Origin of the sequence: Actinorugispora endophytica, assembly GCF_004363075.1 — a bacterium.
Classification (GTDB): domain Bacteria; phylum Actinomycetota; class Actinomycetes; order Streptosporangiales; family Streptosporangiaceae; genus Actinorugispora; species Actinorugispora endophytica.
Map to the genome: position 1 here is coordinate 1 of NZ_SNYN01000001.1, position 114006 is coordinate 114006.

At 71.8% G+C, this 114006-nt stretch carries 106 protein-coding genes and 3 tRNA genes (1 of these 109 only partly in view); 40 read left to right on the plus strand and 69 right to left on the minus strand.

Annotated features, from left to right (window positions below):
* Positions 1-141: 141 nt before the first annotated feature.
* Both rsrA and EV190_RS00010 read right to left on the minus strand, forming a co-directional pair.
* Positions 142-426: a mycothiol system anti-sigma-R factor gene (gene rsrA, locus EV190_RS00005; protein ID WP_133739330.1), complete on the minus strand. Its 285-nt coding sequence runs from the start codon at positions 424-426 to the stop codon at positions 142-144.
* Complete coding sequence (locus EV190_RS00010) at positions 423-1061, minus strand: sigma-70 family RNA polymerase sigma factor (RefSeq protein ID WP_133739331.1); 639 nt, start codon at positions 1059-1061, stop codon at positions 423-425. The genes rsrA and EV190_RS00010 overlap by 4 nt, the downstream gene beginning before the upstream one ends.
* Before the next feature lie 576 nt (positions 1062-1637).
* Between EV190_RS00010 and EV190_RS00015 the strand changes: the two genes are divergently transcribed.
* A complete protein-coding gene (locus EV190_RS00015; protein WP_243742238.1) occupies positions 1638-2438 on the plus strand; it encodes a class I SAM-dependent methyltransferase in 801 nt (266 codons plus the stop codon).
* A gap of 138 nt (positions 2439-2576) precedes the next feature.
* On the opposite strand, the gene thiC is transcribed toward EV190_RS00015, so the two are convergent.
* On the minus strand, positions 2577-4256 hold the full coding sequence (thiC, locus tag EV190_RS00020; RefSeq protein ID WP_133739333.1) for a phosphomethylpyrimidine synthase ThiC: 1680 nt from the start codon (positions 4254-4256) through the stop codon (positions 2577-2579).
* 326 nt (positions 4257-4582) lie between these two features.
* On the minus strand, positions 4583-5446 hold the full coding sequence (locus EV190_RS00025; protein ID WP_133739334.1) for an SOS response-associated peptidase: 864 nt from the start codon (positions 5444-5446) through the stop codon (positions 4583-4585).
* 158 nt (positions 5447-5604) lie between these two features.
* Here EV190_RS00025 and EV190_RS00030 point away from each other — a divergent pair, with 158 nt between their 5' ends.
* On the plus strand, positions 5605-6123 hold the full coding sequence (locus tag EV190_RS00030; RefSeq protein WP_133739335.1) for a DoxX family membrane protein: 519 nt from the start codon (positions 5605-5607) through the stop codon (positions 6121-6123).
* 18 nt (positions 6124-6141) lie between these two features.
* On the opposite strand, the gene EV190_RS00035 is transcribed toward EV190_RS00030, so the two are convergent.
* On the minus strand, positions 6142-6624 hold the full coding sequence (locus EV190_RS00035) for an OsmC family protein (RefSeq protein WP_133739336.1): 483 nt from the start codon (positions 6622-6624) through the stop codon (positions 6142-6144).
* Between the two features lie 136 nt (positions 6625-6760).
* Here EV190_RS00035 and aroA point away from each other — a divergent pair, with 136 nt between their 5' ends.
* Together aroA and rsgA are read left to right on the plus strand one after the other, a co-directional pair.
* Positions 6761-8035 (plus strand): 3-phosphoshikimate 1-carboxyvinyltransferase, encoded by a 1275-nt coding sequence (aroA, locus tag EV190_RS00040; RefSeq protein WP_133739337.1) that lies wholly within the window; start codon positions 6761-6763, stop codon positions 8033-8035.
* Positions 8032-9090, plus strand: coding sequence for a ribosome small subunit-dependent GTPase A (gene rsgA / locus EV190_RS00045; protein WP_133739338.1), 1059 nt, complete (start codon positions 8032-8034; stop codon positions 9088-9090). Before aroA ends, rsgA begins: the two co-directional genes overlap by 4 nt.
* A 34-nt stretch (positions 9091-9124) precedes the next feature.
* Here the strand turns inward: rsgA and EV190_RS00050 are convergent, their stop codons facing one another.
* Together EV190_RS00050 and EV190_RS00055 are read right to left on the minus strand one after the other, a co-directional pair.
* Positions 9125-9835 (minus strand): HAD family hydrolase, encoded by a 711-nt coding sequence (locus tag EV190_RS00050; protein WP_133739339.1) that lies wholly within the window; start codon positions 9833-9835, stop codon positions 9125-9127.
* A 113-nt stretch (positions 9836-9948) separates the two neighbouring features.
* The gene (locus EV190_RS00055) at positions 9949-10527 is read right to left on the minus strand and encodes a TetR family transcriptional regulator (protein WP_243742239.1); all 579 of its coding nucleotides are present in this window, start codon (positions 10525-10527) and stop codon (positions 9949-9951) included.
* A gap of 50 nt (positions 10528-10577) precedes the next feature.
* Here EV190_RS00055 and hisN point away from each other — a divergent pair, with 50 nt between their 5' ends.
* The 5 genes from hisN to EV190_RS00080 all read left to right on the plus strand — a co-directional run bounded on the left by hisN (position 10578) and on the right by EV190_RS00080 (position 15362).
* Positions 10578-11384, plus strand: a complete 807-nt coding sequence (hisN, locus tag EV190_RS00060) for a histidinol-phosphatase (protein WP_133739341.1) — start codon at positions 10578-10580, stop codon at positions 11382-11384.
* Between the two features lie 55 nt (positions 11385-11439).
* Complete coding sequence (locus tag EV190_RS00065) at positions 11440-11985, plus strand: hypothetical protein (RefSeq protein ID WP_133739342.1); 546 nt, start codon at positions 11440-11442, stop codon at positions 11983-11985.
* 379 nt (positions 11986-12364) lie between these two features.
* The gene (locus tag EV190_RS00070; RefSeq protein WP_133739343.1) at positions 12365-13570 is read left to right on the plus strand and encodes an ABC transporter permease; all 1206 of its coding nucleotides are present in this window, start codon (positions 12365-12367) and stop codon (positions 13568-13570) included.
* A gap of 5 nt (positions 13571-13575) precedes the next feature.
* Entirely contained in the window at positions 13576-14637 is a 1062-nt protein-coding gene (locus EV190_RS00075; RefSeq protein ID WP_341770499.1) for a peptidase M23, read from the plus strand.
* Positions 14637-15362 carry an ABC transporter ATP-binding protein gene (locus EV190_RS00080; RefSeq protein WP_133739344.1) on the plus strand — a complete coding sequence of 242 codons (726 nt, stop codon included), beginning with the start codon at positions 14637-14639 and terminating at the stop codon, positions 15360-15362. Before EV190_RS00075 ends, EV190_RS00080 begins: the two co-directional genes overlap by 1 nt.
* Positions 15363-15428: 66 nt before the next feature.
* On the opposite strand, the gene EV190_RS00085 is transcribed toward EV190_RS00080, so the two are convergent.
* The 4 genes from EV190_RS00085 to EV190_RS00100 all read right to left on the minus strand — a co-directional run bounded on the left by EV190_RS00085 (position 15429) and on the right by EV190_RS00100 (position 19227).
* Positions 15429-15505 (minus strand) — tRNA-Met (locus EV190_RS00085).
* Positions 15506-15708: 203 nt separating this feature from the next.
* Positions 15709-15785, minus strand: a tRNA-Met gene (locus tag EV190_RS00090).
* Positions 15786-15990: 205 nt separating this feature from the next.
* Positions 15991-16067, minus strand: a tRNA-Met gene (locus EV190_RS00095).
* A 118-nt stretch (positions 16068-16185) separates the two neighbouring features.
* On the minus strand, positions 16186-19227 hold the full coding sequence (locus EV190_RS00100; RefSeq protein ID WP_133739345.1) for a UPF0182 family membrane protein: 3042 nt from the start codon (positions 19225-19227) through the stop codon (positions 16186-16188).
* Positions 19228-19604: 377 nt separating this feature from the next.
* Here EV190_RS00100 and EV190_RS00105 point away from each other — a divergent pair, with 377 nt between their 5' ends.
* Positions 19605-20126, plus strand: a complete 522-nt coding sequence (locus EV190_RS00105) for a PPA1309 family protein (protein ID WP_133739346.1) — start codon at positions 19605-19607, stop codon at positions 20124-20126.
* A gap of 100 nt (positions 20127-20226) precedes the next feature.
* On the opposite strand, the gene EV190_RS00110 is transcribed toward EV190_RS00105, so the two are convergent.
* From EV190_RS00110 to EV190_RS00120, 3 genes are all read right to left on the minus strand, one after another.
* A complete protein-coding gene (locus EV190_RS00110; protein ID WP_133739347.1) occupies positions 20227-21273 on the minus strand; it encodes a YlbL family protein in 1047 nt (348 codons plus the stop codon).
* Between the two features lie 51 nt (positions 21274-21324).
* Positions 21325-21762, minus strand: a complete 438-nt coding sequence (locus tag EV190_RS00115) for a molybdenum cofactor biosynthesis protein MoaE (RefSeq protein ID WP_133739348.1) — start codon at positions 21760-21762, stop codon at positions 21325-21327.
* An 82-nt stretch (positions 21763-21844) separates the two neighbouring features.
* Entirely contained in the window at positions 21845-22972 is a 1128-nt protein-coding gene (locus EV190_RS00120) for an NAD-dependent epimerase/dehydratase family protein (RefSeq protein WP_243742240.1), read from the minus strand.
* A 61-nt stretch (positions 22973-23033) separates the two neighbouring features.
* On the opposite strand from EV190_RS00120, the gene EV190_RS00125 reads away from it, so the two are divergent.
* Positions 23034-24425 carry a zinc-dependent metalloprotease gene (locus EV190_RS00125; protein ID WP_133739349.1) on the plus strand — a complete coding sequence of 464 codons (1392 nt, stop codon included), beginning with the start codon at positions 23034-23036 and terminating at the stop codon, positions 24423-24425.
* On the plus strand, positions 24422-25021 hold the full coding sequence (locus EV190_RS00130) for an NUDIX hydrolase (RefSeq protein WP_133739350.1): 600 nt from the start codon (positions 24422-24424) through the stop codon (positions 25019-25021). The genes EV190_RS00125 and EV190_RS00130 overlap by 4 nt, the downstream gene beginning before the upstream one ends.
* On the opposite strand, the gene EV190_RS00135 is transcribed toward EV190_RS00130, so the two are convergent.
* Entirely contained in the window at positions 24976-25944 is a 969-nt protein-coding gene (locus EV190_RS00135; RefSeq protein ID WP_133739351.1) for a YbgA family protein, read from the minus strand. The genes EV190_RS00130 and EV190_RS00135 overlap by 46 nt on opposite strands.
* A gap of 158 nt (positions 25945-26102) precedes the next feature.
* On the opposite strand from EV190_RS00135, the gene EV190_RS00140 reads away from it, so the two are divergent.
* Positions 26103-27410 (plus strand): cryptochrome/photolyase family protein, encoded by a 1308-nt coding sequence (locus EV190_RS00140; RefSeq protein ID WP_133739352.1) that lies wholly within the window; start codon positions 26103-26105, stop codon positions 27408-27410.
* Here EV190_RS00140 and EV190_RS00145 read toward each other — a convergent pair.
* Positions 27380-28030 (minus strand): hypothetical protein, encoded by a 651-nt coding sequence (locus EV190_RS00145; RefSeq protein WP_133739353.1) that lies wholly within the window; start codon positions 28028-28030, stop codon positions 27380-27382. The two genes, EV190_RS00140 and EV190_RS00145, sit on opposite strands and share 31 nt — an antisense overlap.
* Positions 28031-28181: 151 nt before the next feature.
* Positions 28182-28727 carry a M48 metallopeptidase family protein gene (locus tag EV190_RS00150; RefSeq protein ID WP_208112968.1) on the minus strand — a complete coding sequence of 182 codons (546 nt, stop codon included), beginning with the start codon at positions 28725-28727 and terminating at the stop codon, positions 28182-28184.
* Between the two features lie 291 nt (positions 28728-29018).
* On the opposite strand from EV190_RS00150, the gene EV190_RS00155 reads away from it, so the two are divergent.
* On the plus strand, positions 29019-30326 hold the full coding sequence (locus tag EV190_RS00155) for an ABC1 kinase family protein (RefSeq protein ID WP_243742241.1): 1308 nt from the start codon (positions 29019-29021) through the stop codon (positions 30324-30326).
* Between the two features lie 160 nt (positions 30327-30486).
* Here the strand turns inward: EV190_RS00155 and EV190_RS23205 are convergent, their stop codons facing one another.
* The 4 genes from EV190_RS23205 to EV190_RS00170 form a co-directional block, all read right to left on the minus strand.
* The gene (locus tag EV190_RS23205; protein ID WP_166655342.1) at positions 30487-30645 is read right to left on the minus strand and encodes a hypothetical protein; all 159 of its coding nucleotides are present in this window, start codon (positions 30643-30645) and stop codon (positions 30487-30489) included.
* 88 nt (positions 30646-30733) lie between these two features.
* The gene (locus tag EV190_RS00160; protein ID WP_133739355.1) at positions 30734-31012 is read right to left on the minus strand and encodes a WhiB family transcriptional regulator; all 279 of its coding nucleotides are present in this window, start codon (positions 31010-31012) and stop codon (positions 30734-30736) included.
* Between the two features lie 592 nt (positions 31013-31604).
* On the minus strand, positions 31605-32522 hold the full coding sequence (tesB, locus tag EV190_RS00165) for an acyl-CoA thioesterase II (RefSeq protein WP_133739356.1): 918 nt from the start codon (positions 32520-32522) through the stop codon (positions 31605-31607).
* A complete protein-coding gene (locus EV190_RS00170; RefSeq protein WP_133739357.1) occupies positions 32519-34696 on the minus strand; it encodes an ATP-dependent DNA helicase UvrD2 in 2178 nt (725 codons plus the stop codon). Before EV190_RS00170 ends, tesB begins: the two co-directional genes overlap by 4 nt.
* Positions 34697-35074: 378 nt before the next feature.
* Between EV190_RS00170 and EV190_RS00175 the strand changes: the two genes are divergently transcribed.
* On the plus strand, positions 35075-35335 hold the full coding sequence (locus EV190_RS00175; RefSeq protein WP_133739358.1) for a mycoredoxin: 261 nt from the start codon (positions 35075-35077) through the stop codon (positions 35333-35335).
* 62 nt (positions 35336-35397) lie between these two features.
* A complete protein-coding gene (locus tag EV190_RS00180) occupies positions 35398-35907 on the plus strand; it encodes an ANTAR domain-containing protein (RefSeq protein ID WP_394345469.1) in 510 nt (169 codons plus the stop codon).
* Positions 35908-36321: 414 nt separating this feature from the next.
* On the opposite strand, the gene nudC is transcribed toward EV190_RS00180, so the two are convergent.
* Together nudC and EV190_RS00190 are read right to left on the minus strand one after the other, a co-directional pair.
* Positions 36322-37251 (minus strand): NAD(+) diphosphatase, encoded by a 930-nt coding sequence (gene nudC / locus EV190_RS00185; protein WP_133740071.1) that lies wholly within the window; start codon positions 37249-37251, stop codon positions 36322-36324.
* 55 nt (positions 37252-37306) lie between these two features.
* On the minus strand, positions 37307-38689 hold the full coding sequence (locus EV190_RS00190; protein WP_133739360.1) for a dipeptidase: 1383 nt from the start codon (positions 38687-38689) through the stop codon (positions 37307-37309).
* Between the two features lie 329 nt (positions 38690-39018).
* Between EV190_RS00190 and EV190_RS00195 the strand changes: the two genes are divergently transcribed.
* Positions 39019-40158: an alanine racemase gene (locus tag EV190_RS00195; protein ID WP_133739361.1), complete on the plus strand. Its 1140-nt coding sequence runs from the start codon at positions 39019-39021 to the stop codon at positions 40156-40158.
* An 88-nt stretch (positions 40159-40246) separates the two neighbouring features.
* On the opposite strand, the gene EV190_RS00200 is transcribed toward EV190_RS00195, so the two are convergent.
* The 5 genes from EV190_RS00200 to moeZ form a co-directional block, all read right to left on the minus strand.
* Entirely contained in the window at positions 40247-43552 is a 3306-nt protein-coding gene (locus tag EV190_RS00200) for an ATP-dependent helicase (RefSeq protein ID WP_208112970.1), read from the minus strand.
* Positions 43553-43662: 110 nt separating this feature from the next.
* Positions 43663-46797, minus strand: a complete 3135-nt coding sequence (locus tag EV190_RS00205; protein ID WP_133739362.1) for an ATP-dependent helicase — start codon at positions 46795-46797, stop codon at positions 43663-43665.
* A gap of 127 nt (positions 46798-46924) precedes the next feature.
* Positions 46925-47260 carry an MGMT family protein gene (locus EV190_RS00210; RefSeq protein WP_133739363.1) on the minus strand — a complete coding sequence of 112 codons (336 nt, stop codon included), beginning with the start codon at positions 47258-47260 and terminating at the stop codon, positions 46925-46927.
* 35 nt (positions 47261-47295) lie between these two features.
* A complete protein-coding gene (locus EV190_RS00215) occupies positions 47296-47643 on the minus strand; it encodes an SPW repeat protein (protein ID WP_133739364.1) in 348 nt (115 codons plus the stop codon).
* Positions 47644-47796: 153 nt separating this feature from the next.
* Positions 47797-48957 carry an adenylyltransferase/sulfurtransferase MoeZ gene (gene moeZ, locus EV190_RS00220; RefSeq protein WP_133739365.1) on the minus strand — a complete coding sequence of 387 codons (1161 nt, stop codon included), beginning with the start codon at positions 48955-48957 and terminating at the stop codon, positions 47797-47799.
* A 283-nt stretch (positions 48958-49240) separates the two neighbouring features.
* Between moeZ and EV190_RS00225 the strand changes: the two genes are divergently transcribed.
* From EV190_RS00225 to EV190_RS00235, 3 genes are all read left to right on the plus strand, one after another.
* Complete coding sequence (locus tag EV190_RS00225; RefSeq protein ID WP_133739366.1) at positions 49241-49474, plus strand: hypothetical protein; 234 nt, start codon at positions 49241-49243, stop codon at positions 49472-49474.
* A gap of 242 nt (positions 49475-49716) precedes the next feature.
* The gene (locus EV190_RS00230) at positions 49717-50292 is read left to right on the plus strand and encodes a TetR/AcrR family transcriptional regulator (protein ID WP_166655343.1); all 576 of its coding nucleotides are present in this window, start codon (positions 49717-49719) and stop codon (positions 50290-50292) included.
* 197 nt (positions 50293-50489) lie between these two features.
* Positions 50490-51335 (plus strand): mechanosensitive ion channel family protein, encoded by an 846-nt coding sequence (locus tag EV190_RS00235; protein ID WP_133739368.1) that lies wholly within the window; start codon positions 50490-50492, stop codon positions 51333-51335.
* Positions 51336-51569: 234 nt separating this feature from the next.
* Here EV190_RS00235 and EV190_RS00240 read toward each other — a convergent pair whose 3' ends face one another.
* From EV190_RS00240 to EV190_RS00250, 3 genes are all read right to left on the minus strand, one after another.
* A complete protein-coding gene (locus tag EV190_RS00240; RefSeq protein ID WP_133739369.1) occupies positions 51570-51812 on the minus strand; it encodes a hypothetical protein in 243 nt (80 codons plus the stop codon).
* A gap of 248 nt (positions 51813-52060) precedes the next feature.
* On the minus strand, positions 52061-52372 hold the full coding sequence (locus tag EV190_RS00245; protein ID WP_133739370.1) for a DUF6401 family natural product biosynthesis protein: 312 nt from the start codon (positions 52370-52372) through the stop codon (positions 52061-52063).
* A 232-nt stretch (positions 52373-52604) separates the two neighbouring features.
* Positions 52605-53306, minus strand: a complete 702-nt coding sequence (locus EV190_RS00250) for a ferritin-like fold-containing protein (protein ID WP_133739371.1) — start codon at positions 53304-53306, stop codon at positions 52605-52607.
* 652 nt (positions 53307-53958) lie between these two features.
* Between EV190_RS00250 and EV190_RS00255 the strand changes: the two genes are divergently transcribed.
* Entirely contained in the window at positions 53959-55413 is a 1455-nt protein-coding gene (locus tag EV190_RS00255; protein ID WP_133740073.1) for a DEAD/DEAH box helicase, read from the plus strand.
* Positions 55414-55508: 95 nt separating this feature from the next.
* Positions 55509-56381, plus strand: a complete 873-nt coding sequence (locus EV190_RS00260) for an alpha/beta fold hydrolase (RefSeq protein ID WP_133739372.1) — start codon at positions 55509-55511, stop codon at positions 56379-56381.
* Between the two features lie 141 nt (positions 56382-56522).
* On the opposite strand, the gene EV190_RS00265 is transcribed toward EV190_RS00260, so the two are convergent.
* The 4 genes from EV190_RS00265 to EV190_RS00280 all read right to left on the minus strand — a co-directional run bounded on the left by EV190_RS00265 (position 56523) and on the right by EV190_RS00280 (position 60180).
* The gene (locus EV190_RS00265; RefSeq protein WP_133739373.1) at positions 56523-57410 is read right to left on the minus strand and encodes an MBL fold metallo-hydrolase; all 888 of its coding nucleotides are present in this window, start codon (positions 57408-57410) and stop codon (positions 56523-56525) included.
* 201 nt (positions 57411-57611) lie between these two features.
* Positions 57612-58472, minus strand: coding sequence for a PHP domain-containing protein (locus EV190_RS00270; protein ID WP_133739374.1), 861 nt, complete (start codon positions 58470-58472; stop codon positions 57612-57614).
* Between the two features lie 17 nt (positions 58473-58489).
* Positions 58490-59137: a DUF6758 family protein gene (locus tag EV190_RS00275; protein ID WP_133739375.1), complete on the minus strand. Its 648-nt coding sequence runs from the start codon at positions 59135-59137 to the stop codon at positions 58490-58492.
* A gap of 47 nt (positions 59138-59184) precedes the next feature.
* Positions 59185-60180 (minus strand): CPBP family intramembrane glutamic endopeptidase, encoded by a 996-nt coding sequence (locus EV190_RS00280; RefSeq protein ID WP_243742242.1) that lies wholly within the window; start codon positions 60178-60180, stop codon positions 59185-59187.
* Positions 60181-60576: 396 nt separating this feature from the next.
* On the opposite strand from EV190_RS00280, the gene EV190_RS00285 reads away from it, so the two are divergent.
* Both EV190_RS00285 and EV190_RS00290 read left to right on the plus strand, forming a co-directional pair.
* Positions 60577-61716, plus strand: coding sequence for an Mrp/NBP35 family ATP-binding protein (locus EV190_RS00285; protein WP_133739377.1), 1140 nt, complete (start codon positions 60577-60579; stop codon positions 61714-61716).
* 10 nt (positions 61717-61726) lie between these two features.
* Positions 61727-62185 (plus strand): nucleoside deaminase, encoded by a 459-nt coding sequence (locus EV190_RS00290; protein WP_133739378.1) that lies wholly within the window; start codon positions 61727-61729, stop codon positions 62183-62185.
* A gap of 390 nt (positions 62186-62575) precedes the next feature.
* Here the strand turns inward: EV190_RS00290 and EV190_RS00295 are convergent, their stop codons facing one another.
* From EV190_RS00295 to sigE, 4 genes are all read right to left on the minus strand, one after another.
* Entirely contained in the window at positions 62576-64240 is a 1665-nt protein-coding gene (locus EV190_RS00295) for a trypsin-like peptidase domain-containing protein (protein WP_243742243.1), read from the minus strand.
* 118 nt (positions 64241-64358) lie between these two features.
* Positions 64359-65432 (minus strand): sigma-E factor regulatory protein RseB domain-containing protein, encoded by a 1074-nt coding sequence (locus EV190_RS00300; protein WP_243742244.1) that lies wholly within the window; start codon positions 65430-65432, stop codon positions 64359-64361.
* Complete coding sequence (locus tag EV190_RS00305) at positions 65429-66136, minus strand: anti-sigma factor family protein (protein ID WP_133739379.1); 708 nt, start codon at positions 66134-66136, stop codon at positions 65429-65431. Before EV190_RS00305 ends, EV190_RS00300 begins: the two co-directional genes overlap by 4 nt.
* On the minus strand, positions 66133-66723 hold the full coding sequence (sigE, locus tag EV190_RS00310) for an RNA polymerase sigma factor SigE (RefSeq protein WP_208112972.1): 591 nt from the start codon (positions 66721-66723) through the stop codon (positions 66133-66135). The genes EV190_RS00305 and sigE overlap by 4 nt, the downstream gene beginning before the upstream one ends.
* 260 nt (positions 66724-66983) lie before the next feature.
* Between sigE and EV190_RS00315 the strand changes: the two genes are divergently transcribed.
* Positions 66984-67601 carry an O-methyltransferase gene (locus EV190_RS00315; RefSeq protein WP_394345470.1) on the plus strand — a complete coding sequence of 206 codons (618 nt, stop codon included), beginning with the start codon at positions 66984-66986 and terminating at the stop codon, positions 67599-67601.
* Here EV190_RS00315 and EV190_RS00320 read toward each other — a convergent pair.
* Both EV190_RS00320 and EV190_RS00325 read right to left on the minus strand, forming a co-directional pair.
* Positions 67575-69113: a leucyl aminopeptidase gene (locus tag EV190_RS00320; RefSeq protein WP_133739382.1), complete on the minus strand. Its 1539-nt coding sequence runs from the start codon at positions 69111-69113 to the stop codon at positions 67575-67577. The two genes, EV190_RS00315 and EV190_RS00320, sit on opposite strands and share 27 nt — an antisense overlap.
* A gap of 137 nt (positions 69114-69250) precedes the next feature.
* Complete coding sequence (locus EV190_RS00325; protein WP_133739383.1) at positions 69251-69418, minus strand: DUF3117 domain-containing protein; 168 nt, start codon at positions 69416-69418, stop codon at positions 69251-69253.
* Between the two features lie 337 nt (positions 69419-69755).
* Here EV190_RS00325 and EV190_RS00330 point away from each other — a divergent pair, with 337 nt between their 5' ends.
* Complete coding sequence (locus EV190_RS00330) at positions 69756-70547, plus strand: enoyl-CoA hydratase-related protein (protein ID WP_243742245.1); 792 nt, start codon at positions 69756-69758, stop codon at positions 70545-70547.
* A gap of 118 nt (positions 70548-70665) precedes the next feature.
* Here EV190_RS00330 and EV190_RS00335 read toward each other — a convergent pair whose 3' ends face one another.
* The 4 genes from EV190_RS00335 to EV190_RS00350 all read right to left on the minus strand — a co-directional run bounded on the left by EV190_RS00335 (position 70666) and on the right by EV190_RS00350 (position 73899).
* Complete coding sequence (locus tag EV190_RS00335; RefSeq protein ID WP_133739385.1) at positions 70666-72102, minus strand: serine/threonine-protein kinase; 1437 nt, start codon at positions 72100-72102, stop codon at positions 70666-70668.
* Positions 72103-72160: 58 nt separating this feature from the next.
* Positions 72161-72751, minus strand: a complete 591-nt coding sequence (locus tag EV190_RS00340) for a hypothetical protein (protein WP_133739386.1) — start codon at positions 72749-72751, stop codon at positions 72161-72163.
* Between the two features lie 189 nt (positions 72752-72940).
* Positions 72941-73420 carry an SRPBCC family protein gene (locus EV190_RS00345; protein WP_133739387.1) on the minus strand — a complete coding sequence of 160 codons (480 nt, stop codon included), beginning with the start codon at positions 73418-73420 and terminating at the stop codon, positions 72941-72943.
* Complete coding sequence (locus EV190_RS00350; protein ID WP_394345471.1) at positions 73417-73899, minus strand: DivIVA domain-containing protein; 483 nt, start codon at positions 73897-73899, stop codon at positions 73417-73419. The genes EV190_RS00345 and EV190_RS00350 overlap by 4 nt, the downstream gene beginning before the upstream one ends.
* Before the next feature lie 75 nt (positions 73900-73974).
* Here EV190_RS00350 and EV190_RS00355 point away from each other — a divergent pair, with 75 nt between their 5' ends.
* Positions 73975-74289, plus strand: a complete 315-nt coding sequence (locus EV190_RS00355; RefSeq protein WP_133739388.1) for a hypothetical protein — start codon at positions 73975-73977, stop codon at positions 74287-74289.
* Between the two features lie 217 nt (positions 74290-74506).
* Here the strand turns inward: EV190_RS00355 and EV190_RS00360 are convergent, their stop codons facing one another.
* From EV190_RS00360 to EV190_RS00370, 3 genes are all read right to left on the minus strand, one after another.
* Positions 74507-75313: an LOG family protein gene (locus tag EV190_RS00360; protein WP_133739389.1), complete on the minus strand. Its 807-nt coding sequence runs from the start codon at positions 75311-75313 to the stop codon at positions 74507-74509.
* 105 nt (positions 75314-75418) lie between these two features.
* Complete coding sequence (gene dapE, locus EV190_RS00365) at positions 75419-76483, minus strand: succinyl-diaminopimelate desuccinylase (RefSeq protein ID WP_133739390.1); 1065 nt, start codon at positions 76481-76483, stop codon at positions 75419-75421.
* A 92-nt stretch (positions 76484-76575) separates the two neighbouring features.
* Positions 76576-77412, minus strand: coding sequence for a 2,3,4,5-tetrahydropyridine-2,6-dicarboxylate N-succinyltransferase (locus EV190_RS00370; protein ID WP_133739391.1), 837 nt, complete (start codon positions 77410-77412; stop codon positions 76576-76578).
* Positions 77413-77665: 253 nt separating this feature from the next.
* Between EV190_RS00370 and EV190_RS00375 the strand changes: the two genes are divergently transcribed.
* Complete coding sequence (locus EV190_RS00375) at positions 77666-78517, plus strand: hypothetical protein (protein ID WP_243742246.1); 852 nt, start codon at positions 77666-77668, stop codon at positions 78515-78517.
* Positions 78518-78608: 91 nt separating this feature from the next.
* Here the strand turns inward: EV190_RS00375 and dapC are convergent, their stop codons facing one another.
* Together dapC and fdxA are read right to left on the minus strand one after the other, a co-directional pair.
* On the minus strand, positions 78609-79763 hold the full coding sequence (gene dapC / locus EV190_RS00380; RefSeq protein ID WP_133739393.1) for a succinyldiaminopimelate transaminase: 1155 nt from the start codon (positions 79761-79763) through the stop codon (positions 78609-78611).
* A 157-nt stretch (positions 79764-79920) separates the two neighbouring features.
* Positions 79921-80244, minus strand: a complete 324-nt coding sequence (gene fdxA / locus EV190_RS00385; protein ID WP_133740076.1) for a ferredoxin — start codon at positions 80242-80244, stop codon at positions 79921-79923.
* A gap of 250 nt (positions 80245-80494) precedes the next feature.
* Between fdxA and EV190_RS00390 the strand changes: the two genes are divergently transcribed.
* From EV190_RS00390 to EV190_RS00400, 3 genes are all read left to right on the plus strand, one after another.
* Positions 80495-80743 carry a putative acetyltransferase gene (locus EV190_RS00390; RefSeq protein WP_133739394.1) on the plus strand — a complete coding sequence of 83 codons (249 nt, stop codon included), beginning with the start codon at positions 80495-80497 and terminating at the stop codon, positions 80741-80743.
* A gap of 52 nt (positions 80744-80795) precedes the next feature.
* Complete coding sequence (locus EV190_RS00395; protein ID WP_133739395.1) at positions 80796-82130, plus strand: hypothetical protein; 1335 nt, start codon at positions 80796-80798, stop codon at positions 82128-82130.
* A gap of 104 nt (positions 82131-82234) precedes the next feature.
* Positions 82235-83098, plus strand: coding sequence for a site-2 protease family protein (locus EV190_RS00400; protein WP_133739396.1), 864 nt, complete (start codon positions 82235-82237; stop codon positions 83096-83098).
* Positions 83099-83228: 130 nt separating this feature from the next.
* On the opposite strand, the gene EV190_RS00405 is transcribed toward EV190_RS00400, so the two are convergent.
* The gene (locus tag EV190_RS00405; RefSeq protein WP_133739397.1) at positions 83229-83720 is read right to left on the minus strand and encodes a hypothetical protein; all 492 of its coding nucleotides are present in this window, start codon (positions 83718-83720) and stop codon (positions 83229-83231) included.
* Positions 83721-83759: 39 nt separating this feature from the next.
* Positions 83760-84620: an N-acetyl-1-D-myo-inositol-2-amino-2-deoxy-alpha-D-glucopyranoside deacetylase gene (mshB, locus tag EV190_RS00410; protein ID WP_133739398.1), complete on the minus strand. Its 861-nt coding sequence runs from the start codon at positions 84618-84620 to the stop codon at positions 83760-83762.
* Between the two features lie 102 nt (positions 84621-84722).
* On the opposite strand from mshB, the gene EV190_RS00415 reads away from it, so the two are divergent.
* The 4 genes from EV190_RS00415 to EV190_RS00430 all read left to right on the plus strand — a co-directional run bounded on the left by EV190_RS00415 (position 84723) and on the right by EV190_RS00430 (position 92424).
* On the plus strand, positions 84723-86903 hold the full coding sequence (locus EV190_RS00415) for a S9 family peptidase (RefSeq protein WP_133739399.1): 2181 nt from the start codon (positions 84723-84725) through the stop codon (positions 86901-86903).
* Positions 86904-87456: 553 nt separating this feature from the next.
* Positions 87457-88605, plus strand: coding sequence for a S1 family peptidase (locus EV190_RS00420; RefSeq protein ID WP_133739400.1), 1149 nt, complete (start codon positions 87457-87459; stop codon positions 88603-88605).
* 155 nt (positions 88606-88760) lie between these two features.
* Positions 88761-89132, plus strand: a complete 372-nt coding sequence (locus EV190_RS00425; protein ID WP_133739401.1) for a DUF3054 domain-containing protein — start codon at positions 88761-88763, stop codon at positions 89130-89132.
* Positions 89133-89307: 175 nt separating this feature from the next.
* A complete protein-coding gene (locus EV190_RS00430) occupies positions 89308-92424 on the plus strand; it encodes a DUF3427 domain-containing protein (RefSeq protein ID WP_133739402.1) in 3117 nt (1038 codons plus the stop codon).
* 373 nt (positions 92425-92797) lie between these two features.
* Here the strand turns inward: EV190_RS00430 and EV190_RS00440 are convergent, their stop codons facing one another.
* Positions 92798-93274: a hypothetical protein gene (locus EV190_RS00440; RefSeq protein WP_133739403.1), complete on the minus strand. Its 477-nt coding sequence runs from the start codon at positions 93272-93274 to the stop codon at positions 92798-92800.
* Positions 93275-93494: 220 nt separating this feature from the next.
* Entirely contained in the window at positions 93495-93719 is a 225-nt protein-coding gene (locus EV190_RS00445) for a hypothetical protein (protein WP_133739404.1), read from the minus strand.
* Positions 93720-93870: 151 nt separating this feature from the next.
* Here EV190_RS00445 and EV190_RS00450 point away from each other — a divergent pair, with 151 nt between their 5' ends.
* Complete coding sequence (locus EV190_RS00450) at positions 93871-94455, plus strand: hypothetical protein (RefSeq protein WP_208112973.1); 585 nt, start codon at positions 93871-93873, stop codon at positions 94453-94455.
* An 18-nt stretch (positions 94456-94473) separates the two neighbouring features.
* Here the strand turns inward: EV190_RS00450 and EV190_RS00455 are convergent, their stop codons facing one another.
* The gene (locus EV190_RS00455; RefSeq protein ID WP_133739405.1) at positions 94474-95229 is read right to left on the minus strand and encodes a glycosyltransferase family 2 protein; all 756 of its coding nucleotides are present in this window, start codon (positions 95227-95229) and stop codon (positions 94474-94476) included.
* 160 nt (positions 95230-95389) lie between these two features.
* On the opposite strand from EV190_RS00455, the gene EV190_RS00460 reads away from it, so the two are divergent.
* Positions 95390-95989: a class I SAM-dependent methyltransferase gene (locus tag EV190_RS00460; protein WP_243742247.1), complete on the plus strand. Its 600-nt coding sequence runs from the start codon at positions 95390-95392 to the stop codon at positions 95987-95989.
* A gap of 19 nt (positions 95990-96008) precedes the next feature.
* Here EV190_RS00460 and EV190_RS23210 read toward each other — a convergent pair whose 3' ends face one another.
* Both EV190_RS23210 and EV190_RS00465 read right to left on the minus strand, forming a co-directional pair.
* Positions 96009-96149, minus strand: coding sequence for a hypothetical protein (locus EV190_RS23210; protein ID WP_166655344.1), 141 nt, complete (start codon positions 96147-96149; stop codon positions 96009-96011).
* An 85-nt stretch (positions 96150-96234) separates the two neighbouring features.
* Complete coding sequence (locus tag EV190_RS00465; protein ID WP_133739406.1) at positions 96235-96603, minus strand: hypothetical protein; 369 nt, start codon at positions 96601-96603, stop codon at positions 96235-96237.
* A 243-nt stretch (positions 96604-96846) separates the two neighbouring features.
* Between EV190_RS00465 and EV190_RS00470 the strand changes: the two genes are divergently transcribed.
* Together EV190_RS00470 and EV190_RS00475 are read left to right on the plus strand one after the other, a co-directional pair.
* Positions 96847-97662, plus strand: coding sequence for a helix-turn-helix domain-containing protein (locus EV190_RS00470; RefSeq protein ID WP_243742248.1), 816 nt, complete (start codon positions 96847-96849; stop codon positions 97660-97662).
* Positions 97662-97907 (plus strand): DUF397 domain-containing protein, encoded by a 246-nt coding sequence (locus EV190_RS00475; protein WP_133739408.1) that lies wholly within the window; start codon positions 97662-97664, stop codon positions 97905-97907. The genes EV190_RS00470 and EV190_RS00475 overlap by 1 nt, the downstream gene beginning before the upstream one ends.
* A gap of 51 nt (positions 97908-97958) precedes the next feature.
* Here EV190_RS00475 and EV190_RS00480 read toward each other — a convergent pair whose 3' ends face one another.
* Positions 97959-98156: a CsbD family protein gene (locus EV190_RS00480; RefSeq protein ID WP_133739409.1), complete on the minus strand. Its 198-nt coding sequence runs from the start codon at positions 98154-98156 to the stop codon at positions 97959-97961.
* A gap of 403 nt (positions 98157-98559) precedes the next feature.
* Between EV190_RS00480 and EV190_RS00485 the strand changes: the two genes are divergently transcribed.
* Entirely contained in the window at positions 98560-98877 is a 318-nt protein-coding gene (locus EV190_RS00485; RefSeq protein WP_133739410.1) for a hypothetical protein, read from the plus strand.
* 53 nt (positions 98878-98930) lie between these two features.
* Here EV190_RS00485 and EV190_RS00490 read toward each other — a convergent pair whose 3' ends face one another.
* The 11 genes from EV190_RS00490 to EV190_RS00535 all read right to left on the minus strand — a co-directional run.
* Entirely contained in the window at positions 98931-99668 is a 738-nt protein-coding gene (locus EV190_RS00490) for a hypothetical protein (RefSeq protein ID WP_133739411.1), read from the minus strand.
* Entirely contained in the window at positions 99665-100825 is a 1161-nt protein-coding gene (locus EV190_RS00495; RefSeq protein WP_133739412.1) for a C40 family peptidase, read from the minus strand. Before EV190_RS00495 ends, EV190_RS00490 begins: the two co-directional genes overlap by 4 nt.
* Positions 100825-101469: a hypothetical protein gene (locus EV190_RS00500; RefSeq protein WP_133739413.1), complete on the minus strand. Its 645-nt coding sequence runs from the start codon at positions 101467-101469 to the stop codon at positions 100825-100827. The genes EV190_RS00495 and EV190_RS00500 overlap by 1 nt, the downstream gene beginning before the upstream one ends.
* A 102-nt stretch (positions 101470-101571) precedes the next feature.
* Positions 101572-103155, minus strand: a complete 1584-nt coding sequence (locus tag EV190_RS00505; RefSeq protein WP_243742249.1) for a type IV secretion system protein — start codon at positions 103153-103155, stop codon at positions 101572-101574.
* Positions 103156-103276: 121 nt separating this feature from the next.
* Positions 103277-103954, minus strand: coding sequence for a hypothetical protein (locus EV190_RS23835; RefSeq protein ID WP_243742250.1), 678 nt, complete (start codon positions 103952-103954; stop codon positions 103277-103279).
* A complete protein-coding gene (locus EV190_RS00510) occupies positions 103951-106434 on the minus strand; it encodes an ATP-binding protein (protein WP_133739414.1) in 2484 nt (827 codons plus the stop codon). The genes EV190_RS23835 and EV190_RS00510 overlap by 4 nt, the downstream gene beginning before the upstream one ends.
* A gap of 70 nt (positions 106435-106504) precedes the next feature.
* Positions 106505-109903 (minus strand): TcpE family conjugal transfer membrane protein, encoded by a 3399-nt coding sequence (locus EV190_RS00515; RefSeq protein ID WP_133739415.1) that lies wholly within the window; start codon positions 109901-109903, stop codon positions 106505-106507.
* A gap of 12 nt (positions 109904-109915) precedes the next feature.
* Entirely contained in the window at positions 109916-110233 is a 318-nt protein-coding gene (locus EV190_RS00520) for a hypothetical protein (RefSeq protein ID WP_133739416.1), read from the minus strand.
* 98 nt (positions 110234-110331) lie between these two features.
* On the minus strand, positions 110332-111309 hold the full coding sequence (locus EV190_RS00525) for a conjugal transfer protein (RefSeq protein WP_133739417.1): 978 nt from the start codon (positions 111307-111309) through the stop codon (positions 110332-110334).
* Between the two features lie 435 nt (positions 111310-111744).
* Positions 111745-112788, minus strand: coding sequence for a hypothetical protein (locus EV190_RS00530; protein WP_208112974.1), 1044 nt, complete (start codon positions 112786-112788; stop codon positions 111745-111747).
* Positions 112788-114006: the 3' portion of a DNA methylase gene (locus EV190_RS00535; protein ID WP_133739418.1), read on the minus strand. It continues 902 nt past the right edge of the window; 1219 of the gene's 2121 nt are visible here — the last part of the coding sequence; the start codon falls outside the window, past its right edge — the gene reads right to left on this strand; it ends in the stop codon at positions 112788-112790. Before EV190_RS00535 ends, EV190_RS00530 begins: the two co-directional genes overlap by 1 nt.

Genomic DNA, 114006 nt, shown 5'->3' on the forward strand with positions numbered 1-114006 from the left:
TGGGCCGGCGCCAACGCCCGAACCGGTCGCCCCCCCCCCCCCCCCAACCGGCCTCATCCGGCCAAACCCCCCCCAATCCCCCCGGGGGGGGGGGGCCGCCGGTAAACCCGGCTGCCGCCCCCGCGCGTCGTTATTCGGCGGCTACTCCGTCAGCGCCTCGCGCGAACGGAGGTCCCCGCAGGCCTCCGCCAACTGGTTCAGCACCTTGGCGCGCAGCTTCTCCGGAGCGGGATCGCACCCGCAGCACTTGGCCACCACCCGCTTCACCGCCTCCTCCAGGCCGTACTCCTCCAGGCAGGAGCCGCACTCCTCCAGATGCTTCCGGATGTCGGTGCAGCCGTCTTCCTCGAGCTCGCCGTCGATGTAGGCGTAGACCTTGTCGAGTACCTCGCTACAGGGTGTCGCTTGCGGTTCGTCGCGGCTCATCGCTGGTCCCTCCGAGTTGCCCCGCCGTTCGCCGCGCCCACGGACTCCCGTGCCTGCGCGGAGAGGAAGCCGCGCTCCAGCGCGTACTCCTCCAACATGGATCGCAACTGGCGTCTACCACGGTGCAGCCGGGACATCACGGTACCGATCGGCGTGTCCATGATCTCGGCCACTTCCTTGTACGCGAATCCCTCCACGTCTGCGAGGTACACCGCGATGCGGAAGTCCTCGGGAAGCTCCTGGAGCGCGCGCTTGACGTCGGTGTCGGGGAGGTGTTCGAGCGCCTCCGCCTCCGCGGACTTCAGGCCGGTGGACGAGTGCGAGGCCGCCTGCGCGAGCTGCCAGTCCTCGACGTCCTCGGTCCCGGCCTGCCTGGGTTCGCGCTGCTTCTTGCGGTAGGAGTTGATGAAGGTGTTGGTGAGGATCCGGTACAGCCAGGCCTTGAGGTTCGTTCCCTCTTTGAACTGGTGGAACGAGCCGAACGCCTTGGCGAACGTCTCCTGCACGAGGTCCTCGGCGTCGGTCGGGTTGCGCGTCATGCGCAGCCCGGCCGAGTACAACTGGTCCAAGAACGGCATGACGTCCCGTTCGAACCGAGCCCCCCGCTCGTCGATGGTCTCCTGCCCCTGACTCAACCCCGTCGGCCTCCTCGCGCGGTTCTCCCTTGCGGCAACCGCAACCTCACCATACGTCGGGAACGATCCCGGACGCACGCTCCGAGGACGCCGCACGCGCACGGGGCGCTCTTCGATAGAAGCCGACATCGACCTGCCTTCGCTCTCGCACCACCACCGGCGCGCGTTGGTCCGCCCTCCGGTGTCCCCCCGCGACGCGGACGGGATCCCTTGCGGTGATGTCGATGTGAACAACGTTTGGCGGCCGCTGATTCCTGGGAGAACGGGAGTAGGGGACTCCCGGCGGACCGCGACCACACCGCCCCGAGGCATCCCAGCCGTGGCCCCGCCACCGGCGAAGAAACTTCCCGCATCGGCTGTATCCACCGGGTGCGCCGTGCAAAAGTGGGGACAGAAGCCCTCGGCGGCGGCGTTCGGCGAGGTCCCGGCACAGAACCGGAATCTCGGCCCCTCGCGCGGGATACGCCGCCGAAGGAGACCGGGTGTCCGACACCCGGTGATGGGAGAGGAGTGTGCGTGCGTCCGTCCTCCGGTTCCGCAGCACAGCTGACGGCATCACGATCATCCGCAGACCCCGTGGCCGGTGTTCCGGCCGCCCGCCCCACCGCGGCGCACTTCGCGACGGCCGACTCCTTGTCGGCCTACTGGCGGTTCTACTGGGCGGTGGCCGCCGCCCAGCTCACCCGCTGGCTGCCCCGCGAACCGGGGCGTATCCTCGACCTGTCCGGCCCGGAGTTCCGCGGCTCGTCGCGCGCCGTGGCCGCCGGTCACGACGTCGTCACACTGCTGCCGTCCGTGGAGATGGCGCCGCGGCGGACGCTGAAGCTGGTCAACGGGCACGCCCCGGTCCAACGCGACCGTCCCGCGGGCCGGCTGCGCCCGGTCGTCGGCGACTCCACCTTCCTGACGAGCTTCGCGTCCGAGGTCTTCGACGGCGTCATCGCCGACAACCGGGTGCTCTCCCAGCACCTGGTGACCGAGGCGTCCCTCGCCGAGATCGCCCGCGTCCTGCGGCCGGGCGGCCGCACCCTGCTGTGCGTGGACTCCGTGGTCCTGGGGATGGCCCTGCTCGCCGAGCAGGACTGCTGGCCCGAGCTCAGCTACGCCCCCAACGCCGACGTGCTGCTGGTGCCGTGGCCCGACGGGACCATCACCCGGTGCTTCACCGCCGAGCAGCTCGGCGAGCTGCTCACCGACGCGGGCCTGGAGCTGGAGTGGGTCAAGCCCCGCACGGTCCTGTCCGCCTCCACCGTGGAGATGGTGCTGGGCAGCGACCCCCGCGCCCTGAACCGGCTGGTGGAGATGGAGCTGAAGGCCGCCAGCTCCGACGACTACGTGGGCGTCCACCTGCTGGCCAGCGCCAGGAAGCCCGGCTAGGTCGTCGACCGGGGCCGGGCCACCCGGTTGTCGGTGGTCGTACAGGCGCCCCGTCCCACCGATGATCCTGACCGGGGAACCGCCGCGACCACGCTCCGGTCTACCGCTGAAAGACCGGAGCGCGGCCGCGGGGTCCTCTCAGTGTGCCTCACCTTCGGCCAGTGGGAGGTAGACCCGCTTTCCCCCGTCCGCGAACTCGGCCGCCTTCTCCCGCATCCCCCGCTCGATCGCCTCGACCGTGGACAGCCCGTTGTCCTCGGCGAACCTGCGGACGTCATGGCTGATCCTCATGGAGCAGAACTTCGGTCCGCACATGGAGCAGAAGTGCGCGGTCTTGGCCGGCTCGGCGGGCAGGGTCTCGTCATGGAAGGACTGCGCGGTCTCCGGGTCCAGGGCGAGGTGGAACTGGTCCTGCCAGCGGAACTCGAAGCGCGCCCGGGACAGGGCGTCGTCCCGCTCCTGGGCCTTGGGATGCCCCTTGGCCAGGTCGGCCGAGTGCGCGGCCAGCTTGTAGGTGATCACACCGGTCTTGACGTCGTCCCGGTCGGGCAGGCCCAGGTGCTCCTTGGGGGTGACGTAGCAGAGCATCGCGGTGCCGTGCCAGGCGATCTGGGCCGCGCCGATGGCCGAGGTGATGTGGTCGTAGCCGGGCGCGATGTCGGTGGCCAGCGGGCCGAGCGTGTAGAAGGGGGCCTCGCCGCACAGCTCCTCCTCCAACCGGACGTTCTCCGCGATCTTGTGCATCGGAACGTGCCCGGGGCCCTCGATCATCACCTGCACGTCGTGCGCGCGGGCGACGTGGGTGAGCTCGCCGAGCGTGCGCAGCTCCGCGAACTGGGCCTCGTCGTTGGCGTCGGCGACGGAGCCGGGCCGCAGGCCGTCGCCGAGCGAGAAGGTCACGTCGTAGGCGCGCAGGATCTCGCAGAGCTCCTCGAAGTGGGTGTACAGGAAGCTCTCCCGGTGGTGGGCCAGGCACCAGGCCGCCATGATCGAACCGCCCCGGGAGACGATGCCGGTGACGCGCCGGGCCGTCAGCGGAACGTAGCGCAGCAGAACGCCCGCGTGCACGGTCATGTAGTCCACGCCCTGCTCGGCCTGCTCGATCACGGTGTCGCGGTAGACCTCCCAGCTCAGCGCGGCGGGGTCGCCGCCGACCCTCTCCAGCGCCTGGTAGATCGGGACGGTGCCCAGCGGGACCGGTGAGTTGCGCAGGATCCACTCGCGGGTCTCGTGGATGCGCCTGCCCGTGGACAGGTCCATGATCGTGTCGGCCCCCCATCGGGTCGCCCACACCATCTTCTCCACCTCCTCGGCGACGGAGGAGGTGACCGCCGAGTTGCCGATGTTCGCGTTTATCTTGACCAGGAAGTTCTTGCCGATGACCATCGGCTCGGACTCGGGATGGCGGCGGTTCGCGGGGATGACCGCCCGGCCGAGGGCGACCTCGGAGCGCACGAACTCGGGTTCCACCCCCTCGCGCGCGGCGGCGAAGCGCATCTCGGGGGTGATGACGCCCGCCCTGGCGTAGGCCGCCTGGGTGACCGCGCCGTTCACGGGGGCGCGGTCCTGGATCCACTCGTCCCGCAGCCGGGGCAGGCCCGCGTGCGGGTCGATGGTCTCGGAGGGGTCCGTGTACGGACCCGATGTGTCGTACAGGTCGATGTGGGTGCCGTCGGAGAGCCCGACCCGCCGCTGGGGGACCCGCAGCACGCGTCCCTCCCTCGCGGGGTCCGGGACGTCGACGTGGACCTTCGTCGAGCCCTTTACGGGCCCCGTGGTCACACTGGGCCGGACATCGCGGTCGTCTTGCGCCGTCATGGCACGCCTCCCTACGCCGGAATTACCCGAACAGGTTCTGCGGTCGGCGGCACCGGCCCCTTGGGTCCGGCCGCCCTCTCAGCCCGCCATGGCGCGAGCTCCCGCGGTCTTGACTTGTCACGCACCGTCGTCACGGTGGGTGGTACTCCGGCTACGAACACCGGGCCGTATGGCGTAGGCCACCATACCGGTGGCTTATGCGAAGATTCCACCGCTCCGAGCGGTTTGATGTCGGGCGCGAAGGGGTACCGACGATGGTCTCCGCAGCTCACCGGGGGCGGAGAACGCCCTGCGGGACTTCGAGGACGCGCTCCGGCGCCCGGATGTCAGAACAGCGTCCCCGGATCCGCTCCGGGGTCCGTCGCGCTCGGGACGAGCAGCTCCGGACCGTTGTTGCGGACGGTGTTGACCGCCGGGCTCACCTCGTACACGTCGAACTCCGCCACCGGGGTGGAGTCCATGACCGAGTGCAGGTCGGCCGGGCCCGCCTCGGGGTCCAGCCAGGTGCCCCAGTCGCGCTCGCCGACGACCACCGGCATGCGCTCGTGGATGTGCGCGAGCTCGGGCGCGGCCTCTGTGGTGATGACCGCGAAGCTCCACAGCCAGGCCGCGGGGTCCTCCTCGGGGCGTTCGGGGTCGCGCCAGCGCTCGAAGACCCCGGCCAGCGCCAGCGGCGCCTCCTCGCGGTAGCGCACCGCGAACGGCCGCTTCCTCGCCTTGGCCTTACGGCTCTTGTGGTCGGGGTCGGTCGCCGGGGAGGTGCCCGGTTCGGCGGTGCCGGGAAGCGCGCTGGGCAGCAGCTGCCACTCGTAGTAGGCGTCGGCGGGGAGCAGGCAGCGGCGGCGGGCGAACGCGGCCCGGAAGGCCGGCTTCTCCGCCACGGTCTCGGCGCGGGCGTTGATCATCCGGTAGCCGACGTTGGCGTCCTTGGCCCAGGACGGCACCAGACCCCATCGAAGGGTCGCCAGGTGCCGGGGCCCGGCCGTGCGCGCGCCGGTCTCGCCGGGCGCGCGGCCCAGGACCGCGTAGGCGCGCCTGCCGGGCGAGATGTTGTAGTCGGGCGCGAGCTCCTCCAGTGGGGGCCAGGCCCGGGGGGCGCCGTTCACCGGCGAGGCCTCCTCCACTCCGGGAAGGCCGAAGGCGAGCTGGATCTCGTTCCTGCCGCGCGCGAGCGCGTACCGACCGCACATGCCCCAAGCCTAGATCGCGCCCACGACGACATCCCGAAACGCCCCTCGGTGTCGTGGATGTTCCCGGTCGGCTCGGGTATAGCCGTTGGGTACGGCTCCGAGAGCGGCCATACGCGCACGGGCCTCCGTTCCACCCGGCACCACGAGAGAAGGCGATAGTGGGAGTGCTACGCAACCAGGCCCGACGTCTGCTCGCCGTCCCGTTCGTCCTGGACGGGGTAGCGGCGCTGCGCGATCCGGCCCCGCGCGCCAAGGAGTTCGCACCGGCCGTGCACCGGCTGGCCGAGCGCTATCCGCGGCTGCCGGACGACCCCGGACTCCTGGTCCGCCTGCAAGGGGCGGCGGGGGTCGTCGGCGGCCTCCTGCTGCTGGCGGGCCGGGCGCCGCGCACGGCGTGCGCGCTGCTGGCCGCGCAGTCGGTCCCCACCGTGCTGGCCGGACTGCGCGGCGCCACCGGCGGCGACCCCGAGGACCGCGCCCGGCGGCGCGCGGCCGCGGTCAAGGACCTCAGCCTGTTCGGCGCCCTGGTCCTGGCCGCCACCGAACCGCGGAAGCGCCCCTCCCACCTGCGATGGGAGGCCGAGCACGCGGTCGGCCGGATCCGCAGGTCCACCGCGAGGGCCGGGCGGCGGGTCCGCGGGAGAGCGGGGACGGCGGTCTCCGCGCTGGGCCGCTGACCGGGGCCCGGCCCCGGATCAGCCCGCCGCCCGGACGACCGGTTCGTGGCGCACGGGGAAGTTGACCGAGCGAGCGATGAAGCAGAGCTCCCCGGCCTTGGCGTGGAGGGTCTCGGCGGTCCCGACCGTGTCCGCGTCGGCCACCGTCACCACCGGGCGCAGAGTCGCCTCGGTGAACTGGCCCGATCCGCCGGGGTTCGTGACCATGGTGGCGGTGGCGGCGTCGGTGTACTCCAGCACGTTGACCCCGGCCGCCGCCGCCACCGCCAGGTAGGACAGCATCTGGCACTGCGACAGCGCCGCCAGCAGCAGCTCCTCGGGGTTCCACCGGGACTCGTCGCCGTGGAACGACGCGTCCGCCGACCCCTCCAGCAGCGGCTTGCCCGGGGCCTCGATGTCGTGGGAGCGCTCATAGCCCCGGTAGCTCGTGGTCCCGGACCCGGTGTTCCCCGTCCAGCGGACCCGGACGTCGTAGTGGTGCTCCTTGCCGACCGTCGCCATACCCGTCTCCCCGTCTTCATCTCTTCCCCGGAGCTCTCCGGCTGGACAGGCACAGCATGACACCCGCGGCCGTCCCGCGGGCGGCGCGACGCACGCCGTCGGAGGACCGGCCGCCCGGTCCCGATAACCTTGGGGCATGCCTGAATCCGCACCGCACTGGCCCGCGCCGACCGCCTCGGGTCCGGTGAACGCCACGGTCAGCCTGCCCGGCTCCAAGTCGATGACCAACCGCGCGCTGATCCTGGCCGCGTTGTCCGAGACCCCCAGCGTGGTGCGTCGCCCGCTGCGCAGCCGCGACACCTCCCTGATGGCGGACGCGCTGCGCGCGCTCGGCATCGGCGTGGCCGAGGCCGGCGCGGACTGGTCCGTCGTCCCCGCCCCGCCCGCGGGTCCCGCCGCCGTGGCCGTCGGCAACGCCGGGACCGTGATGCGGTTCGTGCCTCCGCTGGCCGCCCTCGCGCACGGAACCGTGTCCTTCGACGGCGACCCCCGGGCCCGGGAACGGCCCGTGGGACCACTGCTCACGGCGCTGCGCGCGCTCGGCGCGGACATCGACGACGGCGGACGCGGCGCGCTGCCCCTCCTCATCCACGGCCGGGGCGCGGTCCCGGGCGGCAGCGTCACCCTGGACGCCTCCGGCTCCTCGCAGTTCGTCTCCGCCCTGCTGCTCAGCGGCGCCCGCTTCACGAACGGCGTGGAGGTCCGGCACGTGGGCCCGCCGGTCCCGTCCCAGCCGCACCTGGACATGACGGTGGAGATGCTGCGCGCCGCCGGGGTCGAGGTGGACGTCAGCGTTCCGAACGTGTGGCGGGTCGCTCCCGGGCCGGTCAAGGCCGTCGGGATCGCGGTCGAGCCGGACCTGTCCAACGCGGCGCCGTTCCTGGCCGCGGCGCTGGTCACCGGGGGCCGTGTGACGGTGCGGGACTGGCCGCGCCGCACCACCCAGCCGGGTGACGCGCTGCGCGCCCTCTTCACCGAGATGGGCGGCGCGGTGGAGTTCACCGGGGACGGTCTGACCCTGAGCGGCACCGGCGAGATCCGCGGGATCACCGCCGACCTGCGGGAGGTCGGCGAGCTCACCCCGACCGTCGCGGCCGTCGCCGCGCTGGCCTCCACGCCGTCGCGCATCACCGGCGTCGCGCACCTGCGCAAGCACGAGACGGACCGGATCACCGCGCTGGCCAACGAGATCAACCGGCTCGGCGGCGACGCCGAGGAGCTTCCCGACGGCCTCGTCATCCGCCCGAAGGCGCTGCGCGGCGGCCTGTTCCAGTCCTACGACGACCACCGGATGGCCACGTCGGGCGCCGTCATCGGGCTCGCGGTGCCCGGGGTGGAGGTGGAGAACATCGCCACCACCGGCAAGACCCTGCCGGACTTCCCGGCCCTGTGGGCCGAGGTCGCTTCGTGAGGGGCGGCCGCCACCTGGACGAGGACGACGTCCGGATCCGCGCCCGGGGCGGCTCCCGGCCGCGCACCCGCAAGCGCCCCAAGCACGATGACGCGCTGCTGGGGTTCGTCACGGGGGTGGACCGCGGCCGGTACCGCTGCCTGGTGCAGGACCGCGCGGTCGTGGCGATGAAGGCCCGCGAGCTCGGCAAGGGCAGCATCGTCGTGGGCGACGCCGTGGCGCTCGTCGGCGACCTGTCCGGCCGCCCCGACACGCTGGCGCGGGTGGTCCGGGTCGAGGAGCGCACCTCGGTGCTGCGCCGGACCGCCGACGACACCGACCCGGTGGAGCGGGTGATCGTCGCCAACGCCGACCAGCTGGTCATCGTGGCGGCGCTGGCGGACCCCGAGCCGCAGCCGCGGTTCATCGACCGCTGCCTCGTCGCGGCCTACGACGCGGGCCTCGACCCGCTGCTGTGCCTGACCAAGTCGGACCTGGCCGCGCCCGACACCCTGGTGGCGGCCTACTCGGCGCTGGGGCTGCGCCGGGTGGTCACCAGCAGGGACGAGGAGCTCTCGGACCTGCGCGAGCAGCTGATGGGCCGGGTGAGCGTGCTGGTCGGCTCCTCGGGGGTCGGCAAGTCCACCCTGGTGAACCTGCTGGTGCCCGAGGCCCAGCGGGCGGTCGGACGGGTGAACGCGGTGACCGGCCGGGGACGGCACACCTCGACCTCCGCCGTGGCGCTGCCGATCGGCGCCGCCGGGGGCAGCGAAGGGCTGGCCCGGCTGCGCGCGGCCCGAGGGAACGGCTCCGACCGGGCCGGCCTGGACTACGGCTGGATCATCGACACGCCGGGCGTGCGCAGCTTCGGCCTGGCGCACATCGACCCCGACGACGTGGTGGCGGGCTTCCCCGATCTGGCCGGGGCCGTGGACGAGTGCCCGCCCGGCTGCCCCCACCTGGCGGGCGGCGACTGCGCGCTGGACACCTGGCTGGCCGGGGACCGCCTGGACCCGGCCCGCGTGGCCTCCCTGCGCCGCCTGCTGGCCAGCCGCGAGGGCGAGCCGGACCACTGACCCGCCCCGCGCCCGCGTCCGGTCCGGACCGTCGTCAGAGGTCCGCTCCCGCGCCTCCGCGCACGCCCAGCTCGTCGAGGCGCTCCAGCATGTCCAGAGGGTCGCTGTAGACCCGGTAGGCGCCGGTGCGCTCCAGCTCCTCCCTGCCGTAGCCGCCCGAGAGCAGCCCCACCCCCAGGGCCCCCGCCCGTCGGGCGGCCAGCAGGTCCCAGACGCTGTCGCCGACCACCATCGTCGACGTCGGGGCCACCTTCAGGTGCGCCGCCGCGGCCAGGAACAGGTCGGGGTCGGGCTTGGCGTGCCGGACGAGGTCGCGGGTGATCATCGGCGTGTCCTCGGGCAGGCCCAACAGCTCGAGCGCCGCGCCCGCGGTCCGGCGCCGGCCGCTGGTGGCGATCGCCCAGGCGATGCCGCGCTCGGTGAGCGTGTTCAGCAGCTCGGCGGCCCCCGGCAGCGGCCGCACCGTCTCGTGCTGCTCGAGGTAGTGCCGGGCGTGCGCCTCCTGCAGGGCCCTGACCTGGTCGGGGCTGAGGTCGATCCCGGTCTCGCGCATCAGCGCGGACACGAACAGCCCGCCGCTCATCCCGATCCTGCGGTGGATGCGCCACACCGACAGGTCGATGCCCGTCTCCGCCAGCGCCGCGCGCCAGGAGACGACGTGCTGGTACACGCTGTCGATGAGGGTTCCGTCGAGGTCGAACAGGAACGCGGGCGGACGGGACTCCGGATACTGGGTGTCGTTCACCCGCCCAGTCTCCCCCACCGCCCCTCCGGGCGGACGGCGACGGGGCTGCCGGAGGGAGCATCCGCGGAAGCCGGGCCGCCCGGGACCGGTCTCGTACGCGACCGGGGAGAGGCTCAGCGGCGACTCGGCTCGGCGCTCCCCACGGAGTGGAGGAGGCTCGCGACGACCATCTCGGTGCGGTGCGCGGCCTGGTCGGGGTCAGTCGGCAGCAGCACGTAGGAGACGGACAGGCGCACCGACACGTCCGCGATCGCGGCGGCGCGCTCGCCCAGGCCGGGCCGGCACTCCAGCAGGAACGCGGCCACCCGCTCCTGCAGGGCGTCCTGCACGGGCTGCGCCCTGGTCGTCAGCACCGGCAGCAGCTCGGTGTCCCCGGCGAGGATCGCGCGCAGCAGGGCGTCCTCGCGCGCGGCGGTGAAGATCCAGCGCGCCGCGCGCGACAGCGCGAGCGTCGGTTCGGCGCTGTTCTCGGTGAGGATCCGCACCACCCGGTCCAGGAAGACCCCGGCGTTGCGCACCACCACGGCCTGGAGAAGTCCCTCCTTGGCGCCGAACTCGTTGTAGAGGGTCTGCCTGGAGACCCCCGCCCCCGAGGCGATGTCGGCCATCCGCATCCGCGTCCACCCCCCGGACACGATCTCGGCGTACGCCGAGTCCAGGAGCCGTTCCCGCACGCTTCTGCCAGAGGTCATCCCCCATGGTGGCATGCCGGACGGCCCGCGGACCGGTAGCGTTACCCGCCATGGCGGCCTTTGATGATGACCTGCGTTTCGCCCACGTCCTCGCCGACGCGGCGGACGACATCGCCCTGAAGCACTTCCGTTCCCTCGACCTGAAGGTCGACACCAAACCCGACCTGACCCCGGTGACCGAAGCGGACCGGATGGTCGAGGAGACCCTGCGCGGTGTGATCTCCCGCGCGCGCCCGCGTGACGCCGTGATCGGCGAGGAGTACGGGATGACCGGCAACAGCTCCCGCTGCTGGGTGCTGGACCCGATCGACGGGACCAAGAACTACGTGCGCGGGGTGCCCGTCTGGGCGACGCTGATCGCGCTGCTGGAGGGGAACCGGCCCGTTGTCGGCGTCGTGTCCGCTCCGGCGCTGCACCGCAGGTGGTGGGCGTCCAAGGACAGCGGGGCGTGGACCGGGCGCAACCTCGCCAAGGCCACCCGCTGCCGGGTGTCCGCCGTGTCCCGGTTGGAGGACGCCTCCCTGTCGTTCTCCTCGCTGACCGGCTGGGAGGAGCAGCAGCGGCTGGAGTCCTTCCTCGGGCTGTCCCGCTCCGTGTGGCGCACCCGCGCCTACGGGGACTTCTGGTCGCACGTGATGGTCGCCGAAGGCGCGGTGGACGTCGCGGCGGAACCGGAGCTGTCGCTCTGGGACGCGGCTCCCCTGCCCGTCATCCTGGAGGAGGCCGGGGGCCGGGCCACCGACCTGCGCGGCGGCCCGTTCGTCGACGGAGGCGCGCTGGTCTGCACCAACGGCGCGCTGCACGACTCGGTGCTGACCCAGCTCAACGGCGGTCCCACTCCGCTCCGTCTGACCTGACGACCGGTTCCGGATCTGATGTCACGACCGGTGGGGACGTAGTAATCTGCCGGTCGTGCCTCCCCTCCACTTCTCCGTTCCCCGCAGTGCCCGGTCGGGCCTGCTTCCCTTCGCCGTCGCGGGGCTGCTCCTCGTGTCGGGCTGCTCGGGCTCCGACGGCCCCACCTCCGAGGAGTTGGAGGAGATGCTCGCCTCCGACCTCTCCGCGTCCTCCTCCGAGGCCGCCCAGGAGCCGGACGCGGAAGAGCCGCGCTTCGACGGCGGGACCCTGACCTGCGCCCCCGCCCGTACCACCGACGTGGAGGGCGCCTGGGAGACCTCCGCTCCCCGGAGCGAGGTCTCCGGCGGGTCCGCCGAGATCGGCCTGCGCGACGCGGAGGGGGCCGGTGAGGTGCCGGTCTCGGTGAGCGTGACGGCGCCCGACGAGAAGGTCTACCTGGCCACCGCGACGCTGAGCGGTTCGGACTGGACCACGCTGGCCTTCCCCGGCGACTTCGAGGCCGGCCCGGCCGGGGTCGCCCCCGGTGCGCACACCGTCGTCTGGTCGGTCGGTGACGACGAGGCGTTCGTCTCCTGCGACGGATTCGTCGGCGCGCAGTAGGAAGTCTCCGGCGCGGGGGTGATTCGGCGTGCCGGTGCTTCGGGTGGGTCGTTCGGCCTCACGCCACGCGCATCGCGAGGTCACGGCGGGCGGCGACGGCGGGTGGGGGTCGGGGCCGCGCCCACGATGTCCGTCGCGTGAGGGGTCCGTTGACGGTTTTGGGCTTTCCGCCCTTCCCGGCCCCGAAACGGGCGGAAAGCCCACGACCGTCAACAAGACCACCGGTGCCCGAATTCACCCCCGCGCCGGAGGCCACATTCCGTTATCGACCCGTTACGATAACTGTGAACCGGGACCGTTTCCGGCCGCGTTGACGTCAGCAGTTCGGACCTCCGGGTCCTCCCACGACCGTGCCCTCTCCACAGAAAGGGCCCACGACTTGCTGCGTTCAATGACGGCCGGACTCGTACTGGCCTTCGCCGGATCACGGGCCAACATCACGCGGACGCTCCTCTCCTGCGCCGGGATCGTCGTGGGCGTCGGCTCCCTGATCGCCGTCGTCACCGCCGGCCATGTCGGCGAGCGCTACGCGGTGGCCTACAGCGAGATCAACTTCGGCCGCGCCGCCACCTTCCAGGTGGACCTCGGCGGCGTGCCCTCGGATCTGGAGGCGTTCGAGTCCGACCTGCGCCGGGCCGGCGCCCGGTCCGTGTCGATGACGACGTGGGTCAACGGCCTCTTCCTCCGGTCCGGCACCGAGACCGTGCCCGAGCCCGGCATCACCCTGGTCGACGCCGAACTCGGCGAGATCCGCACGCTGGAGATGACCCGGGGCCGCTGGTTCACGGAGGGCGACCAGCGGTCCCTCGCGCCGGTGCTGGTGGTCAACGAGTCGCTGGCCGAGGTCCTCGAAGGCGACGCCCGGTTGCAGATCGGCGCGGACCGGTGGGTGGACGCGCGCGTGGTCGGAGTGCTGGCCGACAGCGGCATGGACCCCGGCTGGCACAGCGCCTACCTGCTGCGATCCCCCGCCGGCGAGGCGATACTGCCCGAGCCCGAGCCCGGCACCATGTCGTCCTACAGCGTCCTGGTGGACCCCGCCGACGCCGACCCCGACGCCTACCTGGAACGGCTCGGCTCGGCCTCCTGGCGCTGGGGGCTCCCCGAGACCGACCCCGAATGGGGACCGCCGGTGTCGGCCTGGCGGGCGGACCAGGCCGACGACTTCACGCAGATCATCGACTACCTCTCGCTGGGTCTGCTCGGCATCGCCGCCATCACGCTGACGACCGGGCTCCTCGGCGTCCTCAACGTCGGCCTGGTCACGGTCCGCGAGCGCCGCCGCGAGCTCGCCACCTACCGGGCGCTCGGCGCGAGCTCGTTCACCCTGTTCGTCGCGGTCGTCACCGAGGCCGTCGTGGTCTCTGTGGTGGCCGGAGCCATCGCGCTCGCCCTCTGCTATCTGCTGGCGGGGGTCGGCGACGTCTTCGCCGCTCCCCACCTGCCCTCGGACGTGTCGATCCTCGTGCCTCCGGAAGCGGTCCTCGTGGGCCTCGGAAGCGCGGCGTTCGTCGGCCTTCTGGCCGGTGTCATCCCCGCCTGGCGGGCGCTGCGCGCGTCCGTGGTGGCCGGGCTGCGGGAATAGGAGTAGTGAGAACATTGAAGAAGTGGATCATCGTCGGCGCCGTCCTGGCCGTACTGCTGTGCACAGCGGGCGCGGGCGGTTACCTCCTGCTCTCGTCCGGCTCCGAAGCCGGCGAGGACTTCACCGCCCCGGGCACGGGGCTGGTCGCCGAGAGCGAACCGGTCGAGGTCCGGCACGGGGAGATCAGCAGCCGGGTGGTGCTCTCCGCCACGGTGACGGCGGCCCCGGGAAAGGCGGTGGAGTCGAAGCGGAGCGGGACCGTCGCGCGGGTCTGGCTGAGCGACGGCCAGTCCGTGGAGGAGGGCGCGCCCGTGGTGACCCTCACGGTCGCCGACGAGGTCCCGGCGGCCGCCGGGGCCGGGGACGACGGCGAGGCGGCCGCTCCCGCCACGACCGAGGTCGTCGTGCGGGCCCCCGCCACCGGCACGGTCGCCGGGCTGGGCGACCTCGCGGTCGGCGACCCGGTCGAGGCGGGACCGATCGCGGAGGTCGTCAAGGACGAGTTCCGCGCCGTCGCCCGGATCGAGCCGAACGAGGTCTACCGGTTCTACGAGGATCCTCACGAGATCATGCTGAAGATCGACAGAGGGCCGGCCCCCGAACCGTGCGAGTTCATGTCGCTGGGGACGGGCGAGACCTCGGGGGCGGACGGATCCGACAGCGCCGCCGAGGACGCACCAGGCGCGGGAGGCGCGGCCGACGGGGCCGACGGGGCCTCGATCGAGCTGGTCTGCCGGATCCCCGACAGCCTGAAGGTGTTCCCCGGGGTGCAGGGCCAGCTGTCGATCGTGACCGGCCGGGCGAGGAACGCGTTGATCGTCCCGGTGACCGCGGTGCGCGGCTCGGTGGACGAGGGCGAGGTCCTCGTCGTCGGCGAGGACGGCTCCGAGGAGGTCCGCGAGGTCGGACTGGGCATCTCCGACGGAGAGAACGTCGAGGTCGTCAGGGGCCTGTCGATCGGCGACAGGGTCATGGACCCGGTCCCGCTGTCCGAGGAGTTCGACGTCCCGTCCGCTCCGCCGGGCGGGGACGAGGTCATCGACGGAACCATGTCCGGAGGCTGGTGATGGGTTCCCGCTCCGCGACCGCGGACCGCGCGCGGACCGGGGACCCCGCCCCGGACGGCCCGCTGCTGCGCATCCACGACCTGCGGCGCGGCTTCACCGTGTCGGGCACCACGATCGACGTGCTCAAGGGCTGCTCGATGGAGGTCGCCAGGGGCGAGGTCGTGGCCGTCGTCGGCCAGTCCGGGTCGGGCAAGTCCACGCTTCTGAACATCCTCGGGCTGCTGGACGGCGCGGACTCCGGCGAGCACGTGTTCAACGGCCTGGAGGTGCCCCGGCTGGGCGAGGGGCGACGCGCGCGGCTGCGCAACGAGGGCATCGGCTTCGTCTTCCAGCAGTTCCACCTGCTGGAGCGGCGCACCGCGCTGGCCAACGTGTGCGTCCCCATGGTGCTGGCCGGCGTCCCCCTGGTGCGCCGCCGCGCGATCGCCAGGGAGCTCCTGGAGTCGATGGGCCTGGGACACCGCCTCTCCTCCCGTCCGCACCAGCTGTCCGGCGGTGAGCAGCAGCGTGTGGCCCTGGCGCGGGCGCTGAGCCTGAATCCCCCGCTGATCCTCGCCGACGAGCCCACGGGCGCCCTGGACGCGGCCAGCAGCGAGATGATCATGGACCAGCTGCTCGGCCAGGCGCGGACCCGGGGAGCCGCGGTGATCGTGGTCACCCACGACCCCGAGGTCGCCGCCCGCGCCGACCGGGTCGTCACCATCACCGACGGACGAACCCGCTGAGCGCGCCGGGAAAGACGGAGGGCCCGCCCCGACGCGAGTCTCCTCGCGCCCGGACGGGCCCTCCACTGGTAGCGGGGACAGGATTTGAACCTGCGACCTCTGGGTTATGAGCCCAGCGAGCTACCGAACTGCTCCACCCCGCGTCGGTGTGAACACCACATTAGAGGTGGTTGGCGCAAAGCGCGAATCGACGCCCTGCGACCGCTCTGACCTGCGGAAGGGGAGGCCCTTCGGCGGCGGCCGCCGACCCGGCGCTCCCGGCGGGGGGACGGCGCGGCGTCCGCCCGGGGAAAGACGGAGGGCCCGCCCCGACGCGAGTCTCCTCGCGCCCGGACGGGCCCTCCACTGGTAGCGGGGACAGGATTTGAACCTGCGACCTCTGGGTTATGAGCCCAGCGAGCTACCGAACTGCTCCACCCCGCGTCGGTGTGGACACCACGTTAGAGGTGGTTGATACAAAGCGCAAATCAAACCCCCCGAAAGCACTCGGCCCCGCACCGGCAGGAGGCCCTTCGGCGGCGGCCGCCGACCCGGCGCTCCCGGCGGGGGGACGGCGCGGCGTCCGCCCGGGGAAAGACGGAGGGCCCGCCCCGACGCGAGTCTCCTCGCGCCCGGACGGGCCCTCCACTGGTAGCGGGGACAGGATTTGAACCTGCGACCTCTGGGTTATGAGCCCAGCGAGCTACCGAACTGCTCCACCCCGCGTCGGTGTTCATTCACAGTACCGCGACCTGGGGGTAACACCAAATCGGCCGCGCCCACGCCGAGGGGGCGGGGTCTCCCCCGCCCCCAGGGCGTCGCGCGCGTGCCGGGCCGTCGGAGGCTACTCGCCCCCGCCGCTCTGGGACGCCGCCTCGGCGCGCTCCAGGGCGTCCGCCAACCGCTCGTTCGCCTCGCCGTAGGCCGCGAAGTCGCCCTCCCTGAGGGCCTCCTGGCCTTCGTCGTAGGCCTGCGCCGCGTCGTCCAGGGCCTGGGCGAGGTCACCGCTGACCGGGGCCTCCTGGCCTTCCTCGCCTTCGGCGCTCCCCTCCTCGGGGGCCGCGGGCTCGCCCAGCGGGCCCTCCTCCCCGTCGAAGAGGTTGTTCAGCGCCTCCTGCAGGTTGCTGCCGATGGCGACCTCGTCGCCGAAGCCCACGAGCACCTGCTGCAGCAGCGGGTACGACGCCTGGTCGCTGCCACCGGCCTGCACGTACAGCGGCTCCACGTAGAGCAGGCCCCCGGCGAACGGCAGAGTCAGCAGGTTGCCGTAGGTGACCTGGGCCGAGCTCTGCTCCAGCGGGAGCAGGACCTCGCGCACGTCGGCCGACGCCTGGAAGGCGTTCTGGATCTGGCCCGGGCCCGCGATGGCCGTGCTCCGCGGCAGCTCCAGGATCCGCAACTGCCCGTAGGTGTCGGACGACGCCTCGCTGTCCACCGCCATGAACGCCGCCAGGTTCTCCCTGCCGCGTGGAACGAAGGTGGAGGTCAGTGAGAAGGTGCCGTCGTCGTCGCCCGGGAAGCGCAGGGTCTGCCGGTAGGGCGGCTCGGGGTTGTCCCCCGACTTGGTCGGGTCGGCCGGGACGTTCCAGAAGTCCTGGCCGCCGTAGAAGGCGTTGGCGTCGGTGATGTGGTATCGCTTGAGGATCTCGCGCTGCACCTTGAACAGGTCGTCCGGGTAGCGCAGGTGCGACTCGAGCTCGGCGCTGATCTCGCTCTTGTCGGTGATCAGGTCGGGGAACGCCTTGGACCAGGTCTGCAGGACCGGGTCCTCGTCGTCCCAGCCGTACAGGGTCACGGTCCCGTCGTAGGCGTCGACGGTGGCCTTGACCGAGTTGCGGATGTAGTTCACCTGGTTGCCCGGCAGCGCGTTGACCGCCGTGGTGCCCTCGGTGAAGGTGTCCGTGGTGGCGAGGGCCAGGTCGATCGGCGTGGCGTACGGGTAGCCGTTGGACGTGGTGTAGGCGTCCAGGACCCACTGGATCTTCCCGTCCACCACGGCCGGGTACGGCTTCCCGTCCACGGTGAGGAACGGCGCGACCTTCTCGACGCGCTCGGCGGGGTCGCGGATGTAGATGATCTGCGAGTCGCTGCTGATCGCGCTGTTCAGGAGGATGTCCATCTCCTGGTACCTCACCGCGTACAGGAGCTTGTCGAAGAAGCTGCTGAGCTGCACGCCCCCTTCCCCGTCGTAGAGGTTGGTGGCCTGGCCGCTGTCGCCGCCCGGCACCTGGGCGTCCGGCGACTCCTGCGCCCCGGGGCTCTCCTCGGTGGCGGGCGCGCTCTCCTCCCCGGCCGCCGGAGCCTCGCCGGCCGGGCTCTCCTGGCCTTCCCGGGCGTCGGCGGGCGCCAGCGCCTCGTCGGCCGCGGGCGAGGGGGTCGACGGGACCGCGTCCTCGATCGTGGGCACGTCCGGGGTCTGGGAGTCGAGCGGGTAGTCGTACTCGGGCTCGGCGTTGACGATCACGTAGTCGGCGCCCTCGCGGCCGAAGTAGATGCGCGGCTCGTAGCCGTCACCGATCTCGGAGAGGTCACCGGTGGGCGGGATGTTGTACTCCAGGAACGCCGGGCGCCCTTCGGAGTCCACCTGGTTGCCCGCCGCGGCGACGACACCGAAGCCGTGCGTGTAGACCAGGTGCCGGGTCAGCCAGTTGTCCTGCCCCGCGGGAGGGCCGCTGAGCTCCCGGGCGGCGATGATGGTGTCGACCGTCTCGCCGTCCTCGGTGGTGTAGCGGTCGACGTCCAGCACCTCGGGGAACTGGTAGAAGCCGCGGACCTGCTGGAGCTGCTGGAAGGTCTGGGAGACGACGGCCGGGTCCACCAGGCGCACGCTCGGGATGGTCTCGGCCTCCGCCGCGAGCTCGGACGTGGTGAGCTCGGTCTGCGCGTCGTAGTTGGTCACCTCGACGCCGTCGACGCCGTACGCGGTGCGGGTGGCCTCGATGTTGCGCTGGATGTAGGGGTTCTCCAGCCGCTGCTCGTTCGGCGAGACCGTGATCTGCTGGACGATCGCCGGGTAGACGCCGCCGATCAGCACCGCCGACAGGATCAGCAGGCCGAGGCTCACCAGCGGGACCATGGCGTTCTTGAAGTAGATGTTCGCGAAGAACAGCAGGGCGCACACGAGCGCGATGATGAACAGGATGATCTTCGCGTACAGGACCGCGTTCACGTCGGTGTACGAGGCGCCGAAGGTGTAGCCGCGGTTGGAGAAGACCAGGCCGTACTGGTCCAGCCAGTAGGTTCCGGCGCGCAGCAGGACGAAGACCCCGAGCAGGATGGACAGGTGCACGCGGGCGGCCGGGGTGGCGCGCTGGCCCTGGGACTGCAGTCGCACGCCGCCGTACAGATAGTGCACGACGACCGCGGCGATGAACGCGATGACCACGGCCGCGAACAGGTAGCCCAGGACGACCCGCAGGAACGGGTAGACGAACGTGAAGAACGAGATGTCCATGCCGAACTGGGCGTCGTCGACACCGAACTCGGTGGAGTTGACGAACTGCAGGAAGGTCTGCCACTCCGCGCTCGCGGAGGCCCCGGTGAGCAGCGCGAGACCGCCGATGAGGCCCCAGAAGAAGAGCTTGCGGTGCGGGTCGATGGAGGAGCGGTAGCGGTCCAGGCCCTGCTGTTCGAGGCTGAACGGCCGGTAGGCGGGCCTGGTTCGGTAGGCGAAGTAGACGCTGAGCCCGACGGCGAGGGCCATGACCAGCCCGCCCCCGAAGAAGAGCAGCGCCCGCGTGCGCAACTCGGTCCAGAAGACCGAGGTGTAGCCGACCGAGTCGAACCACTTGTAATCGGTCCAGAAGTTCGCGGCGAACATGACGCCCGCGATGATGACGACCACGGCCGCGCCGACCGGCGCGAGCAATCGGGACCGTCGAGGCATACGCGCAGACGGTGCGCCGGGCGATCGGAAGCTCACGCCTCCCCCTCGTTCCTACTGGGTGTCGTCGGGCGGGTGCCCCGGAAGGACCGGATCCGTTCCCGGATCGCGCGCGTCCCGCCGTCGTCACCCGCCGGTTGGCTCGTTACTGGTCGAATGTGCGGACATGACGTCCCTTACCCTGGCAACTTATTGAGGCCGCGTCAGGTTCCCGCTTCACCGCGCCGAAACCGGGTCGAGATGGCTTCGCGACACCCGGTCCGGCGCGCTCGCGCGCCTCCGCGCGCCAGCCGCCTCCTCGACCATACTCGCCACCGGGGAACTCACCGGTTCCCCGGTCCCCAGGCCGCGGGACCGCTCGGACAGGGGACACTGGAGCGGTGTCTTTCAATATTCGCGAAGTCGTTCTGGAACTGGAGCGCCACGCGTCCGGGCAGGGCTGGGATCAGCCCGTCCGGGTGTACGCGCTGGTGCCGACCTCCGATCTGCTGGAGCGGGAGCCGCACCTGGCGGACCTGCTCGGCGTCCAAGGGGACGTGAGCCCCGATGACCTGACCCCGGTCGAACAGGAGCCGCTGTCGGGTGACGTGCCCCTGGAGGACTCGCTGGGGCGGATCCTGTGGCCCGACACGGTGGCGGGCTGCGCGCTGGTGATGGAGCGGCTGGTCGTCAAGGGGTCCGACGAAACCCTGGACCCGCCCGAGCGCGGCGACGTGGGCGCGTGGGCCAGGGACCAGCCGGGCAGCGAGGAGATCCGGATGGTGGCGGGCGTGCTGCGCGACGGCGGCCGCTACTCGGCGCTGCGCATGCGCAGCCACGACGTGGACGACCAGGTCCTCAACGGGGAGGACCTCGTTCCCGGCCTGACCTCGGCCCTCGCCCTGACCTTCGAGGAGGAGTAGCCAGCCCTCCGTCCTTCCCGCTGATCCTGACCTTTCCGGGACCTCCGAGGCGGCCGAGGCCCCGGAAAGGTCAGGATCAGCGGGCTTCGGACGCGGGACGCTAGCAGCGGGGCAGGTCCTCCAGGCCGTCGCCGGTGCGGACGGCGTCCAGCGCGGTGACGGCGTCGGTGAGCGTGGCCACCTTGAACACCTCGATCTCACCGGTCACGGCCGACTCGAAGGTCTGGTCGCAACTGTCCGCGGCGACCAGGAAGTACTCGGCGCCCTCGCGCTTGGCGCTGACCATCTTCTGCTGGACGCCGCTGACTCCGCCGACGTTGCCCTCGACGTCGATGGTTCCGCTGCCCGCCACGTGGTGGCCGCCGGTGAGCCCTTCGGAGCTGAGCCGGTCCATGACGCCCAGCGCGAACATCATCCCCGCGCTGGGGCCGCCGATCTCGCCGACGCTGATGTCGACCTCGAAGGGGAAGGTCATGTCGTCGCCGATCATGACCCCGATGAGGGGATCGCCCTCCTCGGACTCGACGGTGTCGATCTCGGCCTCCCGCTCCTCGCCGCCGCGCTCGTAGGTGATCCGGACCGGGTCCCCGGGCTCCCGCTCCCTGACCGCGGCCACCGCCTCGCTCTTGTCCGCGACGGGATCGCCGTCGACCTCGAGGATGACGTCCTCCAGTTCGAGGACCCCCTCGGCGGGAAAGTCCTCGCTGACCCCCGCCACGATCGGGGTCGTCTCGTACTCGACGCCGAGTTCGTTGAGGGCCGCCGCGACCGCCGCGTTCTGGGAGTCGTCCATCTGGAGCGCCTGGGCCTGGCTGATCTCCTCGGGACTGCGGTCCGGCGGGAAGATCGCCTCCTCCGGAAGCACCGCCTGGCTGGGCGAGAGCCAGGCGCTCAGCGCGGTGAACAGGTCCACCCGCGAGTTGGGGCCGCCCGCGTACTGGACGGTGACCATGGAGAGCCCGCCGTCGTGCTCGTAGCTCTCGCGCCCCTCGATCCGGATGACCTCCTCGCCGTCGAACTCGTCGAGCGTGTTCAGGGCGAGGCCCGGAGAGGCCACCAGATAGGGCACGCGGAGGAACATCCCCCCGACCGCGAAGCCGACCAGGAGGACGGCGGACACGACCAGGGTCATCGCACGACGGAACATGCGGGCAAGCCTACGACGCCCGGGTGCCCGAGGGGCACGCCCCCGCAGGGGTCAGCAGGCTCCCACCCATTCGGCTCCGCCTTCGGCGAACTCCTGGCGCTTCCAGATGGGGACCTCGGCCTTGATGTCGTCGATGAGCCTGCGGCAGGCGGCGAACGCCTCCTCGCGGTGCGAGGCGGAGGCGGCGACGACGACGGCGATGTCGCCGATCGCGAGGTCCCCGACCCGGTGCAGGGCCGCGACCCGGTGGACCGCCCGCCCCTCGCTCCCGGTGTCGGCGGCGACCTTCTCCATGACCTCGCGCATCCGGTCCGTCGCCGAAGGGTGCGCCGAGTAGGACAGCGCGGTCACGCCGCGGCCGTGGTCGTGGTCGCGGACGGTGCCGACGAAGAAGGCGGTGCCGCCGGCCTGGCCGTCGGCGACGGCCGAGACGACCTCGTCGACCGAGAGCGGGGTGTCGCGCACCCCGACGAGCATGATGGGTTCCACACTCCCGACCGTATCAACCGGTCCCCGCCTTCGGGAGGGAACCCGGGAACCGCGCGGTCCGACACGCGGCGCCCTGCCCCGCCTACCCGTTCCTGCGCCGCTTGCGCAGGTGGTGCGCCGCGACCGCGGTGCCGATCGCGGCGACGGCGGCCCCGGCCCCGGCCGCCGCGGTGATCGTGACCTCCTTGCGGCCGAGGTTCCGCCCGACCAGGGCGTGCCTGCCGGAGCGGTACTCCAGGAGCGCGCGCAGCGCCCCGGCGTTGTCGTGGGCCGGGCGCCACCCGGCGTCACGCAGCGCCGCGCAGTCCACCACGCACGGGTAGACCAGGAACTTCAGCTCGCTGGCGGGCGCCGGGGTGATCCCGGCCCGGTGCAGCCGCTGGGTGGCCCCGAAGGCCAGGTTCGCGGGGAGCTCGAACGCGCGCAGCTGGGCGATCTCCTGGGCCTGCTCCTGGCCGAGGAAGCCGTCGCAGCCGACGGCGAGCGCACCGCCCTTGCCCTCGGTCCCGGTGTCGACCACGAACTCCAGCGCGCTGGCGAGGTCGTCGATGTGGCAGAACTGCCACGCCTGCTCGCACCCTTTGACGGTGAGCAGCCGGGGCGCGGAGAAGTGCCTGCTCAACAGGGTGTCCATGCCCGGGCCCACCAGCGGGGCGGGACGCACCACGGTCACCGACAGCCCCGGGTGGGCGCGGCGGGCCAGCGCCGCCAGTTCCTCGATCTCGACGAAGTCGCTGACCATGCTGGTCCCGGCCTCACTCCGGAAGGGCAGGGTCTCGTCGAGCGGGACGGCGTTCCCGGGGTCCGCGCCGTAGACCATGGTGCTGGTGACGAGGACGACGCGCGGGACCCGTTCGGCCGCGGCCGCGGTCAGCACGGTCTGCGCGGCCCGGATGTTGTGGGCGCGGCGCTCGCGCGAAGGGGTCTCCAGGGAGCGGTCGTCCGCGGTGTGCACGAGCACGTCCACCCCGGTCAGGCTTCCTGCCAGTCGCGGGTCGCACACGTCGGCGACACGCCAGACCGCGCCGTCGGCGTCGCCCCTTTGCGAGTCGATGGCGACGACTTTGGCCGCGCGGCCGGAACCCCCGCCCGCCAGCAGACGTTCCACCAGTATGCGACCAACGCCGGTGGCGGCACCCGTGACCGCGACGACCAGCCCTTCGGCGGGGTGGCTGTGCTGTGGGCGAACCTGGCCAGATCGAGTACTCACTCCGGGCGGCTCCCAGCTAACGTGACAGTGGAGACATTCCTATCCTGCCTGAGGTCTAATCGTGAGCGACCTTCCTTTTGGTTTCAGCATGTCGAACGACCCGGACGACGAGTCCGGCCGCCGGTCGGGCGACTCCGGCTCGGGAGCCGGGAAAGGCGGCTCAGGCGGCGACTTCCCGGAACCGCCGCCCGGCGGCTTCCCGTTCGGTGATCCCCAGCAGATGGCGCAGATGCTCCGCCAGTTCGCCGACATGATGTCCGCGCAGCCCGCCCCGGGCTCGGGACCGCAGTCCGGCGGCAGCGGCATCAACTGGGACGCCGCCAAGAACATCGCCCGGCACACGGTCTCCCAGCACGGCGACCCGAGCATCGGCCCCGCCGACCACGCGCACGTGCAGGAGGCCCTGCGGCTGGCCGATCTGTGGCTGAACGAGGCCACCGCGCTGCCGTCCGGGCTGCACACGATGGAGGCGTGGAGCCGGTCCGAATGGGTCGAGAAGACCATGCCGACCTGGTCCAGGCTGTGCAACCCGCTGACCGAGCGCATCGTGGAGTCCATGGGCCAGAACCTGCCGGGCGAGATGGCCGCGGTGGCCGGCCCGCTGCTGGGCGTGATCCGGCAGATGGGCGGGATGCTCGTCGGCCAGCAGGCCGGACAGGCCATCGGCGAACTGGCCAGGGAGGTGCTCGGATCGACCGACGTGGGGCTGCCGTTGGCCGGTGACGGCCGCGCGGCGCTGCTGCCCGAGGGCGTGCGGAACTTCGGCGGGGGCCTGGGCGTCCCGCTCGAGGAGGTCCGACTGTACCTGGCGGCGCGCGAGGCCGCCCACCACCGGCTGTTCAGCCACGTGCCGTGGCTGCGCTCGCACGTCTTCAGCCTGGTCGAGGAGTACGCGCTCGGCATGTCCTTCGACATGAGCGGGCTCGAGGACAAGCTCGGCCGGATCGACGTCGGCAACCCCGAGGCACTGCAGGAGGCGCTGACGGGGGTCGAGGGCGAGGGCCTGTTCCAGACCGAGGACACCCCCCAGCAGAAGGCGTCGCTGGCGCGGCTGGAGACGGCCCTGGCGCTGATCGAGGGCTGGGTGTCCACCGTTGTGGACGCGGCCGTGTCCGAGCGGCTCCCGCAGGCCGCCGCGCTGAGCGAGGCACTGCGCAGGCGCCGGGCGTCCGGCGGCCCCGCCGAGCACACCTTCGCCACGCTGGTCGGCCTGGAGCTGCGGCCGCGCAGGCTGCGCGACGCCGCCGCCCTGTGGGAGGCGCTGGTCGCGGCGCGCGGGATCGACGGACGCGACGCCGTCTGGGAGCACCCCGACCTGATGCCGTCCGGTTCGGACCTGGACTCGCCCGACGACTTCGTCAACGGCCCGGGCGTCCCCGACGACCTGGACATCTCCCAGTTCACCGACGACCCCGGGCGCGGGGACGACCAGGGCGACGGGAACGGCCGTTGAGTCTGCGTTCCGACGCCCGCTCGGTACTGGAGTCCTGGACCGCGCCGGACCCCGCGCAGGAGGCGTTGCGCCGCGACTACCTGACGTACCTCGACCGCCACCCGGACGCCATGTGGCGGTCCTGCCGGTCCGGCCACCTCACCGCGAGCGCGGCCGTCCTGGACCCTTCGGGCGAGCGCACGGTGCTGACCCTGCACGGCAGGATCAAGCTCTGGCTGCAACTGGGCGGGCACTGCGAGGAGGGCGACCCCTCCCTGGCCGCGGCGGCGCTGCGCGAGGCCACCGAGGAGTCGGGGATCACGGGTCTGCGGCTGCTGCCCGAACCGGTCCGGTTGGACCGGCACGCGGTGCCGTGCGGCGGCGGCTCCTGGCATCTGGACGTGCAGTACGCGGCGGTCGCCCCCGCCGGGGCCGAGCTCGTCCTGGACGCGGCCGAGTCCGACGACCTGGCCTGGTTCGACGTGCGGGAGCTCCCCGAGCCCTCCGACGACGCCTGCCGCGCCCTGGTCCACGCGGCCGCCCGGGCGGTCCGCGCCCTGGCACCCGGGGATCAGGCGGGCGAGGCCGTGTTGCGCAGGGCGAGCCGGTCCGGGTAGGGCTCCAGGTAGCTCTGCTCACGGACCCAGGCGACGCCCTCGGCCGCGCTGTGGTGGCGCAGCAGGCGCACGGGCAGGCACAGCGGCAGGTGGCCCTCCTGGTAGCCGTCGATGGCGTCCAGGACGTCCTGCCGGCGCACGCCGTCCAGCAGCGGGCCGACCATCCCGAAGGCGTGCTGCAGGACGTTGACGTGCTTGCCGCGAGTGGCCCTGAGCGCCATGGCCTCGGAGAACGCGGCCGTGTACGCGTCCCGGACGGCTTCGGGGCCGTCCGTTCCGGCCCGCGCCGCGACGCGGCCGGTCCGTCGGTATCCGTCGGGTTCGTGGGCCATCAGCTGGAGCTTGTGGCGGGAGTGGAAGGCGACGAGGTCGCGCGGGCGCCAGTCGCCGGTGAAGAGGGCGCGCAGGCGGGCCCTGGCGAAGACCCGCTCCACGAAGTGCTCGCGCAGGCCCTCGTCGGAGAGCCTGCCCTGCTCCTCCACGGGCACTTCGGGGCAGAGCTCGGTGAGGCGGGCCGCGAAGACCCCGCGCCCCCTCCCGTCCACCCGCCGCCCGTCCTCGAAGACGGGCATCCCGAACAGCCCGCAGCTGGGCGACCGGTTCTTCAGCACGTAGCCGTCGAGTTCGCGCAGTCCGGCCAGGTGCCGGTCCGCGACGGCGGCGAGGTCTCCGGTGTGGTCGGTCCCGCTCCTGGTGGCGACCGCCCTGGCCGCGCCCCCGACCCGGTTCAGCCGGAGCGTCTCGCGCGGCGCCCCCAGGCCGATCTCGGTCTCGGGGCAGACCGGCTTCCAGTCGACGTACCGGTCCAGCACCTCGGCGAGGAAGCGGTTCCTGGAGTGCCCGCCGTTGTAGCGGACCGGGGCGCCCAGCAGGCAGCTCGACACACCGACACGGGGACGCGTGCCGCCGGAGCGTTCCGACATCAGGGTACTCATACCGACCGAATGCCCCTGAGCAGGGCGGTAAACCCCCCACCGGGTTTTCCACAGCCTCCGGAACCGGCTGGCGCGCGCCGTCGCCGTCCCTGTTCACTGGACGCGCAGGGCGCGGGAGCACCGTGCCCCCGTGGGGAGGAGCCCGCGTGTCCACGATCGTCGTCCTGTTCACCCGCGACCTTCGGCTGCACGACCACCCGGCGCTGCACGCCGCCGTCACCGGGGCCGAGCGGGTGGTGCCCCTGTTCGTGCTCGATCCGGCGGTACTGGGCGCCTGCGCGCGCAACCGGATCGCCTACCTGGTGGAGGCGCTGGCGGAGTTGCGCGCCGGGCTGCGCGGCCGCGGCGGCGACCTGGTGGTCCGCGAGGGGGACACGGTCGCCGAGACCACGAGGATCGCGGCCGAGACGGGTGCCGCGGCGGTGCACGTCAGCGGGGAGGTCGGCGCGTCGGCCGCCGCCCGGGAGCTGGACCTGGCCCGGGCGCTCGGAGGGCCGGGCGTCCGGCTGCGCGTCTTCCCGGGGGTGACGGTGGTGCCGCCCGGCGCGCTGACGCCCTCGGGCGGCGACCACTACCGGGTGTTCACCCCGTACCTGCGGGCCTGGGAGTCCGCCGCCTGGCGCGCGGCCCTGCCCGCCCCCGACCGGGTCGCGATCCCCTCGACGGTGGCGGTGGGCCGCCTCCCCGGCCCCTCGCTCGCCGGCACGGGGACGGGGACGCTGTCCCCGGACCGGACGCGCGGCGGGGAGGACTCGGCCCGCGACCGCGTCCGCGCGTGGACGGCGTCGGCGCTGGCGGGGTACGAGGGCGTCCGCGACGACCTGTCCGGCGACCGCACCTCTCGGCTCAGCGGGCACCTGCGGTTCGGGTGCGTCTCACCGCTGGAACTGGCGCTGGTCGCGCGGAACCTGCCCGGCGGCACCGCGTTCCTGCGCCGACTGGCCTGGCGGGACTTCCACCACCAGGCGGCGCACGCCCGCCGCTGGGCGGACGACGCCGGCCACCGGCCTCGCGACACGGACCGGCGGACCGACGAAGACGGCTTCGCGGCCTGGTGCTCGGGAAGGACCGGCGCACCGGTCGTGGACGCGGGCATGCGCCAACTACTGAGGGAGGGGTTCATGCACAACCGCGCCCGGATGATCACCGCGAACTACCTGACCCGGCTGCTGTCCGTGCCCTGGAGGCGCGGCGCCGACCACTTCCACTCGCTGCTGGTCGACGGCGACCTCGCGAACAACCACGGCAACTGGCGGTGGATCGCGGGCACCGGCGACGACACCCGCTCCAACCGCCGGTTCAACCTGCTGCGCCAGGCCAGGCGCTTCGACCCGGACGGCTCCTACGTGCGCCGCTACGTCCCCGAACTCCGCGGTATCAGCGGACCCGAGGTGCACACCCCACCGCTTCCGGCTCCCGGCGGCTACCCGCCGCCGCTGCTGCCGGAGCCGTGAGGCGCCCGTCCGGTGCCCCCGCGGGCGGAAAGCAGCATCCTGGTCGCCTCCCACCCCTCCAGACCTGGGTCGAGGGCGGCCAGGTCCCGGGGGTCGCGCAGGCGGTGCCAGCCCGGGACCGCGACCAGGGCCCGACGCGCGGGCCGGGCCGCGGTCAGCGCGCCCAGCGCGTCGGGGTCGTCCAGGGACGCGGCGCCGATCCAGTCCGGAAGGGGCAGCCGCGCGGCCAGCGCGACCAGGCCGCCACCGAACGCCGGACAGGCCGCGGCCTCGGCCGTGCCCAGCGCGCGGAAGAGCTTCCCGACCAGGAGCGGCGGCAGGTCCGGGGCGTCCGCGGCGAGGACCACGGCCTGTCGGGCGCCCTGTCCGGCGAGCATGCCGAAGGCGTCCCGGAGCGGGGACGGGCCCCGCACGGTGCGAACCGGGGTGCCCGGCCAGGTGAGCTCGGCGATCCGTTCCGCGAGCTCCGCGTCCCCGTCGACCGCGAACGCGGCCTCGCACAGCTCGAGGCCGGCGACGACCTCGTAGACGTCCTCCGCGAGGGCGAGGGAGAACACCGCCGGATCGACCCCGGGCGGACACGCCCCGGGCGGGTCGGACGTGACGAGTACAGCCGCCATACGCTCCACGCCGGACTCCCCTGCGCTCCCACCACTCACCCGCTGCCGTTCCCGACGTTAGCGCCCGGGACGGGGCGGACATGCCGCGGCGCCGGCGCCGAACCGGCGGGCACGAGCCCGAGCCGGTCCGGCAGGCGGACCTCTCCCCGGGTCAGTGGCCTTCCCCGTCCGTCAGCTCACCGTGGCCTTCGGCGTTCAGACGGGGGGCGGCACTGACGCCTTCCAGGTAGCCGCGGGCCCGCTCGGTCTTGGGGTAGCGGTTCGCGAGTTCCCAGAACTCGTGTCCGTGTCCGGGCACGATGAGGTGCACGAGTTCGTGGATGAGCACGTAGTCCACGACCCAGCTGGGCATCCCCGAGAGCCTGCGTGAGAGACGGATCGATCCGTCTTCGGGGGTGCACGAGCCCCAGCGGGTGTTCTGGTTGTCCACCCACCTCACGCTGGCCGGGCGGACCTGTCCGTCCAGGTAGCGGTCGGCGAGCTCCACCGCCCGGGCCTGGAGCGCGTCGTCACTGGGGCGGCGGCGCTCCTCGCGTGCCCGGAGCCGCCCGAGCATGCGGTCGACCCAGTGCTGCTCTTCGGCGCGGGAGAAGTTCGCGGGCACGAGAATGACTGTTTTGTCCCCGTCGCGATAGGCCGAGACGGTCCGCCGGCGACGGGAACTCCGGCGCACCTCGACTCTCGGATCCGGCGGCACGTTTTCAAGGTAGCCCAGAGTTGACAAGAGCCACAGGGGGTGGATGCCACCCTTCATCACCAAAGACTCGACCGGCCCGACCCCAAGGTTTGGCCACGGCCTCGGCCCCGTCCCGCGGCAGCCCCCGACCAAGCCCGTTGCGATCAGGATCACTCCGGCCACATCCGGCCAATTCGGAAGTTCCTCCGAAAGCGGCCTCGTCGGCGCGGACGCGCCGGACCGGTCCGCGTCCGGAGGAGGACGGCCGGTCCTCCTCCACGACCAGTTCTTCGCAGGGACGACAATATGGGCGTGAGTGATCTGCCCCGGCGCGCGTTCTCGCGCACCGCCAAACTGGCCTCCCTTCCCCTGCGATACGCCGGTCGCAGCACCGTCGGCATCGGCAGGCGTATGACCGGCACCCCTTCCGACGAAGTCATCAGCGACATCCAGCGCCGCACCGCCGAACACGTCTTCGAGGTGCTCGGCACGCTCAAGGGCGGGGCCATGAAACTCGGCCAGGCCCTTTCGGTGTTCGAGGCGGCCCTCCCCGAGGAGTTCGCGGGTCCCTACCGGGACACCCTCACCCGTCTGCAGGAGAACGCCCCGCCCATCCCCGCGGCCACCGTGCACCAGGTCCTCGCCGACTCCCTCGGACCACGCTGGCGGGACCGCTTCTCCTCCTTCGACGACTCCCCCGCCGCGTCGGCGTCCATCGGCCAGGTGCACCGCGCCGTGTGGCACGACGGCCGCGCGGTCGCCGTCAAGGTGCAGTACCCCGGCGCCGGAAAGGCCCTGCTCAACGACTTCCACCAGCTGGCGCGTATCAGCAGGCTGTTCACCGTCGTCATGCCCGGCCTGGAGGTCAAGCCGCTGCTCGCCGAGCTCAAGGACCGGATCATCGAGGAACTCGACTACGGGCTGGAGGCCGACGCCCAGCAGGGGTTCGCCGAGGCCTACGGCGACGACCCCGACTTCGTCGTCCCCGAGGTCCTGGCCGCGCACGAGCGGGTGCTGGTCAGCGAGTGGCTGGACGGCCGCCCCCTGTCGTCGGTCATCACCGACGGCTCCCGGGACGAACGGGACCGGGCCGGTCTGCTGTACACGCGTTTTCTGTTCTCCGGCCCGGAGCGCGCCGGGCTCCTGCACGCCGACCCGCACCCCGGCAACTTCCGGATGCTCGCGGACGGCCGCCTGGCCGTCCTGGACTTCGGCGCGGTCAACCGGTTGCCCGACGGTTTCCCGCTCGCGTTCGGCCGGCTCATCCGGATCGGGCTGCTCGGCGACGGGAGGACCGTGCGGGACGGCCTCGTCGACGAGGGCTTCCTGCGTTCGGACTCGGAACTGGAACCACAGCAGCTGCTGGACTTCCTGATGCCGTTCGCCGAACCCGCCCGCGGCGAGCGCTTCGCCTTCGACCGCGACTGGCTGCGCGGGGAGGCCCAACGCCTCTTCCAGCGTTCCAACGCGGTACTGCCCGAACTGAACCTGCCGCCCTCCTACGTGCTCATCCACCGCGTGGTCATGGCGGCGACCGGGGTGCTGTGCCAACTGGAGGCCGAGGTTCCCGTCCGCTCCGAGGTGGAACAGTGGATCCCCGGCTTCCTCGGCGCCGTCTAGGCGTGGAGTGCCCCCTTTCTCGCCGATCGTGACCTTTCCGGGGCCTCGGAAACGGTTGGGACCCCGGAAAGGTCACGATCGGCGGGGAAACCACCACGAAAAAGGGGGACGGCCCCGGGCCGTCCCCCTTCATTCATTCCCTGTCACGCCGCGAGCGGCGTCAACACAGGCGCGAGACCCGCATTTCCGCGAGGAGCTGTTCCGCACGGCGCTGCTCGCGGAGCTGGGCCCGCAGTTGACGCGCGCTGAGGCGGTGGCGCTGGCGCTCGTTCTTGATGTCGACGGACTTCTGCAGGCGGACGAGTTCGTGGATCAACATGGTGTGCTTCTTTCTCTGCGGACTTCTCCGCGGACGAACGGATCGATGTCGAAAGCGGGCTGGTCGGGCGACCGGCCGGGTACAGCGGTTACGCGGCGAGCGGCTCGGCGTTCTTGCGGGGACGACCCCGCGGGCGCTTACGGGCGACCACCTGGCCGGCCACCAGCAGCTCACCGCCCCAGACGCCCCACGGCTCGCGGCGCTCGAGCGCGTCGGCGAGGCACTGCGCCCGCACCGGGCAGTCGACGCAGAGTGCCTTGGCCGCCTCGACGTCCGCCGGGGCCTCGGCGAAGAAGAGGTCGGGCTGGAGTCGGCACGGGATCTCGGCCTCGTTCAGCCACGGGGTCTCAAGGACCGACGCAAGCATCGGTGTCCTCCCTGTTTCTTTGGTGATCAACGCGGTAGGCAACTGTGGAAGCCAGATCTCGATCCGGCTCTTTGGGGGCCTTGACCTGCGAGAGGTCCCGACAATCCGCCCTCCTCCACTGGGAGGGGAGAGGTTCGGAACACCAAAAAGGCCGCGGCCCCATCTGTGGGGACCCGCGGCCACTGGGAGGACTCCCGGCCTAACTGCTAGGCCGGAGACTCCGTGGACACTTCCCCACCGCGCCACGAGGGCGCTGGGTCTCTTCGAGGTGTGAACCGTTCCGGTGACGGAGCTTGAACAGCCCCAGTCCGCCCGGTTCGCCGGTGCCGACAACCCTGCCGAGGGCATACGACATATCCGCGCGCGCACCACTGCCATTGGCGGTGCCCCAGGCACCCATGAACGGGCCGAAACCGGTGATGATCGTGTTCATTAGATCGGAGCACCTCCTTCTGTCGTGTGGCCGCAGGGATCTTCTCCCGCGACGGGCGCGAACTCGATGACGTAAAGACTAGGGCGCGTCGGCGAAAATCGGCAACCTATTTTTGACCTGCGATTCCGCCCGGATCCGGCCGCGATTCCGCGACGTGTCTCAACTCCCGTCCTCCTCGTCGAGGACGCGGATGAGCCCCTCCTGCACCACCGAGCAGACCAGCTCCCCCGAACGGGTGTAGACCAGGCCGCGCGCCAGGCCGCGCGCTCCGTGGGAGACCGGGGTCTCCTGGGCGTACAGCAGCCACTCGTCGGCGCGGAAGGGGCGGTGGAACCACATGGCGTGGTCGAGGCTGGCCATCGAGATCCCCGAGAAAGACCGTCCGTGCGCGATCAGGACCGTGTCCAGCAGGGTCATGTCCGAGGCGTAGGTCATCAGGCAGACCTGGAGCAGCGGGTCGTCGGGGAGCCTGCCCCCGACCTTGAGCCAGACGAGGTTCTCGGTGCTGCTGAGGCTGCGGTCCTGCTGCACCTCGAAGGAGAGCGGGCCGACGGGGCGCATCTCGATGGGGTGCCAGGTCGCGAACCTGGGCACCTTGCCGAACGCGTGGAAGAGCCGGTCCCGCATCGTGGGCAGCTCCTCCGGCGCGGGCACCTCGGGCATCGGCATCTGGTGCGAAAGGCCGGGCTCGACGTGGTGGAAGGACGCCGACAGCGTGAAGATCGCCTTGCCGTGCTGGATCGCCGTGACCCGGCGGGTGGTGAAGGAGCGGCCGTCGCGGACCCGGTCCACCTCGTAGACGATCGGGACCGACGGGTCGCCCGGGCGGATGAAGTAGGCGTGCAGGGAGTGCACGAACCGGTCCTCGGGGACGGTGCGTCCCGCCGCGACCAGCGCCTGGCCCGCGACCTGGCCGCCGAAGATGCGCTGCGGGCCGCCGTCGGGGCTGCGGCCCCGGAAGATGTTCACCTCGATCGGCTCGAGGTCGAGGACGTCCAGCAGTTCCCGCAGGGACTGGCCCGTCTCGGCCTCCGCCGGTTCCCCCGGGGCGGTCGCCCGCTTTTCCCGCTCGCTCACGCTGTCTCCCCTTCGTCCGCGCCGGTTCGCTCGGGCGCCTCTCCCGCGCACAGCGCCAGGACCGCCTGGCCGTAGCGCTCCAGCTTCACCGCGCCCACTCCGGAGATACGCGCGAGCTGCGTCGTGCTGGACGGCACGTGCTCGGCGATCGCCTGGAGGGTGGCGTCGGTGAAGACGACGTAGGCCGGCACCTTCTGCTCGGTGGAGACCCCGCGCCGCCACTCCCTGAGACTCTCCAGCAACGCCTCATCGTAGTTCGACGGGCAGTCGAGGCAGCGGCCCAGCTTGCGCTCGGCGGCCTCGAGCAGGGTCGTCCCGCAGACCCGGCACTGGGCGGTCCTGGCCTGCTTGCGCCGCTCGCCGCGCTGGGCCGCCAGGGACGGCGAGGCGGGCCGCAGGCCGTCGAGGAACCGGGAGGGCTTGCGGGACTTGCGGCCGCCCGGCGAGCGCGCCAGCGACCACGACATGCTCAGGTGCTCGCGGGCGCGGGTGACGCCCACGTAGAAGAGCCTGCGCTCCTCCTCGACCTGCTCGGGCTCCTCCGCGTAGATGATCGGCAGCATGCCCTCGGTGAGCCCGACCAGGAACACCGCGTCCCACTCCAGGCCCTTGGCGGCGTGCAGCGAGGCCAGGGTGACGCCCTCCAGGCCGGGGGCGTGCTCGGTGGCCGCGCGGGCCTGGAGCTCGGTGACGAAGTCGGCGAGGGTCGCTCCGGCCCGCTCGGTGGCGACGTCCTCGGCGAGCTGGGCGAGGGCGGCCAGCGACTCCCACTTCTCGCGTGCCTGGCGCCCCTCGGGCGCCGTCTCGGTGAGGCCGATCTGGGGCTGCTGCAGGATGTGCCGGACGGTGGCGACCAGGGGCGCGGCGTCGTCGCCCTGGGCTGCCCCGCGCAGCGTGTGCAGGGCCTTCTTGATCTCGGGCCGGTCGAAGAACTGGGTGGCCCCGCGCAGCGTGAAGGAAACCCCCGCGTCGCCGAGGGCCTGCTCGTAGGCGGCGGACTGGGAGTTGACGCGGAACAGCACCGCGATCTGCCGGGCGGGCGTGCCCGACTCGATGAGGGCGGCGATCTTGCGGGCCACCGAGGTGGCCTCGGCGGGCTCGTCGTCGTACTCGGTGTAGGCGGGCTCGGGGCCGTCCGGACGCTGGGCGACGAGCTCGAGGTGGTGCTCGCGGGCGGTCCCGGCGCTGCCCGCGGCCCTGAGCGCGGTATTGGCGACCTTGACCACCTGCGGCGTGGACCGGTAGTCGCGCACCAGCCGGACGAAGGTGGCGTGCGGGTAGGCGGCGGAGAAGCCGGTGAGGTAGCCGGGGGTGGCCCCGGCGAACGAGTAGATGGTCTGGTTGGGGTCGCCGACGACGCAGATGTCGTCGCGGTCGCCCAGCCAGGCGTCCAGGAGGAGCTTCTGCAGCGGGTTGACGTCCTGGAACTCGTCGACGACGAAGTAGCGGTACTGGCTCCGCACCTGTTCGGCGATCTGCGGCGAGTCCGTGATCATCGCGGCGGTGAGTTCGAGCATCGACTCGAAGTCGAGCAGGTTGCGCTCGCGGCGCAGCTCCTCGTAGGCGTCGTACGCGCGGGCGACGTCGCGGGCGGGCATCGGGGGGGTGCGGTTCGCCTTGGTGACGGTGGCCTCGTAGTCGGCGGGACGGGTCTGGGTGACCTTGGACCACTCGATCTCGCCGGCGAGGTCGCGCAGGCCCGTCCGGTCGAGTTGGAGCCCGCAGGCGCGCCCGGCCTCGGAGACGAGTCCGAGCTTGCTGTCGACGAGCGTGGGCTTGGGGCCGCCGATCGCCTGCGGCCAGAAGTAGGAGAGCTGGCGCAGCGCGGCGGCGTGGAAGGTGCGGGCCTGCACCCGGGGGGCGCCCAGCGCCCGCAGCCGCCCGCGCATCTCCCCGGCCGCCCGGGTGGTGAAGGTCACCGCGAGGATCTGCTGCTCGGGGACCACGCCGGTGGCCACCGCGTAGGCGATGCGATGGGTGATGGCGCGGGTCTTGCCGGTGCCCGCGCCCGCCAGGATGCACACCGGGCCGCGCACCGAGCGGGCCGCTTCGAGCTGTTCGGGGTCCAGACCGCGCAGGATCGCCTCGGGTGAGGGGGGCGGTCCCGCGAGCGAGGGCGCGGCACCTCCGGGGAAATCGGTCGGGTGCGCCGCGCGGGGTTCGTCTGGGCCCATCAGCCGTGTCTCCAATCCAACCCGGTCAACGCGGGCCTGTGTCAAACGGTTCGCGGTCCGCGTCCTCCTCCTGGAGCGTGTCCGGGGAGCGACTCCGGTTCCCACGGGCCGCTTCGGGAGCGTTCGCCCGGTCCAGTCTCTCAAGTATCCGCGTGTCCCCGTGCGCACTCGCGGAACCGGCGCCCGCCCTGTGGACGACCGGCGCGCGCCCGAGCGGTCCGTGGCCGGATCCGGCCAGGCCGGAACGGGAACCGGGGCGGCGCCACCCGCGTCTGAACCGGCACTGATCGCGAAGGGAAGCTGGGCGCGGTTCCCTGCGTTGGAGTATGCGGCAGTCGTTCATACGGGCAAAAGACAGCAAAGAAACGGAACAACCCTATGACCATTCCCGCAACCGCGCAGATCACCATGTACACAACCCCCTGGTGCGGGTTCTGCAGGAGGCTGAAGAGCCAGCTGGCGCGCGAGGGCATCGCCGTCTCCGAGGTCGACATCGAGCAGACCCCGGACGCGGCGGAGTTCGTGATGAAGGTCAACGGCGGCAACCAGACCGTTCCGACACTGCTTTTCGCTGACGGTTCGGCGCTGACCAACCCGTCGCTGTCACAGGTCAAGGAGAAACTCGCGGCACAGTCGTGAGGGGACGGCCGCCGCTCGGGGTGAGCGGCGGCCTTTGCGTCCCACGGAGAATGGGGGAATACGTGACGCCTCACAGATCGGCGCGTGGCGAGCGCGAGGCCGTGGCGGGAGCGGGGGCGGGAGCGGACCTGATCCGCCGCACGGCGGGGGGCTGGCGGGTGCACAGCGGGGACGAGGAACTCCCCGACCTGCTCAACGCCATGGTGCTCGCCGATCTTCTGGCCGCCGAGGACGCGCGCGCCGAACCGCTGGCCGCGTCACCGCCCCGGGCGGGATCCGAGGCGTCCGAACTGGAGCGGTTGCGGGTGACGGTGGCGCAGCTGGAACACGCGCTGCGCACCCGCGTGATGGTCGAGCAGGCCATCGGCGTCCTCTCCGAGCGGCACCGGCTCACCCCGCGCACGGCGTTCGAGCGTCTGCGCCACGCCGCCAGGTCGCGCGGCCGCAGAGTCACCGATCTGGCCCGCGAAGTCGTCACCAGTACCCAGAACCCGCTGGTCGCCCTGCCCGAGGAGCTCGCCCGGCAAGGCGCGGCAACCCAACTCGGGCGGCCGCGCCGGGTCGTCGAGTAGGGAAGCTCCGGCGCGGGGGTGGCTCGGGCACCGGTGCTTCGGAGGCTTTTCGGCCTCATGTCGTGCGGATCGCGGGGTCACGGCGGGCGGCGACGGCGGGCGCCGGTCGGGGCCGCGCCCACGATGTCCGTTTCGCGCGGTTTCCGTTGGTGATCTTGCTGTTTCCCCCTGCAATCAAGGATTCCGGGGGAAAACAGCAAGATCACCGGACATTCGAGGGCCGATTCCATCCCCACTCGGAATGATCATGGGCTTTCCGCCCTTCCAGGCCCCGAAACGGGCAGAAAACTCAAGACCGTCAACAAAACCACCGGTGCCCGAGTCATCCCCGCGCCGGAGACTCCCTAGACGGACCGCTCCCGCGCCCGGGGCCTTCGGCACCGGTCCCGGACGCGGCGGCCGGCTTCTCCCCGGTCACCACCCGCCGGGCAGCTCGCCCCCGTACCAGCGCTCGAGGAGCTTGCGGGCGATGGAGACCGGCCCGGGCAGCAGGATCTCCCCGCTCTCGGCCGCGGCGGCCAGCTCCTCGCGGCTGAGCCAGCGGACGTCGGTGATCTCCTCGAGGTCGGTTCGCGGCGCCGTGCCGACGGCCCTGGCGAAGTAGCCGAGCATCAGGCTGCGCGGGAACGGCCACGGCTGGGAGCCGAGGTAGACCGGTTCGTCGACGGCCACCCCGACCTCCTCCGCGACCTCGCGGACGACGGCGTGCTCCAGGGACTCGCCCGGCTCCACGAACCCCGCCAGGATCGAGTAGCGGTTGTCCGCCCAGTTCGGGTTGTGCGCCAGAAGGCACTGCTCGACGCCGTCCACGGTCCGGTGGACCAGCATGATCACGGCCGGGTCCATGCGCGGGAACTGCTCGCTGCCGTCGTTCTCGCAGATCCGCACGTGTCCGGCCGCCTCGATCCGGGTGGGCGAGCCGCAGCGGGGGCAGAACCCGTGCCCGGCGTGCCAGTTGGCGACCGCGACGGCGTGCGTGAGCAGGCCCGAGTCGCGCCCGCTGAGCAGCGCGCCCACGTCCCGCAGGGAGGTGATCTTGGTCTCGGGCCCCTCCTCGAGCTCCACGCCCTGCTCGGCGCGCACCGCGAAGTAGGCCCGCCCCTCGCCGTCCTCGCCCAGCAGGTAGCGCTCTCCCCCGGGCGCCTGGTCCGGGCTGCGGAACACCAGCTCCGGCTGGTCGGTGCCGGTGCTGATCAGCGCTCTGGACTGCTTGGCCAGGAGCGCCGGCCAGCCGTGCTCCCGGATGTCGCCGCGCTCCAGCACCAGGACCCGGGTGCGGGGGTCGGCCCAGGCCGCCGCCAGCCACTCGGTGTCCCTGCGCCGGTGCCCGGCGGTGTCCAGCATCCCCCGGGAGAGGGCGGGGGTCGTCGACCACTCGTTCAACTGTCTCCTCAACGGTTCAACCGCGCAGCGCGGTGGCGTAGGCGTCCCACAGGTAGGCGACGCTCTCGGCGCCCTTGAGCAGCAGCGGGATCTCCACCTTCTCGTTGGGCGCGTGGATGCGGTCCGAGTTCAGGCCGACCGCGACGAACACGAGCGGCGCGCCGAGGACGTCCGCGATGTCGGCCTCGGGCCCGCTTCCGCCCTCGCGCGTGTAGAGGACCTCGGAGCCGAACGCCCTGGCCATGGCCTCACGGGCGGCCCGCACCCCCGCCGACTCCAGGTCCGACGCGCACGGGCGCACGCCGGGGCCGCCGAACCCGATCTCGGCGCGCAGCCCGTCGGGCAGGTTGTCCAGCACGTACCGGCGGACCCGCTCCTGGATCCGCAGCGGCTCCTGGTCGGGAACCAGCCGGAAGCTCACCTTGGCGTGCGCCGAACGCGGCACGATCGTCTTTCCGCCCGCGCCGGTGTGCCCGCCCCACATGCCGTTGACCTCCGCGGTGGGACGGACCCAGACCCGCTCCAGGGTGCTGTACCCGGCCTCGCCGACCGCCGCGGCGCTGTTCGCGGTCCGCAGCCACTCGGCCTCGTCGAACGGCAGCCTGGCGATGGCCTCGCGCTCGCCCGGGGAGATCTCCACGACGTCGTCGTAGAAGCCGGGGACGGCCACACGCCCGTCGGCGTCGTGCATCCCGGCCAGGAGCGCGGCCAGCGCCCGCGCCGGGTTGGGCACGGCCCCGCCGAAGGAGCCGCTGTGCAGGTCGGTCCCCGGTCCGTAGACGTCGATCTGGCAGTCGGTCAGGCCGCGCATGCCCACGCACATCGAGGGCACGTCCGCGGCCCACATGGTGGTGTCGGAGACGACCACGACGTCGCAGTCGAGCCGGTCGCGGTGGCGGGCGAGCAGGTCGGCGAAGTGCGGTGACCCCGACTCCTCCTCGCCCTCGACCAGGAGCTTGACGGTCACGGGCGGGGCGTCCGCGCCGGAGGCGGCCAGGTTCGCGCGCAGGCCCAGGGTGTGGAACAGCACCTGGCCCTTGTCGTCGGAGGAGCCGCGTCCGACCAGCCGATCCCCGACCACGGTCGGCGTGAAGGGGTCGGTGTCCCACGCCTCGACCGGGTCCACCGGCTGCACGTCGTGGTGCCCGTAGACGACGACCGTGGGCGCGTCGGGATCCGCGGCGGGCCATTCGGCGAACACCGCGGGCAGCCCCGGGGTCTCCCAGACCTCCACCACGGGGAACCCGGTGGTCCTGAGGTGCCCGGCCAGCCACTCCGCGGAGCGGCGCACGTCGCCGTGGTGCGCGGGGTCCGCCGAGATCGACGGTATGGCGAGCCAGCGGCTCAGGGTCTCGACGAACCCGTCCCGGCCGGCTTCGATGTAACTGCGCGCGTCCATCCGCGGACCCCGATCACCTCAAGTACGTCTTACGGCGGTTACGAGCCTACGACGTCGGGCGCGTCCTCCCGTTGGCCCCGGCGGACCGGGAGAGCCCCCTCCCGGTGCCGCCCCCGCGCGGAACCGCACGGTCGAGGGAACCGAAAGCCTTCCCCAAACCGCTTCCACCCGAGGGAACCGCGGTACCCGATGGGTACGTACCGGGCAGCGAACGGCCGTCGCAGGGGCACTCCTGCCGACTCGCGCCCCTCAGTCGTGGAGGGGCTCCCGTCCCCGCCGGTGAGGTTCTTCTCGTCTCACCGCCGGTCACCCGTCCGGAAGGACCGCTCATGATCGAGCTGCCAAGACGTGTCCGAGACCACGCGCTGACACTTCCCCCCGACCGCTTCCCCGTGTGGGTCTGCGACCTGGACCTGCTGGACGAGCGGACGCGCGGGGTGCGCGCGCTCCTCCCTCCGGGGGTCGAGCTGCACTACCGCGCGCAGGCCGCTCCCGACCCGGGGGTGATCACCGCGCTGGCTCCGCGCGTGGACGGCTTCGAGGCCGCGTCGGGCGACGAGCTCGAACGGGTGCGCGCGGCCGCGCCCGGAGCGCGGACCGCGTTCGGTGGCCCCGGCAAGACCGCCGCCGAACTCGCCCGCGCGGTCGCGGTCCCGGGAACCGTCGTCCACGTGGAGAGCCCTGACGAGCTGCGCCTCCTGGCGAACGCCGGCGAGGCCGTCGGGCGCGACGTGGACGTGCTGCTGCGGGTGAGCCCGCCCCCCGTGGGGGACGGCGGCCCGGAGGCGGCCCCGGCGGGACCGGACGTCTTCGGGATGGACCCGGCGTCCCTGGTGGCCTGCGCGGCGGTCCTGGCCGCGAGTCCGCGCGTGCGACTGCGGGGGTTCGCCGTCCACGTGGCGCGCCCCCTGCCCGTGGACGCCATGGGCTCGCTGACGCGGGAGCTGATGGCCGCGCTGCGGACCTGGAGCGCCCTGTTCGACCTGGCGGACCCGTGCTACGCGATCAGCGGCGGGATGGCGGCCGACCGCTTCGACTGGGCCTGCTACGGGAGGTTCCTGGCGGCCCTGGTCCGCCCCGGGGAGACCCTGCGGATCACCGCGGGCCGGTCGCTGACCGCGGGCTGCGGCTGGTACCTGACCCGGGTGATCGACGTCAAGCGCACCCACGGCCGTGCCTTCGCCGTGGTCGACGGCCCCAGCGCGGACGTCGGGGACGCCGTCGTCGTCCCCCGGGACGACCCGGCCGCCTGGACCGCGCCCTGGCCCCGCCCGGCCCTGGAGGCCGAACGCGTGGCCGTGGCGGGGCGCTCCCCCGCCTCCGTGCCGGCACGGCCGAACGAGGTCGACGTCGACCGGCTGCGCCCCGGCGACGTCCTGGCCTTCCTCTCGCCGGGCACGCCCGCGCCGACGGTGCACTACGTCACCGGCGACGTCCGCCAGAGCCAGGAGAGCACCCCGGCGCCCTAGCCTCCCGCGTGTCCGTTTCTCTCGCCGGTCGTGACCTTCCCGGGGTCTCGATCGCCTCCGAGACCCTGAGAAGGCCACGACCGGCGGGTTATCCCGGGGCGGGGACCGCGTTGATGAGGGCGGCCAGGCCGTCGGCGTCGAGGAGGTCCGCGGGGCGCACGGTCTCGTCGGCGCGGACGTAGTGGAAGGCGGCGCGCACCCGCTCGAGGGGGACCCCGGCGAGCCGGGCCCAGGCGATGCGGTAGGCGGCCAGCTGCACGGCCACCGCCCGGCGCTCGCGGGCGGTGGCGGGCGGGTGCCCGGTCTTCCAGTCCACGACGTCGTAGCGGTCCTGGTCGGCGTCGTGGAAGACGGCGTCCATGCGGCCCCGGACGAGCCGGTCGCCGAGGATCGTCTCGAAGGAGACCTCCACCTCCAGCGGGGTGCGGTCGCCCCACTCGCTCGCCTCGAACAGGCGCTGGAGCTCCTCCAGGTCGGCGTCCCGCCCCGCGGTCTCGTCGGCGGCGCCGGGCAGCTCGTCCGGGTCCACCAGGCTCTGCTGCCCGAAGCGGTGCTCCAGCCAGGTGTGGAAGGCGGTGCCCCGGCGGGTGTGCGGCGCGGGCGGGCGCGGCAGCGGGCGGCGGATCTGGCGGGCCAGGCCCGCGGGGTCGCGCGCCAGGGACACCAGCGAGGACACCGTCAGGTGCGCGGGCAGCTCCACCTCGGCGCTGTCGCCGCCCGCCTGCTCGGCGTCGCGGTTGCGCAGCAGCAGCTCGGTGTCGCGCTCCCAGCCGTCCAGTCGGCGCCGCCAGGAGCCCTTCATCGCGGCGCGGTCCAGGAGCTCCAGGTACCGCTCCCCGGTCCCGTCCTTGGCGCGCTCCACCAGTTCGGCGGCGTCGGCGACCCGCTCGTGGTGGGCGTCGGGGCGACGCGGCCAGGTTGCGGGGGCCCGCTCGGCCATCTGCGGGTTGGCGTCGTCCTCGCCGGGGGCGGGGGTCCAGACCGCGACGCGGCCCGCACCCGCCTCGCACACCTCTCTGACCTCCTCCAGGAACACCGAGGGCCCGCGCTTCCCGGCGGTCTCGGCCCCCCAGTGGTGCCCGGTGCACAGCAGCGCGAACGCCGCCCTGGTCACCGCGACGTAGGCGAGGCGGCGCTCCTCCATGGTGTCGCGGCGCTTCTCCTCCTCCCGGAAGCGCTTGATGTGCTCGGCTCCCACGTCGACGAGGCCGGGCAGTCCGGCCCGGTCGCCGCGCAGCGGGAAGGGCAGCTCGGCGGGGCGCTCGGTCCAGCTCTTGCCCGTTCCGGGGCTGGTGGGGAACACCCCCTGGCTGAGGCCGGGCACCACCACCATCGGCCACTGCAGGCCCTTGGCCGCGTGCACGGTCATGAGCTTGACGGTGTCGGTCGAGCTGACCCGCTCACCGGGGTTGAGGCCGCGCTCGGTGTCCTCCGCCGAGTTCAGGAACGCGAGGAAGGCGCTGAGCGTGGGCGCGTCGCTGCTGCCGACGAAACGCACGGCGGCGTCCACGAAGGCGTCGAGATCGGCGCGGGCGGCCACCTGGTCGCGGCCGGGCCGGGCGCCGACCTCGATGTCGAGGCCGAGGGTCCGCTCGACCTCGGTGATCAGGTCGGGCAGCGGCTGGGAGACCTGGCCGCGCAGCTCGCGCAGCTCGGCGGCGAGGTCGCGAAGCCGCCGGTGCCCGGTCTCGGAGTAGCGTTCGGCGGGCCCGAGGTCGTCGAGCGCGTCGACGAGGCTGCCGGTCTCGGCGGTCAGGTCCAGGACGGTCCGGCGCAGCGGGTCCGCCTCCTCGACCGGCGCCTCGGCGCCTCGGCCGCGCAGGTCCCGGCGCGCCTCCTGGGCCAGTTCGACGGCGCGCTTGTTGAGCGCCACCAGGTCGCGCGGTCCGAGCCGCCAGCGGGGGCCGGTGAGGATCCGGGCGAGCTCGTGCCCCGCCGTGGGATCGTGCAGGACGCGCAGGGTGGCGACGATGTCGCGCACCTCGGGCACGCTGATCAGCCCGCCCAGGCCCACCACCTCGACGGGGATGTCGCGGGCCTCCAGGGCCCTGCGCAGCAGCGGGAACTGGGAGCGCTTGCGGCACAGCACCGCGACGTCGCCGTACCCCATCGGCCCGCGGGCCTCCTGCTCGGGCCAGGGCCGGCCGTCGGGCGCGTGGTGCTTCCTCCCGGACTCCTCCACGGCCAGCGCGATCTGGTCGGCGATCCACTCGGCCTCCTCGGTCTCCGTGCCGAACAGGCCGCAGGTGACCTGGCCGCGGTCGCGGCGTGCCGGACCGGGGTAGAGCACGGGGACGGAGTCGGCCTCGGCGCGCAGGTCCTCGGCGACGCGCTTGGCCACGGCCAGCACGCTCTCGCCGTTGCGGAAGCTCGTGGCCAGCTGGCGGACCGACGCCGCGCGGCCGGGGCGCTCGGGGAAGTGGGTGGGGAAGGCGGTGAGGTTGCCCGCGCTGGCGCCGCGCCACCCGTAGATGGACTGGCAGGGGTCGCCGACGGCGGTGACGGGATGGCCGCCGCCGAACAGCGCCTGGAGCAGGACCAGCTGGGCGTGGCTGGTGTCCTGGTACTCGTCGAGGAGCACCACGTGGTAGCGGCTCTTCTCGATGAGGGAGACCTCGGGGTGCCGCTCGGCGATGCGCGCGGCGAGCGCGACCTGGTCGCCGAAGTCCATGGCCTCCCGGTCGTTCTTGAGTTGGGTGAAGCGCTCCAGCAGCGGCAGGAGCTGCTCGCGGTGGCCCTGCGCGGCGAGCAGGTTCCGGGTGGCCGCGGCGGGCTTCTTGGGCAGGGCCTCGACGCGCCCGCGCAGCCAGTCGCCGAACCGGCGCACGTCGTCGGGGACGCGCAGGTGCTCGGCGAGTTCCCCCGAGAGCGCCAGGACGTCGTTGACGACGGTGGCGGGAGCCGAGCCCACCGCGTCCATCGGCCCCGAGTAGGTGCTGACCACGCGGTTGGCGAGCTGCCAGGCCACGGCCGGGGAGACGAGGCGGGTCCCGGGTTCGACGGCCTCGCGCAGCGCGTGGTCGCCGACCAGGCGCGCGGCGTAGGAGTGGTACGTGGAGACGGCGGGCTCGCCGTCCAGGACGTCGTCGGGGACGGCGTCCGCGCCGCGCAGCTGGTCGAGCCGCTTGCGGACGCGTTCGGCGAGCTCGGCCGCGGCCTTGCGGGTGAAGGTGAGTCCGAGCACGTTCTCGGGGCGCACGTGCCCGTTGGCGACCAGCCACACCACCCGGCCGGCCATCGTCTCGCTCTTGCCGGACCCGGCGCCCGCGACCACCACTCCCGGCCGCAGCGGCGCGGATATGACCGCGGCCTGCTCCGGCGTGGGTTCGGGTTGTCCGAGCAGCCGTGCCAGCTGCGCGGGGCCGTAGGCGCCGCGGATCGGGGTCTCGGTCATGGAAATCGGCGCGGCCGCGCCGTTCCTCCTCACTGCGGGTCGTCGAGCCGGGAGCCGACTCGAACACCTTTTCTATCCCATTCGCGGAACCGGCGGTGGGAAGGGGAGCGTCACACCTGGTCGCCGTCGCTCTGGGCCGGGCAGCTGGAGCGGACCGAGCAGTGGCGGCACGACCGGTTGACGGTGGCCCGGAAGGTGGCCCCGGCCATTCCGGTCGCCACCTCGCGGACCAGGTGCTCGGGCCACCGGGGCTCGGGGTCGTCCGCCAGGGCCGGCTGGGCCTGCTCCTTGGGTTTGACCCGGTCGCCGATCTGGACGAGGGCCGCGCCCCCCGGGCCGGTCAGGCCGTAGTGGTCGAAGGCGGCCTTGAGCACGGCCAGCTGGTAGACGCCGAGCTGGGGGTGGCGGCCGATCTCGCCGTCGGGCGGCGCCTTGCCGGTCTTGATGTCGATGACGACCCCGCGGCCCTCCGCGTCCCTCTCCAGGCGGTCGACGCGGCCGACGATCTCGATCCCGCCGATGTCGACCTTGAAGCCCTCCTCGGTGGCGACCAGCTCCCGCTGGTTCTGGTCCTGCCAGGTCATGAACCTGGCGACCATCGCCTCGGCCTTCTCGCGCTGCTTGTCGGCGTACCAGGGGCCGCCGAAGTCCAGCTCGGACCAGATCGCGTCCATGCGCCGCCGGATCTCGGGGAGGTCCGCGCCCTCGGCCACCAGGACGGCGATGGCGTGCACGATGCTGCCGAGGTTGGAGGAGACCTGCGGACGCTGCGCGCCCGCGGCGCTCTCCAGCAGCCAGCGCAGCTCGCACTCGCCGAACTTCTCCACCTGGGAGGGCGACACCCGGATCTGCTCGTCGTCCGCCACGAGCGGGCTCTCGTCGGAGGTCTCGGTGAGGGCGTACCACTCGGACGGGTCGGCCCCGCGCACCCCCGCCCGGGCGAGGCGGGCCAGGTGGGCGGCTGCCGCGCGGCGCAGCGGCTGGTCGGTCCGGGGGTCCGCCAGGGCCGACCGCAGGTCCGCGACCAGAGCGGGCAGCGACAGCGAGCGCCTGCCGGTGGCGACCCGCTCGGGTTCGCCCAGGCCCAGTTCGGCGAGGAAGCGCGAGGGGCGCTCCTCGGTGTCCTCGCCCCCGACCGCCGTCACGACGAGGTCGTGCCGGGCCCGGGTGACGGCGACGTAGAAGAGCCGCCGCTCCTCGTCCAGCAGTTTGGACACCACGGCGGCCGTGGAGGTCTCGGTGAACCCGGCGACCGTGTCGAGCAGCTGGTCGACCCCGAGGAGCGAGCCGCGCAGGCGCAGGTCCGGCCACTCCCCCTCCTGCGCCCCGGCCACCACGACCAGGTCCCACTCCAGGCCCTTGGAGCGGTGCGCGGTGAGGACGCGGACCGCCTCGCCCTGCGGGGCGTGCTCGGCGAGCGTGTCGGCGGGGATCTCCTGCGCCTCCAGGTCCTCCAGGAAGCCTTCGGGGGCGCCGGGCGGCAGCCGGTCGCAGTAGCGCGCGGCGCTCTCGAACAGCGCCACGACCGAGTCCAGGTCGCGGTCGGCCGCGGCTCCCCGGCGTCCGCCCGCCCGGCTGGCCCTGAGCAGCCGGTCGGCGAGGCCGGACCGGCGCCACACCTCCCACAGCACGTCCTCGGCCGAGGCGCCCTTGGCGGCGCCGTCGCGGACCAGCCGCAGCAGCGCGGCGATCCGGTCGGCGGGGGCGCGCACCTCGGGGTCGACCATCACGAGGTCCCGGGGGTCCTTGAGGACCTCGGCGAGCAGGACGGCGGAGGTGCGGTTGCCCCCGGAGTCGAGTTCGAGCTGGCGCAGCGCCCGGCCGAGCCTGCGCAGCCGGATGCTGTCGGCCTCCCCGAACGCGCTGGTCAGAAGCTCGTGCGCGGCGGCCTCGTCGAGGCTCTCCGGGTGCAGCGCACAGCGGATCAGCAGCAGCATCGGGCGCACCAGCGGTTCGGCGGCCAGCGGCAGCTCGTCCCCGCCCACGGCCACCGGGACGCTCGCCGCGATCAGGGCGCGGCGCAGCACCGGGATCTGCCTGGACGCCGAGCGCACCAGCACCGCCATCCGGGACCAGGGAACCCCGTCGACGAGGTGCGCGCGGCGCAGGGTGTCGGCGATGACGGCGGCCTCCTGCGCGGGGCTCTCGGCGAGCAGCACCCTGGCCCTGCCCTCGTCGGCCGCGTCGGCGGGCGCGAGGCGGCGGTGGGCGTTGACGGGGCCGCCGTCGGGGCTGGGCGCGGCGGGCAGCCGCTGGGCCAGGTGCCGCGAGGCGGCCAGCAGCACGGGGCCGCTGCGCCGGCAGACCCGGAGCGCGACCACCGGGGCGGCCTCCCCGGTGACGGCGCGGAAGCGGTCGGGGAACTCCAGGATGTTGCGCACGTCGGCGCCGCGGAAACCGTAGATGGACTGGTCGGGGTCGCCCACCGCGACGAGGTCGCGGCCGTCTCCCGCGAGGGCGCGCAGCAGCTCCTCCTGCGCCGGGTCGGTGTCCTGGTACTCGTCGACGAACACCACCTCGCGCGCGGCGCGCTCCCGGGCCTGGATCTCGGGGTCCGCGAGCAGGTTCGCGGCGACGCGGACCAGTTCGGCGTAGTTGAAGGTGGGGACCGGCGCGATGTCGAACCGGCCGATGTAGCGGTCCAGGAATCCGCCGGCGGCCGCCCAGTCGGCGCGGTCGTGCGCGCCGCCGAGCTCCTGGAGGCCGGGAGCGTCCACACCGCGCTCCTGGGCGCGCATCAGGAAGTCGCGCAGCTCCTCGGCGAACCCGCGGGTGTGCAGCACCGGGCGCATCCGCTCGGGCCAGGCGCCCGCGCCGTCGCCGATCTCGCCGGACAGCAGCTCCCGGACCTCCATCAGCTGCTCGGGGCCGGACAGCAGCCGGGGCGCGAGGTCGCCCGCGCGCTGGAACTCACGGCGGATCAGCGCGTAGGCGTAGCTGTGGAAGGTGAGGGCGAGCGGTTCGCGGGTGGTGCGCCGCAGCCGCGCGGTGATGCGCTCGCGCAGCTCCTGGGCGGCCTTGCGGCTGAAGGTGAGCACGAGCACGCGGGAGGGGTCCAGTCCCCGGTTCTCGATCCGGTCCACCACCGCCTCGACGATCGTGGTGGTCTTCCCGGTCCCCGGCCCGGCGAGCACGAGCATCGGGCCGCCCCTGTGGGCGACCACGCGGCGCTGGTCATCGTCCAGGTCCGGAACGGGCGCCGCGCGCTTCGCCCGCCGGACGAGGCGGTACGGGGATGGATTCACCTGCCCTAGTTCACCAGACTCTCCGGGCGGTCGCACCGCGCCGGCCACAGGACGGGCGGGGCCGCCGCCCCGTCTCCCTCCCCGCGGCCCCGTGTTCTCTCCGGTACCGGCCCAGGAGGCCGCGGGATCACGGGGAGGGAGGGGTCGCCGCTCCGCCGTCCCAGCGGGCCCTGGCCATGTCGACGCGGGCGGAGCCGGGGCGCAGGGGGGTGGCCTCGGCGGCGTAGTGGGCGCGGGCTCGGACCTCGTGGCCCGGCGGCGGGGAGCCGTCCGCGCGGATCACCCGCCACCAGGGCACCCCGCCGCCCCAGGCCGACATGACCGCGCCGACCTGGCGGGGGCCGCCCTCTCCGAGGTACTCGGCCACGTCCCCGTACGACATGACCCGCCCGGGCGGGATGCGTTCGGCGATCTCCAGGACACGCTCGGCGTACTCGTCCGGACGGGAATCAGACTGCGGCATGCCACCAGGTTAGGGAGTCCCGGTGCTCCGCCGTGTCAGTGCGGGACCGGGCGCCTGTGGGCGCCGCCGCTCAACGGCAGGCCCACCGCGCCCATGGCCGCGACGAGCGCCCCGAGGACCCACGCGGTCCAGGCCGCGGCGGGTCTGTCGGCGAAGCCCAGCAGCCACGGCGCGCAGAACATCAGCGTGCCCAGGGCCAGCATGACCGCCTCCCCCGCGATCATGCCCGGACGGGTGACGGACATCACCGCGGTGAGCATGACGGCCAGTCCGAGCAGGAACATCGCGACCATGCCGACACCGAACATCCCGTGCCAGATCCAGCTGACGGCGGCTCCGACACCGGCTGCCAAGGCCACCCAGTCGTCCCAGCGTCCCTCCATAGCGCACCTCCCGGACCGCACCCTCTCCTACCCGGGAGGTACCCCGTGCGGCCCGCGTCCCAACCCGCCCGAAGGAGCCGGTCACACGCGCGGGGCCGCCGCGGTGTCCCGCGGCGGCCCCGCCGGCGCGCCCTCACGGCGCGTCGGTCCCGGTCAGTACGTGGGCAGGCTCGGGTCGATGTTGGCGACCCAGGCCAGCACGCCGCCGCCGACGTGCACCGCGTCGGAGAAGCCCGCGCTCTTGAGCGCGGCCAGCGCCTCGGCCGAGCGGCCGCCGGACTTGCAGTGCAGGATGACCTGCTTGTCCTGCGGCAGCTTGGCGAACGCCTCGCCGCTCAGGAACTCGCCCTTGGGGATGAGCACCGAGCCGGGGATGCTGACGATCTCGTACTCGTTCTTCTCCCGGACGTCGACGAGGTGGAAGTCCTCGCCGTTGTCCATCTTCTCCTTGAGCTCCCGGGCGGTGATGGTGGAGCCGGACGCCGCCTCCTGCGCCTCCTCCGAGACCGTCCCGCAGAAGGACTCGTAGTCGATCAGCTCGGTGATCGGCTCGCCCTCGGGGTCCTTGCGGACCTTGACCGTCCTCCAGGTCATCTCCAGGGCGTCGTAGATCATCAGGCGGCCGACCAGCGTCTCGCCGATACCGGTGATCAGCTTGATGGCCTCATTGACCATGACCGACCCGACCGCGGCGCACAGCACTCCCAGGACGCCGCCCTCGGCGCAGGAGGGGACCATGCCGGGGGGCGGCGGCTCGGGGTAGAGGTCGCGGTAGTTGGGCCCGTACTCGTTCCAGAACACGCTGACCTGGCCGTCGAAGCGGTAGATCGAACCCCACACGTACGGCTTGTTCAGCAGGACGGCGGCGTCGTTCACCAGGTAGCGGGTGGCGAAGTTGTCGGTGCCGTCCAGGATGAGGTCGTAGCCCGCGAAGATCTCCAGCGCGTTGTCCGACTCCAGGCGCTCCTTGTGCAGGATCACCTTGACGTACGGGTTGATCTCCTCGACGCTCTCGCGCGCGGACTCGGCCTTGGGCTTGCCGAGGTCGCTCTGGCCGTGGATGACCTGGCGCTGCAGGTTGGACTCGTCCACGACGTCGAAGTCGATGATGCCCAGGGTTCCCACCCCGGCGGCGGCCAGGTACAGCAGTGCGGGCGAGCCCAGCCCGCCGGCGCCCACGACCAGCACCTTGGCGTTCTTCAGGCGCTTCTGACCGTCCATTCCGACATCGGGGATGATCAGGTGGCGCGAATAGCGGCGTACCTCGTCGACGGTCAGCTCGGCGGCTGGTTCGACCAGCGGCGGCAGCGACACAACAGCTCCTCAAACGATCGGTGACGCGGCGTGCCCACGACGGTCCGAGGCCTTCGGGCCGTCCGTGCGACCGGGCACGTCACGAGCTTTTCTCTTATCCCAACCTACGGGGTGGGGTTTATCATTCCCGCCCCGGGATACGGGAACGGACGCGCCGTTCCCACGGCCGCGGACCAGCGGACCGACCGCGGCCCGCCCCTGTCCCCGCTCGTCCTCCCGCACCTGCGGGGCGACGGCGGCGCGGTGCGGGCACCGGGCGGCCGCCAACCGACAGGGGGCCTTCATGACATACGAGGCGAACCACTCGCGCGTCGCACCGCTGGACCGGGCGGAGGAGGAGGGCGGCTCCCCGGAGACGCCCGAGGCCGACGCCGCGGAGCAGCGCGCCTCCGCGGGGGGCGACAACGACGACGACTGGCAGTCCGGCGTCTCCCTCGGCGCCGGGTCCGAGGTCCCCGAGGCCGACGCGGTCGAACAGGCCCGGGAGGTCCACGAGGACGAGGACGACTACCGCTGACCTCCCCGCACGGGCCCTCGGGCCCGTGCGGGCGGCCCCCGGACCGGTCCCCCCGGAACGCGCCCGGGCAACCTACGGACAAGTAAGATATTGCGGTACGCGTCGGACCCGCTGTTTCTCCCCCAGGGCCACGCACATCGCTATCAGGTCAAGCCGCGGCGTCCACCGCCGCGGCCAGTTCGGAGGGTGTGGCTGTGACGGCTCCTTCAGACGCCCGCCCACGCGGGACCCGGCTTCCCCGGATGGCACGCCGACGGCAGTTGCTCGCCGCGGCTCAGCAGGTCTTCGTGGCGCAGGGCTACCACGCGGCCGCGATGGACGAGATCGCCGAACGCGCGGGGGTCTCCAAGCCCGTGCTCTACCAGCACTTCCCCGGCAAGCTCGAGCTCTACCTGGCGCTGCTGGAGCAGCACTCCGAGGCCCTGGTCGAGAAGCAGCGGACCGCGCTGGAGTCCACCGACGACAACCGCCAGCGGGTCACCGCGAGCTTCAAGGCGTACTTCGACTTCGTCGCGGGCGAGGGCGAGGCGTTCCGCCTGGTCTTCGAGTCCGACCTGCGCAACCTTCCGGCGGTGCGGGAGAAGACCGAGCAGACCCTGCTCCAGTGCGCCGACGCCATCGGCGAGGTGATCCGCCAGGACACCAGCATCTCCGACGAGGAGGCGCACCTGCTCAGCGTCGGCCTGGTCGGCATGGCCGAGACCAGCGCGCGGTACTGGCTGAGCAGCTACGGGGACATTCCCAAGGACGCCGCCGAGCAGCTCATCGCGCGCCTCGCCTGGCGCGGCATCAGCGGCTGGGATCTCACCCGGAACTGACCCTCCCCGCCCCACGGTCCGCACGGCCCCGGCCCCCGCGACGATCCGCTGCGACTCCCCCGCGGTTCGCTTTGCCCGATATCGGGTAGTCGCGGGGTCGACAAGTGTTTTCCTCGGTCCCGCCGGATCACGGCCGCGCAGTTCAGGGGGTTCTCTCGCCGGTCTGCCGGCGCGACCGCCTCGGGGGGAGGAACGACATGACCACGCCACTGATCGTGACCGATTTCGGACAGAGCCTCAGCGGCATCTGGGGGGCCGTGGTGTCCTTCGTGCCCAGGCTCCTCGTCTTTCTCGTCGTCCTGGTACTGGGCTGGCTGATCGCCAAGTTCGTCGGCAGGATGGTCGCCAAAGGCCTGGCCAAGGTCGGACTGGACCGGGCCCTGGAGCGCAGCGGCATCGGCGAGTACTTCCAGCGGAGCCGGTACAGCGCCGGCGACATCGCCGGGAAGTTCGTCTACTACGCGGGTGTGCTGATCGTCCTGCAACTGGCCTTCAGCGCCTTCGGCCCGAACAACCCGATCACCCGGATGCTCAACGGCGTGGTCGCGTGGCTGCCGCAGCTCGCGATCGCGCTGGTGATCGTCGTCGTGGCCGCCATGATCGCGCGGGCCGTCCGCGACCTCATCGCGGGCGCGCTCGGCGGCCTGGGCTACGGCAGGATGCTGGCCGGTATCGCCGGCGTCTTCATTCTCGCGCTCGGCGTCATCGCCGCGCTCAACCAGATCGGCGTGGCCACCGCCGTCACCCAGCCGGTGCTGATCACGGTGCTGGCCACCATCGCGGGCATCATGATCGTCGGTGTCGGCGGCGGTCTGATCCGGCCGATGCAGCAGCGCTGGTCGGGCTGGCTGGACACCGCCGAGCAGGAGACCCGGCGCATCCGGCAGGAGGGCAGCTACCAGCGCGGGCGGACCGACGCCATGAGCGGCGCGCGCACGGACGAGCGGACCGGGCCGACGCACGCGGCCACCGGTCAGACCCAGCAGATGTCCACGCCCCGACAGGGGGCGCACGGGTACCGCAACCCGCCGGCGCGGGGGTGAATTCGGGCACCGGTGGTTTCGTTGACGGTCGTGGGCTTTCCGCCCGTTTCGGGGCCGGGAAGGGCGGAAAGCCCAAAACCGTCAACGGAACCCTCACGCGACGGACATCGTGGGCGCGGCCCCGACCCTCACCCGCCGTCGCCGCCCGCCGTGACCTCGCGATCCGCGTGGCGTGAGGCCGAACGACCCACCCGAAGCACCGGCACGCCGAACCACCCCCGCGCCGGAGGTTCCCTAGAGGAGCTCCTCTCCCGCGAGTTCCTCGCGGGACAGGCGCTCGATGCGCCGGAAGCAGAGGACCGCTCCCGCGATCAGGAGCAGGAAGCCGAGCCAGAAGGCCGGGCTGGTGGGACCCGTCACGATCATGACGACCACGGCGATGACCGCCTGAAGGGCGTAGAGCGAGAAGTCGACGCGATCCCGGTGGATCAGGACCCCGATCGGTGGACGCGCCGCCCCATGTCGGCCGCTCCTCATGCGTTTTCCTTTCTCGCGGCACGACGACGGCCGCCTCTTCGGCCACAGGGCCGGGTCTTCCCAGTGGTCGGAGTGGAGTTCGCGTTCAACCCGCGCCGCCCCGCGCGTCCCCCGGCTCCGGGGGGAGCGGAGTGCGCGACCGCACTCCGGGTAGGGCTCAGCGTACGCCCGGTGAACGGACCTCCGTGCCGGTTCACGAATCGCCGTGATTACGGCGGCCGGAACCCGCGTCGCAGATGAGGACCAACCTAGCGGACGAAACCGCGCTCCCTGGCCATCCGGCAGATGGCCAGGAGCCTCAGGGTTTCCCAGTCGTGGTCCACCGCGTCGGAGTGCCATCCGCGCTCGCGGCACCCGTCGAGAAAACCGGTCAGGTAGTAGGCGAGGCTCCGGCGGGACAGCCGGACGCCGTCCTGTTCGATGGAGTCCCGGATACCGGCGGCGTGCTGGTCGACCTCTGCGGTCAGCCCCGGGGCCGACGGCTCCTCCAGCAGGCCGAAGCTGCCGAAGTCGTGCGTGAGCCGGGCCAGCGGGCAGTCAACGAAGAACCCACGGCGCATGGAGATCAGTACCTCGGAATGGTAAAGGAGAGGGAACGGGACAGACTATATACGCCCCCGCACCACGAAAGAGGCCGTCGCTCCCCAACCCGGCAAACCCCCTGACAAGGGAAAAGACCCGACCGAGGGCCCGGGCGCCCGGTGCTCCCGGGCCCGTCCGGAAAGCGCCTCCGCGTCAGCGGGGCCCGTCCCCGAGGAGGGGCGGGTCCCGGAGCGGCTTCCCGAACGCGCCCTAGCTGCTCAGCCCCATCGCCTTCAGCCGGGCGCTGTGCGCGTCGGTCAGCCTGGCGAAGATCCGGCTGACCGCGGCGAGGTCGCCCGATTCGGCGTTGTCCTCCGCGCCTTCGGTGACCAGGAGGGCCGCGAGGTGGGGCCGCTCCGCGGCGACCCGCTGCGCCTGGCTGAGGGCCTCCCCCACGAGGCGGCGCGCCCACAGCGCGAGCCGGCCCGCCAGTTTCGGATCGTCCGCGACCGCCTGCTGGACCTTCTTCGCGATGAAGCCCGCCCGGCCCTCCTCCGAGAGCACGCCGGTGACCAGTTCGCGGGTCTCGTCGTCGGCGAGCACGGCGACCTGCCGGTAGAAGTCGCCGGCGATGCCGTCCCCCACGTAGGCCTTGACCAGGCTCTCCAGCCAGCTCTGCGGCTCGGTCCGGGCGTGCCAGGCGTCCAGCGGGGCCACGAACGGCTCCATCGCCGCCTCCGGGGCGACGCCCAGCTCCACCAGCCGGTCGTGCAGGCGCTGGTAGTGGCCCTGCTCCGTCGCCGCGAAACCCGCGAGTTCGCCCTTGTCCGCCAGGGAAGGGGCGAGCTCGGCGTCGTCCGCGAGGCGGAAGAACGAGACCAGCTCGGCGTAGGCCAGCAGCCCCAGCAGGTCGACCACGCCGCGCGCGGCCGTGGTGTCTTCGGAGGGCGTCTGAGCGGGTCCAGAGGTCATGGGCCACAGGGTAGCGCTCCCCGCCGGGACGCGCCCCGGGACTATTCACCCGTGTCCGCGTGTTCACGAGAAGGACGCGCGGCGGGCGGCGAGGTCCGCGAGGGCGGCGCCCCGCGCTCTATCCAGTGTCAAAGGGCGCAGGCTAGACTCTTCACCGTGACCGGCGCCTGCCGGTCTCCGCGCGGAGCACCCCGTCGCAGTCGGCCGCGACAGCCCCCGCAACAGGGCCCGCGAACGACCACCGACACGTCCGGCAGCGACCCCTGCGACCCGGTACGAGTGCGTGCGAGCCCTCGGTCGAGGAAGACCACCGCACCCTACGGTGGCGGTTCCCCGGCCCGGAGGCGACCGCGCACCACCTCCGCCGCGCACCATGACAACTGCAAGCGGACGGCCCCGAGCCGATCGCGGATCCGTGACTCGGCGGCACCGACGCCGCCCACGGTCGAAGACGCGCCACCCGGCCGCCCACGGGGTCCCGCCCCGGGGCGCCGGTGAGCCGCGCCGGATCACCGCGACAGCCGCGAGCTCGACGTACGAGCCCGTCCGCGCCACGACCCGGCCGCACACGCGGCCCGCCCAGATGGAGGCACGGACCCTGACCGCCACCGACAACACCACCGAACCGCAGGCGACCTTCCGCGAACTCGGTATCACCGACGACATCGCCGACGCCCTCGAAGCCGAGGGAATCGTCTCGCCCTTCCCCATCCAGACCCTCGCCCTGCCGCTGGCGTTGACCGGGACCGACATCATCGGCCAGGCCCGCACCGGCACCGGCAAGACCTTCGCGTTCGGCCTGCCCCTGCTGCAGCGCGCACAGGCCGACCCCGGGAGCGCCAGGCGCCCCCGCGCGCTCGTGGTCGTGCCGACCCGCGAACTCGCCATCCAGGTGGCCGCGGACCTGGCCACCGCCAGCAAGCGCACCGGCGCGCGCATCGTCACCGTCTACGGCGGCCGCGCGTACGAGCCGCAGATCACCGGGCTGAAGAACGGCGTGGACATCGTCGTGGGGACGCCCGGCCGCCTGCTCGACCTCGAGGGCCAGCGCCACCTGGACCTGTCCGAGGTCGGCGCACTCGTCCTGGACGAGGCCGACAAGATGCTCGACCTGGGGTTCCTCCCCGACATCGAGCGCATCCTCAAGGGCATCCCCGAGCAGCGGCAGATCATGCTGTTCTCGGCGACGATGCCCAGCGAGATCGTGAGCCTGTCGCGCAACTACCTGCGCCGGCCCACCCATGTGCGGGCCAGTGACGACGACTCCGGCCACACCCTGCCCAGCCAGGTCTCCCAGCACGTCTTCCGCACCCACCAGATGGACAAGCAGGAGATGCTCGCGCGGCTGCTGCAGGCCGAGGGGCGCGGGCTGACCATGGTGTTCTGCCAGACCAAGCGGGTCTGCGACCAGGTCTCGACCGCGTTGAAGGGGCGTGGCTTCGCGGCCGCCGCCGTGCACGGCGACCTCGGCCAGAGCCAGCGCGAGCGGGCGCTGCGCGCCTTCCGCAACGGCAAGATCGACGTGCTGGTCGCCACCGACGTCGCCGCGCGCGGGCTCGACGTGGACGACGTGACGCACGTGGTCAACTACGAGTGCCCCGACGACGAGAAGACCTACACGCACCGGATCGGCCGCACCGGCCGGGCGGGGCGCTCGGGCACCGCCGTGACGTTCATCGACTGGCAGGAGACCGCCCGCTGGAAGCTGATCAACGGCGCGCTCGGCCTGTCCTTCACCGACCCGGAGGAGACCTACTCCACCTCGGCGCACTTCTTCGAGGCGCTGCGGATCCCGTCCGGCACCAAGGGCACGCTCGCCAAGGAGCAGCGTGAGCGGGCCGGGATCGAGGCCGAGGAGATCGAGGACATCGGCGAGACCGGCCGCCCGGGCCGCGGTTCCGACGACGGCGAGCCGTCAGGCCGGAGCCGTTCGCGCACCCGCCGCCGCACCCGCGGCGGAGCCTCCGCCACGACCGCGACCGCCGCCACCGCCGCGGAGCCCGTCACCGAACCGGCCGCCTCGGCCGACGGGGACAGGCCCGCCCGGAAGCGCACCCGTCGCCGCCGCACCCGCAGCGGTGTCGAGGTCAGGAGCGACCAGGAGTAGTCCGGACCGGGGCCGTCGCGCCCGGCGTCCCCGCGGCGGGGACCCGGTACCGCCGAAGGCCCCTTTCAACGCCTTATCGTCTATGGTGAACCGACGTGAGTACTCCTCGGTTTCTGACCCTCCCGCCCGGGGTGCGGCGCGTCGACGTCGCCACCCCGCTCGGAACGATCGCCGCCCTGGCGGCCAGCCCGGCCGCCGGCGGCTGTGAACTGCATTCGGCGGTCCTGGTCCCGGGGTTCACCGGAAGCAAGGAAGACTTCATCCAGATCCTGCAGACGCTGGCCCAGGCCGGGCGCAGGGTCTACGCGATCGACCTGCCCGGCCAGTACGAGTCTCCCGGCGGCGACGATCCGGACTCCTACTCGTGCGCGTCGCTGGGCCGCGTCGTCACCGACTTCATCGACGCCGTCGACCAGGGGCCGGTGCACCTGCTCGGGCACTCCTTCGGCGGGCTGGTCACCCGGGAGACCGTGCTGGCGGGCGAGATCCCGCTGCTGTCCCACACCCTGATGAGCTCCGGACCCAGCGGCGTGAAGGGCCCGTCCAGGACCGACGCCGAGCAGCTGATGGCCGTACTCGGCGGCTCCCCCACCCGCGAGCGGATGAACCAGATCTGGTGGGCGCACTTCGAGGAGCCGCAGAAGGCGAGCGGCCTCCCCGAGGAGATCCACGTGTTCCTGCGCGAGCGGATGCTCGCCAACCACCCGCTGGGCCTGTTCCGCATGGCCGGCGAGGTGACCTCCGCGCCGGACCGGACCGACGAGCTCGCAGCGGTCGACCTGCCCAAACTGGTGCTCTACGGAGAAGACGACGCCACCTGGCCGCCCGAGGTGCAGGCCGCCATGGCCAAGCGGCTGGACGCGCACCGCGTGGTCATCCCCGGCGCCGCCCACTCCCCCGCTGTGGAGGCCCCCGAGACCACCGCGAGCGCCCTCACCAAGTTCTGGAACGCCGCGGAGACCTTCTAGGGCCCTCGCCCCGAGGTCCGGCGGACGTCCTCTTCCCGCTGGTCTCGACTTTCCCGTGGCCTCGACCGCGTCCGAGGCCCGGAAAGGCCGAGGCCAGCGGGAAACACCACGGGGCGGCCGAGCGCCCGCCCCGGCGCCGGGTCAGTCTCCGGAGACCCAGGAGTCGAAGTTCTTGCTCTCGGCCCCGACGGTGGTCTCCTCCCCTTGGGAGGGAAGCACCCGGGTGTCCTCGGGAAGCGCCAGCAGGACCTCGCCGACGGAGGCGAGCTGGGTGGTGTAGTCCATGTAGCCCTCGCCGACCGTGCCGAGCTCACCGGCGAGGAGGGTGTCGCCGCTGCACACCACGCCCAGGTCGGCGAAGTAGTAGGACAGGGACCCCGGGGCGGTGCCCGGGGTGGGCAGGATCTCCAGCTCGAAGTCGCCGATGGTCAGCGTGCCGCCGCCCTCGGCCTCGATCTCGGGGTTGTGCTCGACTCCGTGGACCTTGCGCCAGCGGCGCAGCTCCCGGGGGTGCACGGCGATGGGCGACTCGTCGCGCTCGGCGACCTCGACCGCGCCCGCGATGTGCGGCTGGTAGCCGTTCGTGCAGGCGACGAGGTAGATCTCGCGGTCGCCCACCGCCTCCAGGACGGCCTTGGCGTCCGGACCGGGGTTGACGACGACGACGCCGTCCTCGTCGACCTGGACGATCCAGGTGCTGGTGACGACCGAGTGCTCCTCGCCGTCGACCTCCAGGACCGCGGGGCTCTCGATCCGCTGGACGCGGGAGTCGTCGGCGTCCTCCGCGACGGCCTTCCCGGGACCGTCCTCGGACTCGGCCTCCTCGGTCCCGGCCGCGTCGCCGGGCTTCTCCCCGGCCCCGCCGGTCTCGGCGGACCCGGCGCCCGTTCCCGCGACCGCGCTCTCGGCGTCCGCCCCGGTCGTCTCGCCGCCGTCAGCGGCGGTCTCCTCGCCGGCCTCCTCCGCGGCCGTCGAAGCAGTGCCCGCCTCGGCAACGTCCTTCTTGTTGGCCTTCCGCTTCCAGAACACGGTGCCGACCCTTCGATTCGCTTGCGACTCAGAGATTGGTGCGGGCCTATTGTCGCGGTCGGGCGCGCCGGACCGGTACCCGACAGTGCCGCGAATCACCGCGCACCGGCCCCGAGAAAGCCCGACTACCCGCATCGGGCCAGCTCACGGCAGTTCCGGGCGGAATGGTTAAAAGTACTAGAGAATCCCGTTCGGCGGCCGTCACCCGGCGATGGGGGACGCGCCGGTCGCGGGCGCGACGAGCCGGGCGTAGGCCTCGGGATCAGTGGTCGAGCAGCCCAGCCGGCGCCCGGTCAGCTCCCCGTGGTCGTCACTGGAGCCGGTGACCACCAGGCCCAGGTCCGCGGCGCGGCCCCGCCACCTCCCGCGTTCGGCTTCGTCGTGGGCGGGATGGTCGGCCTCGATCCCGCCGAGCCCGGCCGCGGCCATGCGCTCGACCAGCTCGTCGGGGACCGCGCCGGTGAGCGCGCCCTCGCCGCGCGCCGGGTGCGCGAGGACGCACACCCCGCCCGCCGTGCGCACGAGCCGCACCGCGCGCACGGGGTCCAGCGCGTACCTCGCCACGTAGGCGGGGCCGCCCGACCCGATCCACCGGTCGAACGCGTCCGGGACGTCCTCGGCCGCACCGGCCTCGACGATGGCGCGGGCGATGTGCGGCCGGCCGACGACGTCTCCGCCGTCCACGTCCCCCGCGATGGCGCGGACCCGCTCCCAGGTGACGGCCACGCCCTCCGCCCGGAGCCGACCGACCATCCCCTCGGCCCGCACGACCCGGTCCCGGCGGACGCGCTCCAACTCCGCCGCGAGTTCGGGGTGCGCCGGGTCGAACAGGTAGGCCAGCAGATGCACGCTGGCCCCCTCGTGGGCGCAGGACAGCTCCATGCCCGGAACCAGCGTGAAACCGCGCGGCAGGCTCGCGGCCGCCTCCGCGTGCCCCGCCACCGTGTCGTGGTCGGTGAGCGCCAGAACGTCGAGTCCGGCCGCGACCGCGTGCTCGATCACGGCCGCGGGCCGGTCGGTTCCGTCGGACACTGAGCTGTGCGAGTGCAGATCGATGCGCATCGCCTGATCGTAGGGCGTCAGTCGGGGACGCGCAGCGCCTCGCTCAGGAACGGGGAGGGTGCGCCGAAGGGGGGTTCGAAGCCGAGTCCGTCGTCGCGCAGGTCGCGCACGGCGTTGATCTCGCACATGAGCAGGCCGGTGTCCGCGGGTTGCAGAATGATCCACAGCCAGCTGGCCAGCGCCTCCCCCACGTAGACGGCGCGCTCCTTCCCCCCGTCGACGCTCCAGAGGTGGATCTCGTGGCCGTCGTGGCGGACCCGCGCGTCGGGTTGCCCCTGGTCGAACCCGTCGCCGGGGTCGGGTCCGTCGAGTCGGGCGATCCGCGTGGCGAGACCGATACCGGGGTCCTCCGCGACGATCACCATCTCCCCGACGCCGCCCAGCGGCGCCGGGCCGGACAGCGCGACCGCGATGGCGAGCTCGCCGCTGCGGTCGTCGCCGGCGTCGGCGAAGCCGGTGACGACCCATCCGACGGGCAGCGGCCACGGAATCCAGATGGGCACCTTCGCCGACTTGGCGAGTATCTCCAGCGAGGCCGTGGCGGGGCTGCGCACACCCCGCAGCGGGGCGACCGGTCCGTGCGCGTCGCACTGCCACGCGCTCGACCACAGGTTCGGTTCGTGGACGGCGCGCCCGCAACGGGGACACGTGGGAACGGTCTTCATGGCTAGCGGAGGTGATACCCGAAACACCTGGTGAAAAACCTGGTGCCTCAGTCGCGTCCGGGAGCCGTGCCGCCGTGGGGGGCCTGCGGGACCGCCGTGGCGACGGCCGGGTCGGACGTGCTGCGCCGCAGGCGGCTGCGGCGCGCCATCCACACCACGACCAGGCAGAACAGTCCCACTTCGATGGCGCTGGCGCTGAATCCCTGCCAGCTGCCGGTGCTGCCCGACGGATCGGGCAGGCCCTCGTAGGCGGAGAAGGCGAACGCCGCGACGTTGTGCAGCACGTGCAGCGTGATCGCGGCCTCCAGCCCGCCGGTGTACCAGGTGAGCCAGGCCATGGCCAGGCCGAACAGCGCCACGTCGGCCATCGCCCAGTCGAGGTAGTCGTGCAGGGCCGCGAAGACCAGGCCGCTCACCAGGATCGACGGGACCGGGCTCGCGAAGAAGCGGTTGGCGGTGGCGGCGAGGGCCGGTCCGGGCCGCCGCGCACCGGCCCGCAGCCCCGCCCGCCCGGCCGGTGCGGAGCCGTAGGAGCCGATCAGCTGCATGAGGAAGCCCCGGGTGGCGTACTCCTCGGCCGCGGCCTGGAAGGGCACCAGCAGCACGATCACGGTCATCGCCAGGACGAACTGGCGGGTGCCCGCGTACTCCCCGAGGACCGGCTCCTCCGGGGCGGTGAGGAGGAGCACCGCGATGAGGTATCCGAAGGAGACCGCGACGCACATCGCGGCCACTCCGGCGCAGCGCAGCAGCCACGACCAGCGCAGGCGCCCCTCGACCGAGGAGAGCGAGCCGATCCGACGCTTCTGCACGACCCGGACGACGAACATCACCACCGGGGTCATCAGCGCCAGCATGACCAGTTCGGCCGCGAGGTCCGGCACCGGCGCGCCGAACAGGGCGGCGTCGGAGGGCATGCGCCGGATCACCGCGATCAGCTTGACCACGAAGACCACGAAGACGCTCAGGGCCAGGACCAGGACGACCGACAGGAACAGCGCCAGCGGCGGCTTCCACCAGTGGTGCCGCTCGGTGCGGGCCATCCGGTGGTACGGGGTGCCGGGTGGCGGCTCGGCCGTCCGCGGCCTGCGCGCGACGGGCGGCGGTGGCCAGGCCCACACCGCGGCCGGGTCCCCCTGGCCCGCCTGGTGGCCGGGGGGCCACGCCCAGGTCTGGGAAGGCTGCGGAACCGGCGACCGCTCCTGCCGGTCAGGATCGGACGGCCAAGGCGGTGGTGGCGGCGCATTTCCCATCGTTCGTCCGACACTACTAGCCGGTCATGTATTGGCCGCGTTAAGAACGCACACCGCCGGATCATGTTCTCGACCAGCGAACCCGCCTGCGGCGGCGGCTCGGGCGCGCCTCCCCGCGACCGTTTCCCGAGGGCGGGCCGGGGGCTACTGCGCGGTTCACGCCCGGGCTTTCGTACCATGGGATACATGTCCTCCACACCCACCACCGAGCAGGTGAACGCGGCTCTGGCGACCGTCCAGGACCCGGAGATCCACCGTCCCCTCACCGAACTCGACATGGTCAAGAGCGTCGAGATCAGCGCCGACGGCGCGGTCTCCGTCGGCATCTACCTCACGGTGGCCGGTTGTCCCATGCGCGGCCGCATCGAGAAGGACGTCTCCGCGGCGGTCGGCAAGGTGCCCGGCGTCACCGGTGTGACGGTCGACCTCGACGTGATGAGCGAGGACCAGCGCAAGGCGCTGCAGACGAAGCTGCGCGGCGGGCAGGCCGAGAAGGAGATCCCGTTCGCCAAGCCGAACTCGCTGACCAAGGTGTTCGCGGTCGCGTCCGGCAAGGGCGGTGTCGGCAAGTCCTCGGTCACGGTGAACCTGGCCGCCGCCATGGCCGCCCAGGGCCACAAGGTGGGGGTCGTGGACGCCGACATCTACGGCCACTCCGTGCCCCGGATGCTGGGCGCGGACGACCGCCCGACCAAGGTCGAGGACATGATCCTGCCCCCGACCGCGCACGGCATCAAGGTCATCTCCGTGGGCATGTTCACCCAGGGCAACCAGCCCGTCGTGTGGCGCGGCCCGATGCTGCACCGGGCCCTCCAGCAGTTCCTGGCCGACGTCTTCTGGGGCGACCTGGACGTGCTGCTGATGGACCTCCCTCCGGGCACCGGCGACATCGCCATCTCCGTGGCGCAGCTGCTGCCGAACGCGGAGATCCTCGTGGTGACCACTCCGCAGCAGGCCGCCGCCGAGGTCGCCGAGCGTGCCGGGGCGATCTCCGCGCAGACCCATCAGCGGGTCGCGGGCGTGATCGAGAACATGTCCTACTACCAGGCGCCCGGCAGCGACGAGCGCACCTACCTGTTCGGCGAGGGCGGCGGCCAGGTCGTCTGCGACGGGCTGACCAAGTCCCTGGGGACCAGGGTTCCGCTGCTGGGCCAGATCCCGCTCGAGGTGGGGCTGCGCGAGGGCGGCGACTCCGGCACCCCGTTCGTGCTGAGCGACCCCGACAGCGAGGCGGGCAAGGTGCTGCGGTCCATCGCCGAGGAGCTCGTCGGCAAGCCGCGCGGGCTGTCCGGGATGATGCTGGGCATCAGCCCGGCCCGCCGGTGACGGCGCGGAGGTGAGCGGTACCGCGGCGCGCTACGCCGACTGGCTCGCGGTGGCCGTCGAGGAGGCCCGGGCCGGCCGGGCCGAGGGCGGCGTCCCGATCGGGGCCGCCCTCGTCGGACGCGACGGCCGGGTGCTGGGGCGCGGGCACAACCGCAGGGTCCAGGACGGCGACCCGTCAGCGCACGGCGAGACCGCGGCGTTCCGCGCCGCGGGCCGCCAGCGCTCCTACACCGGGACGACGATGGTCACCACGCTCTCGCCGTGCTGGTACTGCAGCGGGCTGGTCCGCCAGTTCGGCATCTCGCGCGTGGTGGTCGGCGAGGCCCGCACCTTCCACGGCGGCCACGACTGGCTGGCCGAGCACGGCGTGGAGGTCGTCCTGCTGGACGACCCCGGGTGCGTGCGGATGATGACCGACTTCATCGCGGCCGAACCCGCCCTGTGGAACGAGGACATCGGCGTGGACTAGGGAGGCTCCGGCGCGGGGATGGTTCGGCGTGCCGGAGCTTCGGGTGGGTCTTTCGGCCGCACGCCACGCGGATCGCGAGGTCACGGCGGGCAGCGACGTCGGGTGAGGGTCGAGGCCGCGCCCATGACGTCCGTCGCGTGAGGGTTTTGTTGACGGTCGTGGGCTTTTCCGCCCTTCCCGACCCCGAAACGGGCAGAAAGCCCACGACCGTCAACAAAACCACCGGTGCCCGAATTCACCCCCGCGCCGGAGCCTCCCTCGTGTTCCGCGCCCGAGGCCCGGTGGGCGGTTCGCCGGTGCCCGTTTGCTGGTCTTGACCCTTCCGGGGTCTCGGAGACGGTCGAGGCCCCGGCAGGGAAGACCAGCGGGAGGAACGGACACCGGCGGAGGCTACTCCGTGGAGGAGCCCAGGGTCATGCTGGTCTCCCGCTCGGCGCCGTCGCGCTCGTAGACGATGTCGACCCTGTCCCCCGGGGCCTTGTTGCGGATCAGGGTGACGAGCTGGTTGGAGTCGCTCACCGGGGTGCCGTCGAACTCCACGATGACGTCGCCGGGCCGCAGTCCCGCCTCGTCGGCGGGGCCGTCGGACAGGACGGTGTCGCCGTTGGTCTGGTCCTCGATGATCCGCGCGCCCGGCTCCTGGTAGCTGAGGTCCAGGACCGCGCCGATGACGGCGTGCGGGGCCTCCCCCGTCTCGATGAGCTGGTCCACCACGCGCGAGGCCTGGTTGGACGGGATCGCGAAGCCCAGGCCGATGCTTCCGGTCTGCTCGCCGAGGCCGCCTCCCATGGTGGCGATCGCGGAGTTGACCCCGATGACCATGCCCTGGTCGTTGACGAGCGGCCCGCCGGAGTTTCCGGGGTTGATCGCGGCGTCGGTCTGGAGCGCGTTGAGGTAGGCCTCCTGGCCGCTCTCGCCGACCGTGACGGGGCGGTCGAGCGCGCTGATGATGCCGGAGGTGACGGTGCCGTCCAGGCCGAGCGGCGCGCCGATCGCGATCACCGTGTCCCCCACGGTCACGCTGTCGGAGTCGCCGAACTCCAGCGGCTCCACGTTGACGGGGTCCGCCAGCCTCAGGACCGCCAGGTCCGAACTGGGGGCCGAGCCCACCACCTCGGCCTCGCTGACGTGGCCGTCGCTGTAGACGACCTCGATACCGGTTCGCTCGACCGCCTCGGCGACGTGGTTGTTGGTGACCACGTAGTCGTCGGCGATGACGAACCCCGAACCGTTCCCGCTGGCCTGCGGTCCCGCTCCGCGGATGGACACCACGCTCGGGTTGACGCGCTGGGCGACGCCGGCGATGGTGTCGGGCGCGCGGCTGGGCGCGTCGCTGGGGACCTCGTTGTCCAGCACCCCGGATCGCTCCCCCTCGGTGGGGGCGCCGCCGCTCAGGGAGCTGCTGATCACGCCGCCCACGCCGGCCGAGCCCAGCGCCACGAACATGACGGTGACGACGAGCACCCACAGCGGGACGCCGCGGCGCTGCCTGCGGGCGGGCCCGGGAGCGCCGGGGTGGTGGTGGGGCACGCCCGGCCACTGGCCGGTCGGGGCACCGGGGCCACCGGGGGTACCCGGGCCGCCGGGACCGGGCGGACCGCCGGGGGCCCCGGGAACGCCCTGGCCGAACGGGGGCATCGGGGCGCCCGCGGCGCCCGGTCCGGACGGGGCGCTCCCCCACGCCTGGCCGACAGGCGGGGCCTGGTGCTGCTCGCCGAAGGCCCCCTCCCACCGCTGGGGGTACGCGCCGGACTGGGCCTGGCCCGGTCCCGGTTGCGCCCACCCGGGAGCGGGGAGCCCGTGGTGCGGCGACGCTCCGGCGGGCCACCCGCCGCCCGGCCCGGGCGCGTCCGGCCGGCTGTCCGGCGGCGGCTGCGGCGACTGCTGCGGCGCCTCTGACGGCAGCTCCCGCGCCTCGGCCGCCCCTTGGCCGGTCGCCGTGCTTCCTTCAGGGGTCGACGAAGGATCGGAGCGCGGTTCGGACGGGGTCGCGCGGTCCGCTGCCGTGCCCTCCGCCTCTTCCCCAGAGGCGCGGTGTCCGGTCTCGTCGGTCATGAGTTCTCCGTCTATCGGTGCACGGCCCATCCTGGCGCGCACGACATAAACAGTCAGTTAACGGGCGTTCCCCGACGTGTGTGGACTCCGCCTACCCGGCCCGACCGCTTTTCAACGACTACGACGCTCCTCCGCCGATCCATGTTCCCAATCGGCCGAAACCGCGCCCCACCCGGGCCCAGAAACCGGTGCCGTCCGGAGCGGGAAGCCCCGTGAGCGAGGCTGCGACGACCCCCTTGGGGGCGTCGGCCAGCACGGTGTACACGAACCCGTCGGCCTCCCACACCCGCTGGTGCTGGCCGCCTTCGCCGACGTGGACGACCGCGCCGTCCTCCTCGACCGCGCGCAGCCCGGACAGCGCGCCCTCGCCCAGGCTGCCGTGCTGGACGAACACCGAGACCAGGCAGATCCCGTCGGAGTAGGTCAGGTGCGCCACCCGTCCCTCCCCGCTCCCGGTGGAACGCGCCTCGACCAGCGCGAAGCCCTGGTGCAGCCGCTCGGGCAGCGGCCAGCCGTCGGAGCGGAGCCCCGCCAGGTCGGCCTCGTCGAGTTCGTTGCCCCACGGCATGCCGCCGGGGGCCGTTCCGGACGGCGCGACGGGTTCGTCGTCGACGCCGAACCGGACCGACAGGAAGACGTTGGACCGGGTCAGCGCGCCGTCGAGGTCGTAGGTCTCACTGCGCAGCAGCAGGCCGGTCTCCTCGTCGACCCAGAACCGGGCGGCGGTCAGCCCGCTGTCGCGCCGGGCCTCCACCAGGACGGCGGTCCGGTCGGAGACCTCCTCGCTCTCCTCGGCGCGCACCCAGAAGTTGCCCTCCATCAGGTCGAGGAGCACGTCGTCGGGCCCCGTCCAGGTGTCGGCACCCATCAGGTACCCCTTGGCCCCGGGGGCCTGACCCGCGGCCGGGCCGACCAGCGTGCCCACTCCGGGCCGGTGGACGACGTCGACCAGGGCCGTCCCGGACTCGTCCTCGTCCCACCAGGACACCGACCACGTCCCCTGGTAGGAGAGGTCCTCGCCGACCCTGGCAGCACGGCGCAGGACGTCCATTCCGTCGCCGCCCCTGACCGTGACGGCCCCGCCGACACGGGCGTCCCCGGCCGCGGTGACGGCCAGCAGGAACAGCAGGACGGACAGCAGCGCCGTCGTCCGCCACCTCCGCCGCGCGCCCCCGCTCAGCGCCCCATTCACCGAGTACGGACGGCGCCGGACAGGTCCGGGTCCCCGTCGGTCGGATCGACCGCGTTCACCGTTCCGCCCTGCGCGGGCACAAGGGCCGGCACCGGGATCGCGGCGGGCCCCGGAAGCGGCGCCTGCCCGGACACGACCGCGTGCTCGACCGCGAAGTCGGCCAGCGCGGGAGCGACCACGGGCACGTCGGAGGGCTCCTCGCCCGCGACGAAGGCCGCGCTCAGGGCGACCGCGACGACCGACGCCCCGGCCACCGCGTAGCGGGCCCGCCCCCAGTTGGACCGGAACCGCGCGCCGATGCGCTCGGGCACCGGCGCGACCGCGCGCGCCGGGGGCCCCGGATCGACCGGCGTCCGCACGGCGGCGCCGCCGGACACCTGGGGCAGCCCGCCGCCGATCGGACGGCTGGAGCCCAGGGGAGGACTCGAACCGAAGAACCCCGGACTCCTGCCCGGCGGTCCGGGCGGCACGTCGTCCGGGGGAGCCGCCCGCCCGGTCCCCGACAGGGCCGACAGGCGTCCCAGGAAGTCCGAACCGGGTTCCGGGGCCCCCAGGGCGTGCAGACGGCGCTTGAGCGTGCGCAGCATCTCCGCCTCGAACCGGCATGCCTCGCATTTGGCCAGGTGGCTCAGCACCCGGTCCCGGTCTCCATGCCCCAACTCACCGTCGACGAAGGCCGACAGCCGCTCCCCCAGGTGACTCATGCTTCCTTGACCTCCCCGGCCCGTTCCGCCACGAGGCGGCGGTGGTTCAGGGCGGCGCGCAGCTGGGCCCGGCCGCGGTGGATGCGGCTGCGCACCGTACCCAGCTTCACGCCCAGCGTGGCCGCGATCTCCTCGTAGGAGAGCCCTTCGATGTCGCACAGCACGACCGCGGCGCGGAACTCGGGGGCCAGCGCGTCGAGCGCGGCCTGCACGTCGGCGTCGAAGTGGCGGTCGTCGTACGCCTGGGCCGGGGAGGGCTCACGCCCCTCGAGGCGGTCGTTCGCGGACTCGGCGAGCCCCTCGAAGCGGATGCGGGCGCGGCGGCGCGCCATGTCGAGGAAGAGGTTGGTGGTGATGCGGTGCAGCCAGCCCTCGAAGGTTCCGGGCGTGTAGTTGGCCAGCGACCGGAACACCCGGATGAAGACCTCCTGGGTGAGGTCCTCGGCGTCGTGCTGGTTTCCGCTGAGCCGGTACGCGAGGCGGTAGACCCGCGCCGAGTGGTTGCGCACGACCTCGTCCCAGCTGGGGGGTTCCCACTGCTCGAAGTCCACGGCAGCGTCGGCGTCTGCCACTGGCGCTCCCTTCATCCTGGCGTTCGGTCTCCGGCACGCACCGGGGCGCCGCCCCGGAAGCGATAACCCTTCCGACTGGTTCTAACACCGGTGGCAGGGATTAAGTTCCCGAACGACGCGGCAACAGGCCGCAGCGGGTTAGTCTGTGCCAGGGGACATGGCCGAGCCGTGACCGACACATGACTTTACGTGACGATCGGCCGCCTATCCGCGAATACCACGCTTGGATTCGGCACACGTGCGGGGAGGCCGTCATCGCCAGCCGAGACGACACTTTGGCCTACATCGAGCAGTACGCCGAGGAGGACGAGGCGCTGGTCTCCATCCGGCAGCAGGGGCAGCGCTGGGACACCCACCCGGTGAGCCCCGCGACGGGCGCCGCGCTGCGCTTCCTGACCGCGGCGATCGGCGCGCGCGCGGTCGTGGAGATCGGAACGGGGTGCGGCAGCTCCGGGATCTGGCTGCTGCGCGGAATGCGCCCCGAAGGCATCCTGACCACCGTGGACGTCGAGCCCGAGTACCAGGAGTTCGCGCGAGACGCCTACCAGCGGGCCGGGTTCGCCGCCAACCGGTCCCGGCTGATCCACGGCCGCGCGCTGGACGTGCTGCCCCGGCTGCGCGACGCGGCGTACGACATGGTCTTCCTCGACGCCGACCGGGCCGAGTACGCCGCCTACCTGACCGAGGCGCTGCGGCTGCTGCGCGACGGCGGGATCGTGGTCCTGAACAACGCCCTGGAGGCCGGGAACCTGAACGACGGCCCCCTGCGCGTGTCCGACCCCGCGAACACCGCGATCCGCGAGGCCGGCCGCCTGGTCCGCGAGGACGAGGCCCTGGTCCCGTTGCTGCTGCCGATCGGCGCCGGGCTACTCGCGGCGATCAGCAGCAGGTGAGAGGCCCTCCGGGGAGGGCGCCGTCAGCCAGCGCAGCAGCAGGCGGGTGGCGAACGCGGTGCCGCCCTTGGTGAGGACGCCGTCCTCCGCCATGGAGCGGCCCGGCCCCGCGATGTCCAGGTGCGCCCAGGGGACGCCGCCGACGAACTCGCGCAGGAACAGCGCGGCCTCTGTGGCGCCGGGGTGGCCGTAGTCGTTCTTGGTGCCGATGTTGGCGAGGTCCGCCACCCGCGAGTCGAGCGCGTCGCGGTACTCCTCGTGCAGCGGCATCCGCCACAGCGCCTCGCCCGAGCACTCGCCCGCGTCGGCGAGCGCCGCGGCCAGCGCGTCGTCGGTGGCGAACAGCGCGCCGATACCGGTTCCCAGGGCGAGCTTGGCCGCCCCGGTGAGCGTGGCCACGTCCACCAGGACGTCGGGGGCGAGTTCGGCGACCGCGTAGCCCATGGCGTCGGCGAGCACCAGGCGGCCCTCGGCGTCGGTGTTGAGCACCTCGACCGTCCGGCCGCTGTAGGTGGTCAGCACGTCACCGGGACGGGTGGCGCTGCCGGAGAACGAGTTCTCCGCGACCGCCAGCAGTCCGGTGACCCTGACCCGCGCCCCCAGTTCGGCGAGCGCCGAGAGCACGGCCAGCACGATCCCCGCGCCGCTCATGTCGGTCTTCATGAGCTTCATGTTGTCGTTGGGCTTCAACGACAGGCCTCCGGTGTCGAAGGTGATGCCCTTGCCGACCAGCACCACGTGCGCCGAGGGGTCCTCCGGCGTGTAGGAGAGCTCGACCAACCGGGGCGGACTGACCGACCCCTGGCCCACCGCCAGGATCGCGCCGAACCCGTCGCGCTCCAGGTCCGCCTCGTCCCACACCCTGACCGCCAGGCCCGAGTCTCCGCCGACGTCCACCGCGCGGGCCGCGAGCCAGGCGGGGTCCTTCTCCGCCGAGGGGGTGTTGATCAGGTCCCTGGCCAGGGCGGTGGCCCCTGCCAGGACGGCACCCCGCCGGAGCGGTCCGGCGACCGCGGCAGGGTCGCCGCCGACGAGGTCGACCCTGGGAACGGGCCGGGCCCCCTTGGGCGCGCCGGCCAGCGTGAACGTGTAGGAGGCCAGAAGCGCCCCCTCCACGAACGCGGCCAGCGCGGCGGTGTCCCCCTCCAGCGCGGCGACGTTGACCGCCGCGCGGGACCGGCCCCTGGCCGAACGCGCGAACGCCGCTCCCGCCTTCCGCAGGTCCCCCGGGGCGCCGCCGCCGACCCCCAGGAGCGACAACCGGACCAGCCCGCTGCCGAGGTCCACCGGGAACTCGACGGTCTGGCCCGGTCCGCCGTTGAAGTCGTAGACGTCGAAGAGCCGTGCCAGGGAAGCGGGAAGCCGCGCGTCGAGATCGGCCGGGCTCAGTCCCACCCCGTCCGTGACCGGCCGCGGACCGTCCGCCCCGGTTCTGACGACGAGTGTGACGAGCTCGGCCGCGGACTCGGCGAGGGCGCCTTCGACCGCGTGAATCTCCGTAGCGATGGGCACGGATGCTCACAATCCTTACGTGCTTGCGTTACGTGCCGGGCGGACACTCTCACCGACTCTGTGGTGGGGGAGAAAGGTCGAGGTCAGGTCTTGGTGCCCCGTGGCACGTTGGGACAGCGGTGGAGGAACGGGGACTGCTAACCGACGACTCCGTTGAGAGCCTTGGCGAGTTCACCGGCCTCGGCCGGCGTCAGCTCGACCACGAGGCGCCCGCCGCCCTCCAGTGGAACTCGCATGATGATGCCGCGACCCTCCTTGGTGACCTCCATAGGTCCATCTCCGGTCCTCGGCTTCATCGCCGCCATGCCGTATCCCCTTTCCTAGATGACTGCCGCGCGTGGACGACCCGGTCCAGCGGACTCCCGGCCCGCCGTCGGCGGGTACGGAGTGCGGACCGAACCGGATCCGCGCGACTCAGCGAATGAATCACTGGTCTGTCATTATCTCGGTTTTGGAACCCGATTGGGAACGATCCGACGCCGCGGAAGCCATCGGGCCCGAAGATCGCGAACGGTTAGAGTTGTGGCCGCACGACCTTACGGACGCCTTACGGCCACGTCCGAGCGCACTTCCCGGGTGTGCGGGGCCTCCCCGCACGGGTTCCCACACACCGTCCCGGCCGAACGAAAACAGGGAGTCTCCGTGCCCGACACAGACAGCATCCGCTACGAGCTCGCCGACGGGGTCGCCACCATCACCCTGAACCGTCCCGGGTCGATGAACTCGCTGACCACCGAGGCCAAGGAGTCGCTGCTGGCCGCCGTGGAGCGGGCCCGTTCGGACTCGGCGGCCCGGGCCGTGCTGATCACCGGGGCGGGTCGGGCGTTCTGCGCCGGACAGGACCTCACCGAGCACGCGGGCGCGCTCGGCAACAACGAGGGTCTCAACGGCACCGTGCGCAAGCACTACAACCCGATCGTGCTGGCGCTGACCCGGATGCCCAAACCGGTGGTCGCCGCGGTCAACGGAGCCGCGGCGGGAGCGGGCGCGGCGCTGGCGTTCGCCTGCGACCTGCGGATCGCCTCCTCGAAGGCGTCCTTCTTGATGGCGTTCGCGAATGTGGGGCTCGGCGCGGACTCGGGCGCGTCATGGACGCTGCCGCGGCTGGTCGGACACGCGCGCGCCATGGAGATGCTGCTGCTGGCCGAGCCGGTGAAGGCCGCCCGGGCCCTGGAGATCGGCCTGGTCAACCAGGTCGTGGAGCCCGAGGAGCTGGACCGGACCGCGCGCGGGCTCGCCGAGCGCCTGGCCGCTGGTCCGACCGTCGCCTACTCCGCGATCAAGGCCGAGGTGGGCTTCGGCTCGGCACTCGACCTGGAGAACGCCCTGGAGATCGAGGCGAAGCTCCAGGACCAGTGCGTCGACACGGCCGACCACCTGAACGCGACCCTGGCCTTCCTGGAGAAGCAGACGCCGTCCTTCGAGGGCCGCTAGGCGTAACCGTTCGCGGGCCCGCCGATGCTCCTGACTCCGGCGTTCCGGGATCCCCGGTTCCAGGACGCTGACGCCAGGATCGCCAACGGAGGCGCGGCGATCGCGGCCGGGGCGTCGCTCAGGCGCCGTAGTAGGCGGCCACGACCCCGATGAGGATCAGGCCCAGGATCGTCAGCGCCGTCACGACCCCGAGCAGGACCCCCATGTTGACGTTGCTGGACCTCGGCCTGGACGGAGGCGGGGTGAAGCCGTGCTGCGGCGGAGGCTGCACGGGGTACGAGGGCTGCCGGGGCGCCTGCCGGACGGGCTGGACCGGTGCGGGCGCGGGAGGCCGTGGCCACTGCGGCTGGGGCTGCGGGACCGGATAGCCGGGACGCGCCGAAACGGGGGGCGGGGTGGCCGGACCGATCGGAGGCGGGGTGGCCGGACCGATCGGAGGCGGGGTGGCCGGACCGATCGGAGGCGGGCCGCCCTGGTAGCCCCGGGCCTGCGGACCGGACGGATACGGCGGAGGCTGCGGGGGCCGCGGGGGCTGCGGGGGCTGCGGGACCGGACGCGCGGGAACGGAGGGCGGGAAGGTCGCCTGCCCCTGCCGGGTCGCAGGCGGGTAGGAGCGGTAGATCTCGGCGGCCGCGCTCTCCTGGGCGCCGGTGTCCGCCGCGGCGATCGCCCCCGCCACGAGGGTCTGCTGGGCGACCGGCACGGCCGTCTCGGCCTCGGGCTCCTCGGGTTCGGGAGCGGCCTCGGCCTCCACCCCGAGCACCCACAGCAGCGCCTCCGCGGCGGTCGGCCGCCGGGCGGGGTCCTTGTCCAGGCAGCGCTCGGCGATCCCGCGGAGCGGCCCGCTCAGGTCACCCAGCTCCGGCTCCTCGTTGATGACCCGGTGGACCACGGCCCGCAGCGAGTCGTGCCCGAAGGGCCCCGCGCCGTTGGCCGCGTAGGCGAGGGTGGCGCCCCACGCGAAGAGGTCGACGGCGGGACCCAGCGGACCACCGGTGATCTGCTCGGGGGCCATGTAGGCGGGGGTCCCGGCGATCCTGCTGGTCAGGATCGCCGTGCCCTCCAGAACCCGGGCGATGCCGAAGTCGATCACGCGCGGCCCGCCGGGCGCCACCAGGACGTTGGCCGGTTTGAAGTCGCGGTGCACGATCCCGGCCTGGTGGATGGCCGCCAGGGCCGTGATGGTGCCGACCGCGAGCCGCTCCAGGGCGGCGCCGCCCAGCGGGCCGTTCTCCCTGATCACCCCGTGCAGGGACGGGCCCTCCACGTACTCGCTGACGACGTAGGGCGGGTTGGCCTCGATGTCGGCGGACAGCACCTGCGCGGTGCAGAACCGCGCGACCCGGCGGGCCATCTCGACCTCTTCGGCGAGTTGGACGCGCAGTCCCGCGACGTCGAGGGCGTCGCCGTGCAGCATCTTCACCGCGGCCTGCGAGCCGTCGGCGTGCCGGCCGAGGTAGACGACGCCCTGGCCGCCTTGGCCGAGCCGTCCGACCAGCGTGTACTCCCCGACCTCGGTGGGGTCGGTGTCGATCAAGGGGGCCGGATCGGCCATCGGTCCTCCCGTGCTCGGGCTGCGCGCTCGGTGCCTCTGGCGAGAGCACAGGACGAACCTACTTGAGGGTGCCGACTGAGGTCATCACGGTGCCGCTGCGGGAGGTGGCGACCCACTCGGCCTCCAGGGTCCCGCCGCCCGCCCCCGGCGACAGGGTCAGGATGGTCTCGTCGATGCAGTGGTTCTCGGGGTCGTAGGTCTCGGCGTACTCGAAGACCAGGCTGTCTCCGGTGTCCTCGACGAGGGTGACGCTGCCCCGGCAGCCCAGGGTGAACCAGTCGGCGCTGCCGCGGCCGGTCCCCTCGTCGAGCTTGAGGCTGGCCCCCCAGTCGACGACCGGTTCCCCGGCCTCGTCGTGCTGGGACATCTCCCCGCTCCAGTTCCCGGCGTAGGCCGCGGGGATGCCCCCCTCCCCGCCCGCGCCGGCCTCGTCGGCGTCGGCCTCCCCTTCGGGGAACAACGCCCAGGCGACACCGCCGCCCACGACGACCAGCCCGCCGAGCACGGCCGCGGCCACGACGAGCATCCCCCTGGCCCGCCGGTTGCTGTGCCGGGTGGAGCGCGGCGGCGGCCACAGGGACATCTGCCTGATCGGGGACGCGGAACCCGGTTCGTCGTCCTGATCGGTCTGGGTGGGCAGCCCGTTCACCGGAGTTCCCCGGTGAGGTGACGCGCGTTGGGGTACTGCGAGACGGTCATCGCTTCCTCCAAAGCGAACGAACGCTGGGGAGGTCGTTCGCGGGTACAGCGAATGAGAATAAGCCACACGAACCGAGCCCACGCGGGCGGCGTCCGTGACGAGGGACACATCAGTCTAGCGTCCCGCCCGTTCCGCGCGTCAGTCGCGGCCGGACCGGGAACGCCGCCGGGCGAGTCCGCCCAGGTTCCGCAGCGACCTCCGGAACAGGGAGGCCGTCAGGACGCGCACGAGCGGCCCTGCGAGCCGCCCGACGGGACCCGGCGGCAGCCTAACCCATTCGGACCAGGTGACCAGGCACCGTCCGCCGGGCAGCGGCTCCAGGTCGAACCGGCCGCGGCCCCGGACGACCGCGCCGCGGTGCAGCACCTCGCAGTGGCCGGGCGCGTCGTCCGAGGGCGGGCGCCAGCCCGTGATCTCCATGGGGTCGGAGAAACCGACGGGGCCGATCCCGGTGAAGGCGAGGACGCGGGCGCCCTCGCCGGACCCCCCGCGCGCCCGGGTCAGCACCATCCAGCGGTCGTGCAGCTCCCAGTCGACGAGGGTGTCCCAGACCCTTCCGGCCGGGGCCGGGCAGGTGTGCGCGACGGCGACGCGCGACTCGCGGACGGAGCCGCTCACTCCCGCCCCCCGTGCTCCGCGGCGTCCCCGCCCCCGTGGTCGTCGCGGCGTCCCGCCCAGGCGGGCACCGGCGGCTCGGCCTCGGGGTCGTCGGCCGCCGAGGGCCCCTTCTCCCTGGGCCCCGCGGGGGACGACCCCCCGGACGGGCGCGGATACCACACGCGCGGGGCGGGGGCGGAAGCACCGTGCTCGGCGAGCCGCGCCTCCAGCTGGGCGATGTGCGCGTCGCGCTCGTTGACGGCGGCGGCCACCCGGGCCAGCAGCTCGTCCACCGCGCGCACGTGGTACCCCCACAGCGCGAGGGGAAGCCGGACCCGCGCCACGTCGTGGCCGGTCACGGGCCGGTCCGCGGGCAGGTCGAGCGGCGGGTGATCGGCCTCGAAGCGCGCCAACTGCCCGCCGTGCCCCATGACCACCACGGCCACGACGACAAGCACCGCGAAGGCGGCCAGTGCGGTCAGGATCAGGATGGCTATCACGTCTCCGATCGTGCCACATCGACGGCTCCGCCAGGAGGCGTCGGACGGACCGCGTGGCGTGCGACACTCGTTGACGTGCCGAATGAGATTTTCACGGTCGTGGGACCGGACGAGACCCCGCCCGGGGTGTCGGACGCCGGGCACCGCCCCGGCGCCGACCGCGTGCGCGCGCTCGTGGCCGAGGGCGGTCCCGTCCTGGTCCGCTGCGCCCCCGGTCCGGGGGAGCCGGAGGAGCGCTCCGAGACCCTCGCCCTGGCCTCGGTCTACGCCTGGCTGGGCGTCCGCGCCTTCGCCACCGGGTACCCCGACGAGGTCCGCCAGGCCCTGGCCATGGTCGCCGCGATCCGGGGCGACCGCCCTCCGGCGGTGGCCCGCCGGGGGCTCGCCTAGGGGGTCTCCGGCACGAGGGTGATTCGCGTGCCGGTGCTTCGGGTGGGTCTTTCGGCCTCATGTCGTGCGGATCGCGAGGTGACGGCGGACGGCGACGGCGGGTGCCGGTCGGGGCCGCGCCCACGACGTCCGTTCCTCCCGGTGATCTTGACCTTTTCGGGGTCTCAGAGACGGTTGAGACCCCGAAAAGGTCAAGATCACCGGAGAGGCAGGGCGGCTAGGCCCGTTCCGCGTCGTGCATGGCCTCGCCGAGTTCGGCCACCGCCGCGCTCTCCTCCTTGCTCGCGAGCTCCGCGTGGGCCTTCCGGATGATCTCGATGACCTCGTCCGGGTCGTCGGTGAGGTGGATCAGATCCGGGTCGTGCGGCGAGATCAGGCCCTCGGCGAGCAGGTTCTCGCGGATCCAGTCCACCAGGCCGCCCCAGAAGCGCGTGCCGACCAGGATCACCGGGAACCGGGTGACCTTGCCGGTCTGCACCAGGGTGATCGCCTCGAACAGCTCGTCCAGCGTGCCGAAACCGCCCGGAAGCACCACGAAGGCCTGGGAGTACTTCAGGAACATCGTCTTCCGGACGAAGAAGTACCGGAAGGTGACCCCGGTGTCGATGTACTGGTTGAGCGACTGCTCGAAGGGAAGTTCGATGCCCAGTCCCACCGAGGGGCCGCCGGCCTCGTTCGCGCCCTTGTTCGCGGCCTCCATCAGGCCGGGACCGCCACCGGTGATGACGGTGTACCCGGCCTTCGAGATCCTGGAGCCGATGGCCTCGCCCAGCTCGTAGTACGGGGTCTCGGGCTTGATCCGGGCCGAGCCGAACACGCACACCGCCCGCCCGATCTCGGACAGCATGCCGAAGCCCTCGACGAACTCCGACTGGATGCGCAGGACCCGCCACGGGTCGGTGTGCACCCAGTCGGCCGGGCCGCGTCGGTCCAGCAGGCGCTGGTCTGTGGTGCTCTCTGGGATGGCCTTGCCTCGGTAAGTCAGTGGACCCGCCTGTCGTTCTTCAGATCGAGATTCCGTCATGGCGACACGCTACCCACTTTCGGGTGCCCCCGTGCTGAAGACGGGCCTACACGACGGCGTCCGGAAGTGGTCGAATCGTTCCAGGCCGCAGCCCCCGGACCCGGTTCAGGCCGCGCCGGTCAGCCAGGCCGCCATCCGCCGCTCGGCGGTCGCGATCTCGTCCAGGACCACGTACTCGCCCTCGGTGTGCGCCAGCGTGGGCTCGCCCGGGCCGTAGTTCACCGCGGGCACCCCCAGCTCGGACATGCGCGCCACGTCGGTCCAGCCGAGCTTCGCCCGGGCCCGCCCCCCGCCGACGGTCGCGACGAACGCCGCCGCGGCCGGGTGGTCCAGCCCCGGGCGGGCCGGGGCCGCGGCGTCGGTGACCCGCACGTCGAAGCCCTCGAACACCTCCCGCAGGTGCGCCTCCGCCGACTCGAGCGTGTGGTCGGGCGCGAAGCGGTAGTTGACGGTGACCACGCACTCGTCGGGGATGACGTTGCCCGCCACTCCCCCTCTGACGAACACCGCGTTCAGCCCTTCGTGGAACTCCAGCCCCTCGACCTCCGGCCGCCTCGGGACGTAGGCGCGCAGCACGTCCAGGATCCGGCCCGCGTCGTGGATGGCGTTGCGCCCCATCCACGACCGGGCGCTGTGCGCACGCGCGCCGCGCGCGGTCACCTCCACGCGCATGGTGCCCTGGCAGCCGCCCTCGATCTGGCCGCCGGTGGGCTCCATCAGCACCGCGAAGTCGCCGCGCAGCCATTCGGGGTGGCCGGCCGCGAGGCGGCGCAGCCCGTTGCGCTCGGCCTCGATCTCCTCGCAGTCGTAGAAGACGAAGGTGACGTCGTGGACCGGCTCGGTCACGGTCGCGGCCAGCCTGAGCTGCACCGCGACCCCGCTCTTCATGTCGGACGTGCCGCAGCCGTACAGCCTGCCGTCCGCCACCCGCGAGGGGACGTTGCCGACGATCGGCACGGTGTCGAGGTGCCCGGCGATCACCACGCGCTGCTCCCGGCCCAGTTCGGTGCGGGCCACGACCGCGTCGCCGTCGCGCTCCACCCTCAGGTGCGGGCAGCCGCGCAGCGCCTGCTCGACGGCGTCGGCGAGGGGCCGCTCCGCGCCGCTGACCGATTCGATGTCGACGATCCGGGCGGTGAGGTCGCGGACGTCCGAGGTGAGGTCCAACATGGCTGCGTGCTTTCTGTAGGGCGGAAACGGAGTTGCCACACCGCCCGGCGGGCGGTGTGGCAACGGTACTCGGGAAGCTCTGGGAAGCGCCGTCAGGCGTTGACGCCGTGCTCGCGGAGCATGTCGTTGAGGGCGAGCTTGTCGTGCTCCTGGCCCTCTTCCAGACGCTTGAGCACGAGCAGGCACGGCATCCCGAAGTCGCCGCCGGGGAAGCTCCTGACCCGGTTCGCGGTGACGCACACCGACCACGCGGGGGCTTCCCCGCGCTTGAGCTCCTCGCCCGTCTCCGCGTCGAACACGCGGGTGGAGGAGGTCAGGAGGGTGCCCGCGCCGAGCTTGGCGCCGCGACGCACCCGGGCGCCCTCGACCACCATGCTGCGCGACCCGAGGAACGCCTCGTCCTCGATGACGACGGGGGACGCCTGCGGGGGTTCGAGAACCCCGCCGACGCCGACGCCGCCGGACAGGTGAACGTTCTCGCCGACCTGCGCGCAGGAGCCGACGGTGGCCCAGGTGTCGACCATCGTGCCGGAGCCGACGTGGGCGCCGAAGTTGGTGAAGGACGGCATCAGGACGACGCCCGGCGCCAGGTAGGCGCCCCAGCGGGCGATGGCGCCCGGGACGACGCGCACGCCGTCGAAGCGGGTCTTCAGCGGGATGCGGTCGTGGTACCGGAAGTCGCCGATCCGGGACTCCTCCATCCCCAGGACGCGGAAGCTCAGCAGGATCGCGCGCTTGGCCCGCTCGTCCACGACGACCTCGTCCGTGGCGGCGTCCACGAAGGCGACGCGGGCCTTTCCGGCGTCGAGTTCGTCGACCGCGCCCACGATGGCGTCGCGGGCCTCGGTGTCGTCGGGGGTGAGTTCTGCGCGGCGCTCCCAGAGTTCGTCGATGGTCTGGGGAAGCGGACTGGTGAACGAGGTGGTCATGGCTGTGGAGCCTACTGGGTTCCGCCCCTCCGGTCGGAAACGGACCACCGGCGCGGGCGCTCCGGGGCCGGTTTCCCGGGAGGCGGAGCGTCCCGACCCCCTACTATCGGTTGGCGGGATCCCGAGCCGGACCCCGAGGTCGGCCGCACGTCCCGACCCTGATCCTTCGCGGGCCCCGCCCTGTCCATCTGTACGACGAGGTGTTTTATCACGCGATGGCGTGATTCCACCCCATATCTATATGGTCTTGCCCGTGCCCAAGAAGCGTCGAAGAATCTCCGCGTTCTTCAAGATCCTGATCGCGCTGACCCTGGCCTGTGGTGCTCTGGTCGCAGGTGGGATCTATGTCATGCGATCGATCAAGCCCCTCGACCTCGCCGAGCCTCCTCCCGAGGACGGATGCGAGGTCGTCACCGAGGAGGACACCGACAGCCTGGAGGTGGAACAGGCCGCCAACGCCGCGACGATCTCCGGCGTCGCGTTCGCCCGGGACCTGCCCGAGCACGCCGTCGTCATCTCCTACGCCACGGTGTGGCAGGAGTCGAAGTTCTACAACATCGAGCACGGGGACCGCGACTCGCTCGGCCTGTTCCAGCAGCGCCCGTCCATGGAGTGGGGCACCCCCGACCAGATCATCGACCCCGTGTACTCCAGCGACAAGTTCTACGAGGCGCTGATCGAGATCGACGGCTACGCGGACATGCCGGTCTACGAGGCGGCCCAGGCCGTGCAGCGCAGTGCTGACGGGTTCGCCTACGACCAGCACGAGGCCCGCTCCCGGACCATGGCCGACGCCTTCACCGGCGTGGAGGGCCCGGCGGTGAGCTGCTGGTTCCCGGCCGAGGACGCCGCGCCCACCGACGTGGAGGGGGCGGCCGAGGAGATGCGGCGCGTCTTCGGCGTCGGCCCCGACGAGCTGGCCTCGGCGGAGCGCCAGACCGGCGACCTGGGGTGGGCCATGGCGCAGTGGGCCGTCGCCCACGCCCGCGACTACGGGCTGAGCTCGGTCACCTACCAGGACCGGCGCTGGACGCTCTCGTCGACCCAGCAGGGATGGGGCGACGCCGAGACCCCCGCGGGAGACGGGGGACTGGTCCTGGAGTAGGACGTCCCGCCGGTGGTCCCGACGCCGCCGACGGCGTCGGGACCCTCTCCCGGGCCGCCCACCGGCCCTCCGCCCTGAACAGGGCGGAGGGTCACTCGGACCGCTCCCCGCCTTCCCGCAGGACCGAGGCCCCCCGGTCCAGGGCCTCCAGGCGCTTGACCGCCGCCGCCACGCGCTCGTCGGCGGCGGTGAAGGCGACCCGCACGTGGCCGACGCCCGCGGGCCCGTAGAACTCTCCCGGTGCGACCAGGACTCCCTGCTCCGCCAGCAGCCGCACCGAACCCCACGCGTCGTGGTCGGGGTGGGCCGCCCACAGGTAGAGCCCCGCCTCCGAGTGCGTGATGTTCCACCCGGCGCGCTCCAGCGCGCCGCGCAGCAGGACGCGGCGGGCGGCGTAGCGCTCCTTCTGCTCGACGGCGTGCGCGTCGTCGTCCAGGGCCGCGCGCATGGCCGCCTGCACCGGCGCGGGGACGATCATCCCGGCGTGCTTGCGCACCGCGAGCAGCTCCCCGACCAGACCGGCGTCGCCCGCCACGAAGCCCGCCCGGTACCCGGCCAGGTTGGAGCGCTTGGACAGCGAGTGGACCGCGAGCAGGCCCTCGTGCGACCCCCCGCACACGTCGGGGTGCAGGATCGACAGCGGACGCGTGTCCCAGCCCAGGTCCAGGTAGCACTCGTCCGAGGCGACGACGACGCCCCGCTCGCGCGCCCACGAGACGACCTTGCGCAGGTGGTCCGCGCCGAGCACCCGGCCCGTCGGGTTCGCCGGGGAGTTGATCCACAGCAGTCCGGGCCGTGTCGGCCCGAGCTGGACCAGCCCGTCGGCGGCGACCGGGGTGGCGCCCGCCATCCGGATGCCGATGTCGTAGGTGGGGTAGGCCAGCTCCGGGTACACGACCGTGTCCCCGGCGCCGAGCCCGAGCAGGGTCGGCAGCCAGGCCACCAGCTCCTTGGAGCCGATGGTCGGCAGGACCGCCGCGGGGTCCACGCGCACCCCGTGGCGCCGCTCCAGCCAGCCGGCGGCGGACTCGCGCAGCTCCCGGGTGCCGTACGTCAGCGGGTAGCCGGGCGAGTCGGCCGCGGCCGCCAGCGCCGCGCGCAGGCGTTCGGGGACCGGGTCGACCGGGGTGCCCACGGACAGGTCGACGATGCCGTCCGGGTGCCGGGCCGCGGTCTCCTTGTACGGGGCCAGCCGGTCCCACGGGAAGACCGGCAGGCGTTCGGCCACAGGGCGTCGTTCGGCCATCGTCGGCCACTTCCCCTCGTCGCGTTGGTGTCCCGCCGCTTTCCGGTGGGGGAGGGGGGCGGGGGTTCCCTCCGCACCGGATCCGCCGGACGGGCGCGACCGGCCCGCTCACGGCCGCCGCGCCGCGGTGCGGCGGCCGGTGCGTGCTTCCCGGTTCCTATCCCTCGCCCTGGGGGGGCAGGGCGGAGACGAGCGGGTGGTCCTTGTCGACCTTGCCGAGCTTGGAGGCGCCCCCCGGCGAACCGAGGTCGTCGAAGAACTCGACGTTGGCCTTGTAGAAGCCGGACCACTCGCCGGGCAGGTCGTCCTCGTAGTAGATGGCCTCCACCGGGCACACCGGTTCGCAGGCGCCGCAGTCGACACACTCGTCCGGGTGGATGTAGAGCATGCGCTCGCCCTCGTAGATGCAGTCGACGGGGCATTCCTCGATGCACGCCTTGTCGAGCACATCGACGCACGGTTGCGCGATGACGTAGGTCACGTCGTACTCCTCCTCGGTCTCGCTCGCCACGGTGACCGCATATGTGGTTCGACTGTGTCGCATAGTCTGGCCGGACCGGCTCCCGAGGCGGGCATCCGGAGTACGGTGCGTTCTCGGGACCCGGGACTGGGTACCCGGAACAGAGCCGGCACCGCCCCGGGGTCCGGGAGCCGGACGGCCGGTGACACAGATATCGCTGTCTCTAGTATTGCGGTGCTCGGGACGGGAAACGCAATCGGGGGTGCGCGGAGTGGGGTACGTGGCGCGGTTGGCGCACTCTTTGGCCCCGCGGGACATCGGTCGGCGCGCCACCGTGCGCTTTCGACTTCCCGACGGCCGGTTCCGGGATATCGTCGGAGTGCTGGAGTCGTGGCGTGACGGTGTGCTGGTCCTGCGCCGCCGCGACGGCTCCGTGGCACAGGTCGACGAGGCCGACGTGGTCGCGAGCCGGATCGTGCCGCAGCAGCCTCCCCGGCGCCGCGGCTCACCGGAGTCATAACCGGTACTTTCCAGGGAAGTACTCCAGAAGCAGGAGGTGGCCAGCCCACACCATGCAGGAGACCGTCGCGTCCGCCCTCGCCCAACTCGCGCGCGTCGACCCGACCGCGGCGCAGACCGCCCAGAGCGCTCTGGACACCCTGGTCACCGGGAACGGGCTCGAGGCGCTCACCCAGCGCGCGGTCCAGGAGTTCTGCTGGCACGTGCTGCCCGTCCGGTTCGCCGCCGACTCCAGCGAGTGGAACTTCGTCGCCGAGTCGCTGGGCTCCCTGTTCCGCCTGCTCGACCTCCCGCGCTACGCCGAGATCTGCGTGTCCCAGCGCACCACCGAGGTGCTCGTCGCCTACTCGGTCTCGCACGAGAACGGGGTCGCGGCCTACGAGCGCAACATGCGCTCGTCCGGGATCGACCCGCCCGACCTGCCCGAGCTCACCTGGGGCACCGCGCTGGGCCGCGCCGAGATCGAGGCGCACCACGCCACCTCCGCGGCCCTGGAACTCGCCATCGCCGCGGGTGAGGTCCGTCCGGGCACCCGGGGCTGGCGCGCGGCCCAGGAGGAGCGGGCCAGGACCTTCCTCACCCAGCCCGACCCCCAGGGGCACAGCCGCCTGGACAGGATCCGGCAGGAGAGGGTCGCCGAGTGGCTGTCCTCCCGCTCCCATCCGCACCGCGCGCACCTGCTTCCGCTGCGCGGGCAGATCGTGTCCGGAGCGGAGATCCCGCACGACGCCCCCAAGGCGCTCGCCCCGGTGCAGCGGCTGCTCGACTACGCCGACGAGGGCATCGGCCTGACCCAGATCGGCTACATCTCCCCCACCGTGGTGCGCGATCTGTGCGCGGAGTTCGACTGGGCGACCACGCCCTCCCCGCCGCGCAGCGAGACCGATGTCATGCAGATCATCGCCCTGCACAAACTGCTGCGCAACATGCGCGCGGTGCGCCGCTCCGGCCGGAGGCTGGTGCTGACCCGGCGGGGCCGGCAACTGCACGACAGCATCGACGACCTGTGGCGGGCCGTCACCGAGAGCGTGCTGGTCACCAACGGTTTCGAGCAGGCGGCCACCGAGACGCTGCTGGGTCTGCTCCTGCTGCGCTCCCCGCGCTCGGAGGTGACCCCGAGCCGGGACGAGGACGTGGACATCGCCGAGGAGGCCCGCGTGGTGCTGAGCAAGGCCGGGTGGGAGCACGACACGACGGGCGACATCCCGCAGACCTCCCATGTCCGGTCGGTGCTGATCACGGTCGTCTGGCTGCTGGAGACCCTGGGCTGCGTGGGCGGCCGGGACCTGCTCGGCGAGGGACGCTCAAAACGGCTGACCAAGGTGGGCCGGGCGTTCGCGCTGACCGCCATCCACGTGTCCGCGACGACCCCGTCCGCGTCGATCTGAGCGGCGGGTCCCGGCCCCATGCGCTCGGGTCCGGGGAACCCCATAGCCTGGCAGTAGTCCTCCCCGAGGGCGGATCCACGAACTTCGCGAGCAGCGGGAGCAGCATGTCCACGTCCGAGTCGGCAGCGCAGGAGAACGCGACCGGCGAGCCCGGGCCGGTGGTACCGGCGGAACCGGGTTCCTCGGCCGAAGCCGCACCCAGCAGGCTGGACTTCGCGCCCAGCCCGGTGTTCGTCCTGCTCGTCGGGGTGACCGCGATGGCCGGATGGCTGTCGTGGACCCGCGGGGAGGCCGCCGTGTTCGGGCCGGACACCGCGTACGCTCCGTTCGTGTTCATCCTGGGCGGCTGGATCGTCTGCCTGACCCTGCACCAGTACGCGCGCTCGGCGGCGGCCTACCGCCTCGGGGACCGCGCGCTCCGCGGCACGGGCTACCTTCGGCTCAACCCCTTCGCCTTCCGCGAGCTGGCCGCCGGCCTGCTGCTCCCGGTGGCGTTCGCGCTGGTCGGCCTGTTCGGCCTGAACGGCCCGGCCGCGCACCTGGACCGCGCCGCCGTTCCCGGACGCGGACGCCGCGCCCTGGTCGCGCTGGCCGGACTGCCGGTGAACGCGGTGCTGGCCGCCGCGCTGGCCGCCGCGGTGTTCTGGCTCGTCCCGGCCGGCTCCACCACGAACAACTGGTTCATCGTGTCGCTGATGTTCCTGTGCTTCCTGAACGTCAGCGCGGCCCTGCTCAACCTGCTCCCGGTCCCCGGCACCGACGCCTTCGACGCGATCGCGGCGGGCCTCGGCCGCTGGTTCCCCGGCCGCAACGCCGGGATCTTCGGCACGGTGGCGGTCTTCGCCCTGGTGTGGTGCCCCCCGGTCAACGCCGTCTTCCTCGACGCGGTGTTCGCCCTGTTCACCCTGGTCGGCGTGAACGAGCTCTACCTCAGCTGGGGACAGGCGATGCTGCGGCCCTTCCAGTAGGGCCCGGTCGGGGCGGCCGCCGCCCCCTCCCGTGTCCCCACCCCGGTGGTCTTGACCTTTCCGGGGTCTCGATCACCTCCGAGACCCCGGAAAGGTCAAGACCACCGGGGTGACCGCCGCAGGCCGGACACTAGGGAGTGCCCCGGGGACGCGTCCGGGCGGTAGCGGGGTCGGGTGTGAGCACGGCGCCCATGACCACGGCCGCCACTCCGCCGTACAGGAACAGGTAGTTGGTCGGGGCCGACGTCATCAGCACGTCGCCGCCGTAGGAGACCCCGATCAACGCGAAGCTCGACGCGATCCAGCCCAGCGCGAACGCCCCCGGCCCCCACTTGGCGCCGGTGCTCCAGCCGAGGGCCCGGGAGCCCGCGAACAGCGTGGCCAGGACCAGCAGCGTGGTGACCACGGCCAGTCCCTGGCCGACCGCTCCGACCAGCCAGAGCCAGGACAACCAGCTCGCCGACAGCCCCACCGCGCCCCCCGCGACGAGGCCCAGCAGTGTCAGGAACACGCCGTTCAGCACGGCCAGCGCGGTGCCCAGCCGGTGGTCGAGGACGTCGGTGTCCACCGGGGCGGGGGGTCCCGCCGCAGGATGGGCCGGGTCGGGTGTGGGAGTGCGCACGTCTCGCAGCGTAGCGCCCGGTCGGGGCGCGTCGGGGCGTCAGGCGAACAGGTCGGTCTCGTAGCCCTCGGGCCCGCGCCGGGGGACGGGGCCGCGCAGCAGGGTGAAGTACTCCACCGCGTCGATCTCCTGGGCGATGTCGTTGGAGAGCGCGAACAGTCCTCCCGCCACGGTGATCTGGGTGGCGTGCGCGCGCATCGCCAGGAGTTTGGCGGCCCACTGGCCGGATGCGTCGACGCGGGTGGTCACCAGCTCGTCGGGGGTGCCGGGGGTGATGTCCGCGATGGAGGCGGGCGGGGTGAAGGGCCCGGGGTCGGTCCGCAGCCGCGCCACGGACTCCGCCAGGACCGCGCGGGGGTGCGCGACCGCGTACAGCTTGCGGGTCTGCCAGGGCGAACCGGGCAGAGCGCGTTCGGCCGCCTTGCCGAACGCCCGCTTCGCCACGCGGTGCGCCTGGATGTGGTCGGGGTGGCCGTAGCCGCCGTTGTCGTCGTAGCTGACGACGACCTCGGGGCGGACCTCGCGGATGATCATCGCGAGTTCGTGCGCGGCGGTCTCCAGGTCGGCCTGCCAGAAGCACGCGGGGTCGTCGTTGGCGGGGGCGCCCATCATGCCGGAGTCGCGGTAGCGCCCCGCGCCGCCGAGGAAGCGGTGGTCGCGCACCCCCAGGGCCTGGCACGCCTTGGCCAGCTCCTTCACCCGGTACTCGCCCAGCCCGCCCTCGCGGTCGCCCGCCAGATGCGCCAGCTCCTCCGGGATGACCTCGCCCTCCTCACCGAGGGTGCAGGTCACAAGGGTCACCTCGGCGCCCTCGGCCGCGTATTTCGCCATGGTCGCGCCGGTGACGATGGTCTCGTCGTCGGGATGCGCGTGCACCAGCAGCAGGCGGCGGTCTCTCATACCGGGGACGATACCCGCACCGTCCCGCGCTCGGCGCCGCGAAACCCCGCCCCGTAACGGGTCCGCACCCCCTTCCGGTGGATCGGCTGCCAGAATCGGACCATGACCTTCCCACGTCAACAAGCCCGCACCCAGCGCTTCACGATCGGGGTCCCCCGGGCGTTCCAGATCTCCCCGGACGGCCGGTACGTGGCGTTCCTTCGCGGACGGCACGGCACCGACTCCGCCACCTGCCTGTGGACGCTGGAGGTGGACGGCGGCCGGGAGCGGGTGGTCGCCGACCCCCGCACGATCGGGGACACCGGCGCCGACCTGCCGCCCGAGGAACGGGCCCGGCGCGAGCGGCTGCGCGAGGCCGGCAGCGGGATCGTCTCCTACAGCGTCGACGAGTCGTTCACCCGGGCGGTCTTCACCCTGTCCGGCAGGCTCTACCACGTCGGCCTGGGAGACGACGACGGCGCGCCCCGCGAACTGCCCGCGGTCGGACCGGTCGTCGACCCGGTCATCTCCCCCGGGGGCGACTCGGTGGCCTACGTCAGCGGTGGCGCGATCCACGTCATCGCGGTCGGCGACGGCGCCGACCGGATCGTGGCCGAACCGGACGGCGAGAACGTCACCTGGGGCCTTGCCGAGTTCATCGCCGCCGAGGAGATGGGCCGGTACCGGGGCATGTGGTGGTCACCGGACGGCGCCTGGCTGCTGGCCGCCCGGGTGGACGACTCCGCGGTGTCGCGCTGGCACATCAGCGACCCGGGCGACCCCGCTGCCGCCGCGCAGGCCATCGCCTACCCGGCCGCCGGAACGGACAACGCCGAGGTCCGGCTGGCCGCGCTCGCGGTGGACGGGGGCGCCGACGCGGGCAGGCCCGAACCGGTCTGGCTGGAATGGGACCGGGAGGAGCTGCCCTACCTGGTCACCGCGGGCTGGACGAACGGCCGCGACGGCGTCCCGACGGTGGCCTTCAGCGCACAGAGCCGCTCCCAGCACAAGGTGCGGGTGTTCACCGGGGACCCGGTCACCGGCCTGGTCCTGGACATCTGGACGGAGAGCTCGTGGACCTGGGTGGAGAACATGCCGGGCGTCCCGGCGTTCGACTCCTCCGGGGAGCTGCTGTGCATCGGCCTCCACCGGGAGCACGAGCGCATGCTGTACTTCGGCAGCCAGACCGTGAGCGTTCCCGGGCAGTACGTGCGGGCCCTGCTGGACGTGGACGGGCCCCGGATCCTGTACTCGGCCTCCCCGCCCGACGCCCCCGGCGACGTGCGGCTGTGGATGTACGACCGCGAGGAGCTCGTCCACCGGGAGGTGCGGTTCCCCGACGCGGACGCCTCCGGGGTGCACTCGGCCCGGCTGCGCGGCGGCACCCTGGTCATGCAGCGCCGGGACCTGTCCCGGCCGGGGGTGCGCACGGTGGTGCTGCGCGACGTGAGCGCCGAGGCGAAGTCGCCGGTCGTCGAGGTCGCCAGCTTCGCGGAGGCCCCCGAGCTCCCCGAGGTGAACGTGCGGATCCGGCGGCTGGGGGAGCGCGGCATCCCCGCCGCCCTGGTGCTGCCGTCCTGGTACTCCCCCGACTCCGAGCCGCTGCCGGTGCTGGTGGACCCCTACGGCGGTCCGCACGCCCAGCGGGTGCTCAACGCGCAGGGCGCCTACCTGACCTCGCAGTGGTTCGCCGAGCAGGGATTCGCGGTGCTGGTCGCGGACGGGCGCGGCACTCCGGGGATCAGCCTGGAGTGGGAGGAGGCGATCCACCGCAACGTGTCGGAGGTGGTTCTGGCCGACCAGGTGGAGGCGCTGCGGGCCGCGCCCGAGGCGTTCGGGGTCCGGCTGGACCTGACCAGGGTGGGCATCCGCGGCTGGTCGTTCGGCGGCTACCTGGCCGCGCTCGCGGTGCTGCGCAGGCCCGACGTCTTCCACGCGGCGGTGGCGGGCGCGCCGGTCACCGACTGGCGGCTGTACGACACCCACTACACCGAGCGCTACCTGGGCCATCCGGGCACCGAGGCCGACGGGTACGTCAGGGACTCGCTGCTGTCCGACGCGTCCGGGCTGTCGCGCCCGCTGATGCTGATCCACGGCCTGGCCGACGACAACGTGGTCTTCGCGCACACCCAGCGGCTGTCCTCGGCGCTGCTCGCGGCGGGGCGGCCGCACACGGTGCTGCCGCTGTCGGGGGCGACGCACATGCCCACCGACGAGGCCGTCTCGGAGAACCTGCTGCTGCTCCAGGTCGCGTTCCTCCGCGACGCTCTGGAGTTGGCGCCGCGGCGGGAGCACCAGGGGTGAGGCTCCTCGCGCGGCTGCCAGGAACGTGTTGCTGATCGGGCACCCAGCACCGGGTTCCGTCGCTGAACACGTTTCACCCGCGTAACGGGGAAGGTCGCGGGGCGGCCTTCCCCGCCCGCTGTCCGAACACAAAAACAGCTACTTTTCTGAGTCGGACAAGCACACTCGGTAGCCGAAAGCCGACTCGATCTGGCCTCATCCGGCCAGTCGCCAGACCTTGCCAAACATTGACAAAGTTTTGGGAATCCTGACCGAGTGGCCAAACGCAGCCCCTCGCTTCGCTTTTCGCGTCAGCACCCGAGCGAGGGGGAACACCCCGGAACAGTCACCACAAGATCAATTCGACACAACGGGACTTTCCTCTCCGTGACCGACCTGTTGCGAACTGTCGCCCATGACTTATGGTTTCAAATCGTTTACCGAATGCCCGGTAAACGGGGGTCGGCGTCCGAATCCCACAAGGAGGGACGCCGGCCAAGGAAGGACGCGCTGGGTCCCCGTTCGCCAGCGTGTCGTTCCGCCCTGGTTCCCCCAACCCAGAAAGGGCAGGGTCATGAAGCGATCCTCCGTATTCCGTGCCTTGGGCGGCACGATCCTGACAGCAGGCCTGGTGATCACCGCCGCGCCATTCGCCTCGGCGGCCCCCGTCCACACGGAGACCACCCCCACCGCGGCCGAGGCCGGGGACCAGCTGAGCGCGCTCAAGCGCGACCTCGGCCTGTCCACCGCCGAGGTCGAGGAGCTCCAGGCCGCTGAGGCCGAGGCGATGGACGTCGAGGAAGGGCTGCGCGAGACCCTCGGCTCCGACTTCGGCGGCGCCCACTTCGACATCGACAGCGGCGAGCTCACCGTCTCGGTGACCGACGCCGCCGCCGTGTCGACCGTCGAGGCCGCCGGCGCCAACGCCGAGGTCGTGGACTTCGGCGAACCGGCCCTGGACGCCATCGTCGAGGACCTCAACACGGTCGCGGAGGAGGCCGACGACTCCGTCACCGGCTGGTACGTGGACACCGCCGACGACTCGGTCGTCATCACCGTCCTCGAGGGCGACACCGAGGCCGCCGAGGCCCTGGTCGCGGAGGCCGACGTCGACGGCAAGGCCGTGCGCGTCGAGGAGACCACCGAGCAGCCCAAGCTGCTCGCCAACGTCATCGGCGGCAACGCCTACTACTTCGGCGGCTACCGGTGCTCCGTCGGGTTCTCGGTCCGCCACAGCAGCGGGCCGGGCTTCGCCACGGCCGGGCACTGCGGCGACGTGGGCACCCGGACCACCAGCCCCACCGGGACCATCGCCGGGTCCTACTTCCCCGGCCGCGACATGGGGTGGGTGCGCATCACCAGCGCCGACACCGTCACCCCGCTGGTCAACCGCTACAACGGCAGCTACATCACCGTCACCGGTTCGTCGGAGGCCGCCAACGGCTCCTCCGTCTGCCGCTCGGGTTCCACCACCGGCTGGCACTGCGGCACCATCCAGTCCAAGAACCAGACCGTGAACTACGCCGAGGGCTCGGTCGCCGGGCTGACCCGCACCACCGCCTGCGCCGAGGGCGGCGACTCCGGCGGCTCCTGGCTGACCGGCACCCAGGCCCAGGGCGTGACCTCGGGCGGATCGGGCAACTGCACCTGGGGCGGCACCACCTACTTCCAGCCGATCAACCCGCTGCTGTCCTACTTCAACCTCACTCTCGTCACCGGCTGACCCCCCGCCGTTGACACCGAACCGGTCGGCGCCCCCATCCCCCGCGCCGACCGGTTCCCCCGTGCCCGGACCGCCCTGGCCCCAGGTTCCCTCCAGGGCCTTCCTGGCCGGGGGAGGGACCCGGCGGCCCGGCGGGGCCCCACTAGGCTGACCGCATGCGTTCTCTGTGGGCCCTCCTCGCCGACGCGGCCGTGGTGCTGCTGTTCGTCCTGATCGGACGCTCCAGCCACGACGAGGGCAACGCGCTGCTCGGCGTCGCCGCCACCCTGTGGCCGTTCGCCGCGGCGCTGGCCCTGGGCTGGCTGGCCACCAGGGCGTGGCGGGCCCCCGCCGCGCCGGTGCGCACCGGGCTCGGGCTGTGGGCCGTCACCGTCATCGGGGCGATGGCGCTGCGGGCCGTCTCCGGCGCGGGAACGGCCGTGTCGTTCATCGTCGTCACGACGCTGTTCCTGGGCGCCGGGCTCCTCGGCTGGCGCGCGGTGGCGTCCTGGGTCCTGTCCCGCCGGGCTGGGTCCGCCGCGCGCTAGCGTCCCCGCGCCCCCGGCACCGCGCTTGGGGAACCGTCCCCGCCACGCGCGAGGTCCTGGCCGCGGCCCGCGGACGCGGCATTGACCGCACTCGCGCCCCGAACCGCACCCCGAAGACGTCCTGTCGACGGCTGATACTGGAAACACCCCGAAAGCCGCGACGAAGGACTCCTCCATGCCCCACCCTCCCACCGGGCTCTACGAGAAGCTGCTGACCAACCGGCTCGAACAGCGCGTGGAGGAACTGGAGGCCGAGGGCTGGCGGGTGGTGCGCAAGCAGGTTGGCGAGCACTCCTCACCACGCGTCCTGGCCCGGCACATCGCGGACCGGGTGGAGCGGGCCCTCGACGGTCTTCCACTCGACGACCAGGTCGCGGTCGCCAACCAGATCCTCGGCGCCCTCTCCACCCTGGACGGGACCAAGGACCTTCTCGAACGGGTGGCGGACGGTCCGCGCGAGCTCCTCGCGCTCGCCTCCGCCGACGACTCCACCGACTACACCCGGCGGCCCGCCACCCCGCTGTCCGAGGCAGCGCTGATCACCAACTCCCCCGAGGACCCGAGCCTGGGTTCGGAACTGCGCCACGAGCTGGCCACCGCCGACCGGATCGACCTGCTGTGCGCGTTCGTCAAGTGGCACGGCCTGCGCTGGTTGGAGCGGCCGCTCAAGGCCGCCCGGGAACGCGGCGCGCCCATCCGGGTCATCACCACCACGTACATGGGTGCCACCGAGCGTCGCGCCCTGGACCGGCTGGTCTCCGAGTTCGAGGCCGAGGTCAAGGTCAACTACGAGACCCGGTCCACCCGGCTCCACGCCAAGGCGTGGCTGTTCCGACGCGGCACCGGCTACCACACCGCCTATGTCGGCAGTTCCAACCTGTCCAGAGCCGCGCTCCTGGACGGCCTCGAATGGAACGTCCGGTTGTCCTCGGTGGCCACTCCAGCGGTGCTGAGGAAGTTCCAGGCCACCTTCGACTCCTACTGGAGCGAGCCCGCCTTCGAGGACTACGACCCCGCCGCCGACGCCCAGCGGCTCGACGAGGCCCTCATCGCGGCGGGCGGCGGTCCCGGAACCGGTCGCGTGGTCACCTTGTCGGGACTGGAAGTCCGCCCCTTCCCGCACCAGAGAGACATGCTGGAACGCCTTGAGGTCGAGCGCCGCGTCCACGGCCGTCACCGCAACCTCCTGGTCGCCGCGACCGGAACCGGGAAGACCGTCATGGCGGCCCTGGACTACAAACGGCTGCGTCCGCGACACGGCTCCGACCACACCCTGCTGTTCGTCGCGCACCGCAAGGAGATCCTGGAGCAGGCCCGGCGCACCTACCAGGAGGTCCTCGACGACGCGGGTTTCGGCGAACTCTTCGTCGGCGGCGCGAAGCCCCGCGCGTGGAAGCACGTGTTCGCGAGTGTCCAGGCCCTCAGCACCTCGTCCTTCCCGCCCTTCGCCCCCGACCACTTCGACGTGGTCGTGATCGACGAGTTCCACCACGCCTCGGCCGACAGTTACCGGGCCCTCATCGACCGCGTCCGGCCGAAGGAGCTCCTGGGACTCACCGCCACCCCCGAGCGCATGGACGGGACCGACGTCCAGGACGAGTTCTTCGACGGGCGCATCGCCGCGGAGATGCGCCTGTGGGAGGCCCTGGACAACGATCTGCTGAGTCCGTTCCACTACTTCGGTATCGCCGACGGCACGGACATGAGCGCGGTGGCCTGGAAGCGCGGCGGCTACGACCGGGACGAGCTGAGCAACCTGCTCACCGGTGACGACGCCCGCGCCCGCCTGGTGGTCAAAGCCGTGCGGGACAAGATCGCCGACCCGGGCGCCATGCGCGCTCTCGGATTCTGCGTGTCCGTCGAACACGCCGAGTTCATGGCCGGTTTCTTCGAGGAGGCCGGGATAACCGCCAGAGCCCTCTGCGGCAGGAGCACACCGGGGGAGCGCGAGACCGTACTCGCCGGGCTCCGCGCGGGCACCGTCCAGGTGGTCTTCTCCGTCGACCTGTTCAACGAGGGGCTCGACATCCCCGACGTGGACACCCTGCTGCTGCTCCGCCCCACATCCAGCGCCACCGTCTTCCTCCAGCAGCTCGGCCGGGGTCTACGGCGCACCGAAGGCAAGGCGGTGCTGACCGTTCTCGACTTCATCGGCCGGCACCACAAGAAGTTCCGGTTCGAGAACCAGTTCCGGGCTCTGACCGACCTCAACCGCAAACGCCTGCTCGACGGCATCGAGCAGGACTTCCCCCGGCTGCCCTCGGGGTGCCAGATCGTCCTGGAGCCCAAGGCCAAGGAGACGGTGCTGGCCGGCATCAAGAGCCAGCTCAACGTCACCGTCACCCGGTTGGCAAAGGAGGTGGACTCCCACAAGGAGCCGCGCCTCAGCGGTTACCTGGCCGCGAGCGGCCGCGACATCACCGACGTCTACCGCGCGAAGCGCTCCTGGACGGATCTGCTGCGGCGCGCGGGGCTGCTCTCCGGTCCCGTTCCCGAGGGCGAGGCCGGACTCCTGAGGCGGATGCCCGCGTTCCTGCACGCCGACGATCCCGAGCGGATCAACGTGTACACCCGGATTCTGGCGGACGACGCCCCCGCGTACGAGGCATTGGACGAGCGAGGCCGAGCGTTCGTCCGGATGCTCTTCTTCTCGCTGTGGCCGACGGGAAACGGCTTCCCGACCTACCAGCAAGGACTGGACCTCCTCGGAGCCCACTCCGCCGTCCGCGACGAAATGCGCCAGATCCTGGCCTATGGCCTGGCGCGCACCGAGCGCGTCCCCGTCCCGCTGTCCGGCACCTCCCCCGCGATCCCGTTGTCCGTGCACGCCTCGTACAGCCGCGAGGAGATCCTCCCCGCCCTCGGGCAGAGCGGGCTCGGCGGCAACGCCCTGCCCGGGACCTTCCGCGAAGGCGTCAAGTGGTGCGCGGACATCGCGACCGACGCCCTGTTCGTCACCCTGGACAAGGACGAGAAGGACTTCTCGCCCCAGACCCGCTACAGGGACTACGCACTGAACGAGCGCCTCTTCCACTGGGAGTCGCAGAACCAGACGTCGGAGTCCTCCCCCACCGGCATGCGCTACCAACACCACAGGGAGCGGGGAAGCAGCGTCCTGCTGTTCGTCCGCCGCTACAAGACCACCGACATCGGCACCGCCCAGCCCTGGATGCTCCTGGGGCCCGCCGACTACGTCAGCCATGAGGGGAGCAGGCCCATGGGGGTCGTCTGGCGCCTGCGCCACGCGATGCCCGCGGACATGTGGACGTACTCGGCGATCGCGACGGGGTAGCCGTCCGGCACCGGCCGCACGCCGAACCGCCTCTCTGAGTCAGGACATCACGGCCGCCCGGTCCGGACAGGCGACGTGGCCACCGAGCGGCTCCGGAGCCGCACTCGCGTTCCCCGATGAGGCCGACCGCTTCCAGGTCGTCTGCGCACCTCCTGGGGGCCAGTCAGCGCCGGACCTCGGCCATCGGCGCCCCGCTCGGCGCCACCGCGTGGAACAGGCCGCGCAGGATCAGCCGCGCGCCCGAACGCCAGTGCTCGGCGTCGTTTTATCGAGACTTTTTCTCCGACTTCGAGATGGATTTTCGGCAACACCCATACTCGTTTCGGACATTCCAGAGAAGTACACTCCCCGAGAATACGTAAGCCACAACACGTCACAGACCCACACTGGCGATATCCTCTTCAACTGAAGCTATCGGCAGATCAGACAACAGCTTCCGAACTTCCTCCGGAGCGAGCCGATGGTAACCGTAGATTTCTGCACCGAAGTCATCAGAACGCCGATGAGTCACGCGGATATACTCCTCATTGTCAGTGAATACTTCATCACCCGCATGGGGGCCAGTGTGTTCATACCAGCGAGTTGACTCAGGAAGCGCGATCCCATACTCCGAAATCAGGCTTATCAGATTCCCGGCCGCACTAGGGAAGTCAATACCGGGCTGAAATTCGAAGCGTTCGTCGAGGACTTCACTCAGGACAACAACCGCCTCCCCGCCTATTAGGATATAGACGCGCCCCAGACAGACGTTGTCGTGTTCGTAGAAACCTTTCCATCGCACAGCGGTGACTATCCGCCTGGTTCCGTCGGGGAGATCCTCGATGCGAGGCGTAGAGTTCACTTCACTCACCAGTCCACTCCTTCATTTCCGGATCTGCCGGACTCACCAGGTCCCATCACATGCTCGCCAATCCAGAACCGGTCCTGACCCAGGAGCATGGCGGCTTTCGGGCGAGCAGAGACCATAACCGCGATAATCTCGGAACGCCATTCAGGTTCAGACGGCATTCACCATCGAACCGAGCACACGAGGAACTCTCCACCAGGAGACTCTCACAAACCCGAAACGACTACCCGATCATTCCCTCCCTCCCAAGACGATCGACGGCAGCGGGGTAGCCCCTCGGGATTCTCTTCCTTTCCTCCGGAGACAAGAAGACGAGCCGCCTGAGCTCCTCGTCGTACGGGTGGGAATCTGCGGCGATCCTCTTCCCGCTCTCCGCGTAGAAGCGGCGTTCTCCGCGCTCAAGGACTACCGACCGAATAAGCCGCTCCCTCTCCTCGATACGGAACACCCACAGGCCCGCAGCACGGCATCCCCGACGGCGGGGGCCCGGAACCCCCTGCATGTAGGGCTTCGCGGCCGGAAGCGGTCGAGGGGGCGCCCTGTCGCCGCTCCCTCCCGCGCCTCTATGATCGTGCGGCCGGGGAGTCGGAAGCGGTCTGGTGGAGGAAGCAAGCGTGGACCTGGTCGGGCAGCTCGTCACCATCGCGGCGGTGCTCCTGGGGGCGGTGACGACCTACATCACCAACCACCTGATGGAGCGGAACAAGCACAAGCTGGGGCTCCGCACCCGGTGGGACGAGAAGAAGCTCGACGCCTACGCCGACTACGTGGGCAAGATCCGCTCCTCCGGCTACGCCGCCGTGCTGCTCTACGAGGTGCGGGAGGGGATGCGGACGCTTCCCCGGACCGAACAGGACCTGGCCGAGGGGCTGACCGATGCCGTCGGCGACCAGTCGCTCGCCTTCGAGCGGGTGATGCTGCTGGCCGGCGACGCGGTGATCGACGCCGCCCACGGCGTTCAGGAGGCGATGGCCGCGATCACCTGGCAGGCGCGCGGTACCACCGAGGGCACGTTGGAGGAGTGGCGGGCCCTGCACACGAAACTGTTCACGGCGATCAACCGCTTCCACGAGCGCGCGCGGGCGGACCTCGGCGTGAGCGGGGCCTTCCTGGGCGACCAGCACTCCGCCCGGGGCCTGCTCCTGCCCGAGAACCGGGGGAAGGACGGCAGCATCACCTCGTGACGCCCGGCGCCTCCCTGTTCAGGCCGCGCCGAACCGCCAGCCGTCCAGGGCCGCGAGCGAGCGCGCCCGCGCCTCGACCACGGCCATCCGGGCGTTCCACTCGCTCTCGGCGGTGTGCTCGGGTTGGCTGGTGGCCTGCCCCGGCCACTTGCGGTACAGCAGCCCGGCCTCGGCGGTGAACCATCCCCCGCTGACGGCGTCGAGCGCCATGAGCAGGCCCGTGTCCTCGGACGCGGGCAGCGCCATCCACCCGCCCAGGGCCAGCAGCAGCTCCCGCCGGACGAACAGCGTGGCCGGGTGGACCGGGGAGCGGAAGCCGTGCGCCTTCCAGTGCTCCAGCACGGCGCCCCGCTCGATCGGCCCCTCGGGCGGGTCGTCGAAGCCGACGGTGGAGCCGTCGGGGAGGAGGTCCAGCGCCCGGGACGCGGCCCAGCCGATGTCGGGGTTCCCGGCTAGGGCCCGCAGGTCCCTGGCGAGCACTCCGGGGGTCAGCACGTCGTCCGAGTCGAGGATCTTCACGAACCGCCCGGTCGCGCGGGAGAGGGCCAGGGTGCGCGCCACACCGGCGGACCCGGCGCGCCCCTGCGCGAAGGAGACCCTCGGGTCGTCCGGCACGTACGGCGCGACCGCGTCCGTCACGCCGTCCTCCTGGACCACCCACCGCCACTCCCAGCCTTCGGGGAGGTCCTGTTCGAGGAGGGACTTGTAGGCGTCCGGCAGGTGCCCGGCCCCCGGCGCGTGAACCGCCGTGACGACGGAGATGAACTCGGTCATGGCTACCCTCTGCCCAGCGGGGCCTGATGGCCCCCTCGATGACCGTGACACTAGCGCTCTCCGGGGCGGGCCCGGAAGGACTCCGCCGCCAAGACCAGCGGTGGAACGCGGAACAGTGGGGCGACCGGCTCGTGCTGAAGGACCGTTCTAGCTTGGGGCCATGACGAAATACGCGTGGATGTACCGTCTCGGCCTCACTCCGTGGGAGCGCTACGGCGCCGCGGGCGGGGCACAGCTCGGCTCCCTGCTCGACCGGGAGGCGGAAGAGCGCCCGTCCGGCCCCGGGCGGGCGTTGGACATCGGTTGCGGACGCGGGCAGTTCACCCCCGAACCGGCCCGGCGCGGGTGGGAGACGGTGGGCGTCGACATCGTGCCGGAGGCCGTCGAGGCCGCCCGGCGCAAGGGACCGGCGGAGGTCACCTACGTCGTGGGTGACGCGACCGGCCTCGAATCGGCCGGCCTGGGAACGTTCGACCTCTTCCTCGACATCGGCTGCTTCCAGGGCCTCGACACGGACCAGCGGGTCGCGGAGGGGCGGGGCGTGACGGCGCTCGCCGCGCGAGGGGCCACTCTGCTGCTGCTCGCCTTCGGGCCGTCGCGGTACCGGCGGCTTGTCGAGGGCGTCTCGCAGGCGGAGGTCGAGGCCGCGTTCCCGGGGTGGGAGCTCCTCTCGGCCGAGGACGCGGACACCGCCGGCCTGGGGTGGCCGATGAACCAGACCTCGCCGAAGTGGTACCGGTTCCGCCGCGCCGCCGAGTGACGCGGTCCCGGAGGACGGGCTAGACACCGACGGCCATCATGACAGTGGCCACGAGGGCGGCGGGGGTCAGGACCGCGAGGGCCTGGAGGACGATCGCCGCTCGGGACGGCGGTCTGCGGGGGCGGGCGTGACGGGGGACGTAGTCGCGGTTGCGGGCCATAAGGGGCGTCCTTTCCGGGCGTGGGACCGGAGGCGCGGGGGCGCGGCCGTGCGGGGCCGCGCCCCCGTCCTTCCTCCGGGCTGGTCTAGGTGAGGGGGCTGGCCAGCAGGAGGGTGTTGCGGATGCGGCGGGCCATGTCACGGGTGCGCTCGGCGGGAAGGTTGCGGGTGAGTTCGGGCGCGACCGTGCCGAACTTGTAGGTCTCCTCGGGCCACAGCAGCCACCACCAGGGGCGCCGGGTGTGCGGGTCGGGTCGCAGCACCGCGCGCTGGAAGGCACTGGTGTGCGACCCGTCGCGGATCGCCATCTCCACCGGCACGACCGCGTCCACGGTCAGCACCGACGCGTCGACGCGCGCGTCCAGGCCCAGGACCTGGAGTTCACCCGCCAGCGCATAGAGGGGCTGGAGTTCGGGACCGTGCAACACGGCCTCGACCTCGGGGGTTCGGGACATAGGGGGTCACCACCCTGCGTAGGGGTCGACCGCGACTTGGAGCGATCAACCGCTTACAAACAGAGTAAACTCTAACCGTTAGAATTCAAGTCGGTTAGAGAAAAATCGGTCAGAAAGTTGCTCAACAGCTACTAGTACGGTTCGTAGCTCAAGGGTGGTAAGGATGGTGAAGCCCTCTGCCGAAGAGAGGAAACCCAAGCGATGACTGAGCCCCGGCGCAGCCCCACCGTTCGCCGGAAGCGCTTGAGCACCGAGCTGAAGCGCCGCCGGGAAGCCGCTGGCAAGACAGCGGAACGAGCCGCCACTGATCTGGGCTGGAGCCGCGCCAAGATCACGTTCATCGAAACGAACCGGTGGACCAAACCCAGCAGCGACGATGTCGCCGATCTACTTGACCTGTACGGGACTCCTGCTGACGAGAAGGCAGCGCTACTCGCTCTGGTGCGTGACGCACGCAAGAAGGGATGGTGGGCGAAGTATTCCGATGTCCTCGGCGAAGGCTCTTACACCGGCCTCGAAGCAGAGGCATCCCTACTCCGTTCCTATGACGGACTCTTGGTTCCGGGGTTGCTCCAGACCCCGGCCTACGCGGAAGCCGTGATGCTCCGAGAGGGAATCAGCGACGAATCCGAACTGCGGCGGCGGTTGGAAGCCAGGACCGTACGGCAGACGTCGTTGAGCGGAGAAGACCGCCTCACTCTGCACGCCCTCATTGACGAGGCTGCTCTCCAGCGGCTCGTGGGAGGCCCTGATGTCATGCGCGAACAGCTGAACAAGGTGGTAGAAGCCAACTCACAGGCGAACATCGAGATCCGGGTAATACCGAACAGTGCGGGTGCTCACTCCGCTATGACCGGCCAGTTCGTCATCCTCGACTTCCCCGAAGCAGGAGACGCGCCCGTCGTTTTCATCGAAACCGGGCACAGTGGCCTCTTCCTCGAAGAACCCGAGGAAATACGTACTTATACGATGATGTACGACAACGTTCGCAGCTTGGCACTCACCCCGTCGAAGTCGAACGAACTGATCGCCACAATCATCGACTCCCTGGAGCAGTGATGGAGACTCCGCTGAACTGGAAGAAGAGCAGCTACAGCAGCGGAAGAGGCGAAAACTGCGTCGAGGTCGCTCTGCCCTGGCACAAGAGCAGTTACAGCCAAGGCGACAGTGAAAACTGCGTTGAAGTCGCCTCTTACTCCCTCTGTACCGCCGTTCGGGACTCCAAGCACCCCGGGGCCGGACACCTGGCCTTCTCCGCCTCCGAGTGGGCGGCCTTTGTCGCCGGACTCAAGCACACCCCCTGAGAGGCGGAGAGGGACGCCCCCCGTCGGGGGCGCCCCTCAGTGGTTCTGCGGCTAGTCCCGGCTGTCGCCGAAGCCGCGGGCCGTGCCGGTCACGGTGTCCTTGAAGTCCTCAGCGGTCTCGCGAGCCTGCCCCTTGGTCTGCTCCGCGCGGCCCTCGGCCTTCAGCCGCTCGTTGCCGGTGGCCTTGCCCGCGGCCTCCTTGGCCTTGCCCTTGATCTGCTGGCCCTTGGCTTTCTTGTTCGCACCCATGCGCATCTCCAATGCGTGTGGTCCGGATTCGGTGAGCGGCTGTCTCGCGTATCGCCGGCCGACGCCGCTTCGCGCGGCCTACTACCACGCATCCCCGTACTTCATGCGCAGACCTGCAATGTCATGCCTTTGAGGGGGAAAGGTCCCTTTCGCCGGGAAAGCGAACCACTACAAACGGGGGACCGAACCGCTTGGCCGGGTGCGGGTCTCCTTCGTGTCGCGCTTCTTCGGGGCCGACCGGTCGGACCGGCCGTGGCTGACCACCGAGTACGTGAGCGGCCCGCCCCTGCGCGAACGTGTCGGGGCCAGGCGCCGCTCACCAGCGACCCACTGATCGCCTCCGCCGCGAGGGCCGCCGAAGCCGATCGACGCGGAAGTTCCACAGGAGTACTGGATAAACGCGATGGACTCGGAGAACATCAGCTGCTCCCAGGTCACCGGAAGCATCTCGTCAGGCGAGACTCTGCGGATCACCGGAGAAGAGGAGAGCAACGGGGTCAGCACGACCCACTGGGCGGAGAGCGCCCGATGGGAGGGACTCGCGGACGACACGGCCGGCTGGGCGAGGAGCGGCTATGAGGGCTTCCTTGAGACCGGCATAGAACTGGGAGAGATCAACTTCGACTTGTGGGTGGACCAGCAGAACAGGCCGGTCATCCTCTCCAGGAAAACGGCTCCCACGAGACGGGACTGCAGTAACGCTGGTTCACGCTCACACTGACGGACTGGGACGAGCCTGAAGAATTGATTGAGTCAGATTAATCAAGAACTATTTCATCCTGGAAGAATTCGCTCAAGCCTTGAATGAACGACAGGGACCGTCTTTCGAACGAGAATTCGAAATTCACTCTCAATATCCACATTCTCCGAAGCAGAAGGCGGAGCCTTTAAATCAATCCGAAACACCCCACTTCTTGTTCTCCCCAAAAATGCATAGAGAACTCCCCCCTCCTCCTTTGATCCATATACCGCATAGGATTCTTCGGCCATGTCACCCATAATCTCTTCATTGACAACCGAAGCAAAATCTTCCCTCAAAGATTCCTTTTTTAATGAGAAAACATTCTCCGCGCTATCGACACGCATACTCTCCGATTCTCCACCTGCAAGAGCCTCGTACTCGAGAGAGAATTTCCATTCCATTCCATCTGGGGAGTATATTTCCCAAGTACAGTTGTCTCTGATGATTCTACTGTCAACACCAGGCCCAGGGTCGCTGTATCCATCCCCTGAATCAATCCTCTCAGGCCCCATTGATCTGAACGCTCCAGCCTGAGCCGATGTCTCCAGAGTCTGACAAAGGTTGAGCGCCCCTTCAGTCATTGAGGGCGCCGGCTCCCAACTTCCAACTTGCCCCTCTGTGTCCCCCCCAGAAGGACCATCCACCACAGCGGAGCCAATGGAGTTAACTACTAAAACCAACCCACCAACAGCTATGAGAGCAGCGAGCGCACCCGACCCGACCATCACCAGGAACGCTTTGACCCCATGAAGTCCCTGTTTCTCACTCATCGGTTCTCCAATTGCGCCTTAGCCTCCGATGCCTCCAGCGGCCGGGTGAACCCCATGACCGCCGACCGGTTCGGGCTGTCGTACTCCCGTGTGGCGATGGGTCCGCAGTTGGTGCACCATGCCTCCACCATCAGGCCGTCGCCGATGACCATGCCGACGTGCCCCGGCCCCGGCGGCTCTCCCGCCCTCTGGACGTCGAAGAAGACCAGGTCTCCCGGCTGCTCGTCGCCCTTCTCGATCCTCGGGCCGTAGTTCCACTGGTCCTGGGAGACCCGGGGGATCGTCACGCCGACGCTCTCGTAGGCCCGCATCACCAGCCCTGAGCAGTCGAAGCCGTTCGGCCCTGTGCCGCCCCACACGTACGGCTTGCCGCGCTGGTCCATCGCCCAGTCCACCACCGCCTGGGACAGCTCGTCCGGCGCGACCGCGATGGGGTTCCCCGCCGCGTTCAGGGTGCAGTTGACCGCCGTCGCGATGGACGCCCCGGTCGAGTACTCCCCTTCCGCGTACTGCTCCGCCCAGCCCAGGACGTCGTCCACGTACCACCACGCGTGGTTGTAGCCGTAGATCGCCTGGCGTATGTCCTCCTCCGCGCCGTGCGCGAGCAGGTAGTCGGCCGAGGCCGGGATGGCGTCCGCCGGGTCGTACACGTTCACGATCCCGTCGCCGTTGCCGTCCTGGCCGTACCCCTGCTCGGGGCGGTCCTCGACCGGCATGATCGGCTCACCGCCCCAACTGTTGCCCGCAGCAGAACCGTCCAGCGCGCCGAACTGCATCGGGCCCGCCGCGCCCCAGTCGTTGTGCCCCTCGGTGATGCCCGGCCCCTCCCAGCGGCCGTGGTGGCTCTCCACCTGGCCGACACCGGCGAGGACGTTCCAGGGGATGCCCTTCTCCTCCCCGACCTCCTGGTAGATCTCCAGGTAGTTCTCCGGGATGGAGTCCTCCGCGTAACCGGACGCCTCGACCTGCTCGGCGTCGCTCGTGCAACTCAGACCGTTGGCGACAAGGCTTCCCACGCTCTGGTTCACCGCGGCCAGCGGGATGACGAGCACCGCGAGGCCCACCACGCCCGCGACCAGCACGCCGACGCCGACCGCTAGCTGGGTGGCGCAGTTTCCGTCGTCTGCCGGAGCCTCACGAACGAAAGCCCTGATCATCAGCCCTCTCCGAAGTTTCCCGCGTCCGCCGGCTGGAAGTCGAAGACCTCCCACGCCTGGCCGCTTCCGATCATCGTGACGGCGAAGTCGCCGAGGTTCTGGGTCTCGCCGTCATTGCCCTCGGTGACGGACTGAACCCTGAGGACGAAGACGACGGAGTCCTCGTCGAAGCTGCGGATCGAGCGCACGTCCGCCCGCCCGGTGGACACCGCTTCCTCCTCCTCGCGCTCGCCCCACAGGGCTCCGGCGCCGGAGCTCTGGGCGAGGGTGTCGGCATACTCCTCGGTGGCGTACTCGCCGAGGCGGTCGTAGTAGGTCTCGGGAGGGTCGGAGTAGTCGATGGTTCCGTACGCCTCGGCGAAGGCCTGCGCGGTGGCCGCCGCGGCCTTGAACTCGTCCTCGGAGAAGGGGAGCCAGTCGGCGAGCGCCATGTCCTCGGCCGCCGTCGTGGGGATGGGGGCTACGGGCTGGCCGTCTGCGCCGCCCTCGCCGCTCTCCACCGCCTCCTGCTCCTGTTCCTGGGGGTCCTCCTGGTCGTCGGGCCCGAAGCCGCCCACGCTCCAGTAGATGCCGAAGGCGACGAGGGCGACGACCAGGACTCCGAAGACGAGACGCTGCGCACCGTCGGAGAGGGGCTTGGGCATGGGGGGCTCTCTGGTGAGTCGGGTCTGGTGGCTGAGGGACTCCGCAGGCGGGGGTCGCGCGCCTATCCGGGGATGGCGCGCGGCCCCCGCCGTTGGGACTTTCTAGTCATCGCTGTCGAGCCAGAACGGGACGTCGCGTTTGGGGTCGCGGCGGCGGGTGGCCTCCCCGGCCCAGAACGGACTGGTGGGAGCGTCGTTGCTCTTGCCCGACCCGGTCAGCCAGTTGTCGCCGTCCCCACCGCTCGCGCGCGGCGCGGGGGCCGGGGGAGCCTGGCGTCCCGGTCGGGCCGGTGGCGGGGTCCGCCTCTCGCCACGGGTCCCGGGGCCCGCCCAGCGCGCGGCCCTGGGAAGCGTGCTGCCCTGCGGCGGGGTCTCCGTGCGGCCACCGCCGCCGAACATGCCCGCCCCCGAACCGGAGGTCGAACCGGACACGGGCGGCGCCTCTCCGCCCGCCCTCGGAGTCGAAGCGGCGCGCTGGCCGCTGCCGGAGGAGCCGGTCCCGAAGACCGAACCCCAGCCGGTGTCACCGGTACCGGTGTAGCCGCCGGACGGGCGAGGCGGGATGGAACCAGCGCCCGATCCCCCCGTCCCCTCGAAGAGACCGCCGCTGGCCGCCGATGTTCCGCTGAGGCTGGGCGCCTGGGACGAGTCGCGCTGCGGCGCGACACCACCGGACCTGGCCGGGGTCCCCGTTACCTTCCCGTTCAGGTCCAGCGGTGGCGGAGCCGCCGAGCTGCGAGTCGTACTGTTACCGGCCGTACCCCGGACGCGCGCCTGCTCACCGTTCGATTCGGTGCCGTCGACCTCTGCACTCTCCCCCGTCGCGGTACCACCTCGAACCGCGTCTGCGGTCTCGGCCGCACCGGCGATCGCGCTCCCGCCACCAGCCGGAATGGACGCCGCGATTCCAGCGATCTGGGCCGACCTGTTGAGCCCCCACTTCTGTGCCTTCATGTAGGCGACCGGCGGGAGCACGATGGAGCTGTTGCCGACAACATCACTGTTGATGGCGTCCCTGACCATGCGCGAGGTGAAGGTGTTGGCATTCACCGAGGCGAAGATATTCGCGAACGGTCTGCGGTAGACGACCAACGCCAGCGTGAACAGGGCCAGGAGGATCATCTGGAGGCCCCAGCCCAGATCCGTTGCCATTACCAGCCCGTAACACATCACCAGAAGAGAAATAAGAAGAACAACAAATACTTGCTTAAGCAGCAAACCCAACAGCATTTCCATCCAGCGAATTAGGACCGTCCGCCCATATCCTGGATGAATTCCAATCAGCAAAAAAATCGGAGAAAAAAGAAGCAGGAGAAGAAATCCGATCTTTAGAACAATAAGCGCAACCGAGCCAGCAAGAATCAGGCCGCCAGCAAAGATTGACGAAAAAAGCGCTAGAGTCGCAACCCCCAAACGCCCCCCTTGCTGATTTCCTTCAAAGAGAGGGTAAACTTCAGGGTAAGTTTGCTCAATATTCTGAGCAATTTCTTGATACTCTTCCTGCTTTTGCGAAGTCAGATCAGCTGGATCAATTTCTCCTTGATTTATCTGCTGCTGCTCAGTTCGATTTATCCCCTGCGCTTCAAGCAGCGGGACTGCGTACTGCTCCGCCGCAGTGTCCGCAGCCAATCCGCTACCAAATGTCCCGGCAATCCAGGGCCTGCACACCAGACCAGACCAGAGCATCTGCGAGTTTTGACGGATAGCGAAGTCACTATCGGACTCCCAGTCCGCTTTCTGGATTTCAGGAGAACCAGCCGGACAAGAACCCGCAGCTCCGGGAACACTAACCCTGGAGACAGTAGAATTAATCAACTGCCCCCCCCGAATTGACTACGGTACTCGCATATCCCAAAATTTGAGACGGATTAATCAGTATCCAGATACCCAAAGCAGTGGCAAGGACCATCCAAATTGCGCTCTCAATAGTGAGAGTAACTCGCTTGCGAATAAGTCCATACCAACCAAGCCAAACTGCACCGAGAATTATTACTGTTGGCAGGAGCGGACGCCAAATCCCTTCACGCAGTTCCGTAACAACCCCTTCGACAAGGCGGTTGAAACTGTCCAGAAGCCCATCAGAAGAAGCCGCTTGGTAGACCGTGATGGTGGACTGGTTAATGGTCTTGGACAGGTCCCACGCGGTGTTGCTCAGGGTGGCGACGGCGCTGGAGCTCAGCTTGTCCACGCAGGACTCACGGATGACGTGCCACTGCTGTCCAGCCGTCCCGTACTGCCCGTAAAGGCTTGCGTCTGGTGGAAGACCGTCAGGAGAAGCAGCTGCGGCGTCCGCCGCCTGCGGCGGCACCAGCAACCCGTCCGCGCCCGATCCCGCTGCTTCCGGTTGCGGGGCGGGCTCTCCGTCGCAGCCGGGGACGGCGGCCTGGCTGGACCCAATCGGGACCACCAGGAACGCCAGCATCATCGCGGCCAGGAACACCGCGCGGCGCCATCCCAGCGCCCGTGCCCTGTGGAGCAGCGTCATCGCAGCGGCTCCCTGATTCCCTGTCCAGTGGTGCCGACCAAAGCGCCGTCCTCCTCAACGTGGGGCTTCTGCCGTGTCGGGTTCGTATCGAGCCAGCGCAGCAGCTCGTCCGATACGAGGTCGACGGCGATGCGCCCGGCGCGGCCGTCGAGGTCTCGGAAGATGCACTCGCCGTTGCCGAGGTTGCGCAGCGCGGCCATGTGCTCCTCGGAGGCTTCGACGCCGAGAAGGGCCATCACGTCGCCCACCTCGACCCGCTCGCTGGAGCGGAAGGCGAACACGCTTGAGAGGCAGTTGGTCACCTGCTCGTTGAGGAGGTCGCCGGCGTTCTGGCTGACCAGGATGAGCGCGGTGTTGCGGGACCGGCCCATCCGCGACACCTCGGGAACGAGCTTGGCGCCCTCCGGGGTGGAGGTCACCGCCCAGGCCTCGTCGAGGAAGATCGCCTTGGGCAGGCTCCGGTCGAGCCCGTTCATCAACCGGCGGGCGAACTGCGAGACCAGGTACAGCAGGGCGACGCTGAGCCGCTGCTCGTAGCTGTAGTCGTCGCGGCCGATCGCCGAGTCGGGCAGGGTGAGGCCGCCGAGGGTGAACACGGTCGTCCAGCCCTCGCTGTCGATCTGCTGGTCGCCCTGGGGGTCGAAGCACAGACTCGCCAGGCGCATCTCCGACATGGAGCGCAGCACCGCGCCGAGGTTGCGCGAAGCGGCGTCCTCCGCGTCCTCCAGGTGGGCGACGACCTTGGCGAGGCTGGGCTGCGGCTGGTTCGCCACGGCCGCCACCGCCTGGATCATCGCCGACTCGCGCTCCTCGCTCATGCGGGGGAGCAGCAGCCGCAGCGTCTCGGTGGCCATCGTCTTCTTGGCGGGCAGGTCGTCGCCGAAGCCGAACGGGTCCAGCAGGCCCGCCTCCGCCGACTCCAGGGACATGATCCGCGCCTTGCGGCCGCGCCGCTGGAGCAGCTGCACGAGGGACTCGGCGTCGCCCTTGGGGTCGATGGCCGCGACCGTGACGCCGCGCAGCGCCAGCTGGTAGATGAGCAGCAGCGCCAGCGTGGTCTTGCCGCCGCCGGGCTCCCCGGTGATGGCGATGGCGGTGGGGCGGTTGCGGGCCGCCGCGACCATCGGGTCGAAGTGCACGATGGAGCGCGCCCGGCCCAGCGTCTCCCCGATGTAGGGGCCGATCCAGCCCGCCCCGCCCGCGTCCCTGCGGTCGCCCAGGTCGACGGTCGCGGTGGGCATCCCGCCCGCGATGGTGCGCAGCGGCTGGCGCTGCACGTACGCCTCCAGGCGGGTGCGGTCTCCCGGCAGCGACTCGCAGAACAGCGAGAACTGGTCGCCGGTGGAGTGCGTGATGTCGATGCCCATGTCGCGGTAGTGCTCCACGACCGCCTCGACCCGCTGGACCAGGAGGTTCTCGGTGGGCGCGGCCACCATCAGGCGGTGCCAGCCGTACACGAACGGCAGCCGCTCCTTGGTGATGCCGTGCTCCAGCATGCGCGCCGCGCCGATCTGCTCGGCCAGCGCGATGTCGGGTTCGGCGCCGGCCTCGCGCATGTGGGCGTCCATGTCGCGGGCGTGCGCGAGCCTGCGCGAGACGTCCTTGCTGGCCTTCGCGGGCGGGACCAGCTTCATGCGCAGGCTGGCCTCGACGGGGAAGGGCAGCGAGTCGGCGTAGTGCAGCCACGGCTCGCCGTCGGGGAACGGCATGAGGTCGGGGAACCGGGAGAACGACAGGTACGCCGCGTACGCCTCGCCGCCGGGCTGCTCCAGGCGCAGGAAGGAGCGGCCGTTGTGCAGCACTCCGTCGACGAGGGCCTCGATCTCGCCCTTGCCCCAGCGGCGGCGCCCCGCGGCGGACTCGCGCGGCTCCTCGATGGTGGCGGTGACGGCGTGCCGGATCAGCCAGGCCAGTTCCGGGGAGCGGGCGTGGCGGGCGCGCAGGGAGCTGGCGGCCAGCGCCCGGCCCAGGCGCTCGGCCTGGTCGGTCCAGCGGGCGATCTCCCTGTCGTCGATCGCGTCGTCGCCCATGCCCAGGACCTGCTCGGTGCGCTGGTAGGCGCCGAACAGCTGGGCGAACACGCCCTGGGAGAGCTGGGCGCGCACGCCGCGCTGGCCCAGGCGCACGCCCAGGTAGACCTCCTTGCTCCAGAAGTCCTTGGCCCACACGTGCCGGTACATCTCGTCCAGGTAGTCGAACCAGCCGGGCCCGGAGTCGGAGGTGCCGTCGAGCCTGGTCGCCCAGTCCGCGGCGGGGTAGGCGCGGTGGGCGACCCGCAGGTGCACCTCGGCGTCGTTCATCCGGATCGCGGCCAGCGCGATCGTGATGTTCGTGGCGAGGGCTTCGCGCTCGTCGGGGGTGGAGAACTCGTAGGAGACCGTGGGCAGTCGGAAGTACGCCCATGCCTCGGTGTCGCTGAGCAGGACGCGATCGTCGAAGTAGCGGACCGCCAGTCGGCTGGCGCCCCTGCTGGCGTTCATCGGGTGTCCTCCTGCGAAGGTGCGGTGCGGTGGCGGTGCGGTCCGGCGGCCGCGGTGGAGGCGCGGCGGGTCACCGGTTCGCCTCCGTCCTGCTGCGGGCGGCGGGGTCTGCGGCGAAGCCCGCGGCGACCACTCCGGCGAGGGCGGCGTGGGCGCGGCGGGTGGTGGGTCGCAGCGCGTCGGTGTCGATGACGGCGCGGGCGGCGGCGATGTGGTCGTCCCAGGGGACGCGGACGATGGCGCGGCAGCCGCCGCGGGCGACCTGCTCGGCGGCGTCGACGTCGGCGAGGCTTCGCTTGCTGACGCCGTTGACGACGAGGACGGACTTGGTCCTCAGGTCCTCGTAGCCGTGCCCGTCGAGCCACTCGAAGGTCAGCGCCACGGCGCGGGCGGCGTCGGAGCTGGCCGGGGCGACCAGGACGAGGGCGTCGGCGATGGGCAGCGCGCGCGCCACACCGGTGGCCGCCGGGTCCAGCAGGGTGACCTTGTAGTGGCGTTCCAGCATCGCGGTGAGGCTGGCGTAGTCGCGGTCGTCGAGGGTCTGCACGTAGGGGTCGTCGAGGGTGGCCACGACCTCCAGGCCGCTGGTCGACTGCGAGGTGTAGCCGCGCAGGCCGAGGTAGCCGTGGATGGAGTCGGCGTTGGCGAGCAGGGAGGTGAGCGTCTCGGGGCTCTCGGTGCGGATGCGCCGGGACAGCCCGTTGGGGCCCGGATTGACGTCGATGGCGACCACGCGCTCGTCGCGGTGGGCGGCGAGGGTGTGGCCGAGCATGAGCGCGGTGACGGTCTGGCCCGCGCTGCCGGTGCAGCCCAGGACGACGATGCGGCGGGCCCCCTCGAAGGGGGTGCGCAGCCGTTCCACGTCGGCGGGCGGCAGCTGGGTCCTGGCGCTCGGGGTGTTGCCGCCGGTGACGACGCGGGCGAGCCTGCGCCAGCCCCGGGTGCCCCCGCTGGGCGAGTCGTCGGTGTGGGCGGGCCGGGTGGACCCGGTCCCGGCCTCGTGGTGCTCGGGCGGGGGGACCTCGCCCGGTGCGACGTCGGGGATCCCGGTGGACGCGGAGGCGCCGTCCGAGCCGCCGACCACGCGCACGTCGCCCCGGCCCGACAGCAGTTGCTGCTCGCCGGTGCCGTGGTCGAGTTGCAGGTCCGGCTTCTCGGCGTCGGGGTCCTTCCGCCCGTCCCCGGCGTTTCCCCGGGCGGGGGTGAGCATCTCCCCGACCTTGCGCGCGTTCTGCGCGATCCGGGTGAAGACGCCCCGGTCCTGGCCGGGCTCGGGCTCGGCCGCGGGCTCCGTCGCCGTCTCGGCGCCCGTCGAGCGCATGCTCCGGGAGAGCCGGCTCGACGGCCGGGACTCCTCCGGGCGGTCCGCCTCGGCGGCGGGGCCGCCGGACTCACCGGACTCGCCGGGGTGGTCGTCGGCCCGCTCGCCGCCGGTGGACAGGCCGGCGCCGCGCCGCCGCAGCGCGGCCTGCTCCACGGCCGCCAGGTCCTCCTCCGTGGGCCTGCGCTCGGCGGCGTCGGTGAAGCTGTCGTGCTCGCCGGTCCCGTGGTCCAGCTCCAGGGGCGGTTTGCGCTCGTCCAGGGGGCCGCCGGTGTCGACGGATCCCCCGGCCGGGGTGACCCGCTCCCACGCGCCGGTGCCGTGGTCCAGCTCCGGGGACGGTTCGCGGCCGGTCCGGCCGCCGTCGGCCGGCGCCTCGGGGGCGCCGCCCCGGACGCGGCCGCGCAGGGTGTCGGCGACCTGCTCCCACGCGCCGGTGCCGTGGTCCATCTCCAGGAGCGACTTGCGTTCGGTGCCGGTCGGTACGGCCAGGTCGGTGGTGAACCGGGACTCGGCGGCCCCGGCGGGAGCCGGCTCGGGCTCGCCGACGGGGTCGGGCTCGGCCCGGGCCTCGGCCGGAGCGGCCGCGGGCTCGGTGTCCGCGGGCCCGGCCCCCTCGCGCGTGTCGTCCCGCGCGGGGACGTCCTCCGGCTGCTCGTCCGGCTCGGGTTCCGGCTCCGGGGCGACAGCGGCCTCGGGGGCGCCGCCCGCCACGGGGGTGTCGGCGGGGTCCGGGGCGTCGTCCCGGACGGCCCTGCCCCACGGGGTGTCCGCGGGCTCGGCCGCGTCGGGAACCCCGGCCTCGTCGGTGCGGGCGACCGGGGGCAGGTCCCAGGGCGCGGCGTGCGGGCGGGGGCGCCCGAGGGCGCGTTCGGCCTCGCCGCGCGCCTCCTCGGGGGTGGCGGGGAGGCCGACGCCGTAGCCGCGCGCGGTCTCGCGGGGCTCGGCGTTCTCGGCGCGGTCGCGTTCGAGGCGGCGGGTGACCGCTGCCCCCTGGGTCCGGCCGCGCAGCCTGCGCCGGGCGGTCCTGCGGGCGCGCGCGTCGTCGAGGTCGTCGACGAGGTCGGCCGCGGCGAAGGGCTGGGTGGGGACGTCGACGGCCGGCACGGCGAGGACCTCGTCCGAGTCGGTTCGTGCGACCGGTTCAGCGGGATCCGGCGCGGCCATGATCTCCTCGGCGCGGCGGCGCGCCGCCGCGCGGTCCCGCTCCGCGTCGGCGTCCTGGTCGGCGCGGGCCTCGGACGGGTTCGGGTGGGGGACGTTCTCCGCGAGGACAACGTCGTCGGACGCGCTGGTGCCCCTGGCGGCCGGCGGCCACGGGGTCTGGCCGGACGACTCGCCCGGGGAGGTGTACCAGCTGTCGCCGTCCTCCTCCTCGCGCGCGGTGCGGCGGCTGGGGGCGTCGTCGCGGCGCTTGGCGGTGGCCAGCCCGGTCCGCTGCGCGGCGGGCGTCCTGGGGGCGGGGCGCTCGGGGAGCTCCTCGCGGGCCGCCGCTGCCCGTTCGGGCTTGTCCATGGCCAGGCCGAAGTAGTTGAGGACCCGCTTGCCCGCGGAGCGGGGCCGCGGCCGGGCCGGGGCGGGCTCGGCGGCCGGCTCGGGCCGGCGCGCCTCCTCGGGGGCGGCGGCGCTCTCGACCGCCTCGACCACCGCGGGTTCCACCGCGGTCTCGGCGGCCTCGGTCTCCATGACCGGCTCGGGCGCCGCGACCGGCTCGGGCGCCGCGACCGCCCCGGCGCGCCCGCGCCCGGCGGCCGCGCTCACCGGGAGCGGGCCCGCCGCCGGGTCACGGCGCCAGACCCGCACCGCGATGACGATGCGGTCCGGCTCCCGCTGGGGCGCGAGCCGGGTGTAGACCCTGGCCTCGGTCGCGTAAAGGGCCTGCGACCGCAGGAGTTCGGTGAGGCGCTTGCCCTCGACGACGGGGCGGGTCGCCAGGAACCCGATCACCCAGGGCGGGACGATCCACACCACGTGCCAGGGGGTCTGGAAGGGGACCCCCAGGAGGTTCATCAGCAGGACCCAGACGAGGGCCACGCCCAGGCAGACACCGACGGTGACGAGCGGGACGGGAAACGGCAGCCGGAAGTCGTAGAGCTTGTACAGCCGCTTCTCGATACGCCAGATGTTGGTGTATGTGGGCAGATCCACGTCCCCGGCCTCCTACTCGGTGTTCACGCCCATGGCCCGCGCGATGGCGACAGCGAGGACTTCGATGATCCCTGGCACGTAGAAGACGATTCCGATGAAGATCGCCAGAATGATGAACTGGGCGAAACGGGTGATCTCCCTCGTGAACAGGAAGAAGATCGCGACGATCGACACGATCACGAGGAAGAGCGGGCCGAAGAACCCGCGCAGCCAGTCGGCGAGCCCGCCGGTGTCGGGGCCGTCGGTGACCGTGGTCGTGCCGGCGAGGGTCAAGACGGGGTGCAGCGCGTCCGCCGCGGCGTGCGCGAGGCCGGTGAGGAGGGGAAGCATCTAGCCGACTCCCTCCTTGGTCTCAGATCTGTCCTGCATGGTCCTTGCTTCTCCTTAACAGTGCCTCTGGGCCGGTCGCGGCCATTGTGGCGCGCCGGTCACCCGAACGAGTTCGGGGCACCCTGAATATCGCGCACGTACCAGGACCCGCCGTCCCTGACGACGGTGATCTGGTAGCTCTGGGTGAGTTCGGCGGGGCGCGCGCCCTCGTCCGCGGGGAGACGCCACACCACGGTGGCCCGGGCGACGCGCACGTCCTCGCTCCCCGATGTCGCGGCCGGGACCGCGACCTCCGTGAGCGCGCCGAACTCCATGGCGTCCTGCGGCAGCGCGGCGACGGCGGCGCCGGGTTCGAGGTAGCGGTCGAGGTGCTCGTGGTTCTGCGCGTAGGCCTCGAAGAAGCCTTCGATGTGCGGTTCCAGTTCGGCTCGGGCCTCGGTGTCTCCTTCGACCGAGGGGGCGTCGGGCAGGTCCGCCTTGTCGGGGGCGGCCAGGAGCGCGGGGCGGCCCGAGACCACCAGCGCGGTGCCGCCCTGGTCGGCGTAGACCGGCACGTCCAGGCTCATGGGTTGGCCGTTCACGTCGGCGGCCAGGCGGACCAGCGCGTTGTTCTCGTCCTTGATGTCGACGACGAGCACCTCGATCCCGGTCGCGGACATCTGCGCGCCGGGAAGGTCGAAAGCGGTGGCCCGCCCCTCGGGGACGAACTCCGCGAGCGTGTCGGCGCGCTCGCCCGCCTGTTCGGGGTCGGCGTTGAGGTAGACATCGGCGAAGCGCACCGCGAGGGAGGCGGCCGCGGTCTCGGGGAACTCGACGACGTCGGTCTCGACGGGCTCCTGGGTGGTCGGCGGGGCGACGGCCGAGCGGATCGGCAGCCAGATGCCGTTGAAGATCACCACGAGGATGAACGCCCACAGCACGGCGCGGCCGACCCACACCCACCACCGGCCTCCCGATCCGGCACGGGGGCGCCGGGAACGGCCGCGTCGCGGGTCGGCGTCGAAGGTCTCGTCCGGGTCGGCGGCGGCGTCCGTCTCCATGACACCACCGCGCCCAGCGGTCGACCTGCGGGCCATCACGCCTCCATCCACCCACGGGCGCCCCCCTTATGCGGAGCCGCCGAATTCCGTCATCCGTCTGTCTACCCCATCCTCTATGGTGCGGCATGACTCGGGATCTATGACTGCATTGCGAGGCCGTGTTTCTTCCCAACCCAATCCCTGTACCCGGTGTCACAAAGGCGCAAAGCACCATGACCGGGTCATCACTCGCCGATCGAATGCGTCCGGCAAGGTCAAGTCAGAGTTCCGGGTTGGCCGGAAAGGAAGAAGTCGCTGTTCAGATAGGGAAATGTGGCTGGTGGAGCCAGTGACGGCACGGGACCGGCGTGCCTCAGACGTTGAAGCGGAACTCCACGCTGGTCACCTCTAACCTTATTCCGGTTTCGGGCACAAGAAGACCCCGGCGACACTGCGGGTACAGCAAGTCCGGAGCCATGGGTGCGGGTCGGGTCAGGGCTCGGGGAGGAACTCCGAGATTCGTGTGTACCGGATGAGGTCCTTCAGCGAGTTGGCGGTGAAGACCTTGCCGCGAGTGGCCGCGATCATCTGGCCCATGTCCTCGCGGCGCACTCCGAATCCGCGACCGTCGATGCAGGCGACGACCTCGAAGGACGGGCGTCCCTCACGTTCGCGTTCGTCGCGCATGGACGCGAGTCGCAAGATACGTGAGACCTTGTCGCGGGCGGTGCCGTCATCACCGGTGATCTTGGCCTCGATGATCACTGTGGGGTCGAGCTCATCCGGGATGAAGAAGTCCGGGGCCTGGTCGAAGCCCGGGACTCGCTCAGCACGCTTGGTCTTGCGGGCCGAGACTCCAGCCTGCGAGAGCAGGTCTTCGATGGCGTTCTCCATCACGTCACCGACGAGCTCGGAGACGCCATCGCGATGGCTGGCGAACGGACGGCCGAGGTAGCGCTCGTAGAGCAGAACCGCGTACGGGACATGCTGCTCGGCGACGTACCGGATGGAGTCCAGCCCCTCCTTGGTGTCGAGCTTGTCGAGCCGGTGGATCATTCCGTCCTGGCTGTCGGTCGCACCCTCGAGCAGCACGCGGCAGGCTGCCTGGAACAGGGCCGTGACTCGGCTGACCGTCAGCTCAGAGGATCCACCCCTGGTTGAGAAGTATGCCGGGTTGGTCTTCATGTGCTTGTCGAGCCCGCGCGCCCAGTTGTTCGGGAACTGCTGGTCGGTCTCCTCCTTGGCGAGGTCCTGCCATTCCGGTGGGGTCACGCCGACGATGGTGCGCAGCACTATGCCAGCTATGGCGCACTGCTTGACCGCGTTCCAGCATCGGTCGACGTCGAGCACAGTGAATCCGTTGGTGTGCTTGCGCAGCGCCTCGTAGCCCGAGCGGAACTCCGGGTACTCCAGGAAGGACGCACCACGCGGGAGCAGCATGAACTGGCTGGTGAGGTCGTCGAAGGTGGACTGGACGAGCTCCCCGAGATGCGAGGGGATGTCATCGGGGGCAACCTCGTAGGGGCGCAGGGTCATCAGCTGGTTCCTTCCTGTGCCACCGTGGCCTCCACGACGGCCTTGGTAGCGATCTCGAAGCGACGCTCGATCGACTCCGATGAGTTCCAAGTGGCGTGCAGGCCTCGAATGGCGTCTGCGGCCACGTGGCCGGCGCGCAGGCACAGCATGTCGCCCTGGGTGGGCTCGTAGGGCACCTCGCGCATCGCGGCGGCGTCGAGGGCGACACGCTCGTCAACGCTCGGCACCGAGTCGGGGTCCACTGCCTCGGCGCGACAGACGAAGACCGAGTCAAGGATCGAGGACTTCGTGCCAGCGATGTGCAGTGACGCTGACATCTCACCAGGGGCGACCAGAGTCGCAGTGCAGCTCAGGCCAGCATCAAGGATCGCGATGATAAGGGGGACATAGGCGGCCGGGTCGTTGTGGTGGTAGGTGAACACCAGAGGAGCACCGGGCTTGAGCGCCCCGGACATCTGGCAGAAGACTTCGCTGAGGCCAGCAGCAAACTCCTGCATACCGCGCAATCGCGTGACGTTGCCGGTCAATTCGTCATCCGTACGGGTCGTCTCGGGGGCAAACTCCGCGCGGCCATCCATGAACGTACGCAGCCAGACATAGCAGAAGTCCATCAACTCGGCGTACTGGACCATGTCGAAGTACGGAGGGTCGGTGAAGACACCATCGAGCGAGGCGGGGCGCAGTGTGAGCTTCTGGGAAGGGGCCGCAGCGAGCCAGGCACCCTGAGTTTCTGCCGACGGTTCAGAGGCTTCCAGCGGGGCCTCGATGGACTCCCCCGGGATCGGCACGATGATCTTGCGGCGTCCCTCGTAGCGGGTTTCGTGAGGACTCTTGGCGTACTGCTTGGCCTTCACGTACTTCGCGACAAAGTGGACGAAGGAGCCTGAACCGACCTTGGGAATGCCGAGCAGGCTGTTCTCGCAAGCAAGCAAAGCCACAGGGAAGCCGTGAACAGCAAAGATGTCCTGGCACTTCAGGGCATAGGTGTCGTAGCGGCAGAGCAGGTTCTGATAGCGCAGGAAGTCGCTGAACACGGTCGCCAGGGCATAGCGGGCCTCGTCGTTCTCGACGTCGGCGATCCGACGCATGAGCAGTCCCAGGCCAAGCAGCTGACGGTCGCTAAAGAGCTCGCTCCAGCGGTGGTATCCCCAGCGGTGCAAGCGGCTGGTCTCGTCGCCGGCCTGGATCTCCTGGTCAGGGATCAGCAGCTCCTCGCGA

Excerpts from the sequence above, each read along its gene's own strand:
- rsrA (WP_133739330.1), bottom strand. The coding sequence starts at position 426 with ATGAGCCGCGACGAACCGCAAGCGACACCCTGTAGCGAGGTACTCGAC.
- thiC (WP_133739333.1), bottom strand. The coding sequence starts at position 4,256 with ATGACGGCGCAAGACGACCGCGATGTCCGGCCCAGTGTGACCACGGGG.
- EV190_RS00025 (WP_133739334.1), bottom strand. The coding sequence starts at position 5,446 with ATGTGCGGTCGGTACGCGCTCGCGCGCGGCAGGAACGAGATCCAGCTC.
- EV190_RS00035 (WP_133739336.1), bottom strand. The coding sequence starts at position 6,624 with ATGGCGACGGTCGGCAAGGAGCACCACTACGACGTCCGGGTCCGCTGG.
- aroA (WP_133739337.1), top strand. The coding sequence starts at position 6,761 with ATGCCTGAATCCGCACCGCACTGGCCCGCGCCGACCGCCTCGGGTCCG.
- EV190_RS00055 (WP_243742239.1), bottom strand. The coding sequence starts at position 10,527 with ATGACCTCTGGCAGAAGCGTGCGGGAACGGCTCCTGGACTCGGCGTAC.
- hisN (WP_133739341.1), top strand. The coding sequence starts at position 10,578 with ATGGCGGCCTTTGATGATGACCTGCGTTTCGCCCACGTCCTCGCCGAC.
- EV190_RS00080 (WP_133739344.1), top strand. The coding sequence starts at position 14,637 with ATGGGTTCCCGCTCCGCGACCGCGGACCGCGCGCGGACCGGGGACCCC.
- EV190_RS00100 (WP_133739345.1), bottom strand. The coding sequence starts at position 19,227 with ATGCCTCGACGGTCCCGATTGCTCGCGCCGGTCGGCGCGGCCGTGGTC.
- EV190_RS00110 (WP_133739347.1), bottom strand. The coding sequence starts at position 21,273 with ATGTTCCGTCGTGCGATGACCCTGGTCGTGTCCGCCGTCCTCCTGGTC.
- EV190_RS00135 (WP_133739351.1), bottom strand. The coding sequence starts at position 25,944 with ATGTCGGAACGCTCCGGCGGCACGCGTCCCCGTGTCGGTGTGTCGAGC.
- EV190_RS00145 (WP_133739353.1), bottom strand. The coding sequence starts at position 28,030 with ATGGCGGCTGTACTCGTCACGTCCGACCCGCCCGGGGCGTGTCCGCCC.
- EV190_RS23205 (WP_166655342.1), bottom strand. The coding sequence starts at position 30,645 with ATGTTGATCCACGAACTCGTCCGCCTGCAGAAGTCCGTCGACATCAAG.
- EV190_RS00160 (WP_133739355.1), bottom strand. The coding sequence starts at position 31,012 with ATGCTTGCGTCGGTCCTTGAGACCCCGTGGCTGAACGAGGCCGAGATC.
- EV190_RS00170 (WP_133739357.1), bottom strand. The coding sequence starts at position 34,696 with ATGGGCCCAGACGAACCCCGCGCGGCGCACCCGACCGATTTCCCCGGA.
- EV190_RS00175 (WP_133739358.1), top strand. The coding sequence starts at position 35,075 with ATGACCATTCCCGCAACCGCGCAGATCACCATGTACACAACCCCCTGG.
- nudC (WP_133740071.1), bottom strand. The coding sequence starts at position 37,251 with ATGCTGGACACCGCCGGGCACCGGCGCAGGGACACCGAGTGGCTGGCG.
- EV190_RS00190 (WP_133739360.1), bottom strand. The coding sequence starts at position 38,689 with ATGGACGCGCGCAGTTACATCGAAGCCGGCCGGGACGGGTTCGTCGAG.
- EV190_RS00195 (WP_133739361.1), top strand. The coding sequence starts at position 39,019 with ATGATCGAGCTGCCAAGACGTGTCCGAGACCACGCGCTGACACTTCCC.
- EV190_RS00200 (WP_208112970.1), bottom strand. The coding sequence starts at position 43,552 with ATGACCGAGACCCCGATCCGCGGCGCCTACGGCCCCGCGCAGCTGGCA.
- EV190_RS00210 (WP_133739363.1), bottom strand. The coding sequence starts at position 47,260 with ATGCCGCAGTCTGATTCCCGTCCGGACGAGTACGCCGAGCGTGTCCTG.
- EV190_RS00215 (WP_133739364.1), bottom strand. The coding sequence starts at position 47,643 with ATGGAGGGACGCTGGGACGACTGGGTGGCCTTGGCAGCCGGTGTCGGA.
- EV190_RS00225 (WP_133739366.1), top strand. The coding sequence starts at position 49,241 with ATGACATACGAGGCGAACCACTCGCGCGTCGCACCGCTGGACCGGGCG.
- EV190_RS00230 (WP_166655343.1), top strand. The coding sequence starts at position 49,717 with ATGGCACGCCGACGGCAGTTGCTCGCCGCGGCTCAGCAGGTCTTCGTG.
- EV190_RS00235 (WP_133739368.1), top strand. The coding sequence starts at position 50,490 with ATGACCACGCCACTGATCGTGACCGATTTCGGACAGAGCCTCAGCGGC.
- EV190_RS00240 (WP_133739369.1), bottom strand. The coding sequence starts at position 51,812 with ATGAGGAGCGGCCGACATGGGGCGGCGCGTCCACCGATCGGGGTCCTG.
- EV190_RS00245 (WP_133739370.1), bottom strand. The coding sequence starts at position 52,372 with ATGCGCCGTGGGTTCTTCGTTGACTGCCCGCTGGCCCGGCTCACGCAC.
- EV190_RS00250 (WP_133739371.1), bottom strand. The coding sequence starts at position 53,306 with ATGACCTCTGGACCCGCTCAGACGCCCTCCGAAGACACCACGGCCGCG.
- EV190_RS00270 (WP_133739374.1), bottom strand. The coding sequence starts at position 58,472 with ATGCGCATCGATCTGCACTCGCACAGCTCAGTGTCCGACGGAACCGAC.
- EV190_RS00275 (WP_133739375.1), bottom strand. The coding sequence starts at position 59,137 with ATGAAGACCGTTCCCACGTGTCCCCGTTGCGGGCGCGCCGTCCACGAA.
- EV190_RS00280 (WP_243742242.1), bottom strand. The coding sequence starts at position 60,180 with ATGGCCCGCACCGAGCGGCACCACTGGTGGAAGCCGCCGCTGGCGCTG.
- EV190_RS00285 (WP_133739377.1), top strand. The coding sequence starts at position 60,577 with ATGTCCTCCACACCCACCACCGAGCAGGTGAACGCGGCTCTGGCGACC.
- EV190_RS00295 (WP_243742243.1), bottom strand. The coding sequence starts at position 64,240 with ATGACCGACGAGACCGGACACCGCGCCTCTGGGGAAGAGGCGGAGGGC.
- EV190_RS00305 (WP_133739379.1), bottom strand. The coding sequence starts at position 66,136 with ATGAGTCACCTGGGGGAGCGGCTGTCGGCCTTCGTCGACGGTGAGTTG.
- sigE (WP_208112972.1), bottom strand. The coding sequence starts at position 66,723 with ATGAAGGGAGCGCCAGTGGCAGACGCCGACGCTGCCGTGGACTTCGAG.
- EV190_RS00325 (WP_133739383.1), bottom strand. The coding sequence starts at position 69,418 with ATGGCGGCGATGAAGCCGAGGACCGGAGATGGACCTATGGAGGTCACC.
- EV190_RS00335 (WP_133739385.1), bottom strand. The coding sequence starts at position 72,102 with ATGGCCGATCCGGCCCCCTTGATCGACACCGACCCCACCGAGGTCGGG.
- EV190_RS00360 (WP_133739389.1), bottom strand. The coding sequence starts at position 75,313 with ATGACGGAATCTCGATCTGAAGAACGACAGGCGGGTCCACTGACTTAC.
- dapE (WP_133739390.1), bottom strand. The coding sequence starts at position 76,483 with ATGTTGGACCTCACCTCGGACGTCCGCGACCTCACCGCCCGGATCGTC.
- EV190_RS00370 (WP_133739391.1), bottom strand. The coding sequence starts at position 77,412 with ATGACCACCTCGTTCACCAGTCCGCTTCCCCAGACCATCGACGAACTC.
- dapC (WP_133739393.1), bottom strand. The coding sequence starts at position 79,763 with ATGGCCGAACGACGCCCTGTGGCCGAACGCCTGCCGGTCTTCCCGTGG.
- EV190_RS00395 (WP_133739395.1), top strand. The coding sequence starts at position 80,796 with ATGCAGGAGACCGTCGCGTCCGCCCTCGCCCAACTCGCGCGCGTCGAC.
- EV190_RS00400 (WP_133739396.1), top strand. The coding sequence starts at position 82,235 with ATGTCCACGTCCGAGTCGGCAGCGCAGGAGAACGCGACCGGCGAGCCC.
- mshB (WP_133739398.1), bottom strand. The coding sequence starts at position 84,620 with ATGAGAGACCGCCGCCTGCTGCTGGTGCACGCGCATCCCGACGACGAG.
- EV190_RS00415 (WP_133739399.1), top strand. The coding sequence starts at position 84,723 with ATGACCTTCCCACGTCAACAAGCCCGCACCCAGCGCTTCACGATCGGG.
- EV190_RS00420 (WP_133739400.1), top strand. The coding sequence starts at position 87,457 with ATGAAGCGATCCTCCGTATTCCGTGCCTTGGGCGGCACGATCCTGACA.
- EV190_RS00425 (WP_133739401.1), top strand. The coding sequence starts at position 88,761 with ATGCGTTCTCTGTGGGCCCTCCTCGCCGACGCGGCCGTGGTGCTGCTG.
- EV190_RS00430 (WP_133739402.1), top strand. The coding sequence starts at position 89,308 with ATGCCCCACCCTCCCACCGGGCTCTACGAGAAGCTGCTGACCAACCGG.
- EV190_RS00455 (WP_133739405.1), bottom strand. The coding sequence starts at position 95,229 with ATGACCGAGTTCATCTCCGTCGTCACGGCGGTTCACGCGCCGGGGGCC.
- EV190_RS00460 (WP_243742247.1), top strand. The coding sequence starts at position 95,390 with ATGACGAAATACGCGTGGATGTACCGTCTCGGCCTCACTCCGTGGGAG.
- EV190_RS23210 (WP_166655344.1), bottom strand. The coding sequence starts at position 96,149 with ATGGCCCGCAACCGCGACTACGTCCCCCGTCACGCCCGCCCCCGCAGA.
- EV190_RS00465 (WP_133739406.1), bottom strand. The coding sequence starts at position 96,603 with ATGTCCCGAACCCCCGAGGTCGAGGCCGTGTTGCACGGTCCCGAACTC.
- EV190_RS00475 (WP_133739408.1), top strand. The coding sequence starts at position 97,662 with ATGGAGACTCCGCTGAACTGGAAGAAGAGCAGCTACAGCAGCGGAAGA.
- EV190_RS00480 (WP_133739409.1), bottom strand. The coding sequence starts at position 98,156 with ATGGGTGCGAACAAGAAAGCCAAGGGCCAGCAGATCAAGGGCAAGGCC.
- EV190_RS00485 (WP_133739410.1), top strand. The coding sequence starts at position 98,560 with ATGGACTCGGAGAACATCAGCTGCTCCCAGGTCACCGGAAGCATCTCG.
- EV190_RS00490 (WP_133739411.1), bottom strand. The coding sequence starts at position 99,668 with ATGAGTGAGAAACAGGGACTTCATGGGGTCAAAGCGTTCCTGGTGATG.
- EV190_RS00495 (WP_133739412.1), bottom strand. The coding sequence starts at position 100,825 with ATGATCAGGGCTTTCGTTCGTGAGGCTCCGGCAGACGACGGAAACTGC.
- EV190_RS00500 (WP_133739413.1), bottom strand. The coding sequence starts at position 101,469 with ATGCCCAAGCCCCTCTCCGACGGTGCGCAGCGTCTCGTCTTCGGAGTC.
- EV190_RS00505 (WP_243742249.1), bottom strand. The coding sequence starts at position 103,155 with ATGCTCTGGTCTGGTCTGGTGTGCAGGCCCTGGATTGCCGGGACATTT.
- EV190_RS23835 (WP_243742250.1), bottom strand. The coding sequence starts at position 103,954 with ATGACGCTGCTCCACAGGGCACGGGCGCTGGGATGGCGCCGCGCGGTG.
- EV190_RS00510 (WP_133739414.1), bottom strand. The coding sequence starts at position 106,434 with ATGAACGCCAGCAGGGGCGCCAGCCGACTGGCGGTCCGCTACTTCGAC.
- EV190_RS00520 (WP_133739416.1), bottom strand. The coding sequence starts at position 110,233 with ATGCTTCCCCTCCTCACCGGCCTCGCGCACGCCGCGGCGGACGCGCTG.
- EV190_RS00525 (WP_133739417.1), bottom strand. The coding sequence starts at position 111,309 with ATGGCCCGCAGGTCGACCGCTGGGCGCGGTGGTGTCATGGAGACGGAC.
- EV190_RS00530 (WP_208112974.1), bottom strand. The coding sequence starts at position 112,788 with ATGACCCTGCGCCCCTACGAGGTTGCCCCCGATGACATCCCCTCGCAT.